The following is a 115,343-nucleotide window of genomic DNA, read 5'->3' as shown; positions in this document are numbered from 1 at the left end:
TCGGCGACGGCGACGCGGACAAGGGCGGCAAGGACAACACCGCCGCGTCGGCCGGATCCTCGGCCGGTGGCGCCGACGACAAGGGCGACACCGGCGGCGGTTCGGCCGGGGAGAAGGGCGACGGCCAGAAGGAGGGCCAGGGCAAGGAGGACGGCCGGGCATCCGAGGACCCGTCCGGCGAGGGCTCCGACGACCCGAAGGGCGACGACCCCGAGGGCGACGATCCGGCCGCTGGCGACTCCCTGCCCGCCGGCTACGAGAAGGTCACCGACACCCGGTTCCACTTCACCATGGCGATGCCCGGCGACTTCAAGCGCACGGGCATCGCGGGCGCCAACTCCGGCGGCATCTACAACGCCGCGCAGGGCAGCTTCCCCCGGGTCCAGGTCGACTTCAACAGCTCGCCCAAGGACGACGCGGCGGCCGCCTGGCGCGGGGCCGTCGGCAGCGCCAAGGTCCTCAGCGACGGGTACAAGCACGGCAGCATAAAGAAGGTCGAGTACAACGGCTATCCGACCGTCGCGGACTGGACGTTCGAGCGCAACCACAACGGCGTCCGGGTCCGGGTGCTCAACCGAGGCTTCAAGGTCGACGCCAAGCGCGGCTACTCGATCATGATCAGCTGCAAGATCGACGAGTGGGACGGCGACGAGTGCCGGACGCTGCGCGAAACGGCGTTCGCCACGTTCACGCCCACGGACTGACCGCCGGGCACGCCCGATCCGGGCCGGTGTGAAACGTTTGTGCGGGCCGGGTTGGCGCGACCCGGCCCGTCGGCCCGTGTTGCCACGTATCGTAAGAGGCCGGAGACCGTACGCAGCCGGAATCACCGGTCAATTGCCCGCCAAATGACCGTAACTGACGGATACGTGCACCTCGGACGGCCGGGGGAACAGCGCGCTCTGGGGAGGCGTCGTGGACGACTACGCGGGTCGGGTGCTTGCCGACCGCTACCGCCTTCCGCTGCCCCCGTCCGATGGGTACGAACTGGCCGAGACCCGGGCGTTCGACACCTACAGCGGCCAGGAAGTCCTGGTCCGCCAGGTGCCGTTGCCGGAGATCGTCGACGCGGAGGTGCTCGACGCCGACGGGGGGACCTCGGCGTCGGGGCGTGCCACCGGGCGGGCGGTCCGCCGCAGCACGGACCCCGCGGTCCGGCGGGCGATCGAGGCCGCGCAGGCCGCCGCCCAGGTGCCCGACCACCCCCGGCTCGACCAGGTCTTCGACGTGTTCGCCGAAGCGGGTTCGCTCTGGATAGTCAGCGAGCTCGTCGCGGCCCGCCCGCTCGCCGCCCTCCTCGCCGAACGCCCCCTCAACCCCTACCGGGCCGCCGAGATCGGCTCCGACGTGCTCACCGCCCTGCGGGTGCTGCACGCCCACGGCTGGACCCACCGCAACATCACCGTGCGCACGGTCCTCGTCTGCGACGACGGCCGCGTCATGCTCACCGGCCTCGCGGCGGGCGCCGCCGAGGAGGCGCTCTGCGGGTACGCGCCCGAACCGCGGCCCGACGCCGACCCGGTGGCCGCCCCGACGACGTACGGCATCCCGGCCGTCGAGCCCGCCCCGCCGAGGGAGCTCGGCGGGGCGTATTCGCTGCCACCGGCCAGGAGCGAAGCGGACGCGGAGTACGCGGGGCACGCGGCGGTCGAAAGCCATGCGGTCGGCGCGGAGTACGCGGCCGTCCAGGAGTACGCCGAGCCCGGAAGCGGCGAGAGCGACAGCGACAGCGCCGGCGGTCAGGGTCGCGAGGGCCGGGAGCTTTCCGTTCCGCCGCTGCCGCAGGGGTACGCGCCGCGCCGGCGCGACGACGATCGGTACGACGACGGCCAGGACGACGACGGCCAGGACGACGACCGCAGCGATCTGCCGTCGGGCCGCGAGACCCGACCCGTTCCGGAGCAGCGCGCCGACGGGCAGGAGATCGTCCCGCGCCCGGCCGCCCCCGCCGTCCCGTACACCGCCGTACCGCCCGCCGAGCCGGGCGCCGCGAGCGCCGCCCAGTTGCGGGCCGCCCGCGCCGGGGCCATCGCCGCCTACCGGGCGGGCGCGCGGGCCGCCGCCCGGGTCAGCGAGGACCGGCAGCAGGCCGACCGCACCCCGGCCGACCTCACGAAGTCGCCGCGGCCCGGGGGCGATACCGCCCCGGAGGCCGACAGCGCCGGATCCGCACCCGGCACGGGCACCACGGCCCCGGGCGCGAGCACGGACACCGGCGACACCACCACCGGCACCGCCCCCGACGGCACCAGCACCGGCGCCCTCCCCTTCCAGCCCCCTGCCCCGGCCCCCGGAGCCCCCGCCACACCCCGGCTGACCGCCCCCTGGGGCAGCCCCGCCGACGACCCCTACGACGACGAGGACGACGAGGACGACGAAGAGGGCCCCCGGCCGTCCGGCCGGCGCGTCCACCTCGCGGGGACCTGGGACGACGGGCCGGGCGCGGGGCGGCCCGTCTCCGCCGGCGGTTCCGGCGCGGACGCGCTGCGCGCCGACTCCCGGCGGCCCGGACCGCCGGCCCCCGCGCCCAAGCAGCTCGCCCGCACCGCCCCGTCCCCGTCCCGGGCCCGGGAGGACGCCGTCGCGGGCGGCGAACCCGCCGTCTACCGCGGCCCCACCACCCCGCTCGCCGCCGAACGCGCCCGCCAGGCACGGATCGCCGTGGTCGGAGCCGTCACCGAGCGCTGGGCCCCCGAGCAGGCGGGCCCGGTCCACGACAACTGGCAGCTCGCGCCCCCGATCGGCCCCTCCACCGACCTGTGGGCGCTCGGCGCGCTGCTCTACCGCGCCGTCCAGGGCCACGCCCCCTACCCCGAGGAGAACGCCGCCGAGCTCGTCCAGATGGTGTGCGGCGAGCCGCCCGCCTTCGCCGAGGAGTGCGGCCCGCTGCGGCCCGTCGTCGAGTCGCTGCTGCGCCAGGACCCGACGGAGCGGCCGGACTTCGAGGAGTTGCGCGGCTGGCTGCGCTCGCTGGTGCGCTCCGCGCCGGAGCCGGAAGCGGGCGCCGATGTCGTCCCCCTGCCCGCGCCCGACGCCACCCGGCTCCCCGTCGTACGCCGCCGGGGCGAGCTGGTCCGCCGACGCCGGGGCCGTTTCGGCGGCGGCGCAGCGCACGGAAGGCACCGGCAGGGGAAGCGTCAGCAGCCGTCCAAGCAGCGCGGCGGCGGCAAGCAGCATGACCGCCACGACTCGTTGCTGCCGCCCGACCGGTCCGTGCGGATGCCCGTCGAGGCCTGGGAGGAGGAGCGCCCGGCCCGTGCGCCGCGTGCGCCCAAGGGGCCCCGGGTGCTGCGGGAACCGCCGCGCCGGGGCGAGCGGCCGTCGTCGCCGCGGAGTCTGGGCCGGCTGCTGCTCGTCCTGATCCTGCTGCTGATGGCCGCCGCCGTCGCGTACGCGGTGATGTTCCTGCCGAAGCAGGGGGAGGGCGGAGACAGCGGAGCGCCGGCATCGCCCACCGGCTCCGCCGCACCGCCCGCCGCCTCCGGCGAGCCCGAGCCGTCCGCCTCGTCGGACGGGTCCGCCGAGGCCGGCTCCCAGCAGCCGCAGACCAGCCGGTCGGCCGTCGCGCTCGCCTCCGGCTACACGCTCCGCAAGGACGCGGAGGGCTTCGAGGTCGGCGTACCGAAGGACTGGCAGCGCAGCCCCGCCAACGCGGACCGTCAGATCCGCTACGGCAGCGACGGGTTCACCCTGCTCGTGGTGCCCGGCCGGGACACGGTGAAGACGGGCGGCAGCGATCCGCTGGAATACCAGCGGAACAAGGAGCCCGAGCTCCAGCCGTTCCGCGACTCCAGCTGGTCCTCCTCCTCCGGGCTGCGCCGGGTCGACGTCGGGCGGCAGGCCATGGCCGAGGGGCAGTTCACCTGGCAGGAGAGCGGCGGGCGCGAGGTGTACGTCCGTAATCTCGCGATGATCGTCGACGGCAGGTACCACGTCATCCAGGTCATCGGGCCGGAGAACGACCGCGACAAGGTCACCGAGATCTACGAGCAGGCCATCGCCTCGTACCGGGTCGGAGCCTGACCGCACGTCATCGTCACCACACCGCCACGGGCGTTGTGCGGTGTCGACAACCATCACAGTGCGGTCTCGTGGGCGATCCCCGGTTCCGCCTTTCCGTTCCGCCTCCGTAATCTGGCAAGCCGAGGAACGGGGCGGGGACATCACGTGGATCGATCACAGGGCACGGACGCGGGACTGGTCCTGGCGGGGCGCTACCGGCTGGGCGAGGTCCTGGGCCGGGGCGGCATGGGCAAGGTCTGGCGCGCCCACGACGAAGTGCTGCACCGCACCGTCGCCGTCAAGGAGTTGACCGCCGGGCTGTACGTCGCCGAGGCCGACCGGCTCGTCCTGCACGCCCGGACGCAGAAGGAGGCGCGGGCGGCTGCGCGCATCACGCACCCCGGCGTCGTCACCGTCCATGACGTGATCGAGTACGACAACCGCCCCTGGATCGTCATGCAGTACGTCGACGGACCCTCGCTCGCCGACGCCGCGAAGGAGAGCGGTGAGGTCGCCCCGCGCGAGGCGGCCCGCATCGGGCTGCATGTGCTGAGCGCCCTGCGCGCCGCCCACGGGGCCGGGGTGCTGCACCGCGACGTCAAGCCCGGCAACGTCCTGCTGGCCCGCGACGGTCAGGTGCTGCTGACCGACTTCGGGATCGCCGCGATCGAGGGCGACTCCACCATCACCCGGACCGGCGAACTGGTCGGCTCCATCGACTACCTGGCACCGGAACGGGTACGCGGCGGCGACCCGGGACCGGCCTCCGACCTCTGGTCGCTGGGCGCGACGCTGTACACGGCGGTCGAGGGCACCTCCCCGTTCCGCCGTACCTCCCCGATCTCCACCATGCAGGCCGTCGTCACCGAGGAGCCGCCGGCCCCGGTCAACGCCGGTCCGCTCGGCGCCGTGATCGTCGCGCTGCTCCGCAAGGACCCGGCCGACCGGCCCACGGCCGCCGAGACCGAGCAGATGCTGCTGGACGCCATGGAGGGCCGCGAACCCCGCGCGGCCCAGGCGCATGTGCCGACCCGGCGCTTCGGCGAGGACGCCCGCTACGGCTACCCGGACGCGAACGGCCCCGGCGGCGCGAACGGCTCCCGCCCCTCCGACGGCGCCACCGCCCGGCTGCCCGGCGCGGCCCCCGCCACGACCGCGCCGCCCGCCACCGGCCCGGACCACGCCCACCCGGTCACCGGCCCCGCCTCCGCCCCGGTGACCCGGCGCGCCGGATCCCGGTGGCGCACGGTGCTCGTCGTGGTCGTCGCCGCGGCCGTCCTCGGCGGCGCGGGCGGGCTGTTCGCGATGAAGTACGGGGACGGCTCGGGCGACCCCGCCGGAACGGGCGGCGGTACGTCCGCGGGCCGTACCCCGCCCGCGAAGCAGACCACCCCGGAGCCCACCGACCCCGCCCAGGGGGCACCGGAGATACCCGACGGCTGGCACCGGGTCGACGACCCGGCGGGGTTCAGCCTGGTCGTGCCGGAGAGCTGGACCCGGCAGTACCAGGACGGTCAGATCGACTACACCCCGGACGGCGGGGCCCACCGGATCCGCATCAGCGTCGACCCGGACCCGGACTTCGACCATCCGTATCTGCATATGGAGAACATGGAGGAGCAGCTCTCCGGGCGGCTGCCGGGCTACCAGCGGATCGGGATGGAGAAGAACACCTTCCGCGACCGGCCGGGCGCCCTCTGGGAGTTCACCTGGAACGAGACCAAGGACCATCCAGGACCCCGGCACGGCATCGACCAGATGTACTACGGCTCCTCCGGCGGCCCCGAGTACGCGCTGTATCTCACCGCCCCGCAGGAGGGCTGGGAGGACAGCCGGAAGAAGTTCGACATCATGCTGCGCAGCTGGAGCGCCCCGAAGACGTGACCGCGGGCGCCCGATGCCCGGCCCGGGTCGCTGTACGGTCACGGCTCTGCATCCGCCGGCCGCCCCCGGTGGTGCCCGGCCGGGCGCGTGAACCAGGATGAGCGCAAGACAGATCACGGGGGACGGGCGAACGAGCCCACGAGCTACGGGCTCCAGCCACCGCACGCACCGGGCGGCTCCGGCGCGCAGCACCCCGCGCCCCCGGCGTACATCCCTTCCCCGACCGCCCAGGCGAGCGCCCCCGACCATGGGATGGGCACGGTGTGGCGGGCGCACGACCAGGTCGTCGACCGCGAGGTGGCCGTCAAGGAACCGCGCGTACCGGAACACCTCGGCGAGCGTGAACACAGCACCGTGCACCAGCGCATGCAGCGCGAGGCGCGGGCCGCCGCCCGGATCGACCACCCCTCCGTCGTCACCGTCCACGACGTGGTGATCGAGGACGGCAAGCCGTGGATCGTCATGGAGCCGGTGCGCGGCCCGTCGCTCGGAGACCGCCTCCAGGAAGGCGCCCTGGACCCCGCGAGGCGGCCAGGATCGGTCTCGCGGTCCTCGACGCCCTGACGGCCGCCCATGCGATCGGCATCCTGCACCGGGACGTCAAGCCGGACAACGTCATGCTCGGCACCGGCGACCGGGTCGTCCTCACCGACTTCGGGATCGCCCAGGTCGAGGGCGAACAGCAGCTCACCGAGACCGGCGCGTTCGTCGGCTCGCCCGAGTACATCGCGCCGGAGCGAGTCCTCGGACAGCGCCCCGGGCCGGAGTCGGACCTGTGGTCGCTGGGCGTCGTGCTGTACGCGGCGGTCGAGGGGATGTCCCCGTACCGCCGCTCGCACACCCCGGCCACCCTCCAGGCCGTGCTGTCCGCCGAGCCGCAGGTGCCCGCCCGCGGCACGGGCGCGTTCGGCACGCTCGTGATGCAGCTGCTCCGCAAGGACCCGGCCGCGCGCCCGTCGGCCGCCGAGGTCCCCCGGACGCTCCAGCAGCTGGCCGCCCCGGCCCCGGCGCCGGTGACCTCCCCCTGCGGAGCGGTCCCGGCGGGCGGTGGCGGCGGCAGCAAGTGGGTGCCGCCGGTGCTGCACCGCAACCGCGTCGCCCGGTTCGCCCTCGGCGGCGGGGCGCTGGCGGTGGTCGTCGCACTCGTGCTGGTCCTGCTGAACCCGTTCGCGAGCGACGGATCGCCCGAGAACTGGCAGATCCGGCCGGAGAACGAGGTCCTGTCGGCGGACGTGGCCGTGCCGGAGGAGTACAAGCGGGTCCAGGACGACGACGGCGAACTGGTCTGGTACGCGGACCCCAGCGGCGTCTTCGAGATCGCCTTCTGGCACCGCGCCCCGGAGAGCGACGACACCACCGACGACAACCCCGGGGCCGGCGCGGCGGCCCGCGAGGCGTACTACGAGAAGGGCGGGGCGAACACCACCCAGATGGTGGACGCTTCCGTCACGTACAAGGACGCCACGCACCAGGGGCGCAAGGCGGTCGAGATGAGCACCGAGTTCACCCCCTACGCCTCCTCCGGCGACGACCCCGTGCGCTACCGCTTCCGGGAGCTGCTGATCCCCCGGCGAGAAGGAGAGCGACCCCTACTGGCACGTGCGGGTGCGGATGCCCGCGAAGAGGCAGGCGGCGAAGGACGGCGACGCGATCTTCACCGAGGTCACCGAGGGGCTGAAGATCCACGCCCCCTGAGGGCGCCGGAAAATTCACGCTCCCCGGGCCTCCCGCACCGGACGCCGCTGGGCGGTCGGCCGTATAGCCACTGATCAGCGGTTATGTCGCCAGCGATCACTGGCTCGTTCAGGGTCGGCGTCGGACGGGGGTGGCGGGTCCTGTGAAAAACTGTTACCCACGGGTACCCAAAGGCTTCGGCTGGACATACTCTCGGCCTCATGACGGACTCGCAGGCCCCTGACGCCCCTCTCGGTACGAACCCCGTGGCGGTCGCCCCCGCCGGTGTGCGCACCGCCGCCGACGTGGTCACCCCCGAGGTGATCGCCCAGCTGACCCGGGGCGTCGTCGGGTCGGGCCGCACCGCCAACCACACCCCCTTCACCGGGGAGAAGCTGGCCGACCTGCCCGAGTCCACCCCCGAGGACGTGGCCACCGCCTTCGACCGGGCCCGCGCCGCCCAGCCCGTCTGGGCCGCCGTCCCCGTACGGCAGCGGGCCGCCGTCCTGCTGCGCTTCCACGACCTCGTCCTCAGCCGCCAGTCCGAGGTCCTCGACCTCATCCAGCTGGAGACCGGCAAGGCCCGCCTGCACGCCCACGAGGAGGTGCAGGCCGTCGCCGTCGCCGCCCGCCACTACGGGCGCAAGGCCGCCTCCTACCTCAAGCCCCGCCGCCACACCGGCGTCGTCCCGACCCTCACCAAGGTCACCGAGCTGCGCCAGCCGCGCGGCGTCGTCGGCCAGATCGCCCCCTGGAACTACCCGCTCGAACTCTCCGTCGGCGACGCCCTGCCCGCCTTCGTCTCCGGCAACGCCGTCGTGATGAAGCCCGACACCGAGACCGCGCTCACCGCCCTGTGGGCCCGCGACCTGCTGATCGAGGCCGGACTGCCCGCCGAGGTCTTCCAGGTCGTCCTCGGCGAGGGCCCGGTCGTCGGCCCCGAGGTCGTCAGCCGCGCCGACTACGTCTCCTTCACCGGCTCCACCCGCACCGGCCGCGAGGTCGCCGTCGGCGCGGCCTCCCGGCTGGTCGGCGTCTCCCTGGAGCTCGGCGGCAAGAACGCCATGCTCGTCCTGAAGGACGCCGACGTGGAGAAGGCCGCGGCGGGCGCCGTCCGTGCCTGCTTCTCCTCCGCCGGTCAGCTCTGCATCTCCATCGAGCGGCTGTACGTCCACGAGTCGATCGCCGACGACTTCGTACAGCGCTTCGCCACCCGGACCAGGGCCATGCGGCTCGGCAACGCCCTCGCGTACGGGGCCGACATGGGCTCCCTCGTCGGCGAACGCCAGCTGGAGACCGTCACCCAGCACGTCGACGAGGCCGTCGAGAAGGGCGCGACCCTCGTCGCCGGCGGCGTCGCCCGCCCCGACATCGGCCCGCTCTTCTACGAGCCGACCATCCTCGACGGCGTGGAAGCGCCGATGTCCGTCTGCACCGAGGAGACCTTCGGGCCGGTCGTCGCCATCTACCGCTTCAGCGGCGAGGACGAGGTGATCGCCCAGGCCAACGCCACCCCGTACGGCCTCAACTCCAGCGTCTGGACCACCGACTCCCGGCGCGGCCACCAGGTCGCCGCCCGGCTGCGCACCGGCACCGTCAACATCAACGAGGGGTACGCCCCCGCCTACGGCAGCGTCCAGTCCCCGATGGGCGGCATGAAGGAGTCCGGTCTCGGCCGGCGGCACGGCTCCGAGGGCATCCTCAAGTACACCGAGGCCCAGACCGTCGCCCAGCAGCGGCTGATCCCGCTCGCGCCCGCCTTCGGGATGGACGACGAGAAGTACGCCGCGTTCATGACCCGCAGCCTCAAGGCGATGAAGGCGTTCCGGCTGCGCTGAGACAGCGCAGCACGTCCTTTTCGTACTGATTCCGTTCCGAGGAGTGCCATGTCCCAGGACAGCCCTGCCCAGAAACAGGCCGCGAGCCGGATTCCGGCGATCCCCGTCCCGGCCGAGGACGACGCCGCGTACGACTACGACGTCCTGGTCGTCGGCTCGGGCTTCGGCGGCGCGGTGTCGGCGCTTCGGCTCACCGAGAAGGGTTACCGCGTCGGCATCCTGGAGGCGGGCCGCCGCTTCACCCCCGGCACGCTCCCCAAGACCTCCTGGGACCTGAAGAACTACCTCTGGGCCCCGGCGCTCGGCCTCTTCGGCATCCAGCGCGTCCACCTCCTCGGCAAGGTCATGGTGCTCGCCGGGGCCGGGGTCGGCGGCGGATCGCTCAACTACGCCAACACGCTGTACGTGCCGCCCGCCCCCTTCTTCGAGGACCGCCAGTGGGCCTCGATCACCGACTGGCAGGACGAGCTGAAGCCGTACTACGACCAGGCCCGCCGGATGCTCGGGGTCCGCCTCAACCCGACCATGACCCCCTCCGACATCCACCTAAAGTCCGCCGCCGAGGCGATGGGCGTCGGCGACACCTTCCACCTGGCCCCGGTCGGCGTCTTCTTCGGCGACGGCAAGGACGCCGACGGCACGGCGAAGGCCAAGCCCGGCTCCACCGTCCCCGACCCGTACTTCGGCGGGGCGGGCCCCGCCCGCAAGGCCTGCACCGAGTGCGGCGAATGCATGACCGGCTGCCGCCACGGCGCGAAGAACACCCTCAACGAGAACTACCTCCACCTCGCCGAGAAGGCCGGAGCGGTCATCCACCCGATGACCTCCGTCGTCGGGATCACCGACGACCCCGAGGGCGGCTACCGGGTCCTCACCGTCCCCACCGACCGCCGCAGGGCGAAGCCCACGAAGCTGCGGGCCCGCAAGGTCGTCGTCGCGGCCGGCACGTACGGCACCCAGACCCTGCTGCACACCATGAAGGACCGCGGCCTGCTGCCCCGGCTCTCCGCGAAGCTCGGCGAGCTGACCCGTACCAACTCCGAGGCGCTGGTCGGCTCCCAGACCAGCGACCGCCGCTACCGGAAGAAGCACGGCATCGCCAGGGCCGACTTCTCGCAGGGCGTCGCGATCACCTCCTCGATCCACCCCGACGACAACACCCACATCGAGCCCGTCCGCTACGGCAAGGGCTCCAACGCCATGGGCGCGATGTCGATCCTCCAGGTCCCCTACGGGGCCCACCGGGTGCGCGGCTGGCTCGCCAACATGGTCAAGCACCCCACCCTCGCCGCCCGTTCGCTCTCCAACCGCCGCTGGTCCGAGCGCACCATCATCGGCCTGGTCATGCAGTCGCTGGACAACTCCCTGACCACGTACCGCAAACCGGGCGGCATCGGGAAGGGCCTGCTCACCGCCCGCCAGGGCCACGGCGCGCCCAACCCGACCCAGATACCTGAGGCCACCCGCAGCGCCACCCTGCTGGCCGAGGAGATCAACGGCTTCGCCGGGTCCAACGTCGGCGAGCTGATGGGCACCCCGCTCACCGCCCACTTCCTCGGCGGCTGCCCGATCGGCGCGAGCGCGGAGGAGGGTGTCATCGACCCGTACCACCGCCTCTACGGCCACCCCGGCATCAGCGTCGTCGACGGCTCCGCGGTCTCCGCCAACCTCGGCGTCAACCCCTCGCTGACCATCACCGCCCAGGCCGAGCGCGCGATGTCGCTGTGGCCCAACAAGGGCGAGGCGGACCCGCGCCCGGAGCAGGACGCGGCCTACGAGCGGCTCGCCCCCGTCGAACCGCTCGCGCCCGCCGTGCCCGAGGAGGCGTTCGGCGCGCTGAAGCTGCCGTTCCTGGGCCTGCCCGTGGTGCCGCCGAAGGGGACGACGGAGGCCGGGAAGGATGTCAAGGGCGTAGGGAACACCCCCGTCCCCCGTCCGTGACCGTGCCCCGTCGTCCATGACCGTACCCAATCCGTGATCTTGGGGAGGGCAACTGTTCGGGGAGCTGCGCGGTCGAACCCGTACCGCGACAACTGTCACAGCAGCCACACAGCTCCTTGCCGAGTACCAGAGGTCCCAGATGAAAAGCTGTTCCCCGAGAACCGTGCTGCACCGCGCAGCCGGCTCGTTCGCCGCCGCCGGTCTGCTGGCCGCGGCCTCGCTCGCCGGGGCGGCCGCCCCGGCACAGGCCGCGGACACGCCGGTGTTCACGCTGGGCGGCCCGGCCGAGACCGCCCTGCACCCGTACCCGGAGAGCGGCAAGCCGAAGTCGTCCACGGTCGGGATCACCCTCAACAACCCGTCCGATGACGAGGAGAACGGCGGCTTCGGCGGCGCCTTCACCCTCACCTTCGACCTCAGCGGCGTCGCGGGCGTCGCCGACGTGAAGTTCGACGGCGAGTCGAGCCCGGACTGCAAGGTCACCGGTACGAAGGCCGTCTGCGAGGACTGGGGCATCTGGCCCGGCCTCCAGGGCGCGGCCGACCTCGTCGTCACCGCCGCCGACGGCAGCGAGAACGGCGACACCGGCACGATCACGGTGACCGGCCAGGCGGACGGCGCCACCTTCACGCCGTTCACCACCCGGCTCACGGTCGGCGGCCCCGACCTCGTGATGGAGCGGCTGCCGTTCAAGACGGAGCTGACCCCGGGCGAGAAGCAGCAGGCCCCGATCACCTTCGCCAACCGCGGCACCCGGGACGCCGACGGCGTCCTCCTCACGCTGCGGTACTCGCGCGGCCTGGACATTCCGCAGCGCTACTCCAACTGCGAGTACACCGTGGACGACCCGGACCTGCCCGACTTCGGCTGGACCACGGCGCTCTGCTCCGTCGAAGGAGCCTTCGAGGCGGGCGCGACGTACACGCTGGCCACCCCGCTGACGCTGGAGGCCACCGAGCGCGCCTACTACGACACCTTCCTCTACGGCATCCACGAGGACAGCGCCGCCCAGCGCACCGCCCAGCGAGCGGGCGCCCCCTTCGAGCGGGGCGCCGGCGGCGTGCTGAAGGCGGTTCCGGCGAAGAAGGGCGCCGCGGCGAGGAGCACTGACCTCGACCCGTACGACAACCAGCAGGAGGCCGACTTCCGTACGGAGAACACGGCCGACTTCGTGGCGTACGGCGACCAGGTGGCCGGACCCGAGGGCTCCACGGTCAAGGCCGACATCGGCTTCCGCAACGAGGGCCCGGCGTGGATCGGCCACATCCGCTCCGGCGAGGACGTCGCCACCGTCGACTTCACCGTCCCCCAGGGCGCGTCGGTCACGTCGAAGCCGGAGCGCTGCCGCGCGGTGACGGCCGACGGAAAGTACCGCGAGGACCAGAACAGCCCCGCGCCGCGCTACGTCTGCAACACCTCGATGACCGTACGGGACGGGGCGGGCCTCGACCTGCCCTTCGAGCTGCGGGTCGACAAGGCCATGGTCGGCGCGAGCGGCGCGGTGACCGTACGCAACACCTGGCTGCAGAACCCGAAGCTTCCGTTCGACCCGAAGCCCGCCAACAACACGGCCTACCTGATCCTGAACGGTGAGGGCGACGGCTCCGACTCCGGCGGTGCGACGGCCGGCGGTGACGGTGGCTCCGGCGAGCCGTCCACCCCGCCGACCTCCGCCCCGGACCCGGCGGAGAGCCCGTCCGGCACCTCCGGCCCCTCGGCCTCCACCTCCACCACGTCCGGCGGCGGCGCGGCGGGTACGACGGGCGGCTCCGGCGGCGGCCTCGCCTCGACGGGGTCGATCGCGCTGATCGCCTCGGGCACGGCGGCCGCGGCGCTGGCGGTGGGCCTGCTGCTGTTCACGGCGGCACGGCGACGGTCCGCCGCGCAGCACATCTGACGCCCGACCGACGGGGAGCGATGCGGAGGGGGCGGAGGAGGGAACAGGCCTCCGCCGATACGTTCCGATGCGGCCGGCCCGGGCGTCCCCGGGCCCGGCCGCATATGGGGTGACCGGGCTGCTGTCCCCTGCGGACCGGTCACGTACGCCGGGTCGTGGTCCCACGACGCACCTGCGGTACGTCACACTTCCCGGCGGAGCCACGCGTGGTTTCCTGCCGATGCCGCCCCTGGTTGGCACGGACATCAGGACCAACGAAGGCACCGCGCCCCCGGTCACGCGCCGTACGGGTGAGACGGGGCCCGAACGCAGATACGGCCCCTGTCCGGCAGGCGGAGAACCGTTCCCGCGGAGGGTCTTCCGGGGCCCTCACACCCGGCCGCGGCACAGCTCCAGGAGCGTCATCGCCAGCGCGGTGCCCGGCTTGCCCAGCGCGTCCCTGTAGTGGCCGAGCACGGCCGTCTCGCGGGAGAGGTTGACCCGGCGGCCGCCGGAGGTGATCCGGGCCTGCTGGATCACCGCCGAGACGGCCATCCGTTCCTGGACGAGGCCGATGATCCGGTCGTCGAGGGCGTCGATGCGCTCACGGGCGCCGCCGATCAGGGCGGCGGCCTCGTCGGTGTGGGCGCCGGTGGCCGTGGTGGTGTCCGTGGCGGCGGTGGTGCTGCTCATGGTGGTGACTCCTGATGGTCGGAGGCCACCCGGGGCGAACGGGCCCGGATACGCAGAACGCCCCGGGCCTGATGGCCCGGGGCGCCTGGAACGTTGCTTGTCAGTGGCTCAAGCAGCACGACCATGGCAGCCGGCGGGCCGGATGCCATAGGTAAAGACGAAGATCGTGTGCTGACGCATGGGCACAGTATGGCCCCGCTCCGGCTGCCCCGACAAAACGGCGCCCGGATCCTGAGACGCGGAGCCCCGCGCCCGGCCCGGCGGAGGGTGTGCGCACGGCCGGTAGAATCGGAAGAACCGACCCCCTTCACCACCGCCGGAAGGCCGCCCCGTGCCAGCAGCACCCCCCGCCGCCCCCGACGCCACGGCCGACGTGGTCCTCGTCGTCGACTTCGGCGCGCAGTACGCCCAGCTCATCGCCCGCCGCGTCCGTGAGGCCCGGGTCTACAGCGAGATCGTCCCGTCCACCATGCCGGTGGCGGAGATGCTGGCCAAGAACCCGCGCGCGATCATCCTGTCCGGCGGCCCCTCGTCGGTGTACGCGGAGGGCGCGCCGTCCCTGGACCGCTCGCTCTTCGAGGCCGGGGTGCCCGTCTTCGGCATGTGCTACGGCTTCCAGCTGATGGCCACCACGCTCGGCGGCACGGTCGACGACAACGGGGCCCGTGAGTACGGCCGTACCCCGCTGCACGTCACCAAGGCGGGCTCGACGCTCTTCGAGGGCACGCCCACCGAGCAGCCGGTGTGGATGTCGCACGGCGACGCCTGCTCGGCCGCGCCCGAGGGCTTCACGGTCACCGCCTCCACCGACGTGGTCCCGGTCGCCGCCTTCGAGAACGACGAGAAGAAGCTCTACGGCGTCCAGTACCACCCCGAGGTCCTGCACTCCACCCACGGCCAGCAGGTCCTGGAGCACTTCCTCTACCGCGGCGCGGGCATCGAGCCGAACTGGACCACCACCAACGTGGTCGAGGAGCAGGTCGCCCTCATCCGCGAGCAGGTCGGCGACAAGCGCGCCATCTGCGGCCTCTCCGGCGGCGTGGACTCCGCGGTCGCCGCGGCCCTCGTCCAGAAGGCCATCGGCTCCCAGCTCACCTGCGTGTACGTCGACCACGGTCTGATGCGCAAGGGCGAGACCGAGCAGGTCGAGAAGGACTTCGTCGCCGCGACCGGCGCGAAGCTGAAGGTGGTCGACGCCGAGAAGCGCTTCCTGGACGCGCTGGCCGGGGTCTCCGACCCCGAGCAGAAGCGGAAGATCATCGGCCGCGAGTTCATCCGCGTCTTCGAGCAGGCCCAGCTGGAGATCCTCCAGGAGGAGGGCCCCGAGGTCGCCTTCCTCGTCCAGGGCACGCTCTACCCGGACGTGGTCGAGTCCGGCGGCGGCACCGGCACCGCCAACATCAAGTCCCACCACAACGTCGGCGGCCTCCCCGACGACATCGAGTTCCAGCTCGTCGAGCCGCTGCGTCAGCTGTTCAAGGACGAGGTCCGGATGGTCGGCCAAGAGCTGGGCCTCCCCGAGGAGATCGTCCAGCGCCAGCCGTTCCCCGGCCCCGGCCTCGGCATCCGCATCGTCGGCGAGGTCACCAAGGACCGCCTGGACCTGCTCCGCGAGGCCGACGCCATCGCCCGCGAGGAGCTGACGGCGGCCGGCCTGGACCGCGACATCTGGCAGTGCCCGGTGGTCCTCCTCGCCGACGTCCGCTCGGTCGGCGTCCAGGGCGACGGCCGCACCTACGGCCACCCGATCGTGCTGCGCCCGGTCTCCTCCGAGGACGCCATGACGGCCGACTGGTCGCGCCTGCCGTACGAGACGCTGGCGAAGATCTCCACCCGCATCACCAACGAGGTCGCCGACGTCAACCGCGTCGTCCTCGACGTGACGAGCAAGCCGCCGGGGACCATCGAGTGGGAGTGACCCCTCCCGGGCTCGGCTGTACCCCGGCGCCCCCAGGTCAACGCCGATGCCGTCGCTCATTCGTTTGGGCGGCGGCATTGTCGTATCGGATGGGTACGCTGAGTGAAGAGACGAGACTTCGGCGTATGGGAGTAACTATGAGCGCCGCACCCGAGGACAGGCTTGAGCAGGAGCCGAACCGGTGGCCGGTTCCGCCCGAGGGCGGCTGGACGGCGGACGACCTCGACCGGATTCCGGGCCTCCCGCCCCACACCGAGCTGATCGACGGGAGTCTCGTCTTCATGAGTCCGCAGCGGAAGTTCCACACGCGAGCCATGTGGCTGCTGGAATCCGCCCTCCTCGCCCACGTCCCCGCGGATCTGGACGTGGACCGGGAGATGACCATCAGGCTGGACACCAGCAACCGCCCGGAGCCCGACCTCCTGGTGTACAGGGCCGACGCCGACACCGGCCCCGACCAGACCTGGTACGCACCGGAGGACGTCGTCCTCGCCGTCGAGGTCGTGTCCCCCGATTCCCTGGAGCGTGACCGGGGCGTCAAACCGCGCAAGTACGCCGAGGCCGGGGTCAAGCACTTCTGGCGGGTCGAGCAGGGTGACGACGACCTGCCCGTCGTCTACGTCTACGAGCTCGACCCGGCGACGCACACCTACACGCCCACCGGAATCCACCACCAGAAGATGAACCTGTCCGTTCCCTTCCGGATCGACGTGGACCTCGGCGAGATCTACCGCCGGGGCCGCCGGTAATTCCCTGGCACGGGCATCGCCGCCCGTGCCAGGCTCCTCCACCATGTCCGCCGAAGAAGTCCGCGCCGTCATCTCCGCCGCCGGGAACGACCGCCTCACCTGGAACACCCCGCTCTCCGAGGAACACGCGGCCCGCCTGATCGCCGCCTGCGCCCCCGCTCCCGGCGCACGGATCGTCGATCTCGGATCCGGCTGGGGCGAGCTGCTGATGCGGCTCGTGGAAGCCGCGCCCGGCTCCACCGGGGACGGCGTCGAGACCGACCCGGAAGCCGTGGCACGCGGGCGGAAGCTCGCCGAGGAACGGGGGCTCGCGGACCGGGTGAGATTCCACGAGACGCCCGCCGCCGAGTGGTCCGACGGCGGATACGACCTCGCCGTCTCCATCGGCTCCTCGCACGCCTGGCCCGGCACCACCCGCGAAGCCCTCTCCGCGCTGGCCGCCACCGTGCGCCCCGGCGGGCGCGTCCTGTTCGGCGAGGCGGTCTGGCAGCGGGAGCCCACGCCCGCCGCGCTGGAGGGCATCGGTGCCGGGCCCGGGGACTTCGGCTCGCTGCTGGAGCTGATCCGGCTGGCGGAGTCCGCCGGGCTGCGCGCGCTCCAGGTCACCGTCGCCGACGAGCGCGAATGGGACCTCTTCGAGTCCGATGGCCCGATCGGACGCGGGCAGCGCTGGGCGCTGGAGCACCCGGACCATCCACTGCGGGCCGAGGTGACGGCCGAGATCGACGCCCGCCGCACCGGATACTACGGCGGCTACCGCTCGTACCTCACCCTCGCCTATCTGGTGCTCGGCACCTGAGCAGCGCCCTGAGGGCGTCCTGCCTCTGGTCACCTGGTCCACCCGGCGGTAACTTCCGGTCCCGTACGCCCTGGGAACCCGAGGAGCCGCCATGCCCGAGCCGGTCGCCGTGCCCGCCCCCGCCCCGATCCCCGTCGACCAGCTCCAGTTCGCGATGCCGCCCGTGCACGCGTCCCCGGACGAGGAACGCGCGCACCGCAGGGAGCGACTGGCGGGCGCACTGCGGCTGTTCGGGCAGCTCGGGTACGAGGACGGCGTCTCCGGGCACATCACCGTGCGCGACCCCGAGCTGGCGGACTGCTTCTGGGTCAACCCGTTCGGCGCGACGTTCGCCGACATCGCCCCGCAGGACCTGATCCTCGTCAACGGCGACGGCCAGGTGGTCCGGGGCCGCTTCCACGTCAACCAGGCCGCGTTCGCGGTGCACGCGGCGGTGCACCGGGCCCGGCCGGACACCGTGGCCGTCGCCCACACCCACTCCGTCCACGGGCGGGCGCTCTCCGCGCTCGGGGAGCCGATCGAGCCCATCACCCAGGAATCCTGTGCCTTCTACGAGGACCACGCGCTGTACGACGCCTACTCCGGGGTCGTCGTGGACGAGGAGGAGGGCCGGCGCATCGCCGCCGCGCTCGGGCCGCACAAGGCGGTGATCCTGCGCAACCACGGGCTGCTGACCGTCGGCGGCTCGGTGGACGCGGCGGCCTGGTGGTTCCTCACGATGGAGCGCGCCTGCCAGGTACAGCTGCTGGCTCGGGCCGCCGGGAAGCCCGTGCTCATCTCGCACCGGGACGCCGTCACCACCCGCGACCACCTCGGCAGCGACCTGGTGGCCTGGATCAACTACCAGCCCCTGTGGCAGCGGATCGTTCGAACGTTCTGACGACACCCGCCCCCGGGCCGCCCCGATGCGCGGCCCGGCCGCCCGGTACGGCACAATTCGCTGATATCGCAAGTGAGTTGGCTGGACCAGGGCGGGAAAGGGTGTAATCCTCCGTGGCGTTGGACGAAGCAAGGACGAGCGGCACGCACGGCGGCGGCTGTACCTGCGGCGACTGCCCGCACGGAGCCCGTCGCGGACACCGGCGCGCGGTCGCCGCGTTCCTGGCCAAGCGGGACGAACTGGCCGCCGGGAACGGGCTGCCCGCCGGCGTCGCCCAGTCCCCGTCCGCCTCGCGGCAGTGGGTCTCCGACGAGCTGACCGGATCCGCCCGTACCGTCGCCGAACGGGCCCGGGAGGCGGGTGACGCCTGGCTGCACCAGGTGTGGCGGGGCACGCTGTTCGCCGTCTGGGGCGCGGCAGGGGCGCTCCTCGTCGGGGCGAGCCTCACCGCGATCGGGGTCGGCTGGTCCACCGCCCGTACCGCCGGGCTGATCGCCGCCCTCCTCACCGCCGGGCTGCTCACGGCCGCCGCCCGGCTCCACCGCGCCCGGGGCGGCCTCCTCGCCCCGCTGATCGGTGAGGACAACCGGCTCTCCACCTCCCGGACGGTCGCCGCCGCCTGGGTGCTGCTCGCCGTCTTCGCCGTCCTCGTCCTCGCGCTGCAACTGGCCGGGGCCTCCGACCCGGACGACCGGGACGCGCTGATCGAGGGGCTCGACCTGGTGCGCTCCGCCGGGGTCGTGGCCGTGCTGGCGCTGGTGTGCGCGGTCGCCGTCGTCGTGCGCCGCGTGGTGACCGTACGGGTGTTGAACCAGCGGCTCCAGAAGCTGCGCGCCGACCGGCCGCGCGCCGCCGACCTGCTCACCGACGACTCGGGGCGCGGCTCCTTCACCGATGTGCAGTACGTGCTGGTCAGCGCCGTCGCCGTGCTGTTCGCCGCGGTCCGCCTCGCCCGCCGCCCCGAGCAGCTGCCCGATCTGCCGTGGGGGCTCGCGCTGCTGGTGGCGGTCTCGGCCGCGACCTACTTCGCCGGGAAGTACGCGGAGGGCGGCCGGCCCGTCGTGCTCTCCGTCGTACGGGCCCGGGAGGCCGGGGACCTGGACGGCGCGATCCGGACCGGCGACGACATCGAGATCCGGGGCGCGGGCTTCGTACCGCCCGGCGCGGGCGGCCCCGACCGGCTGGCCCGGCTCGTCGTACGGATAGGGACCGTCCATGTGCACGTTCCGCTGGTCCCGGTCGCCGGCGGCTTCGCCAACCCGACCGACACCGTCCTCACCGTGCCCGTCCCGGTCGAGGTCGAGCCGGGCACCGTGGACGTCCAGGTCGTCACCGCCGCCGGGGTGGAGACCAACCGCTGCCCGATCGACGTGACGGACTGACACCCGTTCTTCTTCCGCCGATCGCCCCGCAGCCCTGGTGAGCAGCGCCCCGAAGGCGTACGTATGGTCGAGGTGACGGGACTTCGGGAAGTAGGGCAGTGGTGATGAACGGTTACGGCGGCGGTTCGTACGGTCCGGGCGAGCGCAGGACGCTGCGGGAGCAGGCGGGCACGTACGCCCTGCTGCCGCTGCGGATCTTCCTCGGCGTCACCTTCGTCTACGCGGGGCTCGACAAGCTCACCGACAGCGCGTTCCTGTCCGCGACCGGCACCGGATCCATCGGCGAGATGATGCGCGGAGTGCGCGACTCCTCCGCCGTCCCCGCCCTCGTCGACCTGGCGCTCAAGAGCCCCGAGGGCTTCGGATACGCCATCGCGATCGGCGAACTCCTCGTCGGCCTCGGCACCCTCGTCGGCCTCTGGGCCCGGCTCGCGGCGCTCGGCGGCGCGCTGATCTCGCTGAGCCTCTGGCTGACCGTGAGCTGGCAGGCCACCCCGTACTACTACGGCAACGACCTGCCCTATCTGATGGCGTGGCTGCCGCTGGTGCTCGCGGGCGCCACCGTGTTCTCCGCCGACGCCTTCCTCGCCTCGCGCCGCCGCCGGAACATGTAGGCGGCCCAGGTCACCGTCGCGGCCAGCCACAGCCCGCCGAGGAACAGCGGCAGGAAGAACGTCCACGGGACCTCCCAGGCCCCGGCGGCGTCGGCCGCGTACCCGGCGGCCAGACCCAGCATCGCCAGGCCCGCCACCGCGCGGCCGGGCCGGAATTCATGACGCAGCACGGGTGACCTCCACCTGTCCGATACCGACTTCCAGTTCCAGTTCGATCGTGCCGGCGGGCTTCGTGCCCGTCGGCGGCGGCAGCGTCCGCTGCTTCGACTCGTCGCTGTTGATCCGGACCTGGACCCGCTGGCCCTCCTCCAGTCGGATCTCGCCGAGACCCGCCTCGGCGCGCACCTTCACCGTCACGTTCGCCGGGACGACGACGGCCGCCCGGCCCGCCGCCACGTCGAGCCCCGTGCGCACGGTCTCGCCCTGGGGCACCTTCAGACCGGACAGGTCCAGCCGGGCGTCGCCCGTACTCAGCTCGTAGTGCGGCTCGACGGCGGCCACCGAGGCGGGCCGCCATTCCTGACGGGCCCACGAGGTGTCGATGTCCTTCGGCACCGCCGCGGCACCCGCCAGCAGACCCGCCGTGATCATCGCCATCAGGACCGTGCCGAATCCGGTCCGCCCCAGCACCGAGGCGATCAGCAGACCGAGTCCGAACACCGCGAGGGCGGCGACCAGTCCGATCTGGAGCGCGGTGCCCAGCGGCTGGTGCTCCCAGCTCAGCCCGGTGCCGAGCCCTCCCGCCACCAGCGCCGTCAGGAAGACCAGGCCGCCGATGGAGCGCGGCCCGCGCGGAGCGGGCGACGGCCGAGGCGTACGGAACGGGGCGTCCGGCGTGGGCCGCCCGGCCTTCACATCGGCGCGCGCTGCATCGGCGTCCGTGTCCGGGGGCCCCCACAGGTAGCCGGAGCCGACCGGCCCCGTGGTCCCGTCCTTGACGATCGGGTCCCGCCACCACGACGGGCCGCCGGGCGTCGGCGGGGCCTTCACCTCCGGTGGCGGCGTGCCGAGCCCGCCGGCGTGCGCGGGTCCGGGCGGAGAAGCCGGTGCGCCGGGCGGGGCGGCCGGGTCCTCAGGGGCGGCAGTCCGCCGGGACTGCGTCCATACGGAGAACCCGACGACCGCCAGCGTCAGCAGCGCGGCGAACGCCAGCATGCCCCGGTTGTGCAGCATCGACAGGAAGAGACCGCAGCCGATCAGCGCCAGCAGCAGCGCCACCAGGGACGCCCCGTCGACCCGCCCCGACAGCAGCTTGCGCGCCTCGTTCTCGTCGTCGCCGTCCGCGGGCAGCAGCAGCCAGGCGAAGCCGTAGAAGATCAGACCGATGCCCCCGGTCGCCGACAGCACACCGAGCACGATCCGGAAGATCACCGGGTCCACGTCGCAGTACCGGCCGAGTCCGCCGCACACCCCGGCGACGACCTTCTGTCGCGGGGTGCGCCGCAGCGTCGGCTTCGGCGCTTCGGGGGGCGCGACGCCGGGAGCGGCGTTGGAGGGAGCGGTCATGCCTCCATGGTGACGGGCCGGACCGCCCGCCGGGACCCGCGCCGACCCTGGACGGTCCCTGATATTGCCCGCGCACGCCCCGGAAGGGCCGGATCCGCCGACCGGACACGCCCCGCCGGGCGACGGAGGGAGAGGGGAGGGCACCAGGCCGCACACGGGGGAGAGCATCAGGGTCACTTCGGGGGCCGACCCTGATGCCGCCCCGCGTCCGCGCGTGTGACGATCGGGGTATGCCAGCCGCCACCGCCCGAGCCGCCAGCTCCCTCGCCGCCGACCCGGAGGAGCCGCCGCTGCGCAAGCTCTACCGCAGCGCCGACGGCCGGCTGCTCGGCGGCGTGGCGCGCGGGCTCGCCGGGCACCTCGGGCTGCCGGTCGCCTGGGTGCGGTTCCTCTTCCTCGGGCTGTTCCTCACCGACGGCCTCGGCGCGGTGCTCTACGCGGTGTTCTGGATCGTCGTCCCGCTCGGCGTCGGTGGCGTCGACGCCCCGCGCTCGGTGTTCGAGACATCGACGGACGGCCGCCGCAAACTACGTAAACCGGACAAGGGTCAGGTCTTCGCACTGGTCGCCCTGACCGTCGGGGCCATCGCGTTCGTCGTCAACGTCGACATGGGCAGCGACGCCGACCGCTACATCTGGCCCACTCTGCTGATCGGCGCGGGCTCGGTCCTGGTCTGGCGGCAGGCGGACAACGCCCGCCGCGCCCGCTGGATGGAGACCGGCCGCAACCGCAAGCTGCTGCACCTGGCCCGCGGCCTCGCCGGAGTGGCCCTCGTCGGCCTCGGCCTCGCCGTGTTCATGGTGGTGCGCGGCTCGGCCGCCCAGCTCGGCAACGTCCTCACCGCGGCCATCGCCGTACTCACCGGCATCGCCCTGCTCGCCGGCCCCTACCTCGTGCGGATGACCCAGGACCTCTCCGAGGAGCGCCTGATGCGCATCCGCGCCCAGGAGCGGGCCGAGGTCGCCGCCCACGTCCACGACTCCGTGCTGCACACCCTCACCCTGATCCAGCGCAACGCGGACGACGGCGGCGAGGTCAGACGCCTCGCCCGCGCCCAGGAACGCGAGCTGCGCAACTGGCTCTACAACCCCGAGGGCACCGGCAAGGACGAGGACGACGAGCCGGAGACCCTGGCCGAGGCGGTCAAACGGGCCGCCGCCGAGGTCGAGGACAAGCACGGCGTGCCCCTGGAGGTCGTCGTGGTCGGCGACTGCCCCCTCGACGACAAGCTGACCGCACAGATGCAGGCCGCGCGCGAGGCGATGGTGAACGCCGCCAAGTACGGTGGCGAGGGCGGCGCCGTGCAGGTCTACGCGGAGGTCGAGGGCACCACGGTCTTCGTGTCCGTACGGGACCGGGGTCCGGGGTTCGACCTGGACGAGGTTCCCGGCGACCGCATGGGCGTACGAGAATCAATCATCGGCCGGATGCAGCGCAACGGCGGCAGCGCCCGGCTGCGTTCGGTGCCCGGCGGGGGCACCGAGGTCGAGCTGGAGATGGAGAGGGCGAGCGAATGACCGAGAACACCGAAGCCACCGGGGGCCCGGAGCGACGGGTACGGGTCGTGCTCGTCGACGACCACCGGATGTTCCGCACCGGGGTGCAGGCCGAGATCGGCCGCACCGAGGAGACCGGCGTCGAAGTGGTCGGCGAGGCCGCCGACGTCGACCAGGCGGTCACCGTCATCACGGCGACCCGCCCCGAGGTCGTCCTCCTCGACGTCCACCTCCCGGGCGGCGGCGGCGTCGAGGTACTCCGCCGCTGCGCCCCCATGATGGGCACGGCCGAGAACCCGGTCCGCTTCCTCGCGCTGTCCGTCTCGGACGCCGCGGAGGACGTCATCGGCGTCATCCGCGGCGGTGCGCGCGGCTACGTCACCAAGACGATCACCGGCACCGACCTGGTCGACTCCGTCTTCCGGGTCCAGGAGGGCGACGCGGTCTTCTCGCCCCGCCTGGCCGGCTTCGTCCTGGACGCCTTCGCCTCCACGGACGCCCCACCGGTCGACGAGGACCTGGACCGGCTCACCCAGCGCGAGCGCGAGGTCCTGCGGCTGATCGCGCGCGGCTACGCGTACAAGGAGATCGCCAAGCAGCTGTTCATCTCGGTGAAGACGGTCGAGTCGCACGTCTCGGCGGTGCTGCGGAAGCTCCAGCTCTCCAACCGGCACGAGCTGACCCGGTGGGCCACGGCACGACGGCTGGTCTGAGGCCGTCGCTCAACGGCCGGCCGGGTCGAGCGAGATGTTGACCTTCTCGCCGATCCGGCGGTAGCCGATGCTCGCGTAGATCCTCTCGACGCCGGGGCCCAGGCGGGCAGAAACTCCAGGCGGGGGAGCCGTTCGTGCTCCCGGAACACGTCGACCAGGGCCGCCGCCTCGTCCGCCGTGGGTTCCGCTTCCCGGTCGGGGATCGCGTAGTTGGCGTACTTCAGCTCCCAGTCCGGGTTGTGCCGGACGGTGAACGGGCCCACCCGGTAGTGGTCGGGAGATCGCAGCGTGAGCGTACGGGCGTAGTCCTGGACGGCGTTCGCCATCGTCATACGGGAGTTCCTTCGGCGGTACGGATCGGCGCCGGGGACTATGCCACCCGGGTCGCTCCGGCGAAAGGCATCTGATCGATGGGGGCGATGCGCACCGGTGCTCCCGGGCGCGGGGCGTGGATCATCTGGCCGCCGCCGATGTAGAGGCCGACGTGGCTGATCCCGGAGTAGAAGAACACCAGGTCGCCGGGGGCCAGTCGGGAGCGCGGGATGCGCTGTCCGGCGTTGATCTGGGTGTAGGTGGTGCGGGGCAGGCTGACGCCCGCCGCCTTCCAGGCCGCCTGGGTCAGGCCCGAGCAGTCGAAGGCGTTGGGGCCCGTCGCGCCCCAGACGTACGGCTTGCCGATCGCCCCGTGGGCGAAGGCGATGGCCTGCCCGGCGCGGGAGCCGGGGGCGGCGACCGGGCCGCTGCGGGCGGTGGAGCGGTCGGCGTGGGCCGGGCCGCCGCCGTGCCGGGCGTCGGCGGAGCGTTCGTAGGCGGCGCGCTCGTCGGCGGTCAGGGTGTCCAGCAGCCTGCGGGCGTCGGCCAGCTTGGTGCGGATCGCGGTGCGGTGTTCGCGCAGCTCGGTGCGGCGGGCGGCGAGGCGCTCGGTCTCCTGGCCGGCGACGGCCTTGACGCGGGTGATCTGGGAGACCTGCCGCTTGATGTTCCGCAGCAGACCGCTCTGACGGTCGCCCGCCCGGTCGAGGTAGGAGGCGCGCTGCAGATAGGCGTCGGGGTCGGAGGAGAGCGCCAGTTGCAGGGCCGGGTCCAGGGTGCCGCCGCGGTACTGCGCGGTGGCCAGCGACCCCAGGGCGTTGCGGGTGGTGTTGAGGCGGTCGGTGCGGCGGGCGGCCTCGTCGGTCAGGGCCTCGACCTCGCGGGTGGCGGCGGCCGCCTTCTCCTTCGCCCCGTTGTACTTCTCGGTGGCGACCTCGGCGTCGTGGTAGAGCCGGTCGACCTTCGCCTTGACCTGGTCGGCGGTGGGGGACGGTTCGGCGGGGGCCGCGCCGGCCCCGGTGACCGAGCCGGCGGTGGCGGCTCCGGCGAGCGCCAGGGTGGCGGCGGTACGGGCAGCAGGGCCGGTGAACGGGCGCTGCTTGGGTTTTCGGTGGGCTGACCTGCGGTGCGCTGCCACGGGGGCGGCATCCTTCCTGTCGGCTGGCCGCCGGGGGATACCGGCGGGTCCGTGAAGGACGCTAATCCGGGCGCGGAGAAAAGAGTCGCCATGACAGCTATTGCCCTGATGTGACGTTTCGCCGGTCACTCGTGATCGAAGCGATCGAGGAAGGCTTGCCTCACTGAAAGGTAAAACGTTGGCCATGGCTAGGCTCCCGAGCCATGGACGTACTCATCAATGTCTTCGTCGCCCTGCACATCATCGGCATCGCCTCCCTGCTGGGCGGCTTCCTGACGCAGATGAAGGCCATGGGGTCGGGGACCGCCCGGTTCACCCCCGCGATGCTGCACGGCGCGCTGACCATGCTGGTCACCGGCATGGCCCTGGTCGGCCTCAACCAGGCCGACGACCAGACCGTGAACAACGTCAAGATCGGCATCAAGCTGGCGCTGCTGGTCGTGATCCTCGCCCTGGTCTACGTCAAGCGCGACGAGGAGAAGGTCGACAAGGGCGCGTTCATCGCGGTCGGCGCCCTCACGACCGCCAACATCTTCATCGCCACGGTCTGGACCTGAGGCCGGACCACCGGACCTGAGGCCTGGCCGCGGCCTTCCGGGGGCGGCCGCCGATGAGCCGCCCCCGGCCCCGTACGCCTGCTACGCCGGGCGGACGCTCCCGTAGATCGGCATGTAGTAGATCGACTCCTCGCGCACGTTCGCACCCGGCTTCGGGGCGTGGATCATCATGCCGTCGCCCTTGTAGATGCCCACGTGGCTGATGTCGTCGTAGAAGAAGACCAGGTCCCCCGGCTGCAGGTCGGACGTGGCGACCCGGGTCCCGACCTTCACCTGGTCCCAGGTGGTCCGGGGCAGGGTCACGCCCGCCTCCCGCCACGCCGCCTGCGTCAGCCCCGAGCAGTCGTAGCTGGAGGGGCCCGTCGCGCCCCAGACGTACGGCTTCCCGATCTGGGCGCGGGCGAAGGCCAGCACCTTCTCCGCCTTGGCCGCGTAACCGCTGCCCGTACCGGAGCCGGTGCCCGAACCCGTGCCCGTACCGGAACCGGAGCCCGTGCCCGAACCGCCGCCCGACTCCTTCGCGGCCTCCTCGCGGGCCTTCTCCTCCGCCTCGGCCCTCTCCTTGGCCTCGGCGGCCTGCCGGGCGGCCAGCTTCGCCGCCTTCTCCTTGGCCTCGGCCTCCTTCTTGCGCTCCAGCTCCGCCAGCCGCGCCTTCTCCTCGGCGGTCAGCCGGGACAGCAGGCCGCGGGCCTCGGTGAGCTTGGTCTGCACGCCCTTCTTGCTGGAGGCGAGCGTGGCCTGCGTCTCGGTGAGCGTCTCCAGGCTCTTCACCGCCTCCGCGCGCTTCTTCGCCGCCGAGGCCTGCTGCGTACGGAAATCGGTGACGGCCTTCTGCTGCCGCTCCGTCGCCCGGTCCATCAGCCGGCTCTGGTCGAAGTACCCCTGCGGGTCGTCCGCCAGGAAGAACGTCGCCGTGGGCGCGATGCCGCCGCTGCGGTACTGGGCCGCCGCGTAGGAGCCCAGCGCGCGGCGCGCCTCGTTGATCTTCTCGGTCCGCTTCGCCACGTCCGCGAGCAGCGTGTCGACCTTCTTCTGCTGCGTGGCGGAGGCGGCCTTGGCCCGGTTGTACTCCTGGGTCGCGGTGCCCGCCTGCCGGTACAGGGCGTCGACCTTCTTCTGCACTTCCTCGATGGCGGGCTTCGGCTCCGCGGGCGCGGCCGTGGCGCTCTGCGTGGAGAGCAACGTCACGGAGGCCAGCGCGGCCGTCGTCAGCCCGACGGCGGGAGTGGTGGTGCGCACCTTCGTGCGCGGCTTGCGATGCGATGCCAAGACCGGCATCTCCTTCCGTGGACCGCCTACCGGGTTAGCTGTCGGGTTCGGACGGAACGGAAGGCTGTCCTACGGTCCGGATGCGAGGTCACGGACCGATTCACCCCGGTTCTGCGTGTGGGTCCCCGGTTCCGAACTGCCTGGAGGGCAGGACGGATTCGGCAGAGGTGTCCGTTAGGCGCGGTTCGCCTCAGAGAGGTACGGATCACCTGACCGAGCACGCTAGCCAACCCGTGCCACCGCTGGGAAGCACGATGAGCGATATGCCCGATACATTTTCGTGACCTTTTCGGATCCAGGGCTCCGCACCCCCTCCGACCGGGCACTCCTTCACGGAACGTGGACGTCCGCTCTCCGTGCGTAGGGCCGAGGTCACCGCTTCCCGGCTTCGGCGGAAGGTTGTCGGTGCGGCCGCCTAGACTCGGTAGGCGATGAGCAGCCTCTTTGACGACAGTTTCCTGACCGGCCTCCAGCCCGCGGAGGACGGCCCCCCGCCGCCCCCCGAGGACCACGCGCCCGAAGCGGTGCCGGAGGGACTCTTCGAGGGCGTCTACGACGCGCCCCCGCCGCCCCGGGACGGGTACTACCGGGACGGTCACCCGCGCCCGGTGCTCGACTCCGCCGCGCTGCTCGACGGGCTGAACACCGAGCAGCGTGCCGCCGTCGTGCACGCCGGCTCCCCGCTGCTCATCGTCGCCGGGGCCGGCTCCGGCAAGACCCGGGTGCTCACCCACCGCATCGCCCATCTGCTGGCCGAACGCGGCACGCACCCCGGGCAGATCCTCGCGATCACCTTCACCAACAAGGCCGCCGGCGAGATGAAGGAGCGCGTCGAGCAGCTGGTGGGCCCGCGCGCCAACGCCATGTGGGTCATGACCTTCCACAGCGCGTGCGTGCGCATCCTGCGCCGCGAGTCGAAGAAGCTCGGCTTCACCTCGTCGTTCTCGATCTACGACGCCGCCGACTCCAAGCGGCTGATGGCCCTGGTCTGCCGCGATCTGGATCTCGACCCCAAGCGGTATCCGCCGAAGTCCTTCACCGCCAAGGTCTCCAACCTCAAGAACGAGCTCATCGACGAGGAGACCTTCGCCGGGCAGGCGGCGGACGGCTTCGAGAAGACCCTCGCCCAGGCGTACGCGCTCTACCAGGCCCGCCTGCGCGAGGCCAACGCCCTGGACTTCGACGACATCATCATGACGACGGTCCACCTCCTCCAGGCCTTCCCGGACGTGGCCGAGCACTACCGCCGCCGCTTCCGCCACGTCCTGGTCGACGAGTACCAGGACACCAACCACGCCCAGTACACGCTGGTCCGTGAGCTGGTCGGCCCGGCCGGGGAGAACGACGCCCCCGCCGAGCTGTGCGTGGTCGGTGACGCGGACCAGTCGATCTACGCCTTCCGGGGCGCGACCATCCGCAACATCCTCCAGTTCGAGGAGGACTACCCCAGCGCCACGACGATCCTGCTGGAGCAGAACTACCGCTCCACGCAGACGATCCTCTCCGCCGCCAACGCCGTCATCGAGCGCAACGAGAGCCGCCGTCCCAAGAACCTCTGGACCAAGGCCGGCTCCGGCGCCCGCATCACCGGCTATGTCGCCGACACCGAGCACGACGAGGCGCAGTTCGTCGCCGACGAGATCGACCGGCTCACCGACGCGGGCGACGCCAAGGCGGGCGACGTCGCCGTCTTCTACCGCACCAACGCCCAGTCCCGTGTCTTCGAAGAGATCTTCATCCGCGTCGGCCTGCCCTACAAGGTCGTCGGCGGCGTGCGCTTCTACGAGCGCAAGGAGGTCCGGGACGTCCTGGCCTACCTCCGGGTCCTCGCCAACCCCGAGGACACCGTCCCGCTGCGCCGTATCCTCAACGTCCCCAAGCGCGGCATCGGCGACCGCGCCGAGGCCATGATCGACGCCCTGTCGATGCGCGAGAAGATCTCCTTCCCGCAGGCGCTGCGCCGCGTCGACGAGGCGTACGGCATGGCCGCCCGCTCCTCCAACGCCGTCAAGCGTTTCAACACGCTGATGGAGGAGCTGCGCACGATCGTCGAGTCCGGCGCCGGACCGGCCGTCGTGCTCGAAGCGGTCCTGGAGCGCACGGGCTATCTCGCAGAGCTCCAGGCCTCCACGGACCCGCAGGACGAGACCCGTATCGAGAACCTCCAGGAACTCGCCGCCGTCGCCCTCGAATTCGAGCAGGAGCGCGGCGAGGAGGAGGGCGCGGGAACGCTCGCGGAGTTCCTGGAGAAGGTCGCGCTCGTCGCCGACTCCGACCAGATCCCCGACGAGGACGAGGACGGCTCCGGCGTCATCACGCTGATGACCCTGCACACCGCGAAGGGCCTGGAGTTCCCGGTCGTCTTCCTCACCGGCCTGGAGGACGGCGTCTTCCCGCACATGCGGGCCCTCGGCCAGACCAAGGAGCTGGAGGAGGAGCGCCGCCTCGCGTACGTCGGCATCACCCGCGCCCGCGAACGGCTCTATCTGACCCGGGCCGCGATGCGCAGCGCCTGGGGCCAGCCCTCGTACAACCCGCCCTCGCGGTTCCTGGAGGAGATCCCGGAACAGCACCTGGACTGGAAGCGCAAGGGCCCGATGGCCGCTCCCGCCGGACCGACCTCCGGCATCACGTCCTCGCTCTCCTCCTCCCGCGCCCGCACCGGCCCCTCGGGCTTCGCGACCCGGCGTTCCACGGAGAAGCCGACGGTCACCCTGGTGGCCGGGGACCGGGTCACGCACGACCAGTTCGGGCTCGGCACGGTGACGGCCGTCGAGGGCTTCGGCGACCAGGCCAAGGCGACGGTCGACTTCGGCGACGAGCGCCCGAAGAAGCTGCTGCTGCGGTACGCGCCGGTCGAGAAGCTGTAGACGGGCGGACAGACGCGAAAAGGGGGGCCCTCGGGCCCCCCTTTTTTCTCACGTGCTCGTCAGGTCGGGTTGACGCCCTTGCTGCGCAGCCACACCAGCGGGTCGATCGCGGCGCCGCCGCCGGGCCGGACCTCGAAGTGCAGGTGCGGACCGGTGGAGTTGCCCGAGTTCCCGGAGTACGCGATGACGTCACCGGCCTTCACCGGACCCGAGCGGATCTTGGTGCTGCTGAGGTGGCAGTACCAGGTCTCGGTGCCGTCGGCCGCCGTCACGATCGCCATGACCCCGTAGGCGCTGTTCAGCTGGGTGCGTACGGTGCCGTCGGTCGCGGCCATCACCGGAGTGCCGTACGAGACGGGGAAGTCGATGCCCGAGTGCACGGACATCCAGTTGACGCCCGCCTGGCCGTAATAGGCGCTCAGCCCGTGCTGCTTGACCGGCAGGACGAACTTGGGGCGCAGCGCCTCACGGCGTGCGGCCTCCTCCTCGCGCTTCTTCTTCTCCGCCGCCTGCCGCTCCCGCAGGTCGATGCGCTCCTGGGTGCGGCTCGCGCGCTCCCGGAAGTCGTCGCTGCCCTCGGAGAGCTGAGCCAGCTGGCTGTCCAGCTGGTTGTTGGCGGCGACCGGCTTGACCGTGCTGGGGTCGGCGACCGCCAGCGAGGTGGTCGTCTCGTCCTGCTTCTCCTCGCCGCCGGGCATCCCGCTGACCGAGGCCGCGGCGATGCCCGCGACGCTCATCACGCAGGCGGAGGGCACCGCGACGGTCAGCAGGGCGGAACGCTTGGCGGGGGTGCGCCGACGAGCCCGGTTGCGGGGTGCGGGGGCGCGGACGGCGGTGCGGTTCACGGGGTGCCGGGCGGGGAAGTCCTCCCCGGCGTCCTGCTCCCGGTCCGGCGCGACATCCGGCGCGGCGTCCGGTGCGAGGGCGGCGAACGCGGCGGTGGAGGACGGGTCGGCCGCCGGATCCTCGGCCGTTCCGTCCGGCTCGCCCGACGCCTCGGGCGCCGTCGCGTCGGCCGCATGCTGTTCGTGCTGCGGTTCGTACAGCGGGTACGACGTCTGTTCGGGTTCGTACGCGGTGTCCCCGGGCGTGGCGCCGGAGTTCCACGCGGTCGCGTCGTAGGCGCCCGTGTCGTAGGCCCCGCCGTCGTACGTGCCCGTGCCGTAGGCGCCGGTGGTGGCGTACGTACCGGTGTCGGCGGCGACGGCCGCCGTGCCGTACGCGCCGATCGGATACGCCCCGGTCTCGTAGGCGTCCGCCCCGTGGACGCCGCCGGTTCCGTACGCGGTGGCGGCCGGATACGCACCGGTGTCGTAGGCGCCCGTGTCGTACGTTCCGGTCTCGTACGCCTCCGTGGCGTACGGGGTCTCCGCGCTGTACGCGGCGGTCGCCCACTGGCCGGTCAGGTCCGGGTCGGTGACCTGCTGCCAGGTCCCGGAGGCGTCCCACTGCTGTGGGTCCTGCTGCAGGGGCTGCTGCGGGGCCTGCTCCTGAGCGGCATAGCCGTCGTAGGCGAAGGTCTGCTGTGCGCCGGTGTTCCAGGCGGAAGCGTCGTACTGGCCGCTGTGGTTCGGCTGTCCGGTCGTGTCGTAGCCGACGCCGTAGGTGGTGTCGCCGTATCCGGCGGCGGGGTGACCCGCGTCGTAGCCGGTGTCGTGGCCGCCCGGAAGGGAGCCGAAGAGCGGGTCGGTGTCGAAGCTGCCGGTCGATCGGTCGTCGTACCCGACGTGCCCGGCGTGGGGGTGCTGGTCGTTCACCAACTTCTCTCTCGCCTCGGCAGCAGGACTGTTCTGGGTCCCGGTCAGGGGTGTCCCAGGGGGAAGCAGTGGCCGCGACTGTACCCGGCGGTATGTGAGGACGACAATCTTCGACAGGTTTTGCGTCCGCAGGAAACGGGCAATCGGCCGTCTTTCGGTGGACGACAGACGCAGCCTTGGCCCTACGTTCGAAAGATGTTCTATTTCAGGCCACGGAAGCCGCACCGGCGGCGGGCGCCGCGTCCTCTCCTGTCACCGGCGCATCCAGAGCCTCACGGATCGCGGCGGCCACCGTCGGGTGCACGGGCAGGGCGAGGTGCCCGATGCCGGTGACGCGTACGTTCACCGCGTCGAGATCGGGGTGGTCGACGCGCGCCGTCTGGGTGGGGACCATCACCTGGTCCAGCTCGCTCCAGAAGCTCACGAACCGGGTCCGGCAGCCGGGGGCGGGGGTGCGCAGCTCCTCGATCACGGAGGAACCGGCGCGCATCTGCCGCACGATGGGGTGAACGCCCGCCCCGGGGGCGACGGCGGTGCCTCCGTGCGGCGTTCCGAGCGTCACCAGGGTGCGCACGCGCCGGTCGCCGCCGAGTCGCTGTACGTAATAGCGGGCGATCAGGCCGCCGAGGCTGTGCCCGACGATGTCGACCCGGTGGTGCCCGGTCCGCGCGCAGATCTCCTCCACATGCCGCCCGAGCAGCCCGGCCGCGGTGCGGATGTCGCGGGTCAGCGGGGAGTAGTTGAGGGATTCCAGGTGACGGTGGCGGTGGTGGCCCTGGTCGTGGCCGTTCCGGATCAGCGCGCGGCGCAGGAGGACGAACACGGAGCGGTTGTCGATGAAGCCGTGCAGCAGGACGACGGGCGGCGGCGCGGCGACGGCCGTGACGGGAAGGGCGGTGGCCGGCGGGGCGGCCTCGTCAGGGTCCGGGGCCGGGCTTCCGGAGGCGGTGCCGGTGCCGCTGCCGGTGCCGGCTTCCGTGCCTGCCGACCGGGTCGGCGGGCGGCGCTCCGGGGTGAGGCCGAAGGGGTAGACGGCCAGGTGCCCGGCGAGGACGACCAGCTCCAGCGCGGTGGCGCCGAGCAGCGCGGACGACAGCCGGGGCAGTCGGGGCAGTCGGGAGAGGAGAGGGGGAAGGGGGAGGAGCTTCACGGCCGGCCTCCTGCACTGGCGCACGGGGGAGGCGGCTCCCGTCCCCGTACGCCCTCATGGGGCGCCGGCACGAGCGGCGCACGGCCGGTGACGGCCGGGCGACGTGGGGCCGTACCACCGTGCCGTGCGGCTGGCGGCGCGGTGGTACGGCGACCTCGTGGCGGCTCCCTCAGGGGGTGTGTCGTGCCGGTCCCCGCGCGGCCGGAACACCGCCTCGTACGGGGGACGGCGTCTGGCGAACATGTCCCACGTGTGATTTCCCCCTCCCCGCCTGCCGCGAAACTGCGGCTTGCGGGATGCTGTGGATAACGTTCGTTCACATCCCCGGCCCTTCAGGCACGGGAGACCAGGTGGAGGCAGTGATGGGTGTGACCGGTCCGATCCGTGTGGTGGTGGCCAAGCCGGGCCTCGACGGCCACGACCGCGGGGCCAAAGTCATCGCGCGGGCGTTGCGGGACGCCGGTATGGAGGTGATCTACACGGGTCTCCACCAGACGCCCGAGCAGATCGTCGACACGGCGATCCAGGAGGACGCCGACGCCATCGGCCTCTCGATCCTCTCCGGGGCGCACAACACGCTGTTCGCCAAGGTGATCGAGCTGCTGAAGGCCCGGGAGGCGGAGGACATCAAGGTGTTCGGCGGCGGGATCATCCCGGAGGACGACATCGCACCGCTGAAGGAGCTGGGCGTCGCGGAGCTCTTCACGCCGGGGGCGACGACGACCGAGATCGTCACCTGGGTCAACGCCAACGTCCGCCAGGCCGCCCAGGCCTGAACGCCGGCCCCGGGGCGGGCCCGCTCGCGCAGGCCCGCGCGGGGCCGCTGTGCCTGCCTGACGCCGGGCGGCGCGGGCCGCCGCGCGCCCCGGGCCGGGGCTGCTTCGGGTGGCCCGGGGCGGCCGGGCGACCGCGGGCCGGGTGGGCCGGGGCCGGCTCGGCGTGGCGTGCGCGTCCTGGTCAGGCCATCAGCTCCGCCTCCATCGTGGCGCGCAGCCGCAACGTGGAGACCAGGCGCTGGAACGCCTCCGACCAATAGCCGCCCGCTCCCGGTGACGCCCCCTCCTGCTCGTCCTGCGCGGCCGTCAGAACCTCCAGCCGGTCGGCCTCGGCCGGATCCAGGCAGCGTTCCGCGAGGCCCATCACTCCGCTGAAGCTCCACGGATAACTCCCGCCGTCCCGCGCGATGTCGAGTGCGTCGACCACCGCACGCCCGAGCGGCCCGGCCCAGGGGACCGTGCACACCCCGAGCAGCTGGAACGCCTCCGACAAGCCGTGCGCGGCGATGAACTCCGCGACCCAGACGGCCCGTTCGTCCTGGTCCAGGATGGCGAGGAGCTTCGAGCGCTCGGCGATCGAGGCCGTCCCGGGGCTGCTCGCCGGGGGAGCCGAGGGGCGCCCTAGCAGGGCCCTGGCCCAGCGCGGATTCCGCTGCCGCAACGCCGCCCGGCACCAGGCGGCGTGCAGCTCCCCGGCCCAGTCGTCGGCGACGGGCAGGGCCACGACCTCCTCGGCCGGACGCCCGCCGAACCGCTGCTCCCAGACACCGAGCGGGGTGGCCTCCACCAACTGCCCGAGCCACCAGGACCGTTCGCCCCGGCCCGTCGGCGGCACCGCGGCGACGCCGTCACGCTGCATACCCGCGTCGCACTCGTGCGGCGCCTCCACGACGATGGAGACGACGTCCCCCGTACGGTCGGGGCTGACGCAGGACATCGCGCGGGCCGCCATCCGGCCGGCGAGGGCCGACGCGGGCAGGGCGGACAGCAGTTCGGCGGCGGTGGCGCGCACATTGCGGCTGCGGTCGGACAGGGCCTGCTCCAGGAACGGCTCGTCGTCGGCCCCCAGCCCGGACCGCAGGGAGTCCAGGAACATCAGCCTGTCCTCGGCCCGTTCGGCCGACCACGTGGTGGCGAGCAGGGCCGGCCCGGCGGGCGGATCCTGCGCCCGTACGGCGTCGAGCAGCGCGACCCGCTCCGCGAACAGCCCCTCCTCCCACAGGCGGCTCACCGCGTCCGGGTCCTCGGTGTCGGGCCGGAGCGTGCCGCTCGGGGAGCCCCGCAGGGCGAACTTCCAGTCCGGGTTCAGCGCGGCCAGCCACAGACCTCGCGGCCCGGCGAACGCGAGCGCCTGCGGGCGCAGGTCCGTCCGGGCGCGGGCGGCGTCCAGCAGAGGCGGCAACAGGGCCGCCGGGGCGCGGAAACCCTTCCGGTTGGCGGTGGCCAGCCACTGCGGAATCAGTTCGGTGAGGTCGGGCGCGGTCCCGCGCCGCCCGCCGCCCGAGGGCGCGGCCCGATCGGACAGCAGACGGGCGAGCCGGTGCCGGGCGGCCTCGGGGAGCGCAGGGCGCGGATCCGGGGCGGCGGGCTCGGGCCGGGCTTCCGGCACGGCGGGCAGCAGCCCGGCCCGCTGCCGCACGGTGTGCAGCGCGACGGCGTCCAGCAGGGCCGTTGGAACATCGGCGGCCGGTACGGGGTCGCCGCGCGGCGTCGGCGGCCGGCGGTCGGTCCCCAGGAGCGCCGAGGTGACCAGCTCCTCCCAGGTGGGAGAGTCGACCGATCTGGATGCGGATGCGGATGCGGATGCGGATACGGATGCGGATGCGGGAGCGGTGCTGGTGCTGGTGGTGCGAGGCATCTTTACCCTCCGGTGGGGATGGTGGGCGGGCGGGAACGGTGGGTGGTGAGCGTCGGATGGTGGGTCTCCGGGCGCGGGTCGCCGCCTGCCGGTCGCCGGTCGTCCGGTCGTCGCCTCAGACCAGTTGGACGACCGACCCGCCCGTGGTGCGCCCGTCCTCCTCCCGCTCGCCCGGGTCCCAGGCCGCGAACGGGTCGAAGCCGCGGTGGCCGATCTCGCCGAACACGGTGACCGGGCCGCCGCCGGACAGGGCGACGAGCTTCCACAGGCCCGGCCGGGACAGCGCGGCCGGGGCGATCGGCAGCGCGGATGCGGCGTGTGCGTCGGCCACCTGCCAGCCGTCCTCGGACGGCACGGGTATGACGTCGCGCAGGGTGACCGGGCAGGCGTCCAGCCAGGGGTCCTCGCGCAGGGCGGTGCCGTAGACGGCCGGGGCGGCCGCTGCGGCGATGCCCGGCGGCGGGCCGGCCGGGGCCGTGGTCCCGAACTGCTCGCCCAGCTCCGCACGGAGCTGCCCACCGCCCGGATACGGCGTCAGCTCGGCGTCGATCGTGGCCCCCACCGGCAGCGCCTGCGCCGGGGACCGGCCCGCCGCGCCGAACGACAGCAGCAGAGCGGTGCGGCCCGACTCCCGCCCGTACAGCCAGATCCGCCGGGTGACGATCCTGCCGTCCGGGGTGTCGTACTGCGCGAGGACCAGCCAGTGGTCACGGATCGGGGCGCCCTCGGCGGACATCGGCAGCCCCACCCTCGTCCGCACCGTCGCGGCCAGCGGGTCCGGCAGCCGCTCCCGGCCGAGCCAGGCCGTGTCCAGCAGATGGAGCAGGCCGCACTCCTCCAGCAGCCGGACCGGCCAGCCCGGACCGGACCCGGTGATCGCGCCCAGCTCCCGCACCCGCGCCGCGAGACCGGGGGCCTGGGCGTCGACCATGCGGGCCGCGGTCTCCTCCCACAGGCCGTAGCCCGAGCGGTCGGTCGCGGCGAGCCCGCCGCGCAGCAGGTCGGCCAGACGCTGCTCGAGCTCCTGGGCGCCGCCCGTGACCCGCTCGGCGCGGCGCTCCGCCCGCTTCCTGGCTGCGGCGTCGGCGGGCCCCCGCGCGATGCCGCAGCCCGCCGCCGCGCCGGCCTGCTCCGCCGCCGGTCCGCGCCGGCCCTCGATCCAGGCCGCGGCCCAGTCGGCCGGCTCGCCGGACCGGCATGCGGCGTCGTCGGACGCCAGGAGCAGCAACAGCCCCAGCGCGTGCTTGCACGGGAACTTCCGGCTCGGGCAACTGCAGGAGCAGGCCGGGCCGGTGGTGTCGACCACCGTCCGGTACGGCGTGCTCCCGCTCCCCTTGCACAGCCCCCACACCGCACCCGCTCCATCGCGGCCCGTGCCGGACCACGGGCCGGCCGTACCGAGTCGCGTGCCCGCCTTGCGTGATGCTTCGTCAGGAGCCAGCGCCAGCACCTGCTCCACCGACCAGCGCGCCACCGGTCCACCGGTGGGCGAGGGTTCTCCCCCGTGAGATAGCAGCATGTCCCCGACGGTAGGCGGCACCACTGACAATCGCCTCCGACCTGCGGTGCAGCCGCCCCGAGGGGATTTGACTTCGCCATTGCCCTGCGCTTCTCTGCGGTCTCCGCCCACGGAACCGATCCGGGCGGGGGTCCGACCGGCCGACGGACCGGTTCCGGATGCTCGTGCACGGGCCCTGACCTGCGGTCAGGGCCCGTTGTCAGTGGCATGGTGCACGGTGGAACCAGATCAGGTCGACCGATCTGGAGGGGGACCCATGACCGTGCCCGAAACCACCGCGGCCATCGAGCCGGAGGCGGGCGCCGAGGCGCTCCGCCCGCACGCCGAGGACGCGTTCGCCGACGAGCTGAAGGCGCTGGCGGCCGCCGACGACCGCCCGAGGCCCGCCCGTTGGCGGCTGTCGCCCTGGGCCGTCGCCACCTATCTGCAGGGCGGCGCCCTCCCGGACGGGACGGTGATCACGCCCAAGTACGTGGGCCCGCGCCGCCTGGTCGAGGTGGCCGTGACCACGCTCGCCACCGACCGGGCACTGCTCCTGCTCGGCGTTCCCGGTACGGCCAAGACCTGGGTGTCCGAGCACCTCGCCGCCGCCGTCAGCGGTGACTCGACGCTGCTCGTGCAGGGCACCGCCGGGACGCCCGAGGAGGCCGTGCGCTACGGGTGGAACTACGCCCAGCTGCTCGCCCACGGCCCCAGCCGCGAGGCCCTGGTGCCCAGTCCGCTGATGCGCGCGATGTCCGAGGGCATGACCGCCCGGGTCGAGGAGCTGACCCGTATCCCCGCTGATGTGCAGGACTCGCTCATCACGATCCTGTCCGAGAAGACGCTCCCCGTGCCCGAGCTGGGCCAGGAGGTCCAGGCCGTCCGCGGGTTCAACCTCATCGCCACGGCCAACGACCGGGACCGCGGCGTCAACGAGCTGTCCAGCGCGCTGCGCCGCCGGTTCAACACCGTCGTGCTGCCGCTGCCCGCCACTCCGGAGGCCGAGGTCGACATCGTCTCCCGGCGCGTCGACCAGATCGGCCGCTCGCTCGACCTGCCGGCCGCGCCGGAGGGCCTGGCCGAGATCCGGCGCGTGGTCACGGTCTTCCGCGAACTGCGCGACGGGGTGACCACCGACGGGCGCACCAAGCTCAAGTCGCCCTCCGGCACGCTCTCCACCGCGGAGGCGATCTCCGTCGTCACCAACGGCCTCGCCCTCGCGGCCCACTTCGGCGACGGCATCCTGCGCCCCGGCGATGTGGCGGCCGGCATCCTCGGCGCGGTCGTCCGGGACCCTGCGGCGGACCGGGTGGTCTGGCAGGAGTATCTGGAGACCGTGGTCCGCGAACGGGACGGCTGGAAGGACTTCTACCGCGCCTGCCGCGAGGTATCCGCATGACGGGCCCCGCCACGACCGGGGCGGCTTTTCCGGGTTCCCGCGCGGCCGTCGGGCCCTGGCTCCTCGGGGTGCGGCATCACGGTCCCGGGTCCGCCCGCGCGGTCCTCGCCGCGCTCGCGGCGGCCCGCCCGGCCGCCGTCCTCATCGAGGGCCCGCCCGAGGGCGACGCGCTGCTCCCGCTCGCCGCAGACCCGCAGATGCGTCCTCCCGTCGCGCTGCTCGCACACGCCGTGGACGATCCGGGGCGGGCCTCCTTCTGGCCGATGGCCGCGTTCTCGCCGGAGTGGGTGGCCATCCGCTGGGCCCTCGACCACGACGTCCCGGTCCGCTTCGTCGACCTGCCCGCCGCCCACTCCCTCGCCCTCGAGGGACCCGCGCCGGGGGAGCGGGCGGCGGACGAGGCCACACCGGTCGTCGACCCGATCCGGGTGCTCGCCGAGACCGCCGGATACGACGACCCCGAGCGCTGGTGGGAGGACGTCGTCGAGCACCGCTCACCGGGCGGGGGAGCACCCGCCGGAGGAGCACCCGCCGGAGGAACGGCCGCCGGAGGAACGCCCGCCGGAGGAACGGCCACCGGGGGAACACCCGTCGGCGGAACGCCCGGTGACGCGCTCGCGCCGTTCGTCGCGCTGGCGGAGGCCATGAGCGCTCTCCGCGAGGCGTACGGCGACGGCGGGCAGCCCCGGGACGCGGTGCGCGAGGCGTACATGCGGATCCAGCTGCGCACCGCGCGCAAGGAGTTCGGTGACGGCGTCGCCGTCGTCTGCGGCGCCTGGCACGTGCCCGCGCTCGCCGCGCGGACCACCCTCGCCGCCGACCGCGCCCTGCTCAAGGGCCTCCCGAAGGTCAGGACCGACCTCACCTGGGTGCCGTGGACCCACCGCCGGCTCGGCCGGCACAGCGGATACGGCGCCGGGATCGACTCACCCGGCTGGTACGGGCACCTCTTCGACGCGGCCGACCGCCCCATCGAGCGCTGGATGACCAAGGTCGCCGGACTGCTGCGCGCGGAGGACCGGTTCGTCTCCACCGCCCATGTCATCGAGGCCGTCCGGCTCGCCGAGACCCTCGCCGCCCTGCGGGGCCGCCCGCTGGCGGGGCTCGGCGAGACGACCGACGCGGTACGGGCCGTCATGTGCGAGGGGTCCGACGTCCCGCTCGCCCTCGTCCGGGACCGGCTGATCGTCGGCGAGACCCTCGGAGAGGTGCCGGACACCGCCCCGGCCGTCCCGCTGCAACGGGACCTGACCCGCAGCCAGCGCACCCTGCGGCTCAAGCCGGAGGCGTCGGAACGCGAGCTGGACCTCGATCTGCGCAAGGAGACCGACGCCGCCCGCAGCCGCCTCCTGCACCGGCTGTGTCTCCTCGACATCGGCTGGGGCGACCCGGTCGCGGGGCGGGGCAGCACCGGCACCTTCCGGGAGAGCTGGCGGCTGAGCTGGGAGCCGGAACTGCACGTCCGGGTCGCGGAGGCGGGCGTATGGGGCACCACCGTGCTCACCGCCGCCACCGCGAAGGCCGAGTCGGGGGCCGTGGCGGCGACCGCGCTGGCCGACGTCACCGCACTCGCCGAACACTGCCTCCTGGCCGGGCTGCCCGACGCGCTGCCCGTCGTGATGAAGGCCCTCGCCGACCGGGCCGCCCTCGACGCGGACGTCGGCCACCTCGCGGACGCGCTCCCCGCCCTGGCCCGCTCCCTGCGGTACGGGGACGTGCGCGCCACGGACACGGCGGCGCTCGCCGAGGTCGCCGCCGGACTCGCCGAGCGGATCTGCGTCGGCCTGCCGCCCGCCTGCACCGGCCTCGACGCCGACGGGGCCGAGGCGCTGCGCCGTCAGATGGAGGCCGTGCACGGCGCGATCGGGCTGCTCCTCGCCGGACCGGCTCCCGCCGAAGGGCTGCGGGAGCGCTGGGACGCCGTCCTGCACAAGCTGGCGGCCCGGGACGCGGTCGCCGGGATCATCCGGGGCCGGGCCACCCGGCTCCTCCTGGACGAAGGACGGCTCGCGGAGGACGAGGCGGCCCGGCTGATGGCCCTGGCGCTCTCGCCCGGCACCCCGCCCGCCGACGCCGCCGCCTGGATCGAGGGGTTCGTCGGCGGTGCGTCGGGCGGCGGCATGCTGCTGGTCCACGACGAGCGGCTGCTCGGCCTCGTCGACGCCTGGCTGACCGGCGTCCCCGCCGAGATGTTCACCGATGTGCTGCCGTTGCTGCGCCGCACGTTCTCCGCGTACGAACCGGGCGTCCGGCGCACCCTGGGCGAGCTGGTGCGGCGCGGTCCCGCCCCCGAAGGCGCCCGCAGGGACGACGCCGGCCGGGCGCCCGGAGGCTTCGGACCCGGTCTCGACGAGTCCAGGGCCGACGCGGTGGAGCCGGTGCTGCGCCTGCTGCTCGGCCGCACACCCGAGCCCACGGAGGCGGCCGTATGACGACGACCGGGAGGACGGACCCGATGGCGGAGACGACACAGCCGCCCGACGCCGAACGGCTGCGGCGCTGGCGGATGGTGCTCGGCGCGGACAGCGCCGACAGCACCGGACACGCCCTCACCGGCCAGGACGCCGCGATGGACGGTGCGCTGAACGCGCTGTACGGAGGCGGCGCGGGCAAGAAGCCCGGCGGCCGTGGCACCGGTGGCCGTACGGCGGGGCTCGGCGCGTCCGCGCCCTCCGTCGCCCGCTGGCTCGGCGACATCCGGACCTACTTCCCCAGCTCCGTGGTCCAGGTCATGCAGCGCGACGCGATCGACCGGCTCGGCCTGGCGGCCCTGCTCCTGGAGCCGGAGATGCTGGAGGCGGTCGAGGCGGACGTCCACCTCGTCGGCACCCTGCTCTCGCTCAACAAGGCGATGCCCGAGACGACGAAGGAGACCGCACGCACCGTCGTCCGCAAGGTCGTCGAGGACCTGGAGATGCGCCTGGAGAGCCGCACCAGGGCCACCCTCACCGGCGCCCTGGACCGCTCGGCGCGGATCAGCCGGCCGCGCCACCGCGACATCGACTGGAACCGCACCATCCGCGCCAACCTCGCCAACTACCTCCCCGTGCCGGGAAGTACGGAGGAGAGGGGCACGATCGTTCCCGAGCGCCTCATCGGCTACGGGCGCGCCTCCCGGTCCGCGAAGAAGGACATCGTCCTGTGCATCGACCAGTCGGGCTCGATGGCCGCGTCGGTCGTCCACGCCTCCGTCTTCGGCGCGGTGCTCGCCTCCATGCGCACTCTGTCGACCCGGCTCGTGGTCTTCGACACGGCGGTCGTCGACCTCACGGACCAGCTCGACGACCCGGTCGACGTCCTCTTCGGCACCCAGCTCGGCGGCGGCACCGACATCAACCGGGCGCTCGCCTACTGTCAGTCGAGAATCACCCGCCCCGCGGACACCGTCGTCGTCCTCATCAGCGACCTCTACGAGGGCGGCATACGCGACGAGATGCTCAAACGGGTCGCCGCGATGAAGGAATCCGGCGTGCAGTTCGTGACCCTGCTCGCCCTCTCCGACGAGGGCGCACCCGCCTACGACCACGAGCACGCGGCGGCGCTCGGGGCGCTGGGCGCACCCGCGTTCGCCTGTACGCCGGACCTCTTCCCGGACGTCATGGCGGCGGCGATCGAGAAGAGGCCACTGCCCATACCGGACAAGGAGACCCAACAGTAACCAGGGACTTGCGTGACCCCCACGGGCTCGTGCAAGCATCGACCCGTCGGTCGCGGAGGGCCGCATTCCGCCGTCCGCGTACCAGGGAGGAGCCACCGAGGTGACCACGACCACCGCTGCCCGCGCAGCCGTCGACCCGCGCCCGGCGCGGGGTCCGGCGGGGCGTCGCGCGGTACGGGTGGGGCTGTTGGTGGTGTTCCTCGGTGGACTGCTGGCCCTGGGGATCCTCGCGGGCGGACGCGCGGAGGCGCAGGAGCGCCCGGACCCGGGCCCGCTCACGTCCTCCGTCGCCGACGCCGTGCCGGACGCCGTGCCGGATGTCGTGCCGCAGGGCGCTGCCCCTAAGTCCGCCGCCCGTAAGGCAGCCGAGCCCCCGGCTCGGCCGGTCGCCGAACGGTCCGACGAGCCGGCGATGGAGCCGACCGCCGAGCCGGTCCTCGAACCGGCCACCAAGCCGGTGGTCGAGCCCGCCGTCGACCCGGCGGCCACAGCGGCCGATCGGGCCGCGGAGCAGACCGCGCGGCAACAGGCGGCAGCACAGCACGGACAGCAGGCCGTACGGGAGTCCACCGCGCCCGCCCGAGTCCGCGATGCCGTGGGAGCGGGAGACGCGGGAGACGCCGTGGAGCGGGTCGCCGGGGAGGTGCGGCCGCTGGTGCCGGACCTGCCGGGGCTTCCCCCGCTCCTCTCCGTGCTGCCCGTGCCCGGCGGTGGACCGGACACACCCGGTGCTCCGTCACCTTCCGTGCCGGGCACCGGCCGTGGCGCCGAGGACGGCACCACGAATCCGGGCGACGCCCCGGCGGACACCTCCGACGGCTCCGCCGAACGCGAGGCCGGCCGGAGCATCCGGGAACCGTTCTCCGCCCCGGCGACCCCGGCCGTTGCGGACGGGTCCGGTACGCCGGGCGCCGGGCACGTACAGAGCCCCGCGCCCACACCGGCGCAGGACCGGGCACCGTTCGACCCCTGCGGCGACCTCGCGCGTACGGCGACGGCCGATGTCCAGGGGCCGCGCGGCGGCGACCTGCACGCGGTCCCGGCCCCGGGCGGTCCGCACGCCGCGCTCGTCCGGGGCGCCGGCCTCCCGGCGACCGCCGCCCCGATACCCGACAGATCCGGCGAGATCCTCGAATTCCCCGGCTAGGGCAGGCCGTTCCCCGCCTCGACCTGCCGCGCGGGGGCGGAACAGGTCTGCCCGCGTCCGGACTTCTCCGGACTGCCGAACACCTTCGAAGGATCTGACACACCCATGCACAAGAACATGCGCCGATCCATAGCCATCGCCGCCACCGCCACCGGAATGTGGGCGCTCGGCACCGCCGCGGCGAGCGCGGACGAACTGCCCGTCTCCGTACCGCTCTCCACCCCGGACCTGGCGGCCGAGGCCCCCGACGCGACGGAGGTCGTCGAGGGCGTCGAGGACACGGCGGCCGTCAAGGACGTCACCGACGCCAAGGTCATCGAGGACGCGAAGGCCGTCACCGATGTCAAGGACGCCGAGGCGCTCAAGGACGTCAGGGGCATCGACGCCGCCGACGGAGTCAAGGACACGCTGACGGAGGCCGGGAGCGAGGCCGCCGGTGCGACCGACGTACGGGACCGCCTTCCGTCCCAGGTGCGCGCGCCGCAGGCCCCGGAGGTTCCGGACCTCGGTGACGTACCGCAGGTGCCCGAGAACGTGCGCGTCCCCCAGGTGCCCGCAGCGCCGGCCGACGAGATCGACTACCTCTTCGGGCCGATCGAGCAGATCCCCGGCCACGCGCAGAACCAGGCTCCGGCGGCCGTCCAGGGCGCGCCGGCCGAGGCCGGGCCCGTGGTCGGGCAGACGTCCGACTCCGTCCTGCCGCCGCTCGCCGCCGGTGCGGTCGATGCCGCACTGCCGGTCGTCGGACAGGCGGTCGGCGACGCCGGCACGCTCGCCCGGGGTGTCCTCGGTGAGGTCGGACCGTTCGCCCAGGGGGTCGTCGGCGACGCCGCCGTGCCCTTCGCGCAGGGCGTCACGACCGAGGTCCAGCCGCCGGCGTCCGGTGTCACGGGTGCGGCGGTGCCGTTCGCCGGGGGCGTCGCGTCCGACGTCCGGCCGCTGGCGGAGGGGCTGACCGGTGACGCGGTCGCACCGTTCGCCCAGGGCGTCACCACCCGGGTGCAGCCGCTGGCCGAGGGCGTCGGGCAGCAGGCCCGGCCGTTCGCGGGCGGGCTGGCGGAGACGCTCCGCGAGGACGCCCGCCCCGCCGTCGGCCACGCGGCCACCGGCGCCCAGGGCGTCACCTCGGTCACCCCGTCCTGCGTGACGGACGCGCTGCCCGCGCTGTAAGGACACCGCAGGGCGCGGTGCAAGCAGGAACACGATTCACCGCACCGAAGTACGCGGCCCAGGGGGACCCGGGCCGGGTGTTCCGGCTCCCGCCCCGTCTCCGCACAGCCTCTTCGAGGGCCCCCTCCGGCTCCCGGCTCACCCCGGCCGGGAGCCGGAGGGGCCACCCTCTGTGACCGTTATCACCGCTCAGGTGTGATCTGCGATTTAGGGTCACACGGGGCTCGGGGATAACCTGCCGGATGGACATGCCGCGTACTCGGACACCGTGTACGCCTCCCTAGTGACAGCGCAGTCACGTTGCCCTTCGCGGCACGCCCACGCAGAAGAACGAACCGCGATACCACTAAAAGGGACGGACGCGCGTGGACCTGTTCGAGTACCAGGCGAGGGACCTCTTCGCCAAGCACGGTGTACCGGTGCTGGCCGGTGAAGTCATCGACACGCCTGAGGCAGCCCGCGAGGCGACCGAGAAGCTGGGCGGCAAGTCTGTCGTCAAGGCGCAGGTGAAGGTCGGCGGCCGCGGCAAGGCCGGCGGTGTCAAGCTGGCCGCCGACGCCGACGAGGCGGTCGCCCGGGCGACCGACATTCTCGGGATGGACATCAAGGGCCACACGGTCCACAAGGTGATGATCGCCGAGCTGTCCCCGGAGATCGAGGCGGAGTACTACGTCTCGTACCTCCTCGACCGCACCAACCGCACCTTCCTGGCCATGGCCTCGGTGCAGGGCGGCATGGACATCGAGGAGGTCGCGGAGAAGACCCCCGAGGCCCTCGCGAAGGTCCCGGTCGACTCCAACTCGGGCGTCGACATCGTCAAGGCCCGCGAGATCGTGGCCCAGGCGAAGTTCCCGGCCGACGTGGCCGAGGGTGTCGCCGAGGCCCTGGTGACCCTGTGGAAGACCTTCGTCGCCGAGGACGCGCTCCTCGTCGAGGTCAACCCGCTGGTGAAGACCAAGGACGGCCGCATCCTGGCGCTGGACGGCAAGGTCTCGCTCGACGAGAACGCCGACTTCCGCCAGCCGGATCACGAGGCCCTCGAGGACAAGGCCGCAGCCAACCCGCTCGAGGCTGCCGCCAAGGCCAAGAACCTCAACTACGTCAAGCTGGACGGCGAGGTCGGCATCATCGGCAACGGCGCCGGCCTGGTCATGTCGACCCTGGACGTCGTCGCGTACGCCGGTGAGAACCACGGCAACGTGAAGCCCGCCAACTTCCTCGACATCGGTGGCGGCGCCTCCGCCGAGGTCATGGCGAACGGCCTGGAGATCATCCTCGGCGACCCGGACGTCAAGTCCGTCTTCGTCAACGTCTTCGGTGGCATCACCGCGTGCGACGAGGTCGCCAACGGCATCGTGCAGGCGCTCGCGCTGCTCGAGTCCAAGGGCGAGAAGGTCGAGAAGCCGCTGGTCGTGCGTCTCGACGGCAACAACGCGGAGCTCGGTCGCAAGATCCTCTCCGACGCCAACCACCCGCTCGTGCAGCGCGTGGACACCATGGACGGCGCGGCCGACAAGGCCGCCGAGCTCGCCGCGGCTGCGAAGTAAGGACGAGGGACTCCACACCATGGCTATCTTCCTCACCAAGGACAGCAAGGTCATCGTCCAGGGGATGACCGGCGCCACGGGCATGAAGCACACCAAGCTCATGCTGGCCGACGGCACCAACATCGTCGGTGGCGTGAACCCGCGCAAGGCGGGCACGTCCGTCGACTTCGACGGCACCGAGGTACCGGTCTTCGGCTCCGTCGCCGAGGCGATCGAGAAGACGGGCGCCAACGTCTCCGTCCTCTTCGTGCCGCCGGCGTTCTCCAAGGCCGCGGTCGTCGAGGCGATCGACGCCGAGATCCCGCTCGCGGTCGTCATCACCGAGGGCATCGCCGTTCACGACTCCGCCGCGTTCTGGGCGTACGCGAACGAGAAGGGCAACAAGACCCGGATCATCGGCCCGAACTGCCCCGGTCTCATCACCCCGGGCCAGTCCAACGCCGGCATCATCCCGGGCGACATCACCAAGCCCGGCCGCATCGGTCTCGTGTCCAAGTCCGGCACGCTGACCTACCAGATGATGTACGAGCTCCGTGACATCGGCTTCTCCTCCGCCGTCGGCATCGGTGGCGACCCGGTCATCGGTACGACGCACATCGACGCCCTCGCGGCGTTCGAGGCGGACCCCGACACCGACCTCATCGTGATGATCGGCGAGATCGGCGGCGACGCCGAGGAGCGTGCCGCCGACTTCATCAAGGCGAACGTCACCAAGCCGGTCGTCGGCTACGTCGCGGGCTTCACCGCCCCGGAGGGCAAGACCATGGGCCACGCCGGCGCCATCGTCTCCGGCTCCTCGGGCACCGCCCAGGCGAAGAAGGAGGCCCTGGAGGCCGCCGGCGTCAAGGTCGGCAAGACGCCGACCGAGACCGCCAAGCTGGCGCGCGAGATCCTCGGCGCCTGACGCAGGCCGCGCAGACGCGCGTACGCGTACGAACGGCGCGGGCCCGCACCCCCTTTTCACTCAGGGGTGCGGGCCCGCGCCGTTTCCGGCACCTGTACGCCGGTATCACCGCGGTTGCGGAACCAGCCGCTCCGGACCGTGCGCCAGCTGCTGGCTCAGCGACTTCTGCAGCTTCAGATCCTGCGCGGTGAGCTTCTGCGGACCACCGCGCGGTGGTACGCCCCCGACCCGTTCGGCGGGGGAGATCGGCGGCTCGTAGTGGGTGGGCGCGGTGTGCAGGGTCAGCCCGGTCACCGCGATGAGCAGGGCGACGCCCGAGATGGCGGCCCGGGTCCACAGCCTGGCCTTGTTCTCGCTGCCGGTGCGCACGGCACGGGCGGGCTGCGGTACGGGTACGTGCTCCGCGCGGGCGAGGCCGTCGAGCCGGTCGTGCAGCAGGGCCGACTGTTCGGCGGGCGATGCGGTGGTCATCAGTTCGGGAAGCCGCTCGGCGACGGCGGCGCGGGCGGTCATCAGCCGGCCCGCCGCCGCCGGGGTGCTGGCCTCCGTCTCGGCCGCCGTCTCCGGCAGATCCAGGCCGACCCCGTCGTACAGGAGCAGGGTGCGCCGGTAGGCCGGGGGCAGGTCGAGCAGGGCGTCGAACAGCGCGCGCTTGCCCGGCTCCGTGGGCGGGGCGTCGGGGTGCCGGTGCGTGCGGCGCAGCCGGTGCCAGGGGGACATGGCGTACTCGTACGCCGCCGCGCGCACCCAGCCGGCCGGGTCGCGGTCGACGGCGACCTCGGGCCAGCGCTGCCAGGCCAGTTCGAAGGCGCGCTCGACGGACTCGCGGGCCAGGGCGCGGCGGCCGGTCAACAGGTAGGTCTGCCGGACGAGGCCGGGGGCGGTGCGGGCGTACAGCTCGTCGAACGCCTCGGCGGGCGAGAGAGGCCGCTCACCGGTCGCTCTCGCCCGGGCCTCGGCCTCGGCGTCCGCGCCCGCCGCTTCGGCCGGGGGCTGGGCCGGGGCCTCCGGGGCGGCTTCAACGATTGCCGCCGGAGCCGCCGGAGCCGCTGGAGCCGCTGGAGCTGCTGGAGCCGCTGGAGCTGCTGGAGCTGCTGGAGCCGTCGGAGCCGCCGAAGCCGTCGGAGCCGCCGAAGCCGAGGCGGTCGGAGCCGGGGCGGTCGTGGGTGCCGGGGGCGCTGCCGCCACCGGGGGTGCTGCCGGTTCGGGGGCGATCAGCTTCGCGTACAGCGCGCGCTTGCGTCCGCGCGGGCTCGTGCGCCCCGTCTCCCAGGAGCGCACGGTGGCGCGCGTGACACCGACCGCCGCCGCCACCTGATCCTCGCTCAGCGATTTCGCCTCGCGCAGTCTGCGGCGCTCCTTGGGGGAGGGCAGCGGTGGCGCGGCGGCCTCGTCGGTCGTGCTCCGGGTCATGGACGGCCCCCGGCAGCGCCGCACTGGGTGAAAAAGTACATAAACGTATATTGAGCGACACGGCGGCTCTTCGCGCGTTACGCGGGATCAGCGCGTGTCGTTGGGAGCATGGGCCGCGTGACCCAAATGACGCAACGCAGCCCGAAGGTGACGGCCGAGCGGAACCGCACCCTCGACCTGGCCTCCGCCCTGGTGCGGGGCGCCGTCGCCGCCGGGCTCGGCCTCGGGTCGCTGACGGTACTGGTCATGGTGGTGTGGATCAGCTCCCCGTACCCGGACAGCGGGCCGGGCGGGGCGCTGCGCGCGGCCGCCGGGGTGTGGCTGCTGGCCCACGGTGCCGGACTCGTACGCCCCGACACCCTGAGCGGCGTTCCCGCCCCCGTCGGCATGGTGCCGCTGCTGCTCGTGCTGGGCCCGGTCTGGCTGACGCACCGTGCGGCGCGCGACGCGGCGGAGCAGGAGGAGGGGCGGCCCAGGCCTTCGCAGGCGGGCGCGTTCTGCGCGGTGACCGCCAGCTATCTGCTGGTCGTGGCGGGTGCGGCGGCCTACGCCCGGGGCGGTTCGCTGCGCGCGGACCCGGACACGCTGGTGTTCCCGGTGGCGCTGGTGGTGGCCGGTGCGGCGGCGGCCGGGGTGTGGACGGCGGCCGGGCGGCCGTTCGGTCCGCTGCCGTCCTGGTCGCCCCTGGCGCTTCAGGAGGCGTTCGCGCGGACGCTCTTCCGCAACCGGGCCGGGACGGCGTGCCGTTCGGCCGCGGTGGGCGTGACGGTGCTGCTCGGCGGCGGTGCGCTGCTGGTCGCGGTGGCGCTCGGCCGGAACGCGACGGTGGCCCAGAACGACTTTCTGGCGCTCGCGGGTGACTGGTCGGGCCGGTTCGCCGTGCTGCTGCTGGCCGCCGCACTCGTGCCGAACGCCGCGCTGTGGGGTGCCGCGTACGGGCTCGGGCCCGGCTTCTCGCTCGGTACGGAAGCCACCGTCACCCCGCTGGGCCTCGACGGCACCCCGGCGGTACCCCACTTCCCGCTGCTGGCGGCCGTGCCGGACCAGGGTCCCGGCACCCTGCTGAACGGGGCGGCCCTGGCGGTGCCGGTGGCGGCCGCGCTCGCGGTCGCCTGGTTCACCGTACGCAGGGCGGCCCCGGCCGACGCGCCGCGCGCGCAGGCGTGGAGCCCGCGCGAGACGGTGCTGGTCACCCTGCTCGCCGCGCTGGGCTGCGGCCTGGCGACGGCACTGCTCACGGCGGTGGCCGGCGGCCCGCTGGGCACCGGGGTGCTGAGCGCGTTCGGCCCGGTGTGGTGGCTGACCGGTCCGGCGGCACTGGCGTGGACCGCGGTCGTCGGCGTACCGGCGGCCCTGCTGCTGCGGCTGTGGCGGCTGCGCACGCCAGGCTGGGCCTGGCGCAGGGACGTGGGCACGGAGGACAGGGGCCCGGACGCGGACGGGGACGTGGCGGAGGTGGAGGAGCCCTCGGGGACGGCGGCCCAGGAGGAGGTCGCGGGGCGTCCGCGCCGCTGGTGGGCGCGGTGGCGTGGGCGGGTCGGGGCGGTGGACGAGGAGGAGGGCGAGGCCGCCGACGCGCGGCCGGGCCGTTCCGTGAACCCGGCCGCCGCAACGGATGCCGCTCCAGGCGCTGTTCCGGCCCCCGGCCCGGCGCCCGGATCGGCCTCCGGCGCACTGCCGGGCGGGGCGGCGGGCCGGGAGGACGCGGGGTTCGAGCCGTACGACTTCCTGCCGACCGACCCCTGGCACGGGAAAGACCTCAGGGAGGCCCGGTGGGCCTCCCTGAAGCGGGGCTCCGGCGGCCTGATGGCCGACTTCCCCGCCGATCTCGCCGCCGACCGCCGCACGGACCGCCCCACGGCGGAGCCGGACGGCCCCGGCGCTACTCCTTGACGCCGAAGAGCGGCTCCAGCGGCTTCGGCAGCTGGTCGTTGCAGGCCAGCGCGGCCGTCTTGGTCAGGGCGTCGTTCACGCAGGTGTAGTAGTCGCGGTAGACGAGCTGCACGGTGTACGTCGTGGCCACGATGAGCAGCGCCAGCAGGGCGGCCACCAGGCCGCCGACGGCCGCCGTGGTCTGCTGCCTGCCGCTGATGCTCTGTGCGGTGGCGAGGGGCGAGGCGGGCGAGGGCCCGGTGGGCGCGGTCCCGGAGCCACCGTCCACCGTGGCGCCTGCGCCTGCGCCTGCGCCTGTGCCCGTCCCGGAGCCGAGACCGGACCCGGTCCCGGGAGCGTCCCCGGCCGTCCCCGTACGGTCCGTCGCGGAGGTGTTCCTCAGCGGGGTGCGGAGCGCGCTGATCGCCCAGTACGTCGAGAGCGCGCCCAGCAGCAGAGCGATCTCGGTGAAGTCGAACAGGGCGAAGAAGAGGGCCCAGATACCGCCGAGCACCGCGTAGCGGGCGCGCCGCTGTGCGGGGTCGGTGGGGTCCCAGCGCAGTCCGCCCGGACCGCCGCGGTCGGCTCCGCCCCGGCCGGGTCCGCCGGAGCCGTTCCCGCCGGGGCGGCCGCCGAAGCCGCCGTCGCCCCGGCCGGGCTGCTTGTTGCTCCACTGGCTGCCCCAGGCCGGGCGGTCGCCGGAGGAGCCGTCGCCGTTCCCGTCGGAGCCGCTGTTCCCGTTCGAGCCGTCGGACCCGTTCGAGCCGTCGGATCCGTTCGACGCCGAGGGGTGGCGCGGCTGCCACGGCTGGTCCGGTCGGTCCGCGGGCGGCGCGGCGAACGGGTTGTCCTCCTGCGGCTTCCCGGCGGAGCCGCCGGCCGGGGAGGAGTCCGGGGCGGAGGAGTCCGGCGAAGAGGACCGGCGTTCCCGCATCAGCAGAGGGGAGCGCTCGGGCAGGGGGAGGCGGAAGGCGGTGCGACGGCGTCGGTCCGGCATGTGGTGAACGTCTTCCCCATCTCGTCATGTCCGCCCGAAGGACGGTTCGTCCGCCCGGTGGACGGCTCGCTGTCCCCTGACGCTACCTCCCGGTCACGCCCCCGTCCCGTGGGGGCTGTCGGGTGTGCCGGTATCGTTGCTGACGGTCGGCCCGTTCGTAGGGTTCCCCGTATCGGGCGAAGCGATACTTTCGTACGACCCTACAAAGAGCGCATCGAGCATGCCGCACCCGCGTCACCCGTGCGGCCATCACGTGAGAAAGGGCCCCGACGTGGCCTCCCCGCCTTCCTCCGCCGTTCCCGCCCGGCTGGTCGTGCTGGTCTCCGGATCAGGTACGAATCTTCAGGCGCTCCTCGACGCCATCGGCGACGACCCCGAGGGGTACGGGGCGCGGATCGTCGCGGTCGGCGCGGACCGCGACAGGGCGGGCGGCCTGGAGCGTGCCGAGCGGGCCGGAATCCCCACGTTCGTGTGCAAGGTCAAGGACCACGCGACGCGGGCGGAGTGGGACGCGGCGCTCGCCGCCGCCGTCGCGGAGCACCGCCCGGACCTCGTCGTCTCCGCCGGTTTCATGAAGATCGTCGGCCCGGCGTTCCTCGCCGCGTTCGGCGGCCGGTTCATCAACACCCATCCCGCCCTGCTGCCCAGCTTTCCCGGTGCCCACGGAGTCCGTGACGCGCTCGCGTACGGCGTGAAGGTCACCGGGTGCACCGTCCACTTCGTCGACGACGGCGTCGACACCGGTCCGATCATCGCGCAGGGCGTGGTCGAGGTGACCGAGGAGGACACCCCGGAGGGCGAAGCCGCTCTCCACGAACGCATCAAGGAAGTCGAGCGCTCACTGCTCGTCGAGGCCGTGGGGCGGATCGCCCGTGACGGCTGTCGCATTGAGGGACGAAAGGTTCATCTCGGTCATGTCGGTGAATAAGCCCATCCGCCGCGCCCTGGTCAGTGTCTACGACAAGACGGGGCTCGAAGACCTCGCCCGCGGTCTGCACGAGGCGGGCGTCGAACTCGTCTCCACCGGCTCCACCGCCGGGCGGATCGCCGCCGCCGGAGTGCCGGTCACCAAGGTCGAGGAGCTCACCGGCTTCCCCGAATGCCTGGACGGCCGCGTCAAGACGCTGCACCCCCGCGTCCACGCCGGCATCCTCGCCGACCTCCGCCTGGACGCCCACCGCGAGCAGCTCGCCGAGCTGGGCGTCGAGCCCTTCGACCTGGTCGTGGTGAACCTCTACCCGTTCAAGGAGACCGTCGCCTCGGGCGCCTCCGACGACGAGTGCGTCGAGCAGATCGACATCGGCGGCCCCTCGATGGTCCGCGCCGCCGCCAAGAACCACCCGTCCGTGGCCGTCGTCACCAGCCCCGAGCGGTACGCCGACGTCCTCGCCGCCGTCAAGGGCGGCGGCTTCGACCTCACCGCCCGCAAGCGGCTCGCCGCCGAGGCCTTCCAGCACACCGCCGCCTACGACGTGGCCGTCGCCTCCTGGTTCGCCGACGACTACGCGGCCGCCGACGACTCGGGCCTCCCGGAGTTCCTGGGCGACACCTTCGCCCGCAAGAACGTCCTGCGCTACGGCGAGAACCCGCACCAGCCCGCCGCGCTCTACACCTCCGGCGACGGCGGCCTCGCCGAGGCCGAGCAGCTGCACGGCAAGGAGATGTCCTACAACAACTACACGGACACCGACGCCGCCCGCCGCGCCGCCTACGATCACGCCGAGCCCTGCGTCGCGATCATCAAGCACGCCAACCCGTGCGGCATCGCCATCGCCGACGACGTCGCGACCGCGCACCGCAACGCGCACGCCTGCGACCCGCTCTCCGCGTTCGGCGGCGTCATCGCCGTCAACCGCCCGGTGACCGTCGAGCTGGCCGAGCAGGTCGCGGAGATCTTCACCGAGGTCATCGTCGCCCCGGCCTACGAGGACGGCGCCGTCGAGGTGCTGGCCCGCAAGAAGAACATCCGCGTGCTGCGCGCCCCCGACGCCCCGGCCGCCGCGTTCGAGGTCAAGCCGATCGACGGCGGTGCGCTGCTCCAGGTCGCCGACCGCCTCCAGGCCGACGGCGACGACCCGGCCAACTGGACGCTCGCCACCGGCGAGGCGCTCTCCGAGGCCGAGCTGAAGGAGCTGGCCTTCGCCTGGAAGGCCTGCCGCGCGGTCAAGTCCAACGCGATCCTGCTCGCCAAGGACGGCGCCTCGGTCGGCGTCGGCATGGGCCAGGTCAACCGCGTCGACTCCGCGAAGCTCGCCGTCGAGCGGGCGGGCGCGGAGCGGGCGGCCGGTTCGTACGCCGCGTCCGACGCCTTCTTCCCCTTCCCCGACGGCCTGGAGATCCTCACGGCCGCCGGTGTCAAGGCCGTCGTCCAGCCCGGCGGATCCGTCCGCGACGAGCTGGTGGCCGAGGCCGCGAAGAAGGCGGGCGTGACCATGTACCTCACGGGCACGCGCCACTTCTTCCACTGACCGGACCCGCGTTCACCGGCGGCCGCACCCCGACCCCGGGGTGCGGCCGCCGCCGTGTCCGTCGTACGGAACGCGCTCGCCGCTCTGTTCTAATGACACGGCCGTATCCGATGAACGGCCGTGGAAATCCCTAGCGGGGGCAGTCACCGTGCTTGAGCTGAACAAGAGTGGAACGGACCGGCCGGGACCGGGCCGCCTGCCCGCCCAGGGGCCGGGGCCGGACGCCCGTCCGGCCGACGAGGCGCCGCGTACGGGCGACACCGCCGCCGAACGCGTACCCCTGCGCCCGTACCTCATCGCCGGCGCCGTCCTGTGCGCGCTCTACTTCCTCTACTCGTACTTCCAGTACAGCCGCTTCGGCTCGCCCTCCTGGGACCTCGGGATCTTCGAGCAGGAAGTCAGGGCGTACGCCGGGTTCGACGCGCCGGTCGTCGACATCAAGGGCCCCGGCTATCTGATCCTCGGCGACCACTTCTCCCCGATCGTGGCGCTGCTGGCCCCGCTCTACTGGCTCTGGCCGTCGGCCGAGGCCCTGCTCTTCGCCCAGGCCGCGCTGTTCGCGCTGGGCGCGGTCATCGTCGGCCGCACCACGCAGCAGCTCCTCGGCGGACGCTCCGGGCTCTGCGTCACCGTCGCGTACGGGCTCTCCTGGGGCATCCAGGAAGCGGTGAAGGCCGACTTCCACGAGATCGCCTTCGCCGTGCCGCTGCTGGCCCTCGTCTGCCGGGCGCTGCTCCTGAAGCGGTACACGGCCGCGCTCCTGTGGTCGCTCCCGCTGGTCCTGGTCAAGGAGGACCTCGGCGCGACCGTCGCCGTCGTCGGCTTCCTGCTCTTCGTGTACGGCCGCCGCCTCCAGGGCGCGCTGCTCGCCGCCTTCGGGGTCGCGGCCTTCGTGGTCACCCTCATGGTCCTCATCCCGGCGGCCAGCAGCGCGGGGACGTACGACTACTGGCAGAAGATCGACAAGAACGGCGAGCAGGACGTCTCGATGCTGGACTCCGTCCTCGGCGTCCTCAACTCCTCCGTCAAGATCGAGATGCTGGTCTTCCTCATCGGCATCACCGCGTTCATGGCGCTGCGTTCACCGCTGACGCTGCTGATCGTCCCCACGCTCGGCTGGCGGCTGCTCTCGCAGGACAGCAACCACTGGGGCATGGTCTGGCACTACAGCGCGATCCTCATGCCGGTGCTCTTCCTCGCGCTGGCCGACGGCGTCCGCCGCAGCCGCGACTCGCGGCGGCCCTGGCTCGCCTCGTACGCGAAGGTCGCCGTACCCGTCGCGGCCGCGATCGCCGTCGCGATGACCCAGCATCTGCCGCTGCGCGATCTGCTGCGCCCGGAGACCTACCGCACCGACGACGCCCGCAGCCAGGCGGCCCGGGCGGCGCTGGACGCCATCCCGGCCGGGTCGCGGGTCGAGACGGACATCACGCTGATGGCCCACCTCACCTCCGACCGCACCGTCTACTGGGTCGGCGGAGCCCCGGGCACCGCACCCGACATCGTCGCCATCAACCTGGACTTCGGCTGGTCCCGCCCGATCCAGGACCCGGTGGCGTACGCCGAGCAGCTGCACCCGGAGGCGCGCTACCGGCTCAAGCACCGGGGCGGCAGCTTCGTGGTGATGGAGCGCACGACGCCGGAACCGGAAGACATCCCGGGCGTCCGCAAGGACTGAACGCCGGGTACGGACGAAGGCCGCACCCGGCAACCGGGTGCGGCCTTCGTCCGTACGGGGTGCTGCGGCGGGTCAGTTGGCCTTGACGACCACGGACGAGCAGACCTTGTCCGCGAACGTCTGCTTCTTCTCGTCCCAGAGCGGCCACAGCCAGCCGATGTAGCATGCGAGGCTGTCCAGGAAGTGGGCCAGCCGGCGCACGAAGGCCATGCCGAAGCCCAGCGGACGGCCGTCGGCCTCGCGCAGCAGGCGGATGCCCACGGCCTTCTTGCCGATCGTCTGGCCGGTGGTGCCCTCCTGGTACAGCTGCCAGATGGCGAGACCGATCAGCGCCACGAAGCCGAGCAGGGCGAAGACCGCACCCCCGGAGTCGCCCATGGCGCCGCCGATGCCGCCGAGGAGGAGGTAGGGGACACCGACGACGAGGCCGTCGATGAGCAGCCCGCCCGCCCGCAGACCCCAGTGGGCCAGCTCCGGCATGCCGCCGCCGTAGCCGGGCTGCTGGCCGCCGTAACCCGGCTGCTGCGGGTAGGCCCCGTACGGCTGGCCGGGCTGCTGGGGGTAGCCGTAGCCCTGCTGCGGGACGCCCTGCGGAGCCTGCTGCGGGTAGCCGTAGCCGGGCTGCCCCTGCGGCTGGCCCTGGGGCGGCTGGCCGGGCTGCTGCCCGTACGGGTTGTTCGGGTCGCCGAAGCTCATAAGGGGTGTTCCTTCAACAGACGTGTGGGGACGAGATGGCCACACGGAGGAAGGACATCGATCAGCGGCCCGCCCCCCGTACAACCGCGGCCTTCATCGTTATGAGCGGAACCCGCGTTTGTCCAGTCAGGGGCCCCGGACGTTGTGCAAGTGCAATCTCCGGTACGGGGGTGGCACCGGCAATTGGTATGCGGGCGGGGTCATCCGCGAGGATGGGCCCATGACTGCCCAGATTCTCGATGGCAAGGCCACCGCTGCCGCGATCAAATCCGATCTGACCGTCCGTGTGGCGGCCCTCAAGGCCCAGGGGATCACTCCCGGCCTCGGAACCCTGCTCGTCGGGGACGACCCGGGCAGCCGGTGGTACGTCAACGGCAAGCACCGTGACTGCGCCCAGGTCGGCATCGGCTCCATCCAGCGCGAACTTCCCGACACCGCCACGCAGGAGGAGATCGAGGACGTCGTCCGGGAGCTCAACGCCAACCCCGAGTGCACCGGTTACATCGTCCAGCTGCCGCTGCCCAAGGGCATCGACACCAACCGGGTCCTGGAGCTGATGGACCCGGCGAAGGACGCCGACGGGCTGCACCCGATGAGCCTCGGCCGTCTCGTCCTCAACGAGACCGGCCCGCTGCCCTGCACCCCGCAGGGTGTCGTCCAGCTGCTGCGTGCGCACGGCGTGGAGATCAACGGGGCGCACGTCGTGGTCGTCGGACGCGGTGTCACCATCGGCCGGTCGATCCCGCTGCTGCTGACCCGTAAGACGGAGAACGCCACGGTGACCCAGTGCCACACCGGCACCCGGGACCTCTCCTCGCACCTGCGCCAGGCCGACATCATCGTCGCCGCCGCCGGGGTGCAGCACCTGATCAGGCCGGAGGACGTCAAGCCGGGCGCGGCCGTGCTCGACGTCGGCGTCAGCCGGGACGCGGACGGCAAGATCGTCGGCGATGTGCACCCGGGGGTCCGCGAGGTGGCCGCCTGGGTCGCCCCGAACCCCGGTGGCGTCGGCCCGATGACCCGTGCACAGCTGCTGGTCAACGTGGTCGAGGCGGCCGAGCGGGCCGCGTCCGAGGCCGCCGACGCCGCCGCCGCGGGCTGACCGCCCGGATCCGGAGGGAACCCCATGGGTGCTGGTACGAGTCCGGCCGACCCGGCCCCCGCCGACCGGGCGGCGGACGGGCCGGGCGAACCGGACGGGCAGGGCGGGGCCGGCGGATCCGCCGGTTCCGGAGCGTCGGACCCGGCCACGGACGAGGCTTCGGGCAGGGCCACGGTCACGGATGCGGCCGCCGACGGGACCGCGGGCAAGGCCGCCACGGCCGACGCCGTGGTCGCCGGGCGGCCCCGCCGGTCGCGGCGGTTCCCCCGGTTCACCCGGGACACCGCCCGCCCCGAGGGCGGCGGCCGGGCGGCGTCCGGCGACGCGCCCGCCCCGGCCCGGCAGTGGCCCCTGCTCACCGTGCTCTGCGCGGCGGGCCTCGGCCTGCTGATCGTGGTCCTGGACCCGTTCGACCAGGCGTTCCGCGTCGGCACCATCCTGATCGGCGGCGCGCTGATCGGCGGTGCCGTGCTGCGCTGGGTGGTGCCGTCGGTCGGGATGCTGGCCGTACGTTCCCGGTTCACCGACCTGGTCACGTACGGGCTGATGGGCACGCTGATCGTGCTGCTCGCGCTGGTCGCCCAGCCCGAGCCGTGGCTGGACGTCCCGATCCTGGAGGACGCGGTCCGCTTCACGATCCGCTAGGGCATGTCCGGCGGATCGGCCCGGAGCGCCGGACCGTGGTGCCCGTCCCCACCCCCGAGGGGGGACGGACACCACGGCGGAACGGGGCCACCGGGCAAGAAGCCCCGGTATGCGGCGAGAGGGGAGGCCTTGCCCCGTCCGGACTCCAGCGTCATGGACATGAAAGGCCGGAACAAGCGCTCACTGTGGCCTGTGGCACGGAAGTGACCATTCCGGCACGGTGTGATCGCCGCGCAACGATGGCAGACTGTCACGGCACACAGAGCGGCACGGAGCAAGCAGGCAGAGCAGTGGCCGGAACAGTGATCGGGGCGCGTAAAGATGCGTACCCCGTCCCGAATGCTCCCGTGCGCCCCCTCGTCAGGAACTGACACCCTGGTCCCGCGCATCCTCGTGGGTAGTCCGGTTGACGGTCCGGAACGGACGGACAGCGGACGGACCGGGGGGCGCGGGTCGGGGGACCCGGCGCAGCGGGGTACAGCAAGCACGTCCGGGGGACATGAGGGGGGAAACGCGATGCCTCGTTGGAAGGCACTGCCCGAAGAGCTCGACCCGCAGATCAGGGAGTTCGCCAGCCAGCTGCGCCGGCTCGTCGACCGCAGCGGACTGAACATCAACGCGGTGGCCGACCGCACGGGTTACAGCAAGACGTCCTGGGAGCGGTATCTCAACGGGCGGCTGCTCGCCCCGCGCGGGGCCGTCGTGGCGCTCGCCGAGGTGACAGGCACCCCGCAGCACCACCTCACGACCATGTGGGAGCTGGCGGAGCGGGCCTGGAGCCGGGCCGAGATGCGTCACGACATGACGATGGAGGCCATCCGCATCACGCAGGCCCGGGCCGCGCTCGGCGAGCTGGGCCCGACGGCTTCCGGCGCCCCCGACGCTCCCGGAGGCGGCCGGTCCGGCCGGTCCTCCACCGGGGGCCGGCACAGCGCGTCCGGATCCGGCGCGCGGGTTCCCGCAGCGGGGGGCCCGGCCGGTACGGACGCCCCGCCCCGCGACGCCTACGGCAAGGACCCGTACGGCAGCGGGGCCTACGTGCCCGGCGACGACGACACGCGCCGGCTCACCGTCCCCACCCAGCGCGGCACCGCCCCGCACCCCGCCCGCCACCAGGACCGGCCGTACGACGGCGGGCCGCAGGCCGGGCGGCGACCGGAGCGGAACACGGCGGAGAACGGCGACGGAGGCTCCGGCCGGAATCGGGGCGGCACCGGACCGGGCAAGGCGCCCGGCGGCCGCCGGAAGGGCGCCATGCTCGCCGTCGGAGCCGTCGGCGCTCTGATCGTCGTGGTCGGCGCGGTGCTGCTCGCCCCGGGCGGCGACGAGGCCGCCAAGGCCACCCCGCCCCCGTCGGCGGCCCCCACCACGGCCGCTCCCGAGCTGCCCGTGGGCGTCGAGTGCAGCGGTGCCGACTGCACGGGGCAGGACCCCGAGGCGATGGGCTGCGGCGGCGAGTTCGCCCGTACGGTGGCCAGCGCCGTGGTCGGCGGCAGCAAGGTCGAGGTCCGCTACAGCAAGGTCTGCTCCGCCGCCTGGGCCCGTCTCACCGAGGCGGCGATCGGCGACACCGTGCAGATCACCGGGGCCGCGGATCCCCAGAACGGCGAGGTCATGGGGGACACCGACGCGTACACCCCGATGGTCGCGGTGAAGAAGGCGTCCGACGCGAAGGCCTGCGCGACGCTCACCTCCGGCACGAAGGGGTGCACCGGCCCGGGCGAGTGACACGGGCCCGGGCCGCCGCACGGTCGCACGCATCGCCCGCGCGTGCGGTGCGTGACCGGTTGTGTGCGGTGCCACAGGGGGCCGGGCGGTCCGGCCCGGCCGGGTCCGATAGCCTGACCGCTGGATATCTCTTCACGTCAAGATTGGTCGTCAGGCCGGGCCGGGCGGAAGAGGTGTCCAGCACCAGGGTCCTGCACCAGGGCCTGTCGTCAAACTGCCGTCGTCGCCCGGCAGGCGGCATTTTGACGGCAGGCCCTGGGGGCCGGGACCCCCACCGCCAGCTGTCTAAACGGAGACCGCCATGACCCGCACTCCCGTGAATGTCACCGTGACCGGCGCAGCCGGCCAGATCGGCTACGCGCTGCTCTTCCGCATCGCCTCCGGCCACCTGCTCGGCCCGGACGTGCCGGTCAACCTGCGCCTCCTGGAGATCCCGCAGGGCCTCAAGGCCGCCGAGGGCACCGCCATGGAGCTCGACGACTGCGCCTTCCCGCTGCTGCGCGGCATCGAGATCACCGACGACCCGAACGTCGGCTTCGCCGGTGCGAACGTCGCCCTGCTCGTCGGCGCCCGCCCGCGTACCAAGGGCATGGAGCGCGGCGACCTGCTCGCCGCCAACGGCGGCATCTTCAAGCCGCAGGGCAAGGCCATCAACGACCACGCCGCGGACGACATCAAGGTCCTCGTCGTCGGCAACCCGGCCAACACCAACGCGCTCATCGCGCAGGCCGCCGCCCCGGACGTACCGGCCGAGCGCTTCACCGCGATGACCCGCCTGGACCACAACCGCGCGATCTCGCAGCTGGCCGCCAAGACCGGCGCCGCCGTCTCCGACATCAAGAAGCTGACGATCTGGGGCAACCACTCGGCCACCCAGTACCCGGACATCTTCCACGCGGAGATCGCCGGCAAGAACGCCGCCGAGGTCGTCAGCGACGAGGTGTGGCTGGCCGACACCTTCATCCCGACCGTCGCCAAGCGCGGCGCCGCGATCATCGAGGCCCGTGGCGCGTCCTCCGCCGCCTCGGCCGCCAACGCCGCCATCGACCACGTGCACACCTGGGTCAACGGCACCGCCGCCGGCGACTGGACCTCGATGGGTATCCCGTCGGACGGCTCCTACGGTGTCCCCGAGGGCATCATCTCCTCCTTCCCGGTCACCACGAAGGACGGGAAGTACGAGATCGTCCAGGGCCTGGACATCAACGAGTTCTCCCGTGCGCGCATCGACGCGTCGGTCAAGGAGCTCACCGAGGAGCGCGACGCGGTCCGCGAGCTCGGCCTCATCTGATCCGCACCCCGCACCACACCGGACGCCCCCGGCAGCCTGAGCTGCCGGGGGCGTCCGGCGTCCGGTCTCCGCGCGGGCGGGGTCAGCTCTTGTGGTCGCCGGGCGTGTAGTGGCCCGGGGCCAGCCGGCCGGTGACGCCGAAGCGGTTCCAGGCGTTGATCACGGTGATGGCCGCGATCAACTGGGCCAGCTCGGTCTCCTCGAAGTGCTCGGCGGCCTTCGCGTACACCTCGTCCGGGACGAAGCCGTCGGTCAGGACGGTGACCGCCTCGGTCAGAGCGAGCGCCGCCAGCTCCTTCTCGGTGTAGAAGTGCTGCGACTCCTCCCAGGCGCTGAGCTGCACGATCCGCTCGGCGGACTCGCCCGCCGCGAGCGCGTCCTTGCTGTGCATGTCCAGGCAGAACGCGCACCGGTTGAGCTGCGAGGCCCGGATCTTCACCAGCTCCACCAGGACCGGGTCCAGGCCCTTCCGGGCGGCGATGTCGAGCCGGATCATCGCCTTGTAGACGTCGGGGAGGAGCTGGGAGACGGAGATCCGGGCCGGGTGCTCGGGGGCGAGGTCGGCGGGGGCGTGGTGGTGTGCGTGCGTCGAGGTCATGAGGACGACGCTACGGTCCCGATGGCACCCCGGTATGGTCCATTGCCATGACGGATTCCTGGGCCACTTTCGGCGCGGACCTGCATCTGGAACCGGTCGGCCAGGGGCTCCGCAGCGGGCTGATGGAGGCGCTGCGGGAGGCGGTGCGCACCGGCCGGCTGACGCCCGGCACCCGGCTGCCGTCCTCCCGGGTGCTCGCCGCCGACCTGGGCGTCGCCCGCAACACGGTCGCCGACGCCTACGCCGAACTGGTCGCCGAGGGCTGGCTCACCGCCCGCCAGGGCTCGGGCACCCGGGTCGCGCGGCGGTCCGCGCCGCGCCGGACGGCCCCGGCGGCGGCCCCCGCCAGGCCGGCGCGGTCCGGAGCCGGGTACAACCTGAAGCCCGGCTCGCCTGACCTGTCGGCCTTTCCGCGCACCGCCTGGCTCAGGGCCGCCCGCAAGGCGCTCACCGCCGCCCCCGACGAGGCCTTCGGCTACGGCGATCCGCACGGCCGCGTCGAACTGCGCACGGTGCTGGCCGAGTATCTGGCGCGGGCGCGCGGGGTGTACGCCGACCCGGAGCGCATCGTGATCTGCTCCGGCTTCGCGCACGGGCTGTCGCTGCTGGGCCGGGTGCTGCGCAGCCGCCGGATCCGGGACGTCGCCGTCGAGTCGTACGGCCTCGACCTGCATAGAGACCTCCTCACCGAGGCCGGGCTGCGCACCCCGTGCCTGCCGCAGGACGAGCACGGGTCGCGCACCGGTGAGCTGGCCGCGATGCGCGGCGCGGGAGCGGTGCTGCTGACCCCGGCGCACCAGTTCCCCACCGGCGTACCGCTGCACCCGGACCGGCGGGCCGCCGCCGTCGACTGGGCCCGGTCCACCGGGGGGCTGATCCTGGAGGACGACTACGACGGGGAGTTCCGGTACGACCGTCAGCCGGTCGGCGCGCTCCAGGGCCTCGACCCGGAGCGGGTCGTCCATCTCGGCACCGCCAGCAAGTCGCTGGCCCCGGCGCTGCGGCTGGGCTGGATGGTGCTGCCCCGGAGCCTGGTGGGGGAGGTGGTGGCGGCGAAGGGCGTGTCCGAGTGGATGTCCGGCTCGCCCGACCAGCTGACCCTCGCGGAGTTCATCGCCTCGGGGGCGTACGACCGGCATGTGCGCTCCATGCGGCTGCGCTACCGCCGCCGCCGCGACCAGCTCGTCGCGGCGCTCGCGGAGCGCGCGCCGGGCATCGAGGTCAGCGGGATCGCGGCCGGGCTGCACGCGGTCCTCGAACTCCCGGCGGGCGCCGAGCGTTCGGTGATCCAGGCGGCGGCGTTCCAGGGCCTGGCGCTGGACGGCCTCGCGCGCTACCGGCACCCGGACGCCCCGGCCGCCCGCGACGCCCTGGTGATCGGCTACGGCTCACCGTCCGAGAGCGCCTGGGCGGGCGCGCTGGACGCCCTGTGCCGGGTGCTGCCGTAAGCAGGCGGCTTCCGAACCCGCCCCCCGGTTAACTAATCTGACAAGAGGTCCGGTGGCGGAACAGGAAGAAGGCGGCCGGATCCGATCGCGTACCACGGGGGAGAACCGCATATGTCCGGACGAAGGCTGAGGTCGAGCACGGTCGTGCTCGGCGGCATGGGGCTGCTCGCCCTGACGATCACATCCTGCGGCTCGGAGCCGGACCGGCGCTGCGCCGACCGGACCACCCGCGAGACCCTGCCCAGTTACGAGTGCCGGGGCGGCAGCGGCGGCTCGGGCGGTTCCGGCGGCGGCCGGGGCTCGTACTACTACGGTGGCAGCACCAGCAGCTACGACGGCAAGGTGCAGGGCGGCAGCTTCGACAAGTCCGCGGTCGACCGCGGCGGCTTCGGCTGCTCCACGTCCGGCGGGGGCTGAGCGGAGATGGAGCGCCGTACGACCGAGCCGCGCCCCGGCTGGCAGGAGATCGTCGAGTCGCAGGGCGTCGTCTACCCGCTCACGCGCTACCCGGACGACTCGCTGCGCCCGTACTGGGACGAGAGCGCCTACTACGTCTTCTCGCTGCCCGAGGTCGAGGCCCTGGAGGAGGTGGTCGAGGAACTGCACACGATGTGCCTGGCCGCAGCCGCGCACATCGTCGAGCAGAACCGCTTCGCCGACCTCGGCATCACCGACCCGCGGCTGGCCGCGCTGGTCGCCGAGTCCTGGCACCGCCGCACCGAACTGCCCTCCGTGTACGGGCGGTTCGACCTGCGGTACGACGGGAGCGGCCCGGCGAAGATGCTGGAGTACAACGCCGACACCCCGACCTCGCTGGTGGAGGCCGCGAGTGCGCAGTGGTTCTGGATGGAGGACCGCTTCCCCGGCGCCGACCAGTGGAACTCCCTGCATGAGCGGCTGGTGGACGCCTGGAAACGGCAGGCGCCTCTCCTGCCGCCCGGGCCGCTGCACTTCGTGCACTCCGACGGCGACGAGGCGGGCGAGGACCTGATGACGGTCGCGTACCTGCGGGAGACCGCCCAGCAGGCCGGGATCGACACCGAGGCGCTCTCCGTCGAGGAGATCGGCTGGGACCGGCTGTCCGGGCGGTTCGTGGACGACCGGCTCCGCTTCATCCGCAGCTGCTTCAAGCTCTACCCCTGGGAGTGGCTGGCCACCGACCGCTTCGGACCGCAGGTGCTGGACACCCTCGACAACGGCGGCGGCTCCGGCACCACCTGCTGGATCGAGCCCGCCTGGAAGATGCTGCTCTCCAACAAGGCGCTCCTCGCGATCCTCTGGGAGCTCCACCCCGGCCACCCGAACCTGCTCCCCGCCCACCTCGACGGCCCGCGCGAGCTGGCCGGACCGGGAGGCGCGGGGTACGTCTCCAAGCCGCTGCTCGGCCGCGAGGGCGCCGGGGTCGATCTGCACGGCCCCGGCTCCCCGCCCGTCCTGCGCGACGAGCCGTGCTGCTACCAGGAGTTGGCCCCGCTGCCGGACATCGACGGCAACCGGGTGGTGCTCGGCGCGTGGATCGTCGAGGACGAGGCGGCGGGGCTCGGCATCCGGGAGTCGGCGGGGCCGGTCACGGACGAGTACGCCCGCTTCCTGCCCCACGTCATCCTCTGAACCATCCGGCTCCTGGCGCCGGGACCGGCTCAGGCGCTCAGCACCGCCCGCAGCCGGTCCAGGCCCCAGTCCAGGTCCTCCTTGGAGATCACCAGCGGCGGGGCGATCCGGATCGTGGAGCCGTGGGTGTCCTTCACCAGCACTCCCCGCTCCATCAGCTTCTCGGAGATCTCCCGGCCGGTGCCCAGCGCCGGTGCGATGTCCACGCCCGCCCACAGGCCCCGGCCGCGCACCGCCTCCACCCCGCCGCCGCCCGTCAACAGGCCCAGCTCCCGGTGCAGATGGTCGCCCAGCTCGGCCGCCCGCTGCTGGTACTCACCGGTCCGCAGCATCGCGATCACCTCCAGCGCCACCGCACAGGCCAGCGGGTTCCCGCCGAAGGTGGAGCCGTGCTCGCCGGGCCGGAACACACCGAGCACATCCGCCGACGAGACCACCGCGGAGACCGGCACCACACCGCCGCCCAGCGCCTTGCCGAGCACGTACATGTCCGGCACCACACCCTCGTGGTCCAGCGCGAACGTCTTCCCGGTCCGCCCCAGACCCGACTGGATCTCGTCCGCGATGAACAGCACGTTCCGCTCGCGGGTCAGTTCCCGTACGCCGGAGAGATAGCCGGCCGGCGGCACCAGCACCCCGGCCTCGCCCTGGATCGGCTCGATCAGCACCGCCACGGTGTTCTCGGTCATCGCCTCCCGCATCGCGGTGAGATCCCCGTACGGCACGATCTCGAACCCCGGGGTGTACGGGCCGAAGTCGGCCCGCGCCTCCGGGTCCGTGGAGAAGCTGACGATGGTCGTCGTGCGGCCGTGGAAGTTGTCCGAGGCCACGATGATCTTCGCCATGCCGTCCGGCACACCCTTGACCCGGTAGCCCCACTTGCGGGCGGTCTTCACCGCGGTCTCCACGGCCTCCGCCCCGGTGTTCATCGGCAGCACCGTCTCCATGCCGCACAGCGCCGCCAGCTCCGCACAGAAGCCGGCGAACCGGTCGTGGTGGAAGGCCCGGGAGGTCAGCGTCACCCGTTCCAGCTGGGCCTTGGCCGCGTCGATGAGACGCCGGTTGCCATGGCCGAAATTGAGCGCCGAGTATCCGGCCAGCAGGTCCAGATACCTACGGCCCTCGACATCGGTCATCCAGGCGCCCTCCGCCGTGGCCACGACGACCGGCAACGGGTGGTAGTTGTGCGCGCTGTGCGCCTCGGCGGAGGCGATGGCGGTTTCCGTGGTCGACACGGGATCTCCGTTCGTCGTGCGGCAGGGGCGGGGGTGGTGCCCACTTTGTATCGTCGGTCGGATCCCGTGCCGGGAAACCTCCACCGCGCGGCGCGCCCGCCGTCGCACGCCGGGCGGCCGGAATGTGGGGTTCGTCTCAGCCGTGCGCTCCCGTGCTCCGGGACCGTGCGGTGACGCGCCCTTCCCGCCCCGCACCGGCTGCCGGAGATGCCCCGGACACCTGAGACAATGGGGCCATGGCCTCTGATCGCCCTTCGCTCCCCACCGACCAGCCGCAGACGGGCCGCACCGGTGCGGCCGTCCGTCCGCGCGTGCTCTCCGGGATCCAGCCCACCGCGGGCTCGTTCCACCTCGGCAACTACCTGGGCGCGGTGCGCCAGTGGGTGGCGCTGCAGGAGAGCCACGACGCCTTCTACATGGTCGTGGACCTGCACGCGATCACGATCCCGCAGGACCCCGCCGAGCTGCGGGCCAACACCCGGCTCGCCGCGGCGCAGCTGCTCGCGGCCGGTCTGGACCCGGAGCGCTGCACGCTCTTCGTCCAGAGCCATGTGCCCGAGCACGCCCAGCTCGGCTGGGTGATGAACTGCCTCACGGGCTTCGGCGAGGCCTCCCGGATGACGCAGTTCAAGGACAAGTCCGCCAAGCAGGGCGCCGACCGGGCCACCGTCGGTCTCTTCACCTACCCGGTGCTCCAGGTCGCCGACATCCTGCTCTACCAGGCGAACCAGGTCCCGGTGGGCGAGGACCAGCGCCAGCACATCGAGCTGACCCGCGACCTCGCCGAGCGGTTCAACGGCCGGTACGGACAGACGTTCACCGTGCCCGCGCCGTACATCCTCAAGGAGACGGCGAAGATCTTCGACCTCCAGGACCCGGCGGTGAAGATGAGCAAGTCGGCCTCCACGCCGAAGGGCCTCATCAACCTGCTGGACGACCCGAAGGTCACCGCGAAGAAGGTGAAGAGCGCGGTCACCGACACCGACACGGTGATCCGCTTCGACGCCGAGAAGAAGCCGGGCGTCAGCAACCTGCTCTCGATCCTCTCCACCCTCTCCGGCAGCCCCGTCGAGGATCTGGAACGGAGTTACGAGGGCAAGGGCTACGGTGCGCTGAAGACCGACCTGGCCGAGGCCATGGTGGAATTCGTCACTCCCTTCCGGACCCGCACCCAGGAATATCTGGACGACCCGGAGACGCTGGACTCCCTTCTGGCCAAGGGAGCGGAGAAGGCCAGGGCCGTCGCGGCGGAGACGCTGGCACAGACGTACGACCGGATGGGCTTCCTGCCCGCGAAGCACTGAGTCCAAGGACCCTGGCGAGATCATGGCCGCAGGGGTCACACTTGCGGCGACGGAACGCGCGGGCCGGACATCAGGCCCGCGCGGCATGACCGGAAATCGACCATCGACGATGGAGGAGAACGACGTGGGGACCGTAACGCTCGGCGTTTCGATCGCGGTCCCGGAGCCTTACGGCAGCCTGCTCCAGGAACGCCGCGCGAGCTTCGGGGACCCTGCCGCCTTCGGCATTCCCACCCACGTCACCCTCATGCCGCCGACCGAGGCGCAGGCGGCCGACCTCCCGGCGATCGAGGCGCACCTCGACCGGATCGCCACGGCCGGCCGGCCGTTCCCGATGCGGCTCTCCGGAACCGGCACCTTCCGCCCGCTGTCGCCGGTCGTCTTCGTCCAGGTCGTCGAGGGGGCCTCGGCCTGCTCCTGGCTCCAGAAGCGGGTGCGGGACGCCTCCGGCCCCCTGGTGCGCGAGCTGCAGTTCCCGTACCACCCGCATGTCACCGTGGCCCACGGCATCGCCGAGGAGGCCATGGACCGGGCCTACGAGGAGCTCGCCGACTACGAGGCGGCCTGGACCTGCGGTTCCTTCGCGCTGTACGAGCAGGGCCCGGACGCGGTCTGGCGCAAGCTCCGGGACTTCCCGTTCGGAGCGGGCGGCGGGACGCCCGCCGTCCCCGCCCAGGGCGGCTACACGATCGAAGCGTCGTCGTCGGCCCCGTCGCTGCGGCCCTGAGCGGCCGGGACAGCCGCCGTACGTCCCCGGTCCGCCAGGACCTGTCGTCACACTGCCGCCTGCCGGGCGACGCCTGACACGCACTCCCCCAAGCTCAGGCCCTGATGAATACACCTAGACCGGAAGCCTGCGGAACAGCGGGCGCGGCACGTGCCGCAGCGCCGCCATCACCACCCGGAGCGAACCGGGCACCCATACGGTCTCCGAGCGCCGCCGCAGCCCCGTGACGATCGCCGCCGCCACCTCCTCCGGGCCGGTCGCGAGCGGCTGCTCCGGCCGCCCCGCCGTGGCCCGCGTCCGTACGAAACCGGGGCGGACGATCATCACCTGCACCCCGGTCCCCTGGAGCGCGTCGCCGAGCCCCTGAGCGAACGCGTCGAGGCCCGCCTTGCTGGAGCCGTAGATGAAGTCCGCACGCCGGGCGCGCTCCCCGGCCACCGAGGACAGCACCACCAGCGAACCGTGCCCCTGCGCCTGCAGTGCGCCGGCGCACACCAGCCCGGCGGAGACCGCCCCCGTGTAGTTGGTCTGGGCGACCCGGACCGCGGCCATCGGCTCCTCCTCGTCCCGCGCCTGGTCGCCGAGGACGCCGAACGCCATCAGCACCACGTCGATGTCGCCCTCCGCGAAGACCTTGCCGAGGGCGACCTCGTGGGAGCCGGAGTCCAGCGCGTCGAAGTCGACGGTCCGTACGTCCGCCCCCCGGCCACGGAGCTCGGCAGCGGCCGACTCCAGGGCCGGGGAGGGGCGCCCGGCCAGCCAGACCCGGCGGGTGCGCAGGGCGATCAGCCGGCGCGCGGTGGCCAGGGCGATCTCCGAGGTGCCGCCGAGGATGAGCAGGGACTGCGGGGCGCCGAAGGCGTCCTTCACGGAATTCTCCTGGTCAGATGGGGTGGGATTCTCTGGGGGCCGATCACAGGCCGAGCCGGCGCGACAGGTCCGAGCGGAACGCTCCCGCCGGGTCGAGCCGTGCCCGCAGCTCCCGGAACTCCGCCAGCCGCGGGTACATCGCGGCCGCCGTCTCCGGCCGCATCCGGGAATCCTTCGCCAGGCAGACCCGGCCCCCGGCGGCGGCCACCTCCTCGTCGACGCCGTCCAGGAAGCGGGCGAGAGCGGGCAGGGCCGCGGGCAGATCCAGCGCGAGGGTCCAGCCGGGCGCGGCGAACGACAGCAGGCCCGGGTCCGCCGCCCCGAACCGCTGGAGCACGGCCCGCACGGCGGGGCTCCGGCGCGCCGCGATCCGGCGCACCACCCGGTGCAGGGTCTCCTCCTGGCCGTACCCGACGGCGAACCGGTAGCGCACCAGGCCGCCCCGGCCGTAGAGCGGGCGCGGGTCCGGAAGAGCGTCCGACGCGTGGAAGAAGAGGGGCAGCGGGCGCAGCTCACCGGTCCGCGCGCGGGGTGCGCCGCGGTAGCGGACCTCGTTGTACAGGGCGGCCGCCGCCGGGCCGAGCAGTCCGCCCGGCAGCGGCGGCAGGCCGGGGAGTGCGCCCCGGCCCCGGGGCCCGCCGGAGCGCGGCCCCAGCAGAGTGCGCCGCGCGTGCGCCGGGCGCACATCGAGGGGCGCATGCTCCCCTCGGGTGAGGATTCCGCGTCCGGTCGCCCGGCCCCGGGCCGTCAGGTCGATCCAGGCTGAGCCGTACGGCAACCGGTCGCCGCCGGCGGTGAAGCGGGCCAGCAGATCGTCCAGGTCCCCGGCGCGCTCGGTGGAGACGGACATCAGGGCCGTGCCGACGCGCCGCAGCCGGAGCGTGGCGCCCAGGATCACCCCGGTCAGCCCCAGGCCCCCGGCGGTGGCGTCGAAGAGGGCGGTGCCCGGCAGCACCGTACGCACCTCGCCGTCCGCGGTGAGCAGCTCCAGGGCGCTCACGTGCCGGGCGAACGAACCGGACCGGCGGTGGTCGAGGCCGGCCAGATCGGAGCCGACCGCCCCGCCGACGGTCACCCTGCCGGTCCCCGGCACGACCGGCGGCAGCCAGCCGAGCGGCAGCAGCACCCGCAGCAGCCGCTCCAGGCTCACCCCCGCGTCGCAGCGCACCGCACCGGCGGCGGCGTCGACCGCGCCGATCCGGGCCAGGCCCGTCGTGTCGAGCACCGAACCGCCCGCGTTCTGCGCCGCGTCCCCGGGCGACCGCCCCAGCCCGCGCGCGATGACTCCCCGGGGCCCGCGCCCCCGGACGACGGCGGCCGCCTCCTCGTGCGTACGGGGGCGGAACCGCACGGCGGTCGTCGGGGCGGTGCGGCCCCAGCCGGTCAAGGACACCGTGTCGACGGACATGAGGGTGACCGTATCGTCCGGGAAATCCCCTTCGCGGCATTGGTGAATTCGCTCACCGGAACGGGTGATGGAGTGAGTGTCAGCGAAGCGTGACGGGGATCCGCCGGACGGGTCCGGGAGAGTCCGGGGCGGGCCGCTGGTGTTCCGGGCCCAGGAGGGTACGCGTTACGTCATGGACTGGCTCAAGAAACTCCCGGTGATCGGGCCCCTGGTCGCCCGGCTGATGGAGACGCACGCGTGGCGTTCCTACGAGCGGCTGGACCGGGTCCACTGGGCCAGGCTCGCGGCGGCGATCACCTTCATCAGCTTTCTGGCCCTCTTCCCGCTGATCGCGGTGGGAGCGGCCATCGCCGCCGCCCTGCTGAGCGACAAGCAGCTGGACACCATCAAGGACAAGCTCGCCGACCAGGTGCCCGGCATCTCGGACCAGTTGGGCATCGACGGTCTGGTCGCCAACGCGGGCACGGTCGGTCTGGTGGCCGGTGCGCTGCTGCTGTTCACCGGTGTCGGCTGGGTCGGCTCGATGCGCGAGTGCCTGCGCGCGGTCTGGGAACTGGACGACGTCCAGAAGGCCAACCCCGTCGTCGCCAAGGTGAAGGACGCCGTGCTGCTGGTCGGCCTCGGCGGTGCGGTGCTCGCCACCGCGGCGGTCTCCACCATCGGCTCGATGGCGGTCGGCCGGACAGCCGACCTGATCGGCATCCCCGACGGCGGGGCGGGCGGCGTCCTGCTGCGGGTGGCCGCTCTGGCGGTCGCGGTCGTCGCCGACTTCCTGCTGCTGCTCTATCTGCTGACGCTGCTGCCCGGGGTGGAGCCGCCCCGGCGGCGGCTGATGGTCGCGGCGCTGCTCGGGGCGGTCGGCTTCGAACTGCTCAAGCTGCTGCTCGGCAGCTATATGCGGGAGGTCGCGGGCAAGAGCATGTACGGCGCGTTCGGCGTGCCGATCGCGCTCCTCCTGTGGATCAACTTCACCGCGAAACTGCTGCTGTTCTGCGCCGCCTGGACGGCGACCGGCAGCAAGGACGAGGAGGACGACGAGGACACCGACGCGGGGGGTGCCGCCGGGGCCGAGGCGCCCGGCGGCTCCACCCGCGCCTAGGACTTGTCGGTCGAGGCAGCCGGTTCGGCCGGCTCGGCGGTCCCGTCCGGCTCCGTGGTACCGGCCGTCCCGGCCGTCTCGGTCGGTTCGTCGCTCGCGGCCGGGGCGCGGCGGGTCAGACCGGGCAGCGGCCAGCGGCGGTTGACCAGGAACACCCCGCCGGCCAGGAGCACCAGCAGCCCGCCGATGATCGCCAGGGCGATCCCGACCCCGCTGGAACCGTTCGCGGCCGACGCGTGCGCGGCCTCCGCCTGGCCGCCCGAACCCTGGTCCGCGCCGGCGGCGGGCGCCGCGCCCTTGCCGCCGGTCGCCGCGCCGGTGCCGGTGTCCACGGACTTCGGCGGCACCAGCTCGCCGACCGGGGTCACCTTGCCGCTCGCCGCGAAGCCCCAGTCGAGCAGGTGGGCGGCCTCCTTGTAGACGGCGTGGCTCTCCTCCGCCGACGGGTTCATGACCGTGACCAGCAGGACCTTGCCGTTGCGCTCGGCGACGCCGGTGAAGGTGTTGCCCGCGTGGGTGGTGTAGCCGTTCTTGACGCCCGCGATGCCCTGGTACGGGTCCACGCCGATGTCCCCGGTGATCAGCCGGTTGGTGTTCTGGATCTCGAAGGAGTCGCGCTTCTTCCCCTTCTTCTCCTCGCCGGGGAAGTCGGCCGAGGCGGTCGCCGCGTACTCGCGGAAGTCCTTCTTCTGGAGCCCGCTGCGGGCGATGAGGGTCAGGTCGTAGGCGCTGGAGACCTGGCGCGGCGCGTCGTACCCGTCCGGCGAGATCACCACCGTGTCCAGGGCCTGGAGTTCCTCGGCGTGCTTCTGCATCGCGGCCACCGTCTCCGGAACGCCGCCGTACATCTCCGAGAGCACGTGCACCGCGTCGTTGCCCGACCGCAGGAACACCCCGAGCCACAGGTCGTGGACCGTGTAGGTGTGGTCCTCCTTGATCCCGACGAGGCTGCTCCCCTCGCCGACCCCGGCCAGCTCGCTCTCCGTCACCTTGTGGGTGGCGGTGGGCTGGAGCGCGGGCAGGACCGTGTCCGCGAAGAGCATCTTCAGGGTGGAGGCGGGCGGCAGCCGCCAGTGCGAGTTGTGCGCCGCCAGGACGTCCCCGTTCTCCGCGTCCGCGACGATCCACGACCGGCCCGACAGCTTCTTGGGCAGCACCGGCGCCCCCGGGCCCAGATTGACCTGGGTGCCAGCCTTGCCGAGCCGCTCCCCGCCGAGGCTGGACATGGTGCTCGGCGGCTTGGGCTGCTTGTCGTCGCTCTTGTCCTTGTCGGCCGCCGCGGCGGGACTGAGGACGAAACCGGACAACAAGGCGGCGGAGGTGACCGTCAGGGCGATCTTTTTCAGAGCAGGCACGGTCGGAAACGTACAGGGCGAAGATGTGGATGCGGAGCCGGACCGCCTGACCCGCCGCAGGGAACGCCGGGACGGCCCCGTTCGGACGCCACCCCGGGGGAGGGAGCCGGGCGGCGGCGGCGATACTGGACCCATGAAGCTCAGCCGCCGCGTGTCCTGGTTCCTGCTCGCGTTCGGGGTGTGGAGCTGGTTCATCTGGATCACTTTCGTCAAGAACCTGTGGCAGGACGGCAGCGGGCTCGCCTTCGACGACGCGGGCGAACCGACCGGGTACTTCTGGGTGCACCTGCTGCTCGCCATCACGTCCTTTCTTCTGGGGACGGCGGTCGGCGTGATCGGGTTGCGTGGAGTCCGGGCTTTGCGCGACAAGCGCGCATGACGACGGGAACATGGGGAAGCTCGGATGGCTGCAGTGGTCTTCGCCCTGGTGGGGCTCGTGGTGCTGGCGTTGCTCGGCGCCGTGCACCGGTATCTGTGGCGGCGCTTCGTCGGTGACACGACGGCGCCGGGCAGCCCGCTGCGGCGGGCGGGCACCGTCGCCGCCTTCGTCCTGCCGCTGCTGAGCGTCGGCGCCATGACGTCCGGCCGGGTGGGCGCGCCCTTCTGGCTCCAGCAGGTGCTGGCCTGGCCGGGCTTCCTGTGGCTGGCCTGCCTGCTGTACCTGACGCTGGCGCTGCTCGTGGGAGAGGTCGTACGTCCGGTGCTCCTGCGGGTCCTCGCCCGGCGCGACCGGAAGGCGGTCACGGCCGAAAGCGGAAAGCCTTCCGCAGTGCCTTCCGCAGTGCCTTCCGGAACGTCTGCCGGAACGCTCGTCGAGCTCCCGGAAGAGACCCGTCCCCGTGCCGAGGAGCTGGTTCCGTCCCGCTCGGGCGGTACCTCGGAAGCAACGGTGCGTACGGCGACGGAACCCGTGGCGGATCCGGAAACGGAACCCACGACCGGACCGGAAGCGGAACCGGCAGCGGGATCGGCTCAGCAGCCCGCGGCCGAGGCCCCGCCCGCGCTCGCCCCGAATCCCTCCCGCCGGCTCTTCGTCTCCCGGGTCGTCGGCGGCGCGGCGGCCGCCGCCGGACTCGCCACCGTCGGGTACGGCACGTACGGCGTACTGCGCGGGCCGAGCGTCCGGCGGATCACCGTCCCGCTGGCCAAACTGCCCCGCGCCGCCCACGGCTTCCGGATCGCCGTGGTCAGCGACATCCACATCGGCCCGATCCTCGGCCGCGCCCACACCCGCCGGATCGTCGACACGATCAACCGGACCTCGCCCGACCTGGTCGCCGTCGTCGGCGACCTCGTCGACGGGTCCGTCGCCGACCTCGGCTCCGCCGCCGAACCGCTGGCGGCCCTGCGCGCCCGGCACGGCAGCTTCTTCGTCACCGGCAACCACGAGTACTTCTCCGGCGCCGAGCAGTGGGTCGACCACGTCCGGGAGCTGGGCCTGCACCCGCTGGAGAACGCCCGGGTCGAGATCGAGGGATTCGACCTCGCGGGCGTCAACGACGTGGCCGGCGAGACCGAGGGCCAGGGGCCCGACTTCGTGAAGGCGCTGGGCGACCGGGACCGGGGCCGCGCCTCCGTCCTCCTCGCGCACCAGCCCGTCGTCATCCACGACGCCGTCGAGCACGGCGTCGACCTCCAGCTCTCCGGCCACACCCACGGCGGACAGCTCTGGCCCGGCAACTTCCTCGCCGAGCTGGCCAACCCCACCGTCGCCGGGCTCGAACGCTACGGCGACACCCAGCTCTTCGTCTCGCGCGGCGCGGGCGCCTGGGGCCCGCCGGTCCGGGTGGGCGCCCCGTCCGACATCACCGTCGTGGAGCTCGCCTCCCGTCAGGCGTAGGTCTCCGTCGGGCGTGGTTCCGTTGCGGGTGCGACGACTGCGCGACCCCGCATGCGTCGTCATGAAATCCATACCGAAGGGTCACCGTCAGCTACGGAAACCTGCAGGTAGGAGGCAGGAAACAGCCTTTTCGGACAGGGGTTCCCGTGCGTGTCCAACAAAAGGCTGTGAGGGCCCCATTTACTCTTCCAGATGTGAAAATCGTGTGATTGGGTAAGCGCGAACATGCGGCGATGTGCGCGTCACAAACGCGACCGCCGAGGTGGGGCTGGTAAGGGAGAGCACGGCAATGCGGTCGGTCCGGGTACGGATTCTCGCGATTCTCGCGGTTTTGGTCATAGCGGGCGTCGGCGCCTGGCAACTGCTCCCGTCGGGGGAGGGGAAGACCGATGCGATCACTGTCGGGACATCGGACGTCGTCACCTCGCTCGACCCGGCCGGCGCGTACGACGCGGGTTCCTGGGCGATCTACAGCAACATCTACCAGTCGCTGATGACCTTCAAGCCCGGTGCCGTCACGCCGGAGCCGGACGCCGCCGAGAGCTGCGGGTTCGTCGGGCAGAAGCTCCAGACGTACCAGTGCAAGCTCCGTGACGACCTGACCTTCTCCAACGGCCGCAAGATCACCGCCGAGGACGTCAAGCACTCCTTCGACCGGATCTTCACGATCAAGTCGGACGTCGGCCCCGCGGGTCTCTTCCCCACGCTGAAGTCGGTGACGACCGAGGGCCGCACGATCACGTTCAACCTGTCCGGCAAGGACGCGACCTTCCCGCAGAAGATCGCCACCGGCGCCGCGGCGATCGTCGACCCGACCAAGTACCCCGAGGACAAGCTCCGCGCGGGCAACGAGGTCGACGGCTCCGGCCCGTACGTCCTGAAGTCGTACGAGTCGGGGAGCCGCGCCGAGCTGGTGCCCAACCTGAAGTACAAGGGCGCGCTCAAGAAGACCGGCGAAGCGGTCAACATCCGCTACTTCAAGACCTCCGAGGACCTGCAGACGTCCTGGGACAGCGGCGACGTGGACATCGCCCACCGCCAGCTGCCGTCCGAGACGCTCGCCGAACTGAACGCGAACGACCCGGACATACGGGTGACCGAGGCGGCCAGCGCCGAGATCCGCAACATCATCTTCAACTCCCGCACCGACTCGCCGTTCGGCGAGAAGAAGGTCCGCCAGGCCGTCGCCGCGCTCCTCGACCGGGGTCCCCTGGTCCGGAAGGTCTACCAGGGCACGGTCGACCCGCTGTACTCGCTGATCCCCACCGGCTACATCGGGCACAGCACCCCGTTCTTCGACGCGTACCCCTCCTCCGACCCCAAGCGTGCCGAGCAACTGCTGCAGCAGGCCGGGGTGGAGACGCCGGTCGCCATCAACTTCGCGTACCGCGAGGGCGACATGTACACCAAGGAGACCGCCGAGCTGCGCCGTCAGATGGAGAAGGACGGGCTGTTCAAGGTCTCGGTCGAGGCCGTGGAGTGGACGAAGTACCAGAAGGAGTACGCCGCCGGTAAGTACGACATGTACACCGTCGGCTGGTTCCCCGACTTCCCGGACCCCGACACCTTCAGCCAGCCGCTCGTCGGCACCGGAAACGTCCTGCACAGCGGCTACTCCAGCAAGAAGATGGACCAGCTGATCGCCGCCACGCAGCAGTTCAGCGACCGCAGCCGCACCTCCGGCGACTTCAAGGACATGCAGGAGCTCGTCGGCGAGGACGTCCCGCTGCTGCCGCTGTGGCAGAAGAAGGACTACGTCGTCGCCAAGGCCGATGTCGCCGGCTCGCAGTACCTCTCCGACGGCACCGGCACCTGGCGCCTGTGGGAGCTCAGCTGGATCTGATGGATCCGACCGGTTCGTCAGCCGGCCGGGCCCCGGGCAGTGTCCTGGGGCCCGGCCGTCGCCGTTCCCGGCAGGAACTCCACCAGCAGCCCGTGGATCTGCCGCACCAGCGGTCGCAGCACCCGGAACCGGGAGAGCGAGATGGCCCGGGCGGCGATCGGCGCGGTGCGTTCGACCAGCCGGCGGCTGCGCTCGGCGCCCTCGGTCCGGTCGTACACCCAGAACAGCACCAGCCCCATCTGCATCAGCCACATCAACTGCGGCAGCAGCGGAGCCAGTTCCGGATCGCTCTTGACGTCCGCCCCGGCGATGCAGCGCTCATGGATGGAGATCGCCGCGTCACGGGCGGCCACCGAGTCCTCGGAGAACGGGGAGAGCGGACTGTCCGGATCGGCCGCGTTCTTGAAGAACTGCGCGGCGAAGCGGTGGTACGGCTCCGCCACGTCCAGCCAGCCGAGCAGCACCCCCCTGATCCGTACGGTCAGATCGCCGTCGCCCTCCAGCACGGGCCGGACCGCCGCGGCGTGTTCGGCGGCGATCCGGTCGTAGAAGCCCTGGACCAGGTGCTCCTTCGAGGAGAAGTAGTAGTAGGCGTTCCCGACCGAGACGCCCGCCTCCTGGGCGATGGCCCGCATGGTCGTCCGGTCGTAGCCGCGCTCCGCGAAGAGCCGGAGCGCCGTTTCGAGAATCAGCGTGCGGGTCTGCTCGCTCTTCGCGGCCTTGGCCGGCTTGTTCTCCTGCACGTTCTTCTCTTCCTTCACCACGGGCCCAAGGTTAACGGGGGCCCCACGGTCCTCCGGGCGGGGTGGCGCATTCGCGGGCCCCGGGGGCGCAGGGCGGCAGCGCCCTGGAGCGGTAGCGGGCGGCGGCCAGCACGGTGCCCCGGGCGAAGGGCCGGCCCGCCGGGGTGGTCAGCCAGTGGGCCCTGGAGCGGTACTTGGCGAGCGCCCACAGACAGACGATCCAGGCGGAGGCCTCCCGGTGGACCTGCCCCAGGTCACCGACCACCGTGATCTCCGCAAGCGTCGCCGCATGGTCCAGCTCCGGGAACCGCCGCCGCGCCTCGGCCGATCCGGCCGGTACGAGGTCCAGCGGGACGAGCTGCCGCTGCCGCCGGAGCCAGTGCCGGAGATGGACGCAGAGCGGGCACTGCGCGTCGTAGAGCACGGTGAGCCGTCGTACGGGGGCGGGCCCGGGGTGTACGGGAGCGGGCTCGGGCTCCACGGCGGCGGGCGGCGCCCCGGTCACCGGGCTCACCGCCCGGGTGCGGGCGCGGCCCACGGGCCCTGGGTGGCCGGAGGCGTCCAGCCCTGCGGCGGAACGGGCGGCGTCTGCTCGCGCTCCAGGGCGCTGCGGCGGCGGATCCGGCTGAGCACCCACACATTGCCCAGGTGCATGACGCCGAGGACCAGCAGGACCACGCCCACCTTCACCGAGAGGGCCTCGATCAGCTCGCGGGCATCGGCCACTCCGCCGGCGTTCTTCAGATAGAGCGTGACGAACCCGAGGTTGACCAGGTAGAAGCCGACCACCAGCAGGTGGTTGACGGCGTCGGCGAGCTTCTCGTTCCCGTGCAGCACATCGGCGAGGAAGATCCGCCCGTTGCGGCTGAGCGTGCGGGCGACCCAGACGGTGAGCGCCACGGTGATCAGCAGGTAGATGACGTACGCGACAACAGTGAGGTCCATGCCCCACCCTCCCTTGAACGCGTTCAAAAATGCTCTTGGGCGTGACTGTAGACCCCTTCTTGAACATGTTCAAGAAGGGGTCTACGGGGGGTGGTTCAGAGAACCTTGGGTTCTTCCGGCTCCGGCCGCTCCGGCGGTTCGGACGGCTCGGGCCGCTCCGGCGGTTCGGACGGCTCGGGCCGCTCCGGCGGCTCCGTCAGCGCGTCCGCGATCTCCGCGCGCAACGCCTCGCCGTGCAGCGGCGTCAGTTCCGCGAGCGCCGTGTTCCACTCCTCGGCCGCGCTCTCCACCGCCTCACGGAAGCCCCGCGCCACCGGGCCCCGGGCGAAGAACAGCACCACCGCGCCCACCGGCCGCAGCAGCCACCGCCCGCGCACGCCCAGCACCGCACGGACGTGCCAGGAACCGTCCCCGGCCGGGTGCGGGGTGACCGTCAGACGGGCCTTGGCCAGCCGGTGCACCGCCTTGCCGACGACCGGGGCCCGGGGGGCCGGGGGAGCCGCGGCGGGTCGGTCCAGCGCCGCCCACCAGGCGTGCAGGTCGGCCTTGCCGCGCCCCGAGAAGCGGTACAGCGAACCGCCCTTCGGGTTGTGCCCGTCGAGGGACAGCTCCAGCGCCCTGGGCGTCCGGGGCTCGCGCAGCCGTACCCGTACCCGCATGGACATGCCCTCCTCCGCCACGAGGCTCTCCACCTCGATGGCGCGGGAGGGCCGCCACTCACGCAGGACGGCGGTCTCCGGGGCGCCCGTCTCGTCCTTCACCGGATCCGGTGTCTCCCCGTACTCCGCACCCGGTTGCAGGTGACGCCCCTTCAGCAGCCGGAGGCCGTCGATCGGGCGTCCGTCGGGCAGCAGAAGGGCACCGCCCTGCTCGCGGGAGGCTTCGAAGAGGTCCACCACATGCCCGGCGGCTTCCTCGAACCAGCCGCGGTCCAGGGCGGCCACGGAGACCGTGTGCTCGAAACGTGCCATGGGCGGCGCGCGACTCAGGCGCTCATGGAACGGGCCTGGTTGAGCTGGCCCATCACCGCGGGGAAGGTGTACGGGCCGACGGCCGGGATCATCGTGGAGTGGTGCCGGCCGCCGCTGGTGACCGTGACCTGGATGAAGCCGGTGGTCCGCTTCTCCTTCATCAGCAGGAACAGCAGCCCGATCAGGCAGAACAGCGCGAAGACGATCGCCAGCACGACCGCGTGCGTCGGGATCTTCTCCTCCGTGCGCGACATGTCCGTGGCCGTCCAGACCGCGCCCTTGAGCGGCATCGAGCCGGACGGGGTGACGATCGCGTCGCTCAGCACGGTGATGTCGCCGATCGCCAGCACCGGCACGCCGCCCTGGCCGGGCACGCCCTGCGGCACCGGAAGGTACTGGCCGGGCATCGTCGGCTGCGCCGCGTTGGGGTACCCGTAACCGGGTCCGGGCTGGGCCGCGGACTCCGGCAGCGGCTGCGGATAGCCGTACGCGGGCGTGGCGCCCGGCGCCGGATAGCCGTACGCCTGGCCGTCGGCGACGGTCGGCTGGTGACCCGGCTGCTGCTGGGGCGGGCCCCACTTGTACGCGTCGTCCGCGTACGGATTCGGCTCGCTCACGACGATCCCCGTTTCTCTTTCGGTCTTCAGCTCCGCTGAACCGTACCGCCCACGCGGCCGGGGCGCAGCAACAGACCCCGCTCCCGGCAGCGGTGAGGCTGCGGGAACGGGGCCTGTCGACGTAACAGGTGCTACGAGCGGGTCAGAAGCGACGCGTGATGAGCGCGCGCTTCACCTCCTGGATCGCCTTGGTGACCTCGATGCCACGCGGGCAGGCGTCCGTGCAGTTGAACGTGGTGCGGCAACGCCACACGCCGTCACGGTCGTTGAGGATCTCGAGCCGCTGCTCGCCGCCCTCGTCGCGCGAGTCGAAGATGAAGCGGTGCGCGTTGACGATCGCCGCCGGGCCGAAGTACTGGCCGTCGTTCCAGAACACCGGGCACGAGGACGTGCACGCGGCGCACAGGATGCACTTGGTGGTGTCGTCGAACCGCTCGCGGTCCTCGGCGGACTGCAGACGCTCGCGGGTCGGCTCGTTCCCCTTGGTGATGAGGAAGGGCATGACGTCGTGGTACGCCTGGAAGAACGGGTCCATGTCGACCACGAGGTCCTTGAGGACCGTGAGGCCCTTGATGGCCTCCACCATGATCGGCTTGTCCGGGTTGATGTCCTTGATCAGCGTCTTGCAGGCGAGCCTGTTCTTGCCGTTGATCCGCATCGCGTCGGAACCACAGATGCCGTGGGCGCAGGAACGGCGGAACGTCAGGGTTCCGTCGAGCTCCCACTTGATCTTGTGAAGGGCGTCGAGGACACGCTCCTTCGGGTCGATCTCGATCTGGAAGTCCTGCCAATGGACCTCGTCCGACACCTCGGGGTTGAAGCGGCGGATCCGGAACGTGGCCGTGATGAACGGCGAGTCGGCGAAGCCGGCCTCGGCGTTGCCGGTCTTGTCCAGGGTGGGGGTAGCCATCAGTACTTACGCTCCATCGGCTGGTAGCGGGTCGTCACGACCGGCTTGTAGTCGAGCCGGATCGACTCGGCGCCGTCGGCGGCCACCTCGCGGTACGCCATGGTGTGGCGCATGAAGTTGACGTCGTCGCGGTTGGGGTAGTCCTCGCGGTAGTGACCGCCGCGGGACTCCTTGCGGGCGAGCGCGGAGACCGCCATGACCTCGGCCAGGTCGAGCAGGTTGCCCAGCTCGATGGCCTCCAGCAGGTCGGTGTTGAACCGCTTGCCCTTGTCCTGGATGGACACGTCTCGGTAGCGCTCGCGCAACTCGGCGATCTTGGCGACCGCCGTCTTGATGGTCTGCTCGGTACGGAACACCATCACGTTGGCGTCCATGCACTCCTGCAGCTCCGTGCGCAGGTCGGCGACCCGCTCGGTGCCCGTCGAGTTGCGCAGCCGCTCGACCTGGTCCTGGACCAGCTGGGCCGGGTTCTCGGGAAGCTCGACGAAGTCGTTCTTCACGGAGTACTCGGCGGCGGCGATGCCCGAACGCCGTCCGAAGACGTTGATGTCGAGCAGCGAGTTGGTGCCGAGGCGGTTGGCGCCGTGCACCGAGACACAGGCGACCTCGCCGGCGGCGTACAGGCCCGGGACGACGGTGGTGTTGTCGGCCAGCACCTCGCCCTCGACGTTGGTCGGGATGCCGCCCATGGCGTAGTGCGCGGTCGGCTGGATCGGGATCGGGTCCGTGTAGGGCTCGATGCCGAGGTACGTCCGCGCGAACTCGGTGATGTCCGGGAGCTTGGCGTCCAGCTGCTCCGGCGGCAGGTGGGTGAGGTCCAGGTAGACGTGGTCACCGGCGGGACCGCAGCCGCGGCCCTCACGGATCTCCGTGTAGATGGAGCGGGACACGACGTCACGGGACGCGAGGTCCTTCATGACGGGCGCGTACTTCTCCATGAAGCGCTCGCCGTCCTTGTTGCGGAGGATGCCGCCCTCACCACGGGCGCCCTCCGTCAGCAGGATGCCCATGCGCCAGATGCCCGTCGGGTGGAACTGGAAGAACTCCATGTCCTCCAGCGGCAGACCGCGCCGGTAGCAGGCGGCCTGGCCGTCACCGGTCAGGGTGTGCGCGTTCGACGTCACCTTGAAGAACTTGCCGGTGCCGCCCGAGGCGTAGATGACCGACTTCGCCTGGAAGACGTGGATCTCGCCGGTCGCCAGCTCGTACGCGACGACGCCGGCGGACTTCTTGACCCCGTCGACCTCGGTGATCAGCTGGTCCAGGACGTAGAACTCGTTGAAGAACTCCACACCCTCCTTGACGCAGTTCTGGTACAGCGTCTGGAGGATCATGTGGCCGGTGCGGTCGCCCGAGTAGCAGGCGCGACGGACCGGGGCCTCACCATGGCTACGGGTGTGACCGCCGAAGCGGCGCTGGTCGATCTTGCCCTCGGGCGTGCGGCCGAACGGCAGGCCCATCTTCTCCAGGTCGAGGACGGCGTCGATGGCCTCCTTCGCGAGGATCTCGGCGGCGTCCTGGTCGACCAGGTAGTCGCCGCCCTTGATCGTGTCGAAGGTGTGCCACTCCCAGTTGTCCTCCTCCACGTTGGCCAGCGCGGCGGCCATGCCGCCCTGCGCGGCGCCCGTGTGGGAGCGGGTGGGGTAGAGCTTCGTCAGCACGGCGGTACGGCTGCGCTTGGTCGACTCGATGGCCGCGCGCATGCCGGCGCCGCCGGCGCCGACGATGACGGTGTCGTACTTGTGGATCTGCATGGTTTCCTCTGGTCCCTCTGTCCCGGCGCCTAGCGAATGTTCGGGTCGAAGGTGAAGATCACCAGCGTGCCCAGCAGGACGGTGAACACCGTGGCGGTGTACAGGAGCATCTTCAGCCAGAAGCGGGTGTTGTCCCGTTCGGCGTAGTCGTTGATGACCGTACGCAGGCCGTTGGCGCCGTGGAGCATGGCGAGCCACAGCATCGTCAGGTCCCAGACCTGCCAGAACGGCGAGGCCCAGCGGCCCGCCACGAAGGCGAAGCCGATCTTGGAGACGCCGCCGTCGAGCACCAGCTGGATCAGCAGGTGGCCGATGACGAGGACGGTCAGGACGATGCCCGACAGGCGCATGAAGAGCCAGGCGTACATCTCGAAGTTGGTGCGCGAACCCTTGGGCGTCTTGCCCGTGCGCTTGCGCGGGGGCTCGATCACCGGGGCCGGGTGGTCGACGTCGAACAGGCTCACGCCTTCGACGTCGCCGATCGCGGCTGCGGAAGAAGTCTCGCTGGACATGGGCCTCAGCTCCCGAAGACGTCGCGTACGGCGTGACCGAGGACGGGGTACAGGGCCCCGACCATCAGCACGATCCAGATGCCCACCACGGTCCAGAGCATCTGCTTCTGGAGTCGCGGGCCCTTGGCCCAGAAGTCCACGGCGATGATCCGGAGACCGTTCAGCGCGTGGAAGAGAATCGCGGCCACGAGGCCGTATTCGAGGAGCGCGACGATCGGCGTCTTGTACGTGGCCACGACATCGTCGTAGGCCTCGGGGGAGACGCGGACGAGAGCGGTGTCCAGGACATGTACGAACAGGAAGAAGAAAATGAGGACACCGGTGACTCGATGAGCCACCCAGGACCACATGCCTTCCCGGCCGCGGTACAGCGTTCCAGCCGGCACGGAAGAACCCTCCGGGAGCGGGGATTGGGGTCGGCCGGCTTGACTGTCGGTCTGACCCGGCCGGGTACGGTCCACCGGCCCCGGCCATCGTAGCGACGCATTGTCGGTTCGTTCGCGCCGGGGCCTCTGGTGTGATCAAAGTGGCAATCAAAGGGGCACGTACGGGCTAGAGCGCCCCGGTCGGCAGGCGCCCGCCGGACCTACCCTCCGAGGTCCGCGTTCACCAGCTCGACGATCCGGCTCCGGGCGAGTCGTCGCAGCTCCTCGGCGGTCACCGCCCGCTCCTCGTCCGGGTCGTGCGCCAGCCGGACCCGGATCCCGGCCAGCACCTGGTCCACGTGCTGGGAGGGCTGGTAGGCGTCCAGGCAGATCACGAAGGCGTGGCCGAACCTGCTCTCGTACGCCGCGTGCGCGGCCCGCAGCGCCAGATGGGCGGCGCGCGGGGCGTCGTGGTGCAGGCAGGGGGCCGGTTCCGCGGCCAGGGCCTCCGCGATGTCCCGGGGCGCGAGGTCGTAGCCCGCCTCGTCGGAGGCGGCCAGTAGGGAGCCGAGATCCGGGTAGGGGCGGTGGGCGGCCATCCGGTGGGCCCAGCGGAGACTTCCGCAGCACTCCAGGAAGGCCGCCTCGGCGGCGGCGAAGGGGAGGCTGTTGAAATGGGCCAGACCGACGGCATGATCAACCGACGGCGCGCCGGTGTGCGGCGCCTCCGGGCCGTCGGCCGGAACCGGGTGGCGCGGCTGCACGGGCACGGCCGACCGGCCGGCCGGGGGCGTGGATCGCTTCGGCAGGCCGGCGGGGGACTCGCTGGACCTGGACAGCGTGGACTCCTCGTATCAATTCGACGACATCCATGACATCGACGACATCTGTGACCCTGTGGCCCCGTGAAAGGCCCTCCGTTCCTGAAAGACCGGCCGGAGCGTCTTCAGGTTCCGCGGGGAGGGAGTGAAGGGAGAGACGAATGTGTCGCAACGCTAGCGAGACCGGTCGGCTGCCGTCCGAAGGGCCGGAGAAAAATCACCCGAACGGGAGAGTTTCGGAACGTGTGATGGACGTCTGACCTGCGCGGGTCTGGGGCCTGTCCGATCCCCCGGAGCCCCCGATGGGCGAGGCCACGGCAAAAATGCCAACCTTGCACCCTCGTCACCGTTTTCACCCGCTCTTCACCCGTTTCGCCCGTCTCTGCCCCTTCAATGGAGGAATCTGCCCGATGTCGCCCTCGCGTGGTGCCCTTGTCACCGGCGCGGCTGTCACGGCCGCAGCCGCCGTCGTCCTCACTGTCGTCGTCTGGCCGGAGGGGTCCGGCAGCGGACCGTCCGGCGACACCGCGTCGCCCTCCGGCACCTCCGCCGAGGCCGCCGCCCCGTCGCCCTCCCGCAGCTACCCGATGTCCGGCACGCCGAGTGTGATCCCCGCGGTCCGCGAGCACACGGCGGCGCGCGGACCGGGCTGGCAGCCGGGCAAGGACAGCACGGTCGTCATCGCCAAGGGCAGCCAGGTGCTCGCCGACGAGGCGGAGCTGCTCGCCAAGGAGCTGAAGATCCGCTACCGGGGCGCCGAACCGGCGCGGACCGGGGACGTCGAGCTGGCGCTCGGCGCCAAGGACGCGGGCCCCGCCGAGTCGTACACGCTCACCGTGCGCGACGCGAAGGTGAAGATCACCGCACCCGACGAATCGGGCGTCTTCTACGGCACCCGTACGCTCAAACAGTCGCTCAAGGCGGACGGCACGTTCCCCGAGGGCGTCGTCAACGACCGGCCGGACCGGCCGCAGCGCGGGCTCAACCTCGACATCGCGCGCAAGCACTACAGCGCGGAGTGGATAGAGGACCGCATACGCGAGATGGGCGACCTCAAGCTCAACCAGCTCGGCCTGCACTTCTCCGACGACCAGGCCTTCCGGATCGAGTCGAAGTCCCACCCCGAGGTGGTCTCCGACGAGGCCCTCACCCAGGACGAGGTCCGCCGTATCGTCGGCCTCGCCAACAGCCGGCACATCGAGGTCGTCCCCGAGATCGACTCGCCCGGACACCTCGGCGCGGTGCTGGCCGCCCACCCCGACCTCCAGCTGCGCAACACCGCGGGCGTCGAGTCGAAGGGGTCCATCGACATCTCCAAGCCGGCCGCGGCCAAGCTCATCGACGAACTCCTGGAGGAGTACACCGAGCTGTTCCCGGGCCGCTTCTGGCACCTCGGCGCGGACGAGTACCAGGCGCTGACCGTCCGGAACCCGGCCGCCTCCTACCCCCAGCTCCAGCGGGCCGCCGAGGAGAGGCACGGCGCGGGCGCCACCATCGAGGACCTGGCCACCAGCTGGCTGAACGACCGCGCGGACGTCGTCATCCCCAAGGGCCGGACCGCGAAGGCCTGGAACGACGGGCTGTTCCGTGGCACGAAGGTCAAGGCCGACGAGAACATCGAGATCGAGTACTGGACCGGCAAGGAGATCGGCGCCCGCCCGCCGCAGGAGTACCTCGCCGAGGGCTACAAGATGCTCAACCTCAACGACGAGTTCCTCTACTACGTGCTCGGCGAGCCCAACGAGTTCGTCTACCCGACCGGCGAGCGGATCTACGAGCAGTGGACCCCGATGGTCCTGCGCGGCACCGAACCCGTCGCCGACCGCTACTCGCCGCAGATCCTCGGTGGCCGGTTCGCGGTCTGGGGCGACCTGCCGAACGCGCAGACCACCCAGCAGGTGGCGAACGGCATCAGGATGCCGCTGGTGGCGACCTCGCAGAAGCTGTGGGACCCGCGCAAGCCCGCGCTGAGCTGGGCCCGGTTCCAGGAACTGGCGAAGCGGACCGGCAGCGCCGGGTGACCGTGAGCCGCCGCTGAAAGGGCTGTCCCTACCCTCGCCCACCTGCGAAGATGCGAGGCGGACAGCCCGGCAGTCGCCGGCCTGCGCACCGTCGGCCGCGCGCTCCTGGGGAGGGACGCGCGGCCGTGCACCGACACCGCGTCCTGGGGGGACTTCTTCATGCTCTGCACCCGTTGCCGTATCAGAACGGCCGTGACCGACGACGGCCTGTGCACCTTCTGCTCGGGCACCCGGCCCCCGCTGCCCGACGGCCTGCAGCCCCCGGCCGCCGGACCCGGGGGCTGGGGTGTCGGCACCTGGCCGCGTTCGCCGGTCGGCCTGTCCCGGGCGGTGACGGCGCTGCTCGGTGTGGTCATCGCCGCCGACCTGTTCGCCGTCGGCACCGGCCTGCGCGTGCGCGCCCTCTGGGACCGGCTGGCGACGGAAGGCGTCCTGGACGTCTACGGCAGCGACGGCGAGACGGCCGAGCGGCTGTACGGCATCGCGGCCCTCGCCCAGGGCGCGGTGTTCGTGGCCACCGCCGTCGTCTTCATCGTCTGGTTCCACCGGGCCCGCCGGAACGCCGAGATCTTCGACGCCGGGGTGCAGCGGATGGGGCCGGGCTGGGCGGTGGGCGGCTGGTTCGTCCCGGTCGCCAACTTCTGGTTCCCGTACCGCGTGGCGAGCGGCATCTGGGAGGCCAGCGCGCAGACCCGCGCGGACGGCGGCTGGCGCACGGTCCCCCGCACCCCGCTCAACCTCTGGTGGGCCGCGTGGGTCGCGACGCTCCTGGCCTCCCGCGTCACCGGGCGTCTGTGGGAGCGGGCCGGTGAGCCGGCGGAGATCGTGCGGGCGGCGGGCCTGGTGGCGGCCTCCGACGCGCTGGACGTCGTCGCCGCGGTGCTCGCGATCCTCTTCGTCCGCACGGTGACTCGGATGCAGGTCGAACGTGCCGCGCACGGCGTGATGCCCGCCACGGTGGTCCCGGGCGCCCACCGGTGACGGCCGCTGCCCGGTAGACGGCTGCTGCCCGATAGGCGGCTGCTCCGTGCCGACGATGGCTCCGAAGTGACGATTTTCAGCCATTCGGCGCAGTATCCGATAGACCGAGGGAGACGTCGATGAGTCTGTTGGAACTGATCGAACGAGCAGACGAGCGCGCACTGGCCGCCAGCGCCGTGGCCTGCCTGGACCGCTGCCTGCCGCTGCTCGCGGGACCGGACGCGGAGCCGCTGCGCCCGCTCTGGGCGAGCTGCGGGGACGGACAGGATTGGGCCATCCGGCTCGCGTCGGTACGGACGGCGATGGAGCACGCGCCGGTCCCCGACGGCCCGGCCGCGCTCGTACGGTCGATGCTCGGCGCCGCCCCCTCCGACTTCACCCCCGTACCGCTGCGGGAGTGGGCCGACGCCTGCTCGCTGGTCGCGCTGAGGGTCCACGGCCGGTTCGACGCCCCGGACAAGGACGTACCGCCGGACGGGGACCACCTGCTCAAGACGGCCCGCAGCGGCGGACCGGCCGCCGTGGGCCCGCTGGTCGCGGGGGAGCTGGAACGGCAGGTCCGCATCCTGGAGATCCTCGCGGAGACCACCGGCACGGCAGGCAGCGGCGCCGGCCTCCGCAAGGCGCTGGACCTGTCCACGGAGGGCCGCCGGGTGCTGCGCGCTGTGATGTCGCGTCGGGCGCGGGGGCGGGGCTGACGACAAGGGCCGAACGGCCGGGACGGGGGCTGTAGTGGAGCGCAGAGCGAACCGGAAGAAGGAGAGCCCCGTGCCGCCGGGCGCCGGGCGACGCCGTACGAGGAACGGGGTGGCCCTGGTCGCCGCGCTGCTCACGGGCCCGTTCGTCGCGCTGGGAGTGGCGGCGGCCGTGGGTACGCACCCAGCCGTCCCGCTGGTTCTCGGTGCGCTCGCCGGGCTCGTGGGCGTCGTCCTGATCGGCGATGTGCACGTGGGCCGGTCACCGGTCCATCTCTCCGGGACCCGGCTGACCGCGCGGACGCTGACCGGGGTACGAACCGTCGACCTCTCCACGGTCGAGCGGGTGCGGCTGCTGACGAGTTTCTCCCACGGCGGGGTCGCGGACCGGGTGCTGCTGGTACGCGACCGGGACGGAGTCTGCCTGGGCCTACGGGAGGCCACCGACCGGCGCAGGCTGTCCCGAGCCCTCGAAAACCGCTCGTCGCACGGCCCGCGGCCCCGCGTGAGCCGCGCCGCCCGGGTCCATCTCGGATTGAGCACCGACGGAATCGGCACGCACACCGCACTCAGCTGGCTCGCCACCGTGCTCGGCCTGTGCGGCTATGTCGGCGCGGTGGCCGTACTGGCGGAGCGGATCCCGGGCTAGGGCCTGTCGTCGAACTGCCGCCTGCCGGGCGACGCCTGGCACGCACGCTCGATGCGCCGCCCGGCCGCTCTTCGGGCGACGACGGCAGTTCGACGACAGGCCCTTTAGGGGTGTCCTGCCGATCAGGGCCGGGGCCGCGGTAGGCGGTCAGCACCGTGGCGATGAGCGGCAGCGGCGGGAACAGCGCCACGTACGCATGCGCGGATACGTCGGTCAGTCACGCGGAGGCCGGTCGAAGCCGCGGCCGACGGCCTCGCGAAGGCACCCGCCGGTGACGGCGCCCACGACGTGGACGCGGAGAAGAGGAGCGACGACCGGGGCCGCCACCCCCCACAGGAGAGGCCCCGGCCGTCTTCCACGGGGTCGCAGCACGACCCCGTACTCATCTCAGCGCCATGACTGCGTTTTCTGTCACACCGGAAGACGCCCGACGAATTGTTGCGGGTTGTACAAGTCATGGACGTGGCCCCCGCCGAGCACGTAGCGTGCTGGTTCGCGCAGGGTTGCGCAGCAGTTGACCAGCTGCGATTGAGGACGGCAGGGCGGGTTGAGGGAGTGCTGGGGGACGACGCGGAGCTGACTGCCGCGGTGCTCGCGGCGCAGGACGGGGACGAGGATGCCTTCCGTGCTGTGTACCGCGCGGTGCAGCCACGGTTGTTGGGCTACATACGGACATTGGTCGGGGAACCGGACGCCGAGGACGTGGCGTCCGAGGCGTGGCTGCAGATAGCGCGCGACCTCGACCGTTTCAGCGGTGACGCCGACCGGTTCCGCGGCTGGGCCGCGCGGATCGCGCGCAACCGCTCGCTGGACCATCTGCGGATGCGCAGCCGTCGTCCCGCGATCGGCGGCGACGAGACCGAGCTGACCGCACGCGCCGCCGAGTCCGACACCGCGGGTGACGCCATCGAGGCGCTCGACACCGACCGCACCATGTCCCTCATCGCCCAGCTGCCGCAGGACCAGGCCGAGGCCGTCGTCCTCCGTGTGGTCGTCGGGCTCGACGCGAAGAGCGCGGCGCAGACCCTGGGCAAGCGGCCCGGCGCCGTACGCACCGCCGCCCACCGCGGCCTCAAGCGACTGGCCGAACTCCTCGGCGCCGACGAGCAGCTCCCGGCGCCCCGGGCCGACAACGCGTTCACCTCGGACGGAACCCCGGCCGCCGGCCCGGCACAGGGGGCCGGAGGCGAGGCCGGTTCCGACGCGGGCGCAGGCGCCGGGCTCGGCGCCGTGCCCTCCCAGCGGCCCGGCCGGGGCGGCCCGGCGGCGCCCGCCGGGGTCACTCCCGGTGTGACGCATTCGCGACCGTGGACGCAGAAGGACATGTGATGGCCGACGAGCACTACGAGTGGCTTGACAAGGACGCGGCGGAGAGACTGCTCCGCGGCGAACCTGTCGTCCCCGTCGGCGACCAGGCCCGCACCGACGCCTTCCGGCTCGCCGAAGCGCTCGGCACGGCCCGCGGAGGACCGCGTGCCGCGGCAGGCGAACTTCCCGGCGAGGACGCCGTCCTCGCCGCGTTCCGGCAGGCCGGCCACGGCAACGGGGTGGACCGGCTCGCCGGCGGCGCCGCCGTCCCCGGACGCCCCGGCATCCTGCACGCCGTCCAGATCGGCTCCGCCCCCGACACCCCGGCCCGCCGCCCGCGCTGGAGCCGGCCGGTCCGCTTCGGCCTGGTCGCCTCGCTCGCGGGCTGTGCGCTCGGCGGGGTCGCGGTCGCCGCCGGTACGGGCGTGCTCACCGGAACCTTCGGCGGACAGGGCTCGCCCGCGCCCGCCAGCTCCGTATCGGCCGCCGTGACCCCCGGGCCGCTGACCTCCAGGGAACCCGCCGGTGACCCCTCGTCCCCGGCTGACCCGTCCCCGCCCGACGCACCGGAGGCGTCCTCCTCGCCCGAGACCCGCGAGTCCGGCGGATCCGAGGCGCCCGACGGAGCACGGACCGGCGACACCGGCCGGGAGTCCGGCGGCGACCGTTCGGGCACCCCGGACCGGCCGGGCGGCGACGGCCGCGAGGAGACCTCCGGCGGCGGCGACGGCCGGGACGAACGCCCCGGCGGATCCGGTGGCTCCGGTGACGGTACGGACTCCGGGAACTGGTACGAGAAGTCCGTCAAGGCCTGCAAGGCCTTCCGCAACGGCACCCTGGACGACCGGAGCCGACGCCAGCTGATCGAGTTCGCGAAGGGCGAGAAGAACCTGGAGCGCTTCTGCGACCGTCTCCTCGGCGGTAGCGGTGGCAGCGGCGGAAGCGGTGGCTCCGGCGGTGGCGGGGACGACGACGATGACGACGGTGGTCAGAGCGGACCGGGCGGCGGCGGCACGTTGCCGCCCGTCTCCTTCCATCCCGTACCGCGCTCCGGCTTCGCCCCGGAGCAGCCGGTGGAGACCGGGCCGGGCGCCGACGGGGCGGATGCCGGGGCCTCGCCGCTCCCGAAGAGCTCCGGCGCGGCCTCCGTGCTCGCCCGCTGACCTGCGGATTCAGAAAGCGTGTGCGGTCCGTGAACGGCCCGGTGAAGGGCTTGGCGAACGGCTCGGACAGCCAGGTGTGACGTTTTTCGGAGGCCGGGCGCAGTACAGAGTGAGCCGACTGGTCATCGGCCGCGCAACGAGCCGGGGTTCCCCCCGTACCTTCGGCTCAGCGCATCGGCGCGGGCGGGACACGTTCCCCCGGTCCCGCCCGCGCCCTCTCCCCGCCCCCGCTGATGACTTGCTCGCGCCGGATCACCGGCTCCGGGTCATCCGGTACCGGGTCACCAGGAGACGACGACCTTGTCGCCGTTCTTCACCTGGTCGAACAGCGCCGCGACCTTCTTCTTGTCCCGTACGTTGACGCAGCCGTGCGACGCGCCGCCGTAGCCGTTGGCCGCGAAGTCGGCGGAGTAGTGCACCGCCTGGCCGCCGCTGAAGAACAGGGCGTACGGCATCGGGGTGTCGTAGAGCGTCGACACATGGTCCCGGGACTTCCAGAACACCTCGAACACCCCCTCGCGGGTGGGCGTGTACTCCGAGCCGAAGCGCACGTCCATCGCGGAGACGACCTTGCCGTTGATCATCCACGCCAGCGTCCGGCTCTTCTTGCTGATGCACAGGACCCGGCCCTTCAGGCACCGTTCGTCCGGCGTGGCCACCGGGCGCTCGGTCGGCGGGTGCAGCTCGGCGGCCGTCGGCACCCGGGTCATGGCCAGCAGCCGCTGCCAGGTGACCTCGTCGGCGCTTCCGGTGACCGTCAGCCGCCGTTTGGCCTGGAAGGACCGTACGGCGTCGGCGGTGACGGAGCCGTAGTAGCCGGTGGGGTTGCGCCCGAAGTGGCCGATCTGGCGGAGCCTGGCCTGGAGTTCCCGCACCTGGTCGCTCTGGGATCCCGTACGCATCAGGACGCGCGGCGGCGGTGCGGTGCTCGGCTCGGGGGCGGGGCGGGCGGGCGCGGCGGTGGACGCCTTCGGGCTCGGGGGCGGGGTCGTGGGCGAGGCCGTGGGCGGTTTGGCGTCGTCGGTGGCGGAGGCCGTGGGGGAGGCGCTCGCGGTCGGCGCGGCGGCCTGTGTGGCCCGCACCGGCGGAGGCGCGTCCTGCGCCCCTGTGGCGGTCCCCGGTTCGCAAGCGGTCGCGAGGGCGGCCAGGGCGACGATCGATACGGCAGTGACGCGACGCGCCTGGGGTCGCCCGCCTCCGGGCCTCCGGGCCGGACCATGGGCCGACGTGGCCGACGTGGCCGACGTGGCCGACGTGGCCGGTCCCGATACGCCCGGTCCCGATATCGCTTCCTGCGCCCGCGCCCCCTCCACGCCGCCCCTCGCCCCTCGGCCGTCCCACCCGCTGTTCGTGTCCGCCATCGCTCGGTCCCCCCTGGCTCACCCGCCGGCCCGGTGCCTCCTGTACGGATGACGGATTCCCGTCCGGCCCGGTCACCGAATCCTCCGTCGGACCCGCGCCGCGCGTCCAGCCCCCCGAGGGTGCGCCCGGTGGATCATGGCCGGGTCCGGCCCGCCGGAGACGACTCTCTCCCACCAGGTGCCGAACCGCTGATTTCGCCTGGTGAAACCCCTGGACGGCGACCCGTACGGACGTGCGAGACTCCGTCCATGCTGGGTGTCACCGACCTTCCGACCTATCTCGCCGGCCTGGCGCTGATCGTTCTTCTGCCGGGGCCGAATTCGCTGTACGTGCTCTCCGTCGCGGCCCGACGCGGCGTGCGGACCGGCTATACCGCCGCCGCGGGCGTCTGGACCGGGGACACCGTCCTGATGACGCTCTCCGCGCTCGGCGCCGCGTCCCTGCTCCAGACCACGCCCCTGCTCTTCGCGATCGTCAAGTACGCGGGCGCGGGCTATCTGACCTGGATGGCCATCGGGATGCTGAGGGCTGCCGTGTCCCTGTGGCGCGAGCGGCACCGGCGTACCGCCGAACTGGTCGAGACGGCCGAGGCGCCCGAGGCCGCCGCCTCCATGGAGCGGCCCTACCGCCGGGCGCTGGTGGTCAGTCTGATCAACCCGAAGGCGATCCTGTTCCTGATCTCCTTCTTCGTCCAGTTCGTCGACCCGGGCTATGCCTACCCGGCCCTCTCCTTCCTGGTGCTGGGCACACTGCTCCAGCTCGCCAGCTTCGCGTACCTCTCGGTGCTGATCTTCGGCGGCACCCGTCTCGCCGCCGCCTTCCGCCGGCGTAAGCGGCTGTCGGCGGGGGCGACTTCGGCGGCGGGCGTCCTGTTCCTCGGGTTCGCCGCCAAGCTCTCGCTCAGCAGCGTGTAGCCGGAGGAACGGCCCGTTCCGTGGGTGGTCTCCAGCGGACGTGAGGTCAAGGCCCAGGGGTTCGGTCCGGCGTATGCGGCGAGCCCGGCCGGGTCCTCGCCCGCCCCGGTAGCCGCGTCCGCTCGCGCGATGGGACCAGCTCCACTTCCGCTTCCGCTTCGACGGCGTCGATGAATATGACGACCCCGCGGTGGACGCCTGCGCGGTCGACAAGGAGCGCGTGACGTTGGGGTGTCAGACGATCTCCTCGTCCCAGGCGTTCGGCCAGGCCGACGATCCCCGTACGGGCGACCAATGGCTCGACGTCGCGCACCCTGAGCAGGTCGACGCCGTGCTGCTGATCCCCAACGACCAGTCCTACGACCGGCGCACCTGCGAAGCGGACATCAAGGACGGTGGCGGGACGCATCCTCCGGAATCACCCAGCAGGGGCGACCGGCTGTAGCGAGGTCCGGTTCCGGCCGACCGGACCGCGCCGAACCGTGTGCCCGGTCATTTGGCGGACGCGCAGAGTTCACCCGCTGTCGTGGCAGGTGTCACCCGATCCTTCCGCCGTCTCACTACGTTGTCGGGACCATGATCGAAGGCGAGGGCGCGCGTGCCGAAACTGTCCGTTGTCGTACCGTTCCACAATGTCGCGGCCTACGCCCCGACCACGCTGGCCGGCCTGGCCCGCAACGCGGACCCGGACATCGAGTTCCTGCTGGTCGATGACGCGTCCACCGACGGCACGCAGGACATCGTCGATCACTGGGCCGAGCGGCTGCCGCGCGCCCGGGTGATCAGACACGGTACGAACGTCGGCATCGCGGCCGCCCGCAACAGCGGCATCGACGCCGCCGAGGGCGACTACCTCACCTTCCTCGACGGCGACGACTGGTACGCCCCCGGCCATCTCGTACGGATGCTGCGCGCCGCCCAGGACCTCGACTGCGACTTCGCCCGCACCGACCACGTCCAGTCCACCGGCACCACCCGTGTCGTGCGGCGCGCCCCCGCGCCGCTCCGCGACACCGTGCTCGACCCCCGCGACGGCATCGGGGTGCCCGAGCGCGAGACCATGGTCGACTACCCGTTCGTCTGGGCCGGGATCTACCACCGGCGGCTCTTCGCGGACGGCGCCCAGCGCTTCGCCACCGAACTGCGCACCGCCGAGGACCGGTTGTGGATCTGGCAGCTCCATCTGCGCGCCCGCACCTACGCGGCGCTCGGGCTGTACGGCATCTTCTACCGGCGCGGGGTCACCACCTCCCTGACCCAGATCAAGGACGCCCGACAGCTCGACTTCTTCGCCTCCTACGACACCCTGCTCGACGAGCTGCGCGCCGACCGGGAAGCGGACATCCTGCTGCCGAAGGCCGTCCGTACCTACTGCGCGATGATCGCCTTCCACAACGAGAAGGCCGACGACTACGAGCCCGCCACCGCCCGCCGGCTGCGCGCCGAGTCCACCGCCGCGCTGGGCCGGATGCCGCAGGACGTGCTCGACCGCACCCTGACGATGATCGACGACAGGCGCGGCACGCTGCTCAGCCGTCTGCGCACCAAGCAGACCAAGCAGAAGGCCGCCTGACCGATGACCGCACCCGAGCCCGTGACCACGCCTGTACGTACGCCCCCGCGCACCCAGATCTTCCAGGTCTCCACCCTGTACGGCGCGGCCACCCTCGCCGCCGCGCTCGACGCCGGACAGTTCGGCCGGGCCACCGACAGCCACCGCATCCTGCTGGTCTCCAACAACGCGGCCGTCCCCGAAACCGCCCTCCGCCTGGAGGAGATGCGCGGTTACGGCCCCCTCGCCGCCCGCTTCGACGCCGTCGTCGACTGGAACGAGGCGATCAGCCCGCACCACCCCAGCGGCTGGGGCCCGCGCTCCGAGGAGACCGTCCTGTGGCAGCGGGCCTTCCGCCTCGCCTGGGACATCGCGCCCGACGCCCCCGTCGACCTGGCCGTCGAGTCCATCCAGGTCAACCCGGCCCGCGCACTCGCCGCGATCTTCTCCGAGAGCGCCGTGCACGTCTACGCCGACGGCCTGATGAGCTACGGCCCCACCCGCAACCGGCTGCCCCAGTCCATCGCCTGCCGCATCCGGCGCGTCCTCCACCTCGACCTGGTCACCGGAGTGCGCCCGCTCCTCCTCGCGGAGGCCGGCGTCGAACCCGAACTCGTCCCCGACGACGCCTTCCGCGCCGTCCTCTCCGAGATCGCCGCCGCGGCCGAGGGCGACAAGGGGCTCGCCGCCGCCGAGGCCGCCGCCCCCACCGCGATGCTGCTCGGCCAGTACCTCGCCGCCCTCACCATCCTCACCCCGGAGGAGGAAGAGGACCTGCACATCAGGATGTTGCGCGGAGCCGCCCGCGCCGGGCACACCTCCATCCTCTTCAAGCCCCACCCCACCGCCCCGGCCCGCTACTCCCGCGCCCTGGACGAGGCCGCCGCCGAACTCGGCGTACGGCTCACCACACTGGACGGCCCGCTGCTCGCCGAGACGCTGTACGAGCGGTGCGCGCCCACCCTTGTCGTCGGCTGCTTCTCCACCGCGATGTTCACCGCCGCCGCCTACTACGGCATCCCCGTCGCCCGCGTCGGCACCCGGCTGGTCCTCGACCGCATCACCCCGTACGAGAACAGCAACCGCGTCCCGCTGACGATCACCGACCACCTCGTGCCCGACCTGGACGAGCTGCCCGCCCTGGACGGCCCGGACGCGCAGGGCGCCGGGGGCGTTCCCCGTCTGCCGCGCACCGCGCCGGACAGCCTCGCCCCGCTGCTGCGGACCGTCGGCTACTGCATGCAGGCCAAGCTCCACCCCGGGCTGCGCCCCGACGCCGAGGAATGGCTGCGGGAGCACCTCGACCCCACCACCCAGCACTACTTCAAGCGCCGCCGCCTGCAGAGCCTCACCCTGCCCGGCGGCGGCCCCCGGGGAGCGGCGGTCCGGCTGCGCCGCACCGTACGGCGCACCCGCAGCACCCTGGGCCTCTGACCAGGGGCCGGGGCAACGAACCCCGGCGCCGGCGTCCGACTCACAGAACGGCGGAACGAGCATGGGCCAGACCCTCACCGGGCTGCTCACGTCAGTACGGGCGATAGCGGGGCGGCCGGGAACGCCGCCCCGGGCGCGCCCCGGCGGCGGACCGGACCCGGCGCTCCTGGCCGCCCTGCGGCTCTGCGGCGACCACCTCGCCGCCCTCGCCGCCTCCGGGCCCCTCACCGACGCCCGCCGCACCCGGCTCATCGCGTCGATCGGCGCCCTGACCACCGCGTGCTCCACGCCGGGCGCCGACGCGTTCGACGCGCTGCTGCGGACCGGACAGCAGGCCCTGGACAGCGGGGGCGAAGCCGGGGCCCGCCTCGCCCTGGCCCTCGCCGACGAGGCCACCGCCCTGCGCGGCCGTTCCAAGGGCGCCTGGCGGCTGCGCGGCAACGCCCTGGACGCGCTCGGCCGGCGCGAGGAAGCGATCACGGCGTACGAACGTCACCTCGCGCTCCAGCAGAACGCCGCCGCCTCGCGCGACGTCGAACGCCGCATCGCCACCCTCCGCGCCGCGGGCGACCGCATCGACGAGGCGCTGGCGCTGGTCGGGGACGGAGACGGGGATGGTGCCGGGGCCGTCCGCCTCTCCCGCCATCTGCCCGCCGCCGAGGCCCGCGCCGCCTTCACCGACCTGGTCCGCCGCCGTACCGCCGAACTCGGCACCGACGACCCGGCCGTACGCCGGCTCGCCGCGCTCTACACCGAGCACCGCCGGCTCTCGGACCACGACCCGATGTCCGACCCGCTCCTCGGCGGGGCCGAGCTCATCGGCGTACCCGGTCTGCGCCGGCTCGTCGCGGGCCGGACGGTGTGCCTGGTCGCCGACACGCCGCGCACCGCCGAGCAGGAGCAACGGCCCGGCAGCGCTGCGGCCGCCCTGATCGATGGCTACGACCTCGTCGTACGCTGCGACACCCCGCGCCATGCCGCCCCCACCGCCCGCACCGACCTGCACGCCTGCACCCTGCGCGGCGACACCCCGTGGAAGGGCCCCCGCTGGGACCGGCGGGCGGGCATCCGGCTGGTCTTCGGCGACCCGCTCCCGCACTGGCGGCTCGCCCTGCGCGGCCGGCTCGTCCCCGGTGCGCAGGACCGCGTCGGCGACGCCTCGCTGCGCCGCCCGCTGCACGATCCGGCGCTGCTCGGCGAGACGGCCGACGGCGAAGGGCACGCGAGCACCGCGTACACCGTGCTGCGGCTCCTCGACTTCCTGGGCACGCCCGCCCGGGTGGACCTCATCGGGTTCGAAGGACCGGCGGCCCTCTCCCCGCGTGAGCGGGAGTGGATCGGGGCACGCACCGCGCATCCGGACGAGGCCGCAGGCGCAGTGAGGATCACCCTGAGATGACGACGCACGACTCCACCCCCGTGGCCGGGTCCGCATCCGCCGACGACCGCCGCACCGTCACTGGGAAACGGCGGATCGCCTTCGCCGTGTACGTCGCCGACGCGGACGAACTGCCCGGCCTCCGGGCCCTCCTGCGCAGCCTCGCGCTGAGCGACCCGGGCCTCTGCGAGGACGTCGTCGTCCTGCATCCCGGCCTGCCGGACACCGACTTCGACGCCGCCCGCCGGCTGCACCCCCGGCTGGTCCCGCGCACCGCCGCCGGGCACCACGAGGTGTTCGGCCTCGACGGGTACGACACCGTGGTCGCCCTCGCCCCCGCCATGGTCGTCCTCGGCCCGCTCGACGCCCTGCTGAAGCTCCGTACGGGCGTGGCCGCCGTACCGCGCCCCGGCCCCGACGGCACCCCGGACCCGCACGGCGGCGTCCCCGACGACGGCCTGCTGGTGATCCAGCACCAGGACCTCGACCGGCCCGTACCGCCCGCAGCCGCGCGGGACATCCCGGAGAGCCTCCTCGTACCCCTGGACGCCCGGTACGACTTCCGGGCGCTGCGGCTCCGCGACGACCTTGCCGTCCCCGAGGACGTCGTCGTCCTGAACTTCGCCGGTACGCCCTCATCGTGTACCGGACCCGCCCACGCCGCGCGGGACCGCTTCGACCTGGACGACGAGGCGTTCCGGGCCGCCTACCTCGCCCTCCCCGGCCCCAAGCACCCCGATCTGCTGCTGCACCTCGCGCTCCCGTTCCCCGACGTACGCCGGGCGCCGATCGACCTGGTCCGGCAGATCGCCGAGATCCACCGGGGGCGCGGCCGGCACGACGAGGCCGTGGCGCTGCTGGGCGAGGCCGTCGTGGGCCGCCCCGATCTGCCGCGCTGCCACGAGACGCTCGGCGTCTGCCTGATGGCGCTGTCCCGGTACGAGGAGGCCGAGACGCATCTGCTGCTGGCCACCGCCTCACCGGACTTCGCCCCCCGCGCATTCGGTCAACTCGCCCGGCTCGCCTGGCTGCTGGGCCGCACCGAGGACGCCCACGGCTATGCGCTCGCAGGGCTGGAAGCCGACCCCACCGACGCCAACTGCCGTGCCTGGTACACCCGTACGACCGCATCGGTCATCCCGGACCGGCCCTCGGCAGGCGCCCCGCCCGGTGAACAGCTGGCCCATGTCGCCCTGTTCGCCGACGGTGAGGAGAACGCGGGCGACAAGGTGCTGCCCGAAGCGGTCCGCAGCTGCTTCACCGCCGACACCGGCCCGGACCGCTGGCACCAGCAGCACGCGCACCTGCTGGTCGACGAGGCCGGCCTCGAACGTCTCAACGCCCGGCGGGCGGTGATCGTGGGCGGCGGCGGACTCTTCCTCCCCGACACCGCGCCCAACGGCAACAGCGGCTGGCAGTGGAACATCCCCGACGACGTGCTCGCCCGGATCACCGCACCCCTGGCGGTCTTCGCCGTCGGCTACAACGTCTTCGACGGCCAGCGCTACCGCCGCGAACGGTTCGCCGCCTCGCTGCGGGCCCTGGTCGAGCGGTCCGCGTTCTTCGGGCTGCGCAACCACGGCTCCGTCGCCCGGGTCCGGGAACTGCTGCCCGCCTCCCTCCGCGAGAAGGTCCGCTACCAGCCCTGCCCCACCACCGTCGCCCGCCACCTCGATCCCCGCCTCGCCGAACCGGCGGCTCGCGAGGACACCGTGCTGATCAACTGCGCCTACGACCGGGCCGGACTCCGCTTCGGCCACGACTACGGACACTTCCTGGCGGAGATGGCCGCCGCGATCAGAGCCGTCTCGGCCGCCGCGGAGGTCCGTTACGCCGCGCACATGCCCGCCGACGAACGCTTCGTCGACGATCTGCGCCGGGAGCACGGCCTCACCCTCCCCGTGGAGCCGCTGTATCTGCTCTCCAACGACGAGATCCGCGACCTCTACCGGCGCACCCGGCTGGTGATCGGGATGCGCGGGCACGCCGGGATGATCCCGTTCGGCTGCGGCACCCCCGTCATCAGCCTGGTCTCGCATCCCAAACTGGCCTACTTCCTCGCCGACATCGACCGGCCCGACTGGGGCGTCTCCGTCCACGAACGGGCCCTCGGCGCCCGGCTCGCGGAGCGGGCCCAGGCGGTGCTGGCGGACCATGCGGCGGCGGTGGCCGACGTCCACGACCGGCAGCGGGCGCTGTGGTCGGTGACCCGGGACAACCTCGCCCGGCTGCGTGAACTCACCGGTCTCCCGGACCCGTTCGGTGATCCGGGCACAGGTCCCGTGGTTCCCGCGCCCCGGTCCGCCGCCGACGAGGACCGCGCCGCCCCCTCCGTTCGTACCGCCCCGCCCACCCTCTGAGAGTCATGTCCACCACACCCCCCGCCTCCGCCCCCGTACCCGCTGCGGTTCCGACGGCTCCGGAGGCGACGCGTCCCGTCCGCGAGCACCGCTACGACATCGACCTGATCCGGCTTCTCTGCTCGGTCGCCGTGATCGGCCTCCACACCGGTTCGGCGTTCGTGAACACGGTGGGCCGGACGGCGTCGCAGGGGTCCGGCACCTACTGGGCCGGGCTGGTCGCCGACTCCGCGGGCCGCTTCGCCGTGCCGCTCTTCTTCGCCATCGCCGGCTGGGTGGTCCTGGCCGGGGCCCCGCCGAAGGACGGCGCGCGGCTGCGGCAGCGGATCGTGCGGATCGTGGTGCCGCTCGCCGTCTGGACCGCGCTCTACCTGGCCTGGGGCAAGCTGCGCGACACCAACGACGACCCGCTCCGCCAACTCGCCCTGGACTCCGCCTTCGCCTCGGTCCGCCCGGCCTACCACCTCTGGTACCTGTACGCCTACCTCCCCGTGATCATGGTCCTGGGCCTGGTCGTGCTGGTCCGGGCGGGCAGGCGGCCGTGGGGGCTCGGCGCGGTCCTGCTGGTCCTGGCCGCCGCGCCGTCGTTCCTCGGCGACCTGGCCGAGGCCACCGGCCGCGAACTGCCCCGCTTCGGCTGGGCGTTCGCCCCGTACCAGCTGATCTACGCGGTGCTCGGGGCGCTGCTGCTCGCCGCCCCGGCCGGTACGTTCGGCCGACGGCGGTGGCCGTGGCTGCTGCTCGCGGCGGGCGGGCTGGCGGGGGTGATCGCGTACCAGCACGAGGTGCACTACGCGATCCCGTACGCCCACGTCCTGGTGGGCCTGTTCAGCTGCGGAGTCCTGGTCTCGCTGCACGGCCTGCGCGTCCCGGAGCGGATGAGGCCCACGCTGACCCGGCTGGCCGAAGCGTCGTTCGGGGCCTACCTCGTGCACGTACTCGTCCTCGGCGTCCTCGACGACGCCTTCGTCCGGGCGGACCTGAGCGGCGCGGCCGCCGGAGCCCTGGTCATCGGTATCACGGCGGCCACGACGGCGCTGTCGTTCGGCGCGGCCATGCTGTGGGGCCGCGCGGGGGCGAGCAAGGTGCTGGGCTGAACACCCCGCAGACCCTTGCCGCCACCGGCCACCGGCACCCGGCCACCGGCACCCGCCTGCCGGCCTGCCCGCGCCGCCTGCAGCCCCCCGCCTCTCCTCAGCTCCCGCCCCTCCGCAGCGCCCGGGCCCGTCGGGCCACCCGGCGCAGGGCAGGGTTGCCGCGGAGGAACGCCAGCCGCGCCGGGACCACCCCGGGAAGCGCGAGCGAGGCCAGGCGGCGGCGCTTGAAGTAGCGCCAGGTGCGGCCGTCCAGGTGCGCGGACAGAAAGCGTTCGGCGGCCGGGCGCAGATCGGGGCGCACCTTCGGCCGCATCGCGAAGCCGACGGCCGCCAGCAGACCGTCCACCTCATCCGCGCGGCCCGGCGTCTGCGCGGCGACCGCCTCCGCGTCGTCGAGAGCGGGCAGCACGGCGTCGGCGAGCGTCGCCGGTATCCGCTCGGCGTTCTCGTACGGCGTCAGGCGCTCCAGGAGCAGCCCCGTGCCGACCGTCGCCACCGGGAGCCCGTGGAACCGGGCCGCCCCGAACAGCGCGGCCGAGGTGCAGCCGACGACCAGCGCGGGCCGTAGCCGGTGCAGCAGCACATCGGCCGGAACGGGCCGCGTGGTGTCGAGCACGGTCAGTCCGACGCCCAGCCGGTCCGCCTCGGCGAGCAGCGCCGCCGGGCTCTCCCACGGCGCGTACGGGTCCGGCGCGAACACCAGCCGGGTGTGACCGAGGGCCGCGGCCCCGCGCACCATCTCCAGCCGCAGCCCCGCCTCCTCGGCCGCCGGGATCAGCCCGGACCCGGCGAGATCCTGCCCGAGCAGCAACGCGGGCGCCTCGAACGCGGGAAGCCTCGGCAGCTCCACGTCCGGCAGCTCCAGGGCCGGGCCGACCGCGCCGGACAACTCGTCGTCCAGGTACGCCAGTTCGCCCATCACCTTGGTGATCGCCCCGACCGGAACGGTCTGCGGCTCCACCCCGTACTCACCCAGCAGCAGCGGGCGCACCCCGGGGACCAGGTCCGGATGGAGCAGCCGCCGCACCCGGGTCCCGGCCGGCGGCGGGAGCTTCTCGCCGGTCGGGCCGTAGCCGCCGGGCCCCTCGGCGTACACATCGACCGGCACCCCGGCGAAGACCTGGGTGAGGGCCCGGGCGGGCCCGGCGTGCGGGGAGTCCACGACCAGCTCCAGCGGCTCCTCGCCGAGACCCCAGGCCCGCCGGAAGTGACGCTCCCACAGCGGGGCGTCGTCGGCCCGGGGCAGCCAGCCGTCCGGGTGGAAGGGGAAGATCGCGTCGTTCCACGAGAGCACCTCGTCGAACCGGGCGCGCAGCCGCTCGAAGCCGATCGTCTCCGAGACACCGGCTTCGGTCTCCGGCGCCGGTCCGGTCCGGGACAGCAGCAGGATCCGGCGGTCGGGCTCGGTGAAGCAGCACGCGTCGATCGCCGCGGCGAGCAGCACCGTCGCGGCGGGTGAGGAGGCGTGGAAGATCCGGATGGTCATGCGGCCGAGGCCCCCTTCGCGGCCGGGCGGCGGCGCAGCCTGCGCACCCGGGTCGCCCGTGTCACGTCCATGGAGTCGAGAGCCTCGTCCAGCAGTTTCTGCGGCAGGCGTCCGAGGGCCGCCGCGCCGCGCGACTTCAGTTCGCGGGCCACGGCCGGTTCGAATTTGTCGAGATCGCCCAGATGGTGGGCGATGACCGCGCAGTACGTACGTACGGCCTTCGGCAGAAACATCTCCGCCTCGCGGTCCGTGGCCGTATCGGCGATCACCTGGTCGAAAGCTCGCAGGAAATCGAGCTGGCGGACGTCACCGATCTGGGTCAGGGACGTGGCGACGCCCCGCCGGTAGAAATGGCCGAGCAGACCGAGGACGGCGAAGGATTCCGCCTCCCGGTGCAGCCGCCAGATCCACGGCCGGTCCTCGGCGGTGCGCAGCCCGTCGGTGAAGTGCAGCAGCCCCCGGTCCAGCAGCCGCCGGTGGTAGAGGCCCGCCCAGGCGAACGCGTAGTCCACCGACGTGGTGCGGTGGGCGGGCAGGATCGCGGACCGGGGGTCGCTCACCACGCCGTGCGGCCCGTGCGGAACCCGGCGTACGGTCCGCGAACTGCCGTTCACCTGGACGTGGTCGGTGCGCACGAAGTCGCAGCCCAGCGCTTCGGTGCGGGCCAGCAGCCGGGCGTAGTGGCCGGGGGCCAGCCAGTCGTCGCCGTCCAGGAAGGCGATGTACTCGCCGCGGGCGGCGTCCAGACCGGTGTTGCGCGCGGTCGCCAGACCACCGTTCACCTCGTGCCGCAGCAGTACGGCCCCGGGAATCCCGGCGGCGGCCCGGTCCAGCAGTTCCCGCGTCCCGTCGGTCGAACAGTCGTCGACGAGAAGGAACTCGACGTCCTCGCGGGCGTTGGCCCGCAGACTTCTGAGGGTGTCGGGCGCGTAGGTCTGCACGTTGAAGAACGGCACGATGACGGAGAGCTTAACCACGCACATCACCTTAGGTGCGGCCTCGGGCCCTTCCTTTTCGGTAATGCGCCCAGCAGGTGAACAACGTCCGTCGTCCAGGTGAATCACCTTTTCAGGAGCGGGAATTGAGGGTGTATTCGGGGCCGCCCCCCAATCGTCGGCTCGCTGTTAACCATCTGTTGCCATCGCGTTGGGCCGCGCATCGAAATGCCTTCCTAGCTTCTAGGACGTGCCCCCACGTACCAGCAATGAGGCCGAACCGGCCGAAACGCCCGCCGCACCCCGACCGGCGCTGCGGGTCGCCGTCCTCGCCGACTCCGACACCCGGTGGAAATGGGGCGCGCTCACCGCGCGCCGCCTGACCGCCGGAGCGGACGGACCGGACGCGCGGCCCGTCGAGGTCAGCGGGCTGCTGCTGCGCGGCCGGGCCACCCCGACGCCCCGCCAGCTCGCGGAGGTCGGCGAGGTCGGGATCGACGCCGAGCGGGTCCGCGAGGTCACCGCCGTCGAGTTCCTGCACACCGTGCGCGAGGAGGGGTACGACCTTCTCGTCCTCGCCCTCGTCGGCGGCGGCGTCCAGGCCATGCTGCACGGACTGGCCGCCCTGGACCTGCCGCGCCGGCCCGTCATCGTCACCGGGTACGTCGGGGTCGTCTACGAGAAGCTCGCGGACGGGCTGCTGCTCCGCCACGGGGCGGACGTCGTCCTCGCCAACTCGGCCCACGACGCGGGGCGTTTCCGCGCGGTGTACGAGGGGGTGGGCGCCGACGCCTCGGCCGTCACGGAGGCCGCGCTGCCCTTCCTCGGCGGAGCCCCGTACCGCCCCGAAGAGGGCCGCGACACCGTGGTCTTCGCCGCCCAGCCCTCCGTACCGGCCTCCCGCGCCGACCGTACGTATCTGCTCCGCCGGCTCGTCGAGCACGCCCGGCTGCACCCGCGCCGCGAGGTGCTGCTGAAGCTGCGCTCCAAGCCCGGCGAGCACACCACGCACATCGAGGAACTGCCCTACCAGAAGCTCGCCCAGAGGCTGCCCGGCGGGCTGCCGCCCAACTTCCGCCTGGTGTACGGGCACATGGGCGAGGTCCTGGACCGCACCGACCTCCTGGTGACCGTCTCCTCGACCGCCGCGCTGGAGTCCCTGCACCGCCGCATCCCGACCGCGATCCTCACCGACCTCGGCGTACGGGAGACCCTCGGCAACCACCACTTCGTCGGCTCCGGGCTCCTCACCTCCTGGGACAAGCTCGACGGCGGGATCCGGCCCCGGCCGGACGCGGAGTGGGTGGCCGGGCAGGGCGTCGCCGCCGACGGCTCGTACGGCACCGCCTACGACACCGCCCGCGCCAAGGTCACCGCCCTGCTCGACGACGGCCGACTCCCGCCGCTCGCCCCGTACTACACCCCCGTCACCGCCCCCGGGTACCTCCCCGGCATCCTCGCCCGCCACCACCTGGCCCCCGACGGCACGCCCCTGCCCGGCGCGGCCGCACCGCAGGAGACGGGCCGGGTCCGGGGCGCGGTGCGCGAAACCGTCCGCAACGCGGCGCGCGGCGCCTACCGCCAGGGCGTCCAGCGCGTCGCCCCGGTGATCCGCCGGATGGGGGAGCTGTGACCACTCCAGCGGCCTCGACCACCTCAGGAACCGCCACCACACCAGGAGCAGCGATGCAGCCGCCCCCGACCCCGACCGTCCTCGCCGTGATCCCTGCCCGCGGCGGATCCAAGGGCGTCCCCGCCAAGAACCTCGCCGAGGTCGGCGGCATCCCCCTGGTCGCCCGCGCCGTCCGCGCCGCGCTCGGCGCCCCCGAGGTCACCGACGTCGTCGTCACCACCGACGACGGGGCGATCGCCGAGGCCGCCCGGAGCGCCGCCGCCGACCTCCGGGCCGCCCACCGGCTGCACTGCGTCGAGCGCCCCGCCGCCATCGCCGGCGACACGGCGACCAGCGAAGCGGCCGTGCTGCACGCCCTGGACGTCTACGAGGCCGAGCGCGCCCGCACCGTCGACGTGGTCCTCCTCGTCCAGTGCACCAGCCCGTTCGTCTCCCGCGAGGACATCGACGGCGTGGCCAGGGCGGTGGCCCACGAGGGCGCGGACACGGCCGTCACGGTCGCCCCGTTCCACGGCTTCGTCTGGCGCGACGGGCACGCGGTCGAGGAAGGAACGTACGGCGTCAACCACGACAAGTCCGTACGCCCTCGCCGCCAGGACCGCCCCCAGGACCACCTGGAGACCGGCGCGGCCTACGCGATGGACGCGGCGGGCTTCCGTACCCACCGCCACCGCTTCTTCGGCCACACCGCCCTCGTGCCCACCGACCCGGCGCGGGTGCTGGAGATCGACGACCCGCACGACCTGGCCCGCGCCCGTGCGCTCGCCCCGCTCCTGGACCCCGCCCCGCTGCCCTCCCTCGCGGACGTGGACGCGGTCGTCCTGGACTTCGACGGCACCCAGACCGACGACCGGGTCATGATCGACTCCGAGGGCCGCGAGACGGTCGCCGTCCACCGGGGCGACGGACTCGGGATCGCCGCCCTGCGCAAGGCCGGCGTCCCCCTCCTGATCCTCTCCACCGAACAGAACCCGGTCGTCGCCGCCCGCGCCCGCAAGCTCAAGATCCCCGTCCTGCACGGCATCGACCGCAAGGACGAGGCGCTGAAGCGCTGGTGCGACGAGCACTCCATCGCCCCCGACCGGGTCCTCTACGTCGGCAACGACGTCAACGACCTCCCCTGCTTCTCGCTCGCCGGCTGGCCCGTCGCCGTCGCGAGCGCCCACGACTCGGTACGCGCCGCCGCGCGCGCCGTCACGACCACCCCCGGGGGCTACGGCGCCATCCGCGAGATCGCGGCCTGGCTGCTCGGCCCCACCCTCACCACCACCAACACCCCTGCTGTCCCCACCACGTAAGGAAGCACCACCATGAGCACCTCCCGCCTGCGCACCTTCGGCACCCGCACCGCCGGCCCCGGCAACCCCGTCTACATCACGGGCGAGATCGGCATCAACCACAACGGTGACCTCGACAACGCCATCGCGCTGATCGACGCGGCCGCCGAAGCCGGCTGCGACGCCGTCAAGTTCCAGAAGCGCACCCCGGAGATCTGCACCCCGCGCGACCAGTGGGACATCGAGCGCGACACCCCCTGGGGCCGGATGACGTACATCGACTACCGCCACCGCGTCGAGTTCGGCGAGGCCGAGTACACCGCCATCGCCGAGCACTGCGCCAAGCGCGGCATCGACTGGTTCGCCTCCCCGTGGGACACCGAGGCCGTCGCCTTCCTGGAGAAGTTCGACGTCCCCGCCCACAAGGTGGCCTCCGCCTCGCTCACCGACGACGAGCTGCTGCGCGCCCTGCGCGCCACCGGCCGGACGATCATCCTCTCCACCGGCATGTCGACCCCGAAGCAGATCCGCCACGCGGTCGAGGTCCTGGGCAGCGACAACATCCTGCTCTGCCACGCCACCTCCACGTACCCGGCGAAGGCCGAGGAGCTGAACCTGCGGGTCATCAACACCCTCCAGCAGGAGTACCCGAACGTCCCGATCGGCTACTCCGGCCACGAGACCGGCCTGCAGACCACCCTCGCCGCCGTCGCGCTCGGCGCCACCTTCGTCGAGCGCCACATCACCCTGGACCGCGCCATGTGGGGCTCCGACCAGGCCGCCTCCGTCGAGCCGCAGGGCCTGACCCGCCTGGTCCGCGACATCCGCACCATCGAGCAGTCGCTCGGCGACGGCGTCAAGAAGGTGTACGAGTCCGAGCTCGGCCCGATGAAGAAGCTCCGCCGCGTCGCGGGCGTCGTCGCCGAGACCGAGAACGCGCCGGCCCCCGAGCCGGTCGCGGTCTGAGCGCCGACCGGTGAACCTCGCCTTCGTCGAGAGCCCGGTCCAGCTCCTGAACGTCCTGGAGTGGGTTCACACCCAGGGGGGAGACGATCCGGCCGCCACCACGGTCGTCGTCCTCCCCCCGGTCGACCCGATGTCGCGCGGTCAGCTGCGCCGGATGGCGGAGCTGGCCCGCGACGAGGGCATCGCCGTCCGCTGGCAGGAGGCGCGCGGCGAGTCCGGCGCCCCCCTGAAGGCCCTGCGCGCCCTGGCCGGACTGGTCCGGCGCGCGGACCACATCGTGATCGGGGACCCGTTCTCCCGTTACGTCCAGCTCCTGCTGACCCTGGTCCGCGCCGACCGCCTCACCGTGGTCGACGACGGCACGGCCACCATGGAGTTCGTCGCCCAGCTGGCCCGGGGCGAGCGGCTGACCCGCTGGCACCGCCGGGGCCGTACGGGACCGCGTGAACTGGTCCTGGCCCCGGTCACCGCCACGGCCCGCCGCCGCTTCACCCCGACGGCGCGCCACACGGTCGAGGTGTTCACCGCGATGCCGGTCGAGGCTCCGCCCGGCATCGCGGTCACCCCGAACACCTTCGCCTGGACCCGCGCCCGCTTCGGCCCGCCCAGCATCGGCAAGGGTGCGGACCTGGTCGGCACCTCCCTGGTCGAGACGGGCGTCGTCGACCCCGTCCCGTACCAGGAAGCGGTCGCGTCCCTGGCCCGCACCCACGGCGCCACCCGCTACTTCGCCCACCGCCGCGAGTCCGCCGAGAAGCTCCACGCCCTGGAAGCCGCCACCGGCCTGGAGATCGTCCGCCCGGACCTCCCGCTGGAACTGATCGCCCGCCGCGGCCCCATCGGCCGCACGATCGTCAGCTTCCCCTCCACGGTCGTCCACACCCTTCCGCTGGCCCTGGCCGGCACGGGCGTGAACGTCGCGGTCTGCGACATCGCCCCGGAATGGCTCCGCGCCACGGCCTCGCCGCGCGCCCAGGGCTTCCTGAGCGGCGTCACGGAGACGGCGCGGGGGGTGCAGCGACTGTCGTCGGTGGCGACCTGAGGACTACGCTCGCGCGGTGTGGGTCAGCATCCGGTCGAAGAGGTTGCCGGTGGCGGTCTGTACGCGGCTGTCGATGTGATCGGGAGAGATGAGCGCCAGCGGCCAGAAGAACGTGCCGGCGACGAAGACCATGGTCCCGTCGCGGTGCTGGACCAGGCTGGTGTTCTGGATGCGCTCGCCCCGCCCCATGCTGTCGGGGTAGGGCGAGTGGGACAGCAACTGCTGGGATGCCTTGTGCGGCAGCTTGGTCTTGCGGTCGCGGCCGTCGGCCTCGACGCCTATGAGATTCGGTATCTCGTCTCCGTCGGCAAGCCCGGTGCCCTTCCACAGCCAATGGTCGGACCGGCGGACCACCAGCGGTACGGGCTTGGCGAGCATTCCGTTGTACTGCACCCCGAGCAGACGCTGTTCGGAGTGCTTGCGCTTCTTCTCCAGATCGCGCCACCGCACGGTCGGGCCGTGCTCGTCCGGAGTGGGGTCGGGGTCCTGCTTGTAACAGGCGACGACGCGGTTCTCGGTGCCCGCAGGAGATTTCTCCATGCGGATGTGGAAGTAGATGTTATTGGCGCCCAGGTACGCGAGATGGGTGCGCGAGGAGACAGCCTTCTCGGCGACATCACGCATCTGCCGGGACCAGTACTCGTCATGCCCGGGGAAGACCATGGCCGCGTACTGGGTGGGATCGATCCTGCCCTCGTGCAGGTCGAGGCTGGAGGCGTAGGTGACGTCGTAGCCGGACATCTCCGCCCACTGGGCGAAACTGCTGTCCATCTCGAACCACAGAGGGTGTCCGCCGTCGGAGTACGGCCGGTCGAACGACACCTTGAACGCACGTTCCGCGTTCCCGGCGTTCCTCCCCTGGGCGTCGAACCCCTTGTAGAGGTTCTTACCGGTCCGCCCGTCCTGCGGCCAGGCGTTGTAGGCCTGGTAGGTCGTGAAGGGCAGAACCACCAGGATGTCCGACGCCCGCTCGGTCTCCCGGACGACGAACGGTGTACTGCTGCGGTGTCCGTCCTTCGTCGTGAACACCGCGAGATAGACACCGGAGACCCAGCTCTCGGGGATGTCCAGGGTCCAGGAGACGGGCCATCCGCAGTCGATCATCCCGTGCTCCGGATGGGCTTCCGGCACGGCATGGGCGATACCCCGCAACGCGGGGCTCTGCGCCACTTCACGGCCGCCCTGCCCGCCGTAGTACCCGATCCGGTGCACTGTGACCGTGAACTCCTGGGCCGGACGCACCGATACGTGGAAAGCCACCGACTCCCCGGCCGCGGCCGAGGTCGTGGAGGCGTACCCCTGGATCTGCCCGTTCCGGTCGTTCGCCGCGCGCGTCTCGTCGCCCTCGATCTGCCAGGCGCGGGTGCCGCTGCGGGCGTTCTCGGTGACCACGGGGTTCTTGCCGGTGCGGCTGGCGGCGCGGGTGGGCAGGACGTCGTTCGGAACGTCATCGTTCACATAGTCGTAGACCAGGCCGGTGGCGCCCACCGCCCCGACCCCGAGAATGCCCAGGGCGGCACGACGCGAGACAGAAGACATGGAAGAACCTTCCGAGGCCTGGACGCCGGGCCTCACGCCCCACGCGTCGAAACGTGTGCGACGGGTGGAGCACAAGAGATCTGTGTGATGCCTGTCGCCAATCGTTCATCGTACGAGTACGAAGAACACGGGATATAGATGTGGCCACTGTGCGTTTGGACACACAGTGGCCACGTCTTGGTCAATGCGTCAGCACGCGCTGATTGATCGCGCCCGGTCGATCAGCTGCCGTAGCGCTCCAACACGTGGGCTCGGGCGAAGCTGAACCCTGAGGTCACGCCCCAACTGCTCACGGGCGCGGCGAAGGTGCGGTTGGACCGGGCCGACCACGTCCAGGCCTTGATGCTGCCGTCGTCGTAGCCGTACAGGGCTCCGAAGTCGTCCAGACCGTCGCCGTTGTAGTCGCCGATGGAGATCGACATGTGGTCCCGCCACATGTTCCCCGCAGGGGTAGTCCAGGCCTCCGTGGTCGAACTGAACGTCCCTGTAGCGCTGCTGGGGAATACGTAGATGCTGTCGTGGCCGTCCGCGTAGTCGTACCAGCTGGCGATGTCGTCCCGGCCGTCCCCGTCGAAGTCGCCCGCGTGGACCGTTGTGCGGTCCCAACTGCCCCAGGACGTACTGGTCCAGGAACCCATCGGATAGTTGAACCCGCCGGTCGGAGCGGTGAGGAAGGTGAATATCTTGTTGCTTCCGTCGGAGTACCCGTGGAAGACCGCCAGATCGTCCCGCCCGTCACCGTTGAAGTCGCCGGTCACCTGCTTGTCGCGGGACGCTGTCCAATTGCCGACAGGTCCTGTCCACGAAGGGAACGGAGAGTTGAAGCCACCCCGGACGTTCGCTGTGAAGGTCCACAGGGCATCGCGTCCGTCGGCGTAGTCGTACCAGACGGCCACGTCGTCCCGTCCGTCACCGTTGAAGTCACCGCTGTTGAGCCTCATCCGCTTGAAGCTCCAGTTCCCGGCCGGAACCTTCCACGATTCGAAGGGGGAGGCGAACCTGCCCTGCGAGTTGCCTAGCCAGGTCCACAGGGAGACGCGTCCGTCCTGGTATCCGTAGACGGCGGCCACATCACTGATGCCGTCGCCGTTGTAGTCGCCGGTGGTGTGCTTCATGAGGCTGGCGTTCCAGGAATCCGGCGGCACGTTCCACCCCGCGAACGGGCCCTTGAACGTACCGTCCGAGTTCGTCAGGAAGCTGTGGATCGAGTCCGACTTGTCGGCGTGGTCGTACCAGTCGGCGAGATCGCTGCGGCCGTCACCGTTGTAGTCGTGCCGGATAGCGGTGCCGCTGCTCCACTGCGACTGCCCCTTGGCATTGTGGATGACCAGGTTTCCACGGTCCTGGAGGACGGCGTACCCCTCGGCACCGCTCGTCTTCGAGTCCCACAGGACGGTGGTGCCGTCGGCCTTGTAGACCACCAGGTTGCCCTGGGCCTGCATGACCGCCTTCGCCCCGACGTTCCCGGCCGTCTTCGTCGACCACAGCCGCTTGCCGGCGTTGGAGGTGATCTCCAGATCGCCGTCGTCCTTCATCGTCAGCTTGGCCGACCTGGAGGTGTAGGACTGGCCGCCGTTGAGAGTCGTCCCGGCCGGGATGCGAGTTCCACCGACGGCTCCGTCGATGGCGAAGGAACTACCGAAGAGAGTGGTTCCGGTGGTCCTTCCGGGCCAGCCGACCATGGTGTTGTCGGCCTTGCGCGCCCAGAGGTCGGCCACGCCGTCGCCGGTGAAGTCACCGATCGATCCGACCACCGGGTAGAGACTCGCCGTCACCCCGGTGCCGATCTTCACCCGGTCCGCGCTGCTGCCCCAGGTGGTGGGGTCGAGCAGACCGTTGGATCCCTTCTTGCCATAGGTCCTCAGGATGTCACCCGAGGACTTGTGGCGAAGCCAGAGATCGGCGAGACCGTCGTTGTTCAGATCGCCGGGTGCGAGGACGGTGAACTGGTCCCAGTCATTTCCCCCGACCAGGACGGGCGTGCTGAGGCGCTTGGTGAAGTCACCGAAATAGGCCCACAGGAGCTTGCCCTGTCGGACGAGCAGGTCCGGCTTGCCATCGGCATTGATGTCACCGGGTGCGACAATCTGGTCGGCGTCGCTCCAGTGATCGTTTCCGGTCCAACCCGGTTCGCCGACGCAGCCGTAGTCCTCATCGATGGCGGGGCACTTGACCGTCAGACGCTGTTTGCCCTCTTGGTGGTCGGTCGTCGCTATGCCGAGGCCGTTGTTGGGGTAGGTCCACAGGTGCTTTCGCTTGGCAACGGAGTCGTACTCCAGGGTCACCAGGTCCGTATAGCCGTCCTGACCCCAGTCGGTGCGGTAAGAGATGTCGGCATCCCCGAACGACTGCCCCCCGTTGGTGGCCGAGGAGAAGGTTCCGTCCTGTTGCCCCGCGTAGGTCAGCAGTGTGCCGTTCGAGTCGATGCTCCAGATGTCCTTGTTCCCGTCACCGTTGAGGTCGCCGGGGGCATCGCGCTCGGCGGAGCGTGTGGCGTAGTACAGATAGCTCGTCGCGTCGGAGCGGTTGCCGGCCTTGTCGACGCTGTAGGCGTGGACGAAGTGCGGTCCGTAGCTGGGCGGGCGAACCGATGCCGGCACTCCCGGTTTGGCCTCGTTGAGTTCCGGCGCGTGGTCGGTCCACCAGACGTAATGATCGACGTCGGTCACCCCGTTCGGTGCGAAGGTGAACTTGCCTTCCTCGCGGGCCTTCCCGGTCGGACTCGGCCATCCGTTCTCACCCGACGGGAACGTGTCGTTCTGGGAGGTGATGAGGGGTGGATTGCTGGGGCGCGAGCGGTCGACGGAGAAGGCGCATGTAGAGGTCCAGGCAGACGTGGCGCCGTCCAGGTCCTTGGCTCGAACCCTCCAGGTGTAGTCACCCGTCGGGAGTTTCCCATCGGTGATGGGGAGGGTGACGACACGCTTCTTGAGCGCGGAGAGCGCTTGATCGACGACCGGAGTAGTACTTCCCTTCGGGAAGACCTGGAACTGTGCCTCGAGGTTTCCCGCGTCCGGGTCGTCGACCGTGGCGTGCAGACTGACTCGTGTGTTGCCGATGAGTCCGCCTGCGGCGCATGACGTCCGAGGGTTGGTTCCCAGTCCGTACGGCGTCTTCGGAGGGTTGTTGTACTTGGTCTCCAGGACCGCGGTCTTCGCGTCGAACTTCTTCCAGCCGAACGTGTCGCTCTCGTTGCCGGCGTAGAGCCCCAGAGTGACGCTCGACCATTTCTTGGTAGCCGCCTCGCGCGCCTTCGCGGTGACATCGAATTCGAGGTTGCCGGCCCCGCAGTTCTTGCTCCAGCCCTTCGCGTCGTTGACGGTCTTCAGCGGCGAGCCACCGACCTTGCTGGGCTGCCTCTCCCACGTGGTCTTCTTCGAGATCGATGTCGTCTGCCAGAGTTCGACGGGACGCGCCTGGCAGGACCAGGACCACACGTTCTTGATCCGGAAGGTGGAAGACTTCACCTGCGCGCCCTTGATGCTGTCCGTGTCGAGCTGGAAGAACGAGCGGGAGAGACCGTTGGTCTCATTCTCGTATCCGACTCGGGCAACTTCGTTGGCGTTCCAGAAGGAGGACCTCGGGAACTTCTTGTAGACGCGTGTCCAGTTCTCCTTCTTCCCCCAGGCCCAGGAGGGGTCGATGTAGACGGGGTAAGTGGTTTCCGGTCCGGTCAGCAGGTTCTGGTCGGGTGTGATCTGGATGCTGTCGCCGTTCACCGTGGTCGGCATCTGGGCATCTACTGCTCCAGGAGATGGCTCGAAGGCATCTCCGGGGGCCGTGCTCTCGGCAGAGGCTGCGGATGTCGATCTGGCCGCAGGGGCCGACGTGGTCGTCCGGGAGTCCCACATGAGCGGAGTCGGGCTGGTGAAGACCGTCTGGCCCGCGGGCTCGACCGCGGCGAGGCTGCCGGTATCGGGGTCGGCCGACACGGACAGCCCCACGGTCTTCACCTTGTAGGAGAGGGTGGCCAGGGCCGGATTCTTCGCTGCTTGTGCGGTCTTGACGACCAGGAGTTGAGAGAAGCCCTCGACCTCCGCCTTGAGCTGGAGGTCCACACCGGGGAGTACTTCCGGGTAGGTGGCCACGTTCTCGTCGAGGACGGGTTTGGGCAGTGCGGTGGGCCACGACAGGGCAAGCGTGCGCCCGTCCTTGACACCGGACAGCAACGGACCCGTTCCACCGCCGGAGAACGACACGTCCACCGTGGAGGCCTTGGGCGCCACGCTGCCGTCCGCCGCGAACGCCAGAGCGGGGTCGGTCGGAATCCAGGCTCCACCGCGGAACAGGCGTACCGGGGACCCGTACCGCTTGATGGAGAACGAGCCGTCCGGGTGCACCCAGGTGTCCGAGATCTCCGTGCGGGCAGACTCGAGCTCGGCCGGAGCACCGGTCGACACCGCCGTGGCCAGGGCCTGGTCCTCCTCGCTCACCGAGCCGTCGTCGGCCTGCACCCCCGGAGCAGCGGTCGACCGTCCCATGCCGGCGGGCCCGGCCGCGGCGACGGTCGGAACGAGCGCCCCCGCGGTCCCGATGGCCATTGCCAGAAGCATCGAAACAGACCGGCTTAGTGGTCTGTTTTTTCTTCGATCACAGGTGATCCTGCGTTTCATTTCACTCCCCCCAAGAAGTTCACATTTTCCGCGCCGACGATAGGTCGCCGACTCGGTATCGGGAACACGGGGGTCGCGTATGTCCGTTATCTGAGGTGGAATTGGCCGCCTCGCGCGGCAGTCGGCGTCATTTGTGGTCGATATGCGCTTTAAGGTCCCTCGGGTGCTGCAAGTTCCCTATGGAGTGTTCTGATAGATTTGCACGTGCGGCAAAGAGTGGCAAGAGGGCTGAAGTTGCCAGCGAGTCGATAAAGACCTGAAGTGGTAGTGACTTTCCTGTGGAGATCCTGTTAGCTTCCGACGGTTGATCACAGGGTCTGCAAGGGGTGGGGAATGAGTAGGTTCGGCAAGTCTTGGTTGGCTGTGCCATTGTCTGCTGCACTTTTGGTGAGTGTTCTTCCGGGTGTTGCTTTCGCGGCGGATCCGGACCTCCTCGCTCAACAGCCCTCGGCTGGTGTCCAGCAGCCCGAACCGGTCCCGGTCGAACCGGTGAAGTTCGGCGGCACGAAGCGTAAGGACGATGCCAAAAGTTATCCGTGGCGGTCCCCCGAGGTCACCTGGCCGGCTGCCGCCAGCTACGAGGTAACGCTCGGCGGCGCCGCGGCACGGCCGAAAGCCGTCCAGGCGCTGCCCGTCGAAATCTCGGATGCCCGTGCGCGGAGGACCATGTCGGCGGAGGCGGACGGTGGTACCGGGCCCGCCACCGCACGTGTGTCCGTCGCCGACCGGAAGGCAGCGGCCGAAGCCGGCGTCGACGGCCTGCTGCTGTCGGTGCAACGAACGGACAGCGCCACGGGCGACCGGCCGGTGCGGGTCGCGGTCGACTACTCCGCGTTCCGTGGCGCGTACGGCGGAGACTGGGCGGCCAGGCTCCGGATGGTCGAGATGCCTGCCTGCGCCCTGACCACCCCGCACAAGGCCGCATGCAGAACCAGCAAGGTGCTCAAGAGCACCAATGACACCGAGAAGCAGACGGTGTCGGCCTCCGCCGTCGCAGCTTCGGGCGCCCCGACCGTCCTGGCCGCGACAGCTGCCGAATCGGGGTCGTCCGGCTCCTTCAAGGCGACGCCGCTCCAGCCATCGGGGTCGTGGAG

General features: G+C 72.3%; 91 protein-coding genes, 2 pseudogenes and 1 riboswitch (2 of these 94 cut by a window edge). Of the genes and pseudogenes, 60 read left to right on the top strand and 33 right to left on the bottom strand.

All coding sequences use genetic code 11. From position 1 onward, the window contains the following. The 7 genes and pseudogenes from AC0VY3_RS30665 to AC0VY3_RS30635 all read left to right on the top strand — a co-directional run. Positions 1-704, top strand: the final stretch of a protein-coding gene (locus tag AC0VY3_RS30665; RefSeq protein ID WP_475551083.1) for a serine/threonine-protein kinase. 1,423 nt of this gene lie to the left of the window's left edge; only the last 704 of its 2,127 coding nucleotides appear in the window; its start codon lies off the left edge, out of view; the stop codon is at positions 702-704. A gap of 211 nt (positions 705-915) precedes the next feature. After that, entirely contained in the window at positions 916-4,023 is a 3,108-nt protein-coding gene (locus AC0VY3_RS30660; protein ID WP_475551082.1) for a protein kinase, read from the top strand. Positions 4,024-4,167: 144 nt separating this feature from the next. Next, positions 4,168-5,886, top strand: coding sequence for a serine/threonine-protein kinase (locus tag AC0VY3_RS30655; protein ID WP_475551081.1), 1,719 nt, complete (start codon positions 4,168-4,170; stop codon positions 5,884-5,886). A gap of 252 nt (positions 5,887-6,138) precedes the next feature. Next, positions 6,139-7,581: pseudogene (locus tag AC0VY3_RS30650) on the top strand (serine/threonine-protein kinase). 200 nt (positions 7,582-7,781) lie between these two features. Further along, positions 7,782-9,398: a succinic semialdehyde dehydrogenase gene (locus AC0VY3_RS30645; protein WP_475551080.1), complete on the top strand. Its 1,617-nt coding sequence runs from the start codon at positions 7,782-7,784 to the stop codon at positions 9,396-9,398. A 48-nt stretch (positions 9,399-9,446) separates the two neighbouring features. Next, positions 9,447-11,339 (top strand): GMC oxidoreductase, encoded by a 1,893-nt coding sequence (locus AC0VY3_RS30640; protein WP_475551079.1) that lies wholly within the window; start codon positions 9,447-9,449, stop codon positions 11,337-11,339. Positions 11,340-11,478: 139 nt separating this feature from the next. Continuing rightward, entirely contained in the window at positions 11,479-13,236 is a 1,758-nt protein-coding gene (locus tag AC0VY3_RS30635) for a peptidase (RefSeq protein WP_475551078.1), read from the top strand. A gap of 369 nt (positions 13,237-13,605) precedes the next feature. On the opposite strand, the gene AC0VY3_RS30630 is transcribed toward AC0VY3_RS30635, so the two are convergent. After that, positions 13,606-13,908 (bottom strand): chorismate mutase, encoded by a 303-nt coding sequence (locus AC0VY3_RS30630; RefSeq protein ID WP_475551077.1) that lies wholly within the window; start codon positions 13,906-13,908, stop codon positions 13,606-13,608. Positions 13,909-14,239: 331 nt separating this feature from the next. On the opposite strand from AC0VY3_RS30630, the gene guaA reads away from it, so the two are divergent. From guaA to AC0VY3_RS30600, 6 genes are all read left to right on the top strand, one after another. Beyond that, positions 14,240-15,826 carry a glutamine-hydrolyzing GMP synthase gene (guaA, locus tag AC0VY3_RS30625; protein WP_006126969.1) on the top strand — a complete coding sequence of 529 codons (1,587 nt, stop codon included), beginning with the start codon at positions 14,240-14,242 and terminating at the stop codon, positions 15,824-15,826. Positions 15,827-15,963: 137 nt separating this feature from the next. Continuing rightward, positions 15,964-16,575, top strand: coding sequence for a Uma2 family endonuclease (locus AC0VY3_RS30620; RefSeq protein ID WP_030084455.1), 612 nt, complete (start codon positions 15,964-15,966; stop codon positions 16,573-16,575). Positions 16,576-16,618: 43 nt separating this feature from the next. Continuing rightward, positions 16,619-17,374, top strand: a complete 756-nt coding sequence (locus AC0VY3_RS30615; RefSeq protein WP_475551076.1) for an SAM-dependent methyltransferase — start codon at positions 16,619-16,621, stop codon at positions 17,372-17,374. A 91-nt stretch (positions 17,375-17,465) separates the two neighbouring features. After that, positions 17,466-18,254 carry a class II aldolase/adducin family protein gene (locus AC0VY3_RS30610; RefSeq protein ID WP_103507433.1) on the top strand — a complete coding sequence of 263 codons (789 nt, stop codon included), beginning with the start codon at positions 17,466-17,468 and terminating at the stop codon, positions 18,252-18,254. 113 nt (positions 18,255-18,367) lie between these two features. After that, positions 18,368-19,636, top strand: coding sequence for a hypothetical protein (locus AC0VY3_RS30605; protein WP_475551075.1), 1,269 nt, complete (start codon positions 18,368-18,370; stop codon positions 19,634-19,636). 104 nt (positions 19,637-19,740) lie between these two features. After that, on the top strand, positions 19,741-20,250 hold the full coding sequence (locus tag AC0VY3_RS30600) for a DoxX family protein (protein ID WP_103507442.1): 510 nt from the start codon (positions 19,741-19,743) through the stop codon (positions 20,248-20,250). Here AC0VY3_RS30600 and AC0VY3_RS30595 read toward each other — a convergent pair. Together AC0VY3_RS30595 and AC0VY3_RS30590 are read right to left on the bottom strand one after the other, a co-directional pair. Continuing rightward, the gene (locus AC0VY3_RS30595; protein WP_103507435.1) at positions 20,157-20,420 is read right to left on the bottom strand and encodes a hypothetical protein; all 264 of its coding nucleotides are present in this window, start codon (positions 20,418-20,420) and stop codon (positions 20,157-20,159) included. The two genes, AC0VY3_RS30600 and AC0VY3_RS30595, sit on opposite strands and share 94 nt — an antisense overlap. Then, a complete protein-coding gene (locus AC0VY3_RS30590; protein ID WP_103507436.1) occupies positions 20,407-21,756 on the bottom strand; it encodes a PspC domain-containing protein in 1,350 nt (449 codons plus the stop codon). Before AC0VY3_RS30590 ends, AC0VY3_RS30595 begins: the two co-directional genes overlap by 14 nt. A gap of 230 nt (positions 21,757-21,986) precedes the next feature. Here AC0VY3_RS30590 and AC0VY3_RS30585 point away from each other — a divergent pair, with 230 nt between their 5' ends. Both AC0VY3_RS30585 and AC0VY3_RS30580 read left to right on the top strand, forming a co-directional pair. Next, positions 21,987-23,273: a PspC domain-containing protein gene (locus AC0VY3_RS30585; protein WP_030084467.1), complete on the top strand. Its 1,287-nt coding sequence runs from the start codon at positions 21,987-21,989 to the stop codon at positions 23,271-23,273. Continuing rightward, on the top strand, positions 23,270-23,965 hold the full coding sequence (locus AC0VY3_RS30580; protein WP_030579654.1) for a LuxR C-terminal-related transcriptional regulator: 696 nt from the start codon (positions 23,270-23,272) through the stop codon (positions 23,963-23,965). Before AC0VY3_RS30585 ends, AC0VY3_RS30580 begins: the two co-directional genes overlap by 4 nt. 89 nt (positions 23,966-24,054) lie before the next feature. Here the strand turns inward: AC0VY3_RS30580 and AC0VY3_RS30575 are convergent. Continuing rightward, a pseudogene (locus AC0VY3_RS30575) lies at positions 24,055-24,297 on the bottom strand (GNAT family N-acetyltransferase); the annotation flags it as partial. Between the two features lie 38 nt (positions 24,298-24,335). Further along, a complete protein-coding gene (locus tag AC0VY3_RS30570) occupies positions 24,336-25,415 on the bottom strand; it encodes a C40 family peptidase (RefSeq protein ID WP_475551074.1) in 1,080 nt (359 codons plus the stop codon). 203 nt (positions 25,416-25,618) lie between these two features. On the opposite strand from AC0VY3_RS30570, the gene AC0VY3_RS30565 reads away from it, so the two are divergent. Next, on the top strand, positions 25,619-25,972 hold the full coding sequence (locus tag AC0VY3_RS30565; protein ID WP_030084475.1) for a hypothetical protein: 354 nt from the start codon (positions 25,619-25,621) through the stop codon (positions 25,970-25,972). Positions 25,973-26,053: 81 nt separating this feature from the next. Here AC0VY3_RS30565 and AC0VY3_RS30560 read toward each other — a convergent pair whose 3' ends face one another. Continuing rightward, on the bottom strand, positions 26,054-27,250 hold the full coding sequence (locus tag AC0VY3_RS30560; RefSeq protein ID WP_181010722.1) for a C40 family peptidase: 1,197 nt from the start codon (positions 27,248-27,250) through the stop codon (positions 26,054-26,056). Continuing rightward, positions 27,249-27,415, bottom strand: a riboswitch (cyclic di-AMP (ydaO/yuaA leader). It overlaps the preceding gene by 2 nt. A gap of 257 nt (positions 27,416-27,672) precedes the next feature. Here AC0VY3_RS30560 and pcrA point away from each other — a divergent pair. Continuing rightward, positions 27,673-30,111 carry a DNA helicase PcrA gene (pcrA, locus tag AC0VY3_RS30555; protein ID WP_475551073.1) on the top strand — a complete coding sequence of 813 codons (2,439 nt, stop codon included), beginning with the start codon at positions 27,673-27,675 and terminating at the stop codon, positions 30,109-30,111. A gap of 59 nt (positions 30,112-30,170) precedes the next feature. Here pcrA and AC0VY3_RS30550 read toward each other — a convergent pair whose 3' ends face one another. Further along, positions 30,171-31,868, bottom strand: coding sequence for a M23 family metallopeptidase (locus AC0VY3_RS30550; protein ID WP_475551072.1), 1,698 nt, complete (start codon positions 31,866-31,868; stop codon positions 30,171-30,173). Between the two features lie 205 nt (positions 31,869-32,073). Next, entirely contained in the window at positions 32,074-33,018 is a 945-nt protein-coding gene (locus AC0VY3_RS30545) for an esterase/lipase family protein (protein WP_475551071.1), read from the bottom strand. Between the two features lie 362 nt (positions 33,019-33,380). On the opposite strand from AC0VY3_RS30545, the gene AC0VY3_RS30540 reads away from it, so the two are divergent. After that, positions 33,381-33,794 (top strand): cobalamin B12-binding domain-containing protein, encoded by a 414-nt coding sequence (locus AC0VY3_RS30540; protein WP_003966859.1) that lies wholly within the window; start codon positions 33,381-33,383, stop codon positions 33,792-33,794. Positions 33,795-33,975: 181 nt separating this feature from the next. Here the strand turns inward: AC0VY3_RS30540 and AC0VY3_RS30535 are convergent, their stop codons facing one another. Continuing rightward, positions 33,976-35,652 carry a DUF5691 domain-containing protein gene (locus AC0VY3_RS30535; RefSeq protein ID WP_475551070.1) on the bottom strand — a complete coding sequence of 559 codons (1,677 nt, stop codon included), beginning with the start codon at positions 35,650-35,652 and terminating at the stop codon, positions 33,976-33,978. A gap of 115 nt (positions 35,653-35,767) precedes the next feature. After that, on the bottom strand, positions 35,768-37,171 hold the full coding sequence (locus AC0VY3_RS30530; protein WP_475551069.1) for an SWIM zinc finger family protein: 1,404 nt from the start codon (positions 37,169-37,171) through the stop codon (positions 35,768-35,770). A 256-nt stretch (positions 37,172-37,427) separates the two neighbouring features. Here AC0VY3_RS30530 and AC0VY3_RS30525 point away from each other — a divergent pair, with 256 nt between their 5' ends. The 7 genes from AC0VY3_RS30525 (at position 37,428) to sucD (ending at position 46,978) form a co-directional block, all read left to right on the top strand. Then, positions 37,428-38,552: an ATP-binding protein gene (locus tag AC0VY3_RS30525; protein ID WP_475551068.1), complete on the top strand. Its 1,125-nt coding sequence runs from the start codon at positions 37,428-37,430 to the stop codon at positions 38,550-38,552. Continuing rightward, positions 38,549-40,984, top strand: a complete 2,436-nt coding sequence (locus tag AC0VY3_RS30520; RefSeq protein ID WP_103507285.1) for a DUF5682 family protein — start codon at positions 38,549-38,551, stop codon at positions 40,982-40,984. The genes AC0VY3_RS30525 and AC0VY3_RS30520 overlap by 4 nt, the downstream gene beginning before the upstream one ends. After that, a complete protein-coding gene (locus AC0VY3_RS30515) occupies positions 40,981-42,210 on the top strand; it encodes a VWA domain-containing protein (RefSeq protein ID WP_103507286.1) in 1,230 nt (409 codons plus the stop codon). The genes AC0VY3_RS30520 and AC0VY3_RS30515 overlap by 4 nt, the downstream gene beginning before the upstream one ends. A gap of 100 nt (positions 42,211-42,310) precedes the next feature. Further along, positions 42,311-43,357, top strand: coding sequence for a hypothetical protein (locus AC0VY3_RS30510; protein ID WP_475551067.1), 1,047 nt, complete (start codon positions 42,311-42,313; stop codon positions 43,355-43,357). 105 nt (positions 43,358-43,462) lie between these two features. Beyond that, on the top strand, positions 43,463-44,527 hold the full coding sequence (locus AC0VY3_RS30505) for a hypothetical protein (protein ID WP_475551066.1): 1,065 nt from the start codon (positions 43,463-43,465) through the stop codon (positions 44,525-44,527). Positions 44,528-44,892: 365 nt separating this feature from the next. After that, the gene (sucC, locus tag AC0VY3_RS30500; RefSeq protein WP_103507289.1) at positions 44,893-46,074 is read left to right on the top strand and encodes an ADP-forming succinate--CoA ligase subunit beta; all 1,182 of its coding nucleotides are present in this window, start codon (positions 44,893-44,895) and stop codon (positions 46,072-46,074) included. Positions 46,075-46,093: 19 nt separating this feature from the next. Then, positions 46,094-46,978: a succinate--CoA ligase subunit alpha gene (sucD, locus tag AC0VY3_RS30495; protein ID WP_103507290.1), complete on the top strand. Its 885-nt coding sequence runs from the start codon at positions 46,094-46,096 to the stop codon at positions 46,976-46,978. Positions 46,979-47,083: 105 nt separating this feature from the next. Here the strand turns inward: sucD and AC0VY3_RS30490 are convergent, their stop codons facing one another. Beyond that, complete coding sequence (locus AC0VY3_RS30490) at positions 47,084-48,391, bottom strand: helix-turn-helix domain-containing protein (RefSeq protein WP_475551065.1); 1,308 nt, start codon at positions 48,389-48,391, stop codon at positions 47,084-47,086. 126 nt (positions 48,392-48,517) lie between these two features. On the opposite strand from AC0VY3_RS30490, the gene AC0VY3_RS30485 reads away from it, so the two are divergent. Continuing rightward, entirely contained in the window at positions 48,518-50,284 is a 1,767-nt protein-coding gene (locus AC0VY3_RS30485; protein ID WP_475551761.1) for a cell division protein PerM, read from the top strand. On the opposite strand, the gene AC0VY3_RS30480 is transcribed toward AC0VY3_RS30485, so the two are convergent. After that, entirely contained in the window at positions 50,274-51,260 is a 987-nt protein-coding gene (locus AC0VY3_RS30480) for a hypothetical protein (protein WP_475551064.1), read from the bottom strand. The genes AC0VY3_RS30485 and AC0VY3_RS30480 overlap by 11 nt on opposite strands. A gap of 271 nt (positions 51,261-51,531) precedes the next feature. On the opposite strand from AC0VY3_RS30480, the gene purN reads away from it, so the two are divergent. The 3 genes from purN to AC0VY3_RS30465 all read left to right on the top strand — a co-directional run bounded on the left by purN (position 51,532) and on the right by AC0VY3_RS30465 (position 55,406). After that, positions 51,532-52,188, top strand: a complete 657-nt coding sequence (purN, locus tag AC0VY3_RS30475; RefSeq protein WP_242741444.1) for a phosphoribosylglycinamide formyltransferase — start codon at positions 51,532-51,534, stop codon at positions 52,186-52,188. Then, positions 52,175-53,728 (top strand): bifunctional phosphoribosylaminoimidazolecarboxamide formyltransferase/IMP cyclohydrolase, encoded by a 1,554-nt coding sequence (purH, locus tag AC0VY3_RS30470; RefSeq protein ID WP_475551063.1) that lies wholly within the window; start codon positions 52,175-52,177, stop codon positions 53,726-53,728. The genes purN and purH overlap by 14 nt, the downstream gene beginning before the upstream one ends. A 148-nt stretch (positions 53,729-53,876) precedes the next feature. Continuing rightward, on the top strand, positions 53,877-55,406 hold the full coding sequence (locus AC0VY3_RS30465; protein WP_475551062.1) for a DUF2079 domain-containing protein: 1,530 nt from the start codon (positions 53,877-53,879) through the stop codon (positions 55,404-55,406). 72 nt (positions 55,407-55,478) lie between these two features. Here AC0VY3_RS30465 and AC0VY3_RS30460 read toward each other — a convergent pair whose 3' ends face one another. Then, complete coding sequence (locus AC0VY3_RS30460; RefSeq protein ID WP_103509501.1) at positions 55,479-56,102, bottom strand: RDD family protein; 624 nt, start codon at positions 56,100-56,102, stop codon at positions 55,479-55,481. A 220-nt stretch (positions 56,103-56,322) separates the two neighbouring features. Here AC0VY3_RS30460 and AC0VY3_RS30455 point away from each other — a divergent pair, with 220 nt between their 5' ends. From AC0VY3_RS30455 to AC0VY3_RS30440, 4 genes are all read left to right on the top strand, one after another. After that, positions 56,323-57,204 carry a bifunctional methylenetetrahydrofolate dehydrogenase/methenyltetrahydrofolate cyclohydrolase gene (locus tag AC0VY3_RS30455; protein WP_475551061.1) on the top strand — a complete coding sequence of 294 codons (882 nt, stop codon included), beginning with the start codon at positions 56,323-56,325 and terminating at the stop codon, positions 57,202-57,204. A gap of 24 nt (positions 57,205-57,228) precedes the next feature. Beyond that, on the top strand, positions 57,229-57,849 hold the full coding sequence (locus AC0VY3_RS30450) for a DUF3017 domain-containing protein (protein ID WP_475551060.1): 621 nt from the start codon (positions 57,229-57,231) through the stop codon (positions 57,847-57,849). Between the two features lie 516 nt (positions 57,850-58,365). Continuing rightward, positions 58,366-59,577: an XRE family transcriptional regulator gene (locus tag AC0VY3_RS30445; protein ID WP_475551059.1), complete on the top strand. Its 1,212-nt coding sequence runs from the start codon at positions 58,366-58,368 to the stop codon at positions 59,575-59,577. 301 nt (positions 59,578-59,878) lie between these two features. Continuing rightward, on the top strand, positions 59,879-60,868 hold the full coding sequence (locus AC0VY3_RS30440; RefSeq protein ID WP_475551058.1) for a malate dehydrogenase: 990 nt from the start codon (positions 59,879-59,881) through the stop codon (positions 60,866-60,868). An 82-nt stretch (positions 60,869-60,950) separates the two neighbouring features. Here the strand turns inward: AC0VY3_RS30440 and AC0VY3_RS30435 are convergent, their stop codons facing one another. Beyond that, positions 60,951-61,466 (bottom strand): carboxymuconolactone decarboxylase family protein, encoded by a 516-nt coding sequence (locus tag AC0VY3_RS30435; RefSeq protein WP_103508177.1) that lies wholly within the window; start codon positions 61,464-61,466, stop codon positions 60,951-60,953. Positions 61,467-61,513: 47 nt separating this feature from the next. Here AC0VY3_RS30435 and pdxR point away from each other — a divergent pair, with 47 nt between their 5' ends. From pdxR to AC0VY3_RS30420, 3 genes are all read left to right on the top strand, one after another. After that, positions 61,514-62,914, top strand: a complete 1,401-nt coding sequence (pdxR, locus tag AC0VY3_RS30430; protein WP_475551057.1) for a MocR-like pyridoxine biosynthesis transcription factor PdxR — start codon at positions 61,514-61,516, stop codon at positions 62,912-62,914. Positions 62,915-63,025: 111 nt separating this feature from the next. Beyond that, positions 63,026-63,331 (top strand): hypothetical protein, encoded by a 306-nt coding sequence (locus AC0VY3_RS30425; protein WP_242741436.1) that lies wholly within the window; start codon positions 63,026-63,028, stop codon positions 63,329-63,331. A 6-nt stretch (positions 63,332-63,337) separates the two neighbouring features. After that, positions 63,338-64,525, top strand: a complete 1,188-nt coding sequence (locus AC0VY3_RS30420; protein WP_103509720.1) for a glutathionylspermidine synthase family protein — start codon at positions 63,338-63,340, stop codon at positions 64,523-64,525. 29 nt (positions 64,526-64,554) lie between these two features. Here AC0VY3_RS30420 and rocD read toward each other — a convergent pair whose 3' ends face one another. Beyond that, positions 64,555-65,760, bottom strand: a complete 1,206-nt coding sequence (rocD, locus tag AC0VY3_RS30415) for an ornithine--oxo-acid transaminase (protein ID WP_475551056.1) — start codon at positions 65,758-65,760, stop codon at positions 64,555-64,557. A 311-nt stretch (positions 65,761-66,071) separates the two neighbouring features. Between rocD and trpS the strand changes: the two genes are divergently transcribed. Both trpS and AC0VY3_RS30405 read left to right on the top strand, forming a co-directional pair. Beyond that, entirely contained in the window at positions 66,072-67,064 is a 993-nt protein-coding gene (gene trpS / locus AC0VY3_RS30410; protein WP_103509725.1) for a tryptophan--tRNA ligase, read from the top strand. Positions 67,065-67,188: 124 nt separating this feature from the next. Continuing rightward, positions 67,189-67,791: a 2'-5' RNA ligase family protein gene (locus tag AC0VY3_RS30405; RefSeq protein ID WP_103509724.1), complete on the top strand. Its 603-nt coding sequence runs from the start codon at positions 67,189-67,191 to the stop codon at positions 67,789-67,791. 114 nt (positions 67,792-67,905) lie between these two features. On the opposite strand, the gene AC0VY3_RS30400 is transcribed toward AC0VY3_RS30405, so the two are convergent. Together AC0VY3_RS30400 and AC0VY3_RS30395 are read right to left on the bottom strand one after the other, a co-directional pair. Next, complete coding sequence (locus AC0VY3_RS30400) at positions 67,906-68,661, bottom strand: decaprenylphospho-beta-D-erythro-pentofuranosid-2-ulose 2-reductase (RefSeq protein WP_137232383.1); 756 nt, start codon at positions 68,659-68,661, stop codon at positions 67,906-67,908. 43 nt (positions 68,662-68,704) lie between these two features. Next, positions 68,705-70,069 (bottom strand): FAD-binding oxidoreductase, encoded by a 1,365-nt coding sequence (locus AC0VY3_RS30395; RefSeq protein ID WP_475551055.1) that lies wholly within the window; start codon positions 70,067-70,069, stop codon positions 68,705-68,707. A 172-nt stretch (positions 70,070-70,241) separates the two neighbouring features. Between AC0VY3_RS30395 and AC0VY3_RS30390 the strand changes: the two genes are divergently transcribed. Next, entirely contained in the window at positions 70,242-71,168 is a 927-nt protein-coding gene (locus AC0VY3_RS30390) for a YihY/virulence factor BrkB family protein (protein WP_475551760.1), read from the top strand. On the opposite strand, the gene AC0VY3_RS30385 is transcribed toward AC0VY3_RS30390, so the two are convergent. Continuing rightward, the gene (locus tag AC0VY3_RS30385; protein ID WP_475551054.1) at positions 71,165-72,523 is read right to left on the bottom strand and encodes a D-alanyl-D-alanine carboxypeptidase family protein; all 1,359 of its coding nucleotides are present in this window, start codon (positions 72,521-72,523) and stop codon (positions 71,165-71,167) included. The genes AC0VY3_RS30390 and AC0VY3_RS30385 overlap by 4 nt on opposite strands. A 133-nt stretch (positions 72,524-72,656) precedes the next feature. Between AC0VY3_RS30385 and AC0VY3_RS30380 the strand changes: the two genes are divergently transcribed. From AC0VY3_RS30380 to AC0VY3_RS30370, 3 genes are all read left to right on the top strand, one after another. Next, on the top strand, positions 72,657-72,902 hold the full coding sequence (locus AC0VY3_RS30380; RefSeq protein ID WP_030084543.1) for an SCO4848 family membrane protein: 246 nt from the start codon (positions 72,657-72,659) through the stop codon (positions 72,900-72,902). Positions 72,903-72,935: 33 nt separating this feature from the next. Further along, positions 72,936-74,363 carry a metallophosphoesterase gene (locus AC0VY3_RS30375; protein WP_475551759.1) on the top strand — a complete coding sequence of 476 codons (1,428 nt, stop codon included), beginning with the start codon at positions 72,936-72,938 and terminating at the stop codon, positions 74,361-74,363. Between the two features lie 289 nt (positions 74,364-74,652). Further along, on the top strand, positions 74,653-76,206 hold the full coding sequence (locus AC0VY3_RS30370; protein ID WP_103509713.1) for an ABC transporter substrate-binding protein: 1,554 nt from the start codon (positions 74,653-74,655) through the stop codon (positions 76,204-76,206). Between the two features lie 17 nt (positions 76,207-76,223). Here the strand turns inward: AC0VY3_RS30370 and AC0VY3_RS30365 are convergent, their stop codons facing one another. The 10 genes from AC0VY3_RS30365 to AC0VY3_RS30320 all read right to left on the bottom strand — a co-directional run bounded on the left by AC0VY3_RS30365 (position 76,224) and on the right by AC0VY3_RS30320 (position 83,793). After that, on the bottom strand, positions 76,224-76,970 hold the full coding sequence (locus tag AC0VY3_RS30365) for a TetR/AcrR family transcriptional regulator (protein WP_475551053.1): 747 nt from the start codon (positions 76,968-76,970) through the stop codon (positions 76,224-76,226). 10 nt (positions 76,971-76,980) lie between these two features. Then, positions 76,981-77,487 (bottom strand): thiol-disulfide oxidoreductase DCC family protein, encoded by a 507-nt coding sequence (locus AC0VY3_RS30360; RefSeq protein WP_475551052.1) that lies wholly within the window; start codon positions 77,485-77,487, stop codon positions 76,981-76,983. Continuing rightward, the gene (locus AC0VY3_RS30355) at positions 77,460-77,894 is read right to left on the bottom strand and encodes a hypothetical protein (RefSeq protein ID WP_475551051.1); all 435 of its coding nucleotides are present in this window, start codon (positions 77,892-77,894) and stop codon (positions 77,460-77,462) included. Before AC0VY3_RS30355 ends, AC0VY3_RS30360 begins: the two co-directional genes overlap by 28 nt. A 95-nt stretch (positions 77,895-77,989) precedes the next feature. Then, positions 77,990-78,865 carry a hypothetical protein gene (locus AC0VY3_RS30350; protein WP_475551050.1) on the bottom strand — a complete coding sequence of 292 codons (876 nt, stop codon included), beginning with the start codon at positions 78,863-78,865 and terminating at the stop codon, positions 77,990-77,992. A gap of 14 nt (positions 78,866-78,879) precedes the next feature. Continuing rightward, positions 78,880-79,482, bottom strand: a complete 603-nt coding sequence (locus tag AC0VY3_RS30345; RefSeq protein WP_103509710.1) for a hypothetical protein — start codon at positions 79,480-79,482, stop codon at positions 78,880-78,882. Positions 79,483-79,624: 142 nt separating this feature from the next. Next, the gene (locus AC0VY3_RS30340) at positions 79,625-80,392 is read right to left on the bottom strand and encodes a succinate dehydrogenase iron-sulfur subunit (protein ID WP_103509709.1); all 768 of its coding nucleotides are present in this window, start codon (positions 80,390-80,392) and stop codon (positions 79,625-79,627) included. After that, positions 80,392-82,146, bottom strand: coding sequence for a succinate dehydrogenase flavoprotein subunit (gene sdhA / locus AC0VY3_RS30335; RefSeq protein WP_103509708.1), 1,755 nt, complete (start codon positions 82,144-82,146; stop codon positions 80,392-80,394). Before sdhA ends, AC0VY3_RS30340 begins: the two co-directional genes overlap by 1 nt. A 29-nt stretch (positions 82,147-82,175) precedes the next feature. Then, complete coding sequence (locus tag AC0VY3_RS30330) at positions 82,176-82,658, bottom strand: succinate dehydrogenase hydrophobic membrane anchor subunit (protein ID WP_103509707.1); 483 nt, start codon at positions 82,656-82,658, stop codon at positions 82,176-82,178. Between the two features lie 5 nt (positions 82,659-82,663). Beyond that, positions 82,664-83,044, bottom strand: coding sequence for a succinate dehydrogenase, cytochrome b556 subunit (sdhC, locus tag AC0VY3_RS30325; protein ID WP_073740310.1), 381 nt, complete (start codon positions 83,042-83,044; stop codon positions 82,664-82,666). A 200-nt stretch (positions 83,045-83,244) separates the two neighbouring features. Then, a complete protein-coding gene (locus tag AC0VY3_RS30320) occupies positions 83,245-83,793 on the bottom strand; it encodes a 2-oxo-4-hydroxy-4-carboxy-5-ureidoimidazoline decarboxylase (RefSeq protein WP_242741424.1) in 549 nt (182 codons plus the stop codon). Positions 83,794-84,254: 461 nt separating this feature from the next. Between AC0VY3_RS30320 and AC0VY3_RS30315 the strand changes: the two genes are divergently transcribed. From AC0VY3_RS30315 to AC0VY3_RS30290, 6 genes are all read left to right on the top strand, one after another. After that, a complete protein-coding gene (locus AC0VY3_RS30315; RefSeq protein ID WP_475551049.1) occupies positions 84,255-85,865 on the top strand; it encodes a family 20 glycosylhydrolase in 1,611 nt (536 codons plus the stop codon). Between the two features lie 159 nt (positions 85,866-86,024). Further along, positions 86,025-86,846, top strand: a complete 822-nt coding sequence (locus AC0VY3_RS30310) for a DUF4328 domain-containing protein (protein WP_475551048.1) — start codon at positions 86,025-86,027, stop codon at positions 86,844-86,846. A 119-nt stretch (positions 86,847-86,965) separates the two neighbouring features. Further along, the gene (locus tag AC0VY3_RS30305; protein WP_103509704.1) at positions 86,966-87,544 is read left to right on the top strand and encodes a hypothetical protein; all 579 of its coding nucleotides are present in this window, start codon (positions 86,966-86,968) and stop codon (positions 87,542-87,544) included. Positions 87,545-87,614: 70 nt separating this feature from the next. Next, complete coding sequence (locus tag AC0VY3_RS30300) at positions 87,615-88,190, top strand: hypothetical protein (protein ID WP_475551047.1); 576 nt, start codon at positions 87,615-87,617, stop codon at positions 88,188-88,190. A 555-nt stretch (positions 88,191-88,745) separates the two neighbouring features. Further along, positions 88,746-89,519 (top strand): RNA polymerase sigma factor, encoded by a 774-nt coding sequence (locus AC0VY3_RS30295; RefSeq protein WP_242741419.1) that lies wholly within the window; start codon positions 88,746-88,748, stop codon positions 89,517-89,519. Continuing rightward, positions 89,519-90,661 (top strand): hypothetical protein, encoded by a 1,143-nt coding sequence (locus AC0VY3_RS30290; protein ID WP_103507150.1) that lies wholly within the window; start codon positions 89,519-89,521, stop codon positions 90,659-90,661. Before AC0VY3_RS30295 ends, AC0VY3_RS30290 begins: the two co-directional genes overlap by 1 nt. A 281-nt stretch (positions 90,662-90,942) precedes the next feature. On the opposite strand, the gene AC0VY3_RS30285 is transcribed toward AC0VY3_RS30290, so the two are convergent. Continuing rightward, on the bottom strand, positions 90,943-92,022 hold the full coding sequence (locus AC0VY3_RS30285) for a L,D-transpeptidase family protein (RefSeq protein WP_475551046.1): 1,080 nt from the start codon (positions 92,020-92,022) through the stop codon (positions 90,943-90,945). 249 nt (positions 92,023-92,271) lie between these two features. Here AC0VY3_RS30285 and leuE point away from each other — a divergent pair, with 249 nt between their 5' ends. From leuE to AC0VY3_RS30250, 7 genes are all read left to right on the top strand, one after another. Beyond that, positions 92,272-92,937: a leucine efflux protein LeuE gene (gene leuE / locus AC0VY3_RS30280; RefSeq protein WP_030084585.1), complete on the top strand. Its 666-nt coding sequence runs from the start codon at positions 92,272-92,274 to the stop codon at positions 92,935-92,937. Positions 92,938-93,163: 226 nt separating this feature from the next. After that, positions 93,164-93,382 (top strand): hypothetical protein, encoded by a 219-nt coding sequence (locus AC0VY3_RS30275; protein ID WP_475551045.1) that lies wholly within the window; start codon positions 93,164-93,166, stop codon positions 93,380-93,382. A 153-nt stretch (positions 93,383-93,535) separates the two neighbouring features. After that, the gene (locus tag AC0VY3_RS30270) at positions 93,536-94,510 is read left to right on the top strand and encodes a glycosyltransferase family 2 protein (RefSeq protein WP_475551044.1); all 975 of its coding nucleotides are present in this window, start codon (positions 93,536-93,538) and stop codon (positions 94,508-94,510) included. Positions 94,511-94,513: 3 nt separating this feature from the next. Beyond that, positions 94,514-95,923 (top strand): polysialyltransferase family glycosyltransferase, encoded by a 1,410-nt coding sequence (locus AC0VY3_RS30265; protein WP_475551043.1) that lies wholly within the window; start codon positions 94,514-94,516, stop codon positions 95,921-95,923. A gap of 61 nt (positions 95,924-95,984) precedes the next feature. After that, positions 95,985-97,322, top strand: a complete 1,338-nt coding sequence (locus AC0VY3_RS30260; protein WP_475551042.1) for a hypothetical protein — start codon at positions 95,985-95,987, stop codon at positions 97,320-97,322. Beyond that, complete coding sequence (locus AC0VY3_RS30255) at positions 97,319-99,661, top strand: polysaccharide pyruvyl transferase family protein (RefSeq protein ID WP_475551041.1); 2,343 nt, start codon at positions 97,319-97,321, stop codon at positions 99,659-99,661. The genes AC0VY3_RS30260 and AC0VY3_RS30255 overlap by 4 nt, the downstream gene beginning before the upstream one ends. A 5-nt stretch (positions 99,662-99,666) precedes the next feature. After that, positions 99,667-100,758 carry an acyltransferase gene (locus tag AC0VY3_RS30250; protein WP_475551040.1) on the top strand — a complete coding sequence of 364 codons (1,092 nt, stop codon included), beginning with the start codon at positions 99,667-99,669 and terminating at the stop codon, positions 100,756-100,758. Between the two features lie 97 nt (positions 100,759-100,855). On the opposite strand, the gene AC0VY3_RS30245 is transcribed toward AC0VY3_RS30250, so the two are convergent. Beyond that, on the bottom strand, positions 100,856-102,244 hold the full coding sequence (locus AC0VY3_RS30245) for a polysialyltransferase family glycosyltransferase (RefSeq protein WP_475551039.1): 1,389 nt from the start codon (positions 102,242-102,244) through the stop codon (positions 100,856-100,858). Continuing rightward, on the bottom strand, positions 102,241-103,221 hold the full coding sequence (locus AC0VY3_RS30240; RefSeq protein WP_103509272.1) for a glycosyltransferase family 2 protein: 981 nt from the start codon (positions 103,219-103,221) through the stop codon (positions 102,241-102,243). The genes AC0VY3_RS30245 and AC0VY3_RS30240 overlap by 4 nt, the downstream gene beginning before the upstream one ends. Positions 103,222-103,429: 208 nt before the next feature. Here AC0VY3_RS30240 and AC0VY3_RS30235 point away from each other — a divergent pair, with 208 nt between their 5' ends. From AC0VY3_RS30235 to AC0VY3_RS30220, 4 genes are read left to right on the top strand one after another with little or no spacing between them, the layout of a single operon-like run. Then, positions 103,430-104,812 (top strand): DUF6716 putative glycosyltransferase, encoded by a 1,383-nt coding sequence (locus AC0VY3_RS30235; protein WP_103509262.1) that lies wholly within the window; start codon positions 103,430-103,432, stop codon positions 104,810-104,812. 53 nt (positions 104,813-104,865) lie between these two features. Further along, a complete protein-coding gene (locus AC0VY3_RS30230) occupies positions 104,866-106,110 on the top strand; it encodes an N-acylneuraminate cytidylyltransferase (RefSeq protein ID WP_103509261.1) in 1,245 nt (414 codons plus the stop codon). A gap of 12 nt (positions 106,111-106,122) precedes the next feature. Beyond that, positions 106,123-107,055, top strand: coding sequence for an N-acetylneuraminate synthase family protein (locus tag AC0VY3_RS30225; RefSeq protein WP_032763659.1), 933 nt, complete (start codon positions 106,123-106,125; stop codon positions 107,053-107,055). Between the two features lie 10 nt (positions 107,056-107,065). Next, the gene (locus AC0VY3_RS30220; protein WP_103509260.1) at positions 107,066-108,097 is read left to right on the top strand and encodes a hypothetical protein; all 1,032 of its coding nucleotides are present in this window, start codon (positions 107,066-107,068) and stop codon (positions 108,095-108,097) included. A 3-nt stretch (positions 108,098-108,100) separates the two neighbouring features. On the opposite strand, the gene AC0VY3_RS30215 is transcribed toward AC0VY3_RS30220, so the two are convergent. Both AC0VY3_RS30215 and AC0VY3_RS30210 read right to left on the bottom strand, forming a co-directional pair. Next, positions 108,101-109,636: a N,N-dimethylformamidase beta subunit family domain-containing protein gene (locus AC0VY3_RS30215; protein ID WP_475551038.1), complete on the bottom strand. Its 1,536-nt coding sequence runs from the start codon at positions 109,634-109,636 to the stop codon at positions 108,101-108,103. A gap of 221 nt (positions 109,637-109,857) precedes the next feature. Beyond that, a complete protein-coding gene (locus tag AC0VY3_RS30210; RefSeq protein ID WP_475551037.1) occupies positions 109,858-114,177 on the bottom strand; it encodes an FG-GAP-like repeat-containing protein in 4,320 nt (1,439 codons plus the stop codon). Between the two features lie 405 nt (positions 114,178-114,582). Between AC0VY3_RS30210 and AC0VY3_RS30205 the strand changes: the two genes are divergently transcribed. After that, positions 114,583-115,343, top strand: partial view of a polymorphic toxin-type HINT domain-containing protein gene (locus AC0VY3_RS30205; RefSeq protein WP_475551036.1) — the 5' portion only. The gene runs 5,944 nt beyond the window's last position; 761 of the gene's 6,705 nt are visible here — the first part of the coding sequence; the start codon lies at positions 114,583-114,585; its stop codon lies off the right edge, out of view.

The organism is Streptomyces sp. iso_384, from assembly GCF_056172905.1.
Note: the sequence above shows the minus strand (reverse complement) of the source record. Positions and strands in the feature narration are given on the sequence as shown.

Coding starts and splice junctions, on each gene's coding strand:
- AC0VY3_RS30255 (WP_475551041.1), top strand. CDS start 97,319: ATGACGACGCACGACTCCACCCCCGTGGCCGGGTCCGCATCCGCCGAC.
- pdxR (WP_475551057.1), top strand. CDS start 61,514: ATGACGGATTCCTGGGCCACTTTCGGCGCGGACCTGCATCTGGAACCG.
- AC0VY3_RS30485 (WP_475551761.1), top strand. CDS start 48,518: ATGACGCAACGCAGCCCGAAGGTGACGGCCGAGCGGAACCGCACCCTC.
- AC0VY3_RS30425 (WP_242741436.1), top strand. CDS start 63,026: ATGTCCGGACGAAGGCTGAGGTCGAGCACGGTCGTGCTCGGCGGCATG.
- AC0VY3_RS30515 (WP_103507286.1), top strand. CDS start 40,981: ATGACGACGACCGGGAGGACGGACCCGATGGCGGAGACGACACAGCCG.
- AC0VY3_RS30480 (WP_475551064.1), bottom strand. CDS start 51,260: ATGCCGGACCGACGCCGTCGCACCGCCTTCCGCCTCCCCCTGCCCGAG.
- AC0VY3_RS30620 (WP_030084455.1), top strand. CDS start 15,964: ATGAGCGCCGCACCCGAGGACAGGCTTGAGCAGGAGCCGAACCGGTGG.
- leuE (WP_030084585.1), top strand. CDS start 92,272: ATGCTGGGTGTCACCGACCTTCCGACCTATCTCGCCGGCCTGGCGCTG.
- AC0VY3_RS30330 (WP_103509707.1), bottom strand. CDS start 82,658: ATGTCCAGCGAGACTTCTTCCGCAGCCGCGATCGGCGACGTCGAAGGC.
- AC0VY3_RS30380 (WP_030084543.1), top strand. CDS start 72,657: ATGAAGCTCAGCCGCCGCGTGTCCTGGTTCCTGCTCGCGTTCGGGGTG.
- AC0VY3_RS30635 (WP_475551078.1), top strand. CDS start 11,479: ATGAAAAGCTGTTCCCCGAGAACCGTGCTGCACCGCGCAGCCGGCTCG.
- sucD (WP_103507290.1), top strand. CDS start 46,094: ATGGCTATCTTCCTCACCAAGGACAGCAAGGTCATCGTCCAGGGGATG.
- AC0VY3_RS30585 (WP_030084467.1), top strand. CDS start 21,987: ATGCCAGCCGCCACCGCCCGAGCCGCCAGCTCCCTCGCCGCCGACCCG.
- AC0VY3_RS30610 (WP_103507433.1), top strand. CDS start 17,466: ATGCCCGAGCCGGTCGCCGTGCCCGCCCCCGCCCCGATCCCCGTCGAC.
- AC0VY3_RS30435 (WP_103508177.1), bottom strand. CDS start 61,466: ATGACCTCGACGCACGCACACCACCACGCCCCCGCCGACCTCGCCCCC.
- AC0VY3_RS30580 (WP_030579654.1), top strand. CDS start 23,270: ATGACCGAGAACACCGAAGCCACCGGGGGCCCGGAGCGACGGGTACGG.
- pcrA (WP_475551073.1), top strand. CDS start 27,673: ATGAGCAGCCTCTTTGACGACAGTTTCCTGACCGGCCTCCAGCCCGCG.
- AC0VY3_RS30540 (WP_003966859.1), top strand. CDS start 33,381: ATGGGTGTGACCGGTCCGATCCGTGTGGTGGTGGCCAAGCCGGGCCTC.
- AC0VY3_RS30460 (WP_103509501.1), bottom strand. CDS start 56,102: ATGAGCTTCGGCGACCCGAACAACCCGTACGGGCAGCAGCCCGGCCAG.
- AC0VY3_RS30450 (WP_475551060.1), top strand. CDS start 57,229: ATGGGTGCTGGTACGAGTCCGGCCGACCCGGCCCCCGCCGACCGGGCG.
- AC0VY3_RS30260 (WP_475551042.1), top strand. CDS start 95,985: ATGGGCCAGACCCTCACCGGGCTGCTCACGTCAGTACGGGCGATAGCG.
- AC0VY3_RS30530 (WP_475551069.1), bottom strand. CDS start 37,171: ATGCTGCTATCTCACGGGGGAGAACCCTCGCCCACCGGTGGACCGGTG.
- AC0VY3_RS30310 (WP_475551048.1), top strand. CDS start 86,025: ATGCTCTGCACCCGTTGCCGTATCAGAACGGCCGTGACCGACGACGGC.
- AC0VY3_RS30615 (WP_475551076.1), top strand. CDS start 16,619: ATGTCCGCCGAAGAAGTCCGCGCCGTCATCTCCGCCGCCGGGAACGAC.
- AC0VY3_RS30535 (WP_475551070.1), bottom strand. CDS start 35,652: ATGCCTCGCACCACCAGCACCAGCACCGCTCCCGCATCCGCATCCGTA.
- AC0VY3_RS30340 (WP_103509709.1), bottom strand. CDS start 80,392: ATGGCTACCCCCACCCTGGACAAGACCGGCAACGCCGAGGCCGGCTTC.
- AC0VY3_RS30490 (WP_475551065.1), bottom strand. CDS start 48,391: ATGACCCGGAGCACGACCGACGAGGCCGCCGCGCCACCGCTGCCCTCC.
- AC0VY3_RS30440 (WP_475551058.1), top strand. CDS start 59,879: ATGACCCGCACTCCCGTGAATGTCACCGTGACCGGCGCAGCCGGCCAG.
- AC0VY3_RS30505 (WP_475551066.1), top strand. CDS start 43,463: ATGCACAAGAACATGCGCCGATCCATAGCCATCGCCGCCACCGCCACC.
- AC0VY3_RS30350 (WP_475551050.1), bottom strand. CDS start 78,865: ATGGCACGTTTCGAGCACACGGTCTCCGTGGCCGCCCTGGACCGCGGC.
- AC0VY3_RS30445 (WP_475551059.1), top strand. CDS start 58,366: ATGCCTCGTTGGAAGGCACTGCCCGAAGAGCTCGACCCGCAGATCAGG.
- AC0VY3_RS30525 (WP_475551068.1), top strand. CDS start 37,428: ATGACCGTGCCCGAAACCACCGCGGCCATCGAGCCGGAGGCGGGCGCC.
- AC0VY3_RS30645 (WP_475551080.1), top strand. CDS start 7,782: ATGACGGACTCGCAGGCCCCTGACGCCCCTCTCGGTACGAACCCCGTG.
- AC0VY3_RS30395 (WP_475551055.1), bottom strand. CDS start 70,069: ATGTCCGTCGACACGGTGTCCTTGACCGGCTGGGGCCGCACCGCCCCG.
- AC0VY3_RS30455 (WP_475551061.1), top strand. CDS start 56,323: ATGACTGCCCAGATTCTCGATGGCAAGGCCACCGCTGCCGCGATCAAA.
- AC0VY3_RS30565 (WP_030084475.1), top strand. CDS start 25,619: ATGGACGTACTCATCAATGTCTTCGTCGCCCTGCACATCATCGGCATC.
- AC0VY3_RS30560 (WP_181010722.1), bottom strand. CDS start 27,250: ATGCCGGTCTTGGCATCGCATCGCAAGCCGCGCACGAAGGTGCGCACC.
- AC0VY3_RS30420 (WP_103509720.1), top strand. CDS start 63,338: ATGGAGCGCCGTACGACCGAGCCGCGCCCCGGCTGGCAGGAGATCGTC.
- AC0VY3_RS30315 (WP_475551049.1), top strand. CDS start 84,255: ATGTCGCCCTCGCGTGGTGCCCTTGTCACCGGCGCGGCTGTCACGGCC.
- AC0VY3_RS30305 (WP_103509704.1), top strand. CDS start 86,966: ATGAGTCTGTTGGAACTGATCGAACGAGCAGACGAGCGCGCACTGGCC.
- AC0VY3_RS30285 (WP_475551046.1), bottom strand. CDS start 92,022: ATGGCGGACACGAACAGCGGGTGGGACGGCCGAGGGGCGAGGGGCGGC.
- sdhA (WP_103509708.1), bottom strand. CDS start 82,146: ATGCAGATCCACAAGTACGACACCGTCATCGTCGGCGCCGGCGGCGCC.
- AC0VY3_RS30390 (WP_475551760.1), top strand. CDS start 70,242: ATGGACTGGCTCAAGAAACTCCCGGTGATCGGGCCCCTGGTCGCCCGG.
- AC0VY3_RS30230 (WP_103509261.1), top strand. CDS start 104,866: ATGCAGCCGCCCCCGACCCCGACCGTCCTCGCCGTGATCCCTGCCCGC.
- AC0VY3_RS30590 (WP_103507436.1), bottom strand. CDS start 21,756: ATGACCGCTCCCTCCAACGCCGCTCCCGGCGTCGCGCCCCCCGAAGCG.
- purH (WP_475551063.1), top strand. CDS start 52,175: ATGTCGGTGAATAAGCCCATCCGCCGCGCCCTGGTCAGTGTCTACGAC.
- AC0VY3_RS30355 (WP_475551051.1), bottom strand. CDS start 77,894: ATGGACCTCACTGTTGTCGCGTACGTCATCTACCTGCTGATCACCGTG.
- AC0VY3_RS30520 (WP_103507285.1), top strand. CDS start 38,549: ATGACGGGCCCCGCCACGACCGGGGCGGCTTTTCCGGGTTCCCGCGCG.
- AC0VY3_RS30265 (WP_475551043.1), top strand. CDS start 94,514: ATGACCGCACCCGAGCCCGTGACCACGCCTGTACGTACGCCCCCGCGC.
- AC0VY3_RS30215 (WP_475551038.1), bottom strand. CDS start 109,636: ATGTCTTCTGTCTCGCGTCGTGCCGCCCTGGGCATTCTCGGGGTCGGG.
- AC0VY3_RS30640 (WP_475551079.1), top strand. CDS start 9,447: ATGTCCCAGGACAGCCCTGCCCAGAAACAGGCCGCGAGCCGGATTCCG.
- AC0VY3_RS30250 (WP_475551040.1), top strand. CDS start 99,667: ATGTCCACCACACCCCCCGCCTCCGCCCCCGTACCCGCTGCGGTTCCG.
- AC0VY3_RS30370 (WP_103509713.1), top strand. CDS start 74,653: ATGCGGTCGGTCCGGGTACGGATTCTCGCGATTCTCGCGGTTTTGGTC.
- AC0VY3_RS30630 (WP_475551077.1), bottom strand. CDS start 13,908: ATGAGCAGCACCACCGCCGCCACGGACACCACCACGGCCACCGGCGCC.
- AC0VY3_RS30600 (WP_103507442.1), top strand. CDS start 19,741: ATGAACGGTTACGGCGGCGGTTCGTACGGTCCGGGCGAGCGCAGGACG.
- AC0VY3_RS30245 (WP_475551039.1), bottom strand. CDS start 102,244: ATGACCATCCGGATCTTCCACGCCTCCTCACCCGCCGCGACGGTGCTG.
- AC0VY3_RS30290 (WP_103507150.1), top strand. CDS start 89,519: ATGGCCGACGAGCACTACGAGTGGCTTGACAAGGACGCGGCGGAGAGA.
- AC0VY3_RS30225 (WP_032763659.1), top strand. CDS start 106,123: ATGAGCACCTCCCGCCTGCGCACCTTCGGCACCCGCACCGCCGGCCCC.
- AC0VY3_RS30210 (WP_475551037.1), bottom strand. CDS start 114,177: ATGGCCATCGGGACCGCGGGGGCGCTCGTTCCGACCGTCGCCGCGGCC.